Raw genomic sequence first — 115,343 nt, 5'->3', positions numbered from 1 at the left:
CGAAGCAATCGCTTTCGATGCCGGATTTTCCACCCGGCAAACTTTCTACCCAAACCGGTATCAATCCGGCTACTTATCGGAAAAACAGGGAGGCGCAGACAGAGCCATAGCTCTCCCGAATAACATCCCGACACCGGTGAAATGTCATTCTCTTGCCCGGAAATTTGTCTCATTTTGCAATTTGTGACAGATTCTACCTCCTTCTTTTATAGATTGCTGCTGAAAATAGATGTGAGTATGTCCGTACTCTGGCCTGTCCCTTTGCGGCTCTGTGGTAAGCATGGGAGCAGGAAACTAAATAAACGATTATTAATGAAAATGACAAATATTATGAAAGCAAACATTTCCACTTATCCGACAGCCTTGCGCCTTCTGGCTACCCTGTTCTTTTTCTTATTATTTACCCTTCCGGCAGCAGGGGAGGAGGGTGATGGTTCGAAGAGCACGATAGAGAATAAAGACGGTGGTGATGGCACAAAAGGTAACCCCATCCTGATAGCTACCGCCAAGGAACTGGCGTATTTCGCACAGCAGGTGAATGACGGGGGGACAAATCTGTCGTATGGGACGAATGAGGAGATAGATAAAAGCGGAGAACAGAATTATAAAGGTGGCTTCTCCGGCTACTACTTCGCCCTCTCCGATGACATCGACTTAGCCGGGAGAGAGTGGACGCCGATAGGGACGGGCAACGAGTTCTGCGGCCATTTCGACGGCCAAGGCCATGTCGTGAAGGGGTTGAAGGTGGATATGAGTAATGGAAGCGGTCATATATACGCCGGATTATTCGGCTGCATATATGACGGCACGATCCAAAACCTGGGTGTCGAACTGTCGGATGATGGGATAAAGGCGGGTTCAACCGGCGGGGTTGTCTATGCCGGAGGAATAGTCGGAAAGATAACCGGATCTGGCGCAGCCGCCACCATCCGTAACTGCTACGTGACAGGGAGCGGGGGAGTGACGATTACGGAATATAGTAGGGGTGGTTCTGCTTATGCCGGAGGAATAGCCGGATTAGCGAATAAATTAAGTGGCGGCAGCGTTACCCTCACTCATTGTTACGCAACGGTTGCTGTGGCTGGATTAATATACACCGGTGGTATTGTCGGAGAACTTGAAGACGGAACCCTCTCCTTCACCTACGCCACAGGAACGGTGACGGGAGAGAATGGAAGTGCCGGTGGCATTTGCGGGTATAGCTACGAGGGATCACTCACCAACAACCTGGCATTGAATAAAAAGGTAAGCGGATACAGCAGCAGTAGCGGCAGGGTGCTCGGGTGGAATTCTTCTTCTTCTACAACCCTCGGCTCCAACTATGCCAACCCCGATATGCTCGTTAACGGCCAGCTCACCGACGGTACAGCCGCCGATTCAAACTCCGGCGCCGCCACCTATTCCGACAAATTCAAGGACGATCTGATCGGAACAACGTCCCCCGAAACTGCCTGGAACACTGTCTGGATATGGACAGACGGGCAGCTTCCGCAGTTGAAGATGATAACGGACGAAGACGAAAACGGCACCCCTACCGGCTACAGCAATAATGCGTTCGGCAGCCAACCCTCAATAAGCGTCGGCGACTATCTGCCGCACGCTCCCTGGGCTGATTGTGCTGCAACCTCTATCGCAAATTCCGGTGACGGCACAAAAGGCGACCCCATCCTGATAGCTTCCGGCGCCGAGCTGGCGTATCTGGCGCAGCAGGTGAATAATAATGGGAAATTGAAGGTTGGCGGTGATAGCGGTAGCGAGATTGACAACACAAACGGCTTCTCCGACAAGTACTTCGCCCTCTCCGCCACCATCGACCTGGCGGGGGGAGAGTGGACGCCGATAGGGGTACAAGGCTGCCCCTTCAGCGGCCATTTCGACGGCAAAGGTCATACGGTAAGCGGCTTGAAGCAGGCTATTAACACCGAAGGTTCCTTTGACGGTTGGACTTTCGTCGGATTATTCGGCTATGTAGAGGACGGCACTCTCCAAAACCTGGGTGTCGAACTGGCAGACGCCGGGATAGTGGTGTCGGTGAATCAAGGGTATGTCCTTGCCGGAGGGATAGCCGGAAGGATAGCTGCCTCTGATGGGAAAACCGTCATTCTCCGCAACTGTTATGTAATAGGAAAAGGCGGCGTGAGGGTAATCGGGGCGGGCGGGAATGCTTATGCCGGGGGAATAATAGGCAATGCTATTAACTACGGCGGTATAGTTTGGATTACCCACTGTTACACCCTGGTCGATGTGGAAGTGACGGGCACTGGAGATTCTTATGCCGGTGGTATTGCAGGAAATGCAGTCGAGGAACTCTCCTACACCTACGCTACAGGAAAGGTCGAGGCAAAGGGGGGAGGTTACCTTATCGCCGGCGGTATTTGCGGCTCTTCCCCGAGTAATCTATCGAACAACCTGGCTTTGAATGGAGAGATAATAGGAAGTGGTATTTATAGTGGTCGAGTGAGTGGTCTTGGGAGTGGCTCTGGCTCAAACTATGCCTCTACCCAAACAAAGGTAAACGGCTCTCCCGTCCACAATAACAACCCGTCATACACTAACGGTGCCGACACCTGGCTCGACACCTTCGAGAACGATTTGAAAGGAGTATCAGACGAAGCCAAAGCCGCTTGGAATGCTGCCTGGACATGGCCAGACGGGAAGCTTCCGCAGTTGAAGATGGTAACGGACGAAGACACCGACGGCAACCCTACCTATGGCGACTGGACACCCGGCATCCAGCCGTTGATAGACGCTGCCGGTCTACTACCCGCCCGCCCGAAGCTTTATATCGTGCAGCCTGCTAAAGGGGGCAAACTGCAGGTGTTTGACGAAGCCACTGGATTAGACATATTAGATGGCTACGCTGTTACCCCCGGCATTCCCCTGTCGCTGGGGGCTGCCGCCGCCAACAATTACCGCTTCGACGGCTTCTTCTCCGGCACTACTGCTGATGATGTCACCACCCCGGTATCCGGCACGACCATCCCGATGCCCGCCGCCGACCTCTGGCTGAGTGCCCGCTTCACCTACGTGGCGCCGCCACCACCTCCTACGGTCTACCACACCGTCACCCTTCCCGCCGTAGAGGGAGCCGTGACTAACCCCAGACCGGGTTCTTACACGATCGAAGCCGGGAGAACCTTCCGCTTCTATCTCACGCTCGACACCGCCTACTCGGAGTCGCAACCTGTTGTCACTACCGACCGTGGCGAGACGCTCACTGCCCGCAGCAGCGACGGCGCCTACCTGCTGAAGAACGTCCTCGGCGACGTCGAGATCTACATCGACGGCCTCTACCCCAACTTGCCGGTAGCCAACGAGTCGATCACCGACCCGCATGCCGCCGATCGTTCCGCTCTTCCGCGGATTTGGACGGAACCGTCTGCACTTTGTATCCTGCTCCCAGACGGTTTCTTAGCTGGAGTCAATGCCTCCGCCATCCCCATCCGCATCCTCTCGCTCGACGGCCGTTTGGTAGACATCTTCAAGGCAGCCCCGGGGCTGAATCGTCGGCAACTGCCGACGGGAGTCTATATCGTATGGATCGGCGATATCGTCCGTAAGGTAGTGGTGCGAAACTAAGAAAAAGTGAACCTGTAAATGATGATTTAACGGTGTGTTTGCTCGTATTTACCGGACGCAGACGGGCGCAGATTACGCAGAAGAACGCAGACTTATTTTGTTTTAAAACAATAAATGATCTGCGTTCCTCTGCGTCGTCTGCGAAATCTGCGTCCGGTAATATAAACATAGCGACGCACCGATAAATCATCATTTATTGTTTCAAATATGGCAAAAAGAGAATCAATAACGGATAAACATCGGTTCTCTATTGTATGTTACGGCTGTATTCTTTCTATGTCACAACTGTTTTCCTTCTATGTTACAGTTGGATTTCTTTTGTTTCACGACTGTGACATGAACAGCGGGTAGGTATGGAAGGAGCACACATCCCGTATCGCTCGTTCTATCTGCCGGGTGGTTCCTTCCTTTACGGCACAACAACCCCATGAAGCACTGCAATACCATTTTACAGGCGATCTTGACAAGTCAGGACCTTCTTATACAGATACAGTGCTTATCCAGCAATTCGCGCATTATTTGTATGATGATGTCTTTATTTTCTTACTCCACTATCCATTGTTCGATATTCCTTGTCTCATTGCTGAAATTGATTCCGATCTTGAACAGTTTGCGCGGATCGGAGGCGAAAGGCTGTGCGTAATTCTTTTCGTTGATTTGCCGGAGGGCCTCTTCGGCGGTTCCGTTGAGTTTAAACTCCATGATATAGATGAAATCATTCGTTTGTAAAACCAGATCGATCCGCCCATTGGAAGTATGATATTCTGCTTTTACATAGAACCCGATCAGCTTGAAGACAATGAAAAGAACGTTCTGATAATGTAATTCCAGATCACGGATTAATTCATAAGGCGTGTCGGCAAAGAAACTTTGCAGGCGACGGAAGAAAGAGTCGTAATCGCCGCTTTCGATTTCACGAACGAATTTCTGTATGTTGAAAGTGGTGTCGACTTTTGTTATATTGGCATAGAAAGGGAGGAGGAATTTCATAAACCCCTCTTCTACTTCACGGTTGGGAAAGCCCAAGCGATAAGTGCCGAAACGTTGGTCGTATTCTTTGATTGTCAGATATCCGCTTTGATAAATGACGGGGATCGGGTTTGTGGAGGACGAATCGACACTGTTCAAGGTATCTTCATCTGTTTCCACATGAGCCATCTCGTGCAGATCATAGTCGTGCATCTTTAGCAATTCGACCAGATAAGTGGGTGTTCCTGTTTCAAACCAGTAGTTTCCGAACTTGCGCTTGGCAAAAGTGTTTAACAGGCTGAATGGATTGTATATGCCGATGCTGTCTTCCGTGAAGTGATAACCGTCGTAGTTCTCTTTCAGTACGGCGCATGTTTCCTCGTAAGTCATACGTTGCGCCTTGGCCAATTCTTCAATACCTTCTTTGAAATTGTCACGTAATTCCTGCTCGGTAATACCGCACAGGGCGACATAATCGTTCCACATCGACAGGTCCATCAAATTGTTTAATGCGCTGAACACGCTGATCTTGCCAAACTTGGTAACGCCTGTCAGAAGGGCGAATTTGATGTAGCCGTCCATTGTCTTGATTACGCTGTAAAAGGCTTGCAGAGTGCTGCGGAAAGATCGTTGCAGCTCTTCATTACCAATAGCTTGCAACATCGGTTTGTCATATTCATCTACGAGGATAGCAACGCGGTGTCCCGTCTTCTCATTAGCCCGCCGGATAATCCCTTTGAAACGGAGCGGGAGAGATGTTTCCGAAGGTTCTGTACCATAGATCTTTTCCCATTGGCAAAGCGTATCATTTAATATATTCTCTATACTTTCCGGCGTTTCATATTTTTCTGTGTTGAGATCCAAATGTAAGACGGGGCGCTTCACCCAGTCCTTTTCCAGTTTTTCAATGGCAAGTCCTTCGAAGAGTTCGCGTTTCCCTTCAAAATAGGCTTCGAGCGTGGAGATCAGCAAGCTCTTTCCAAAGCGGCGCGGGCGGCTGAGGAAATAGTAGTTGCCGTTTTTAACCAATTGATAAACCAAGGCTGTTTTATCAATATAAAAAAAATCGTCTTTGCGAATCTTTTCGAAGTTCTGTATTCCAACTGGATAAACCTTGCTCATGATCGAATGGTCTTTAGGATTCTGAATAATACAAAGATATGATTTTCCTGCTGATAAAACAATGTAGCCGGGGAAAGTTTTAAGACAAGAAAGGGATGTTCTGTCAAGAACATCCCTTTCTCATTTGTTATTTGCTGCCTACTTCTTTCAGCATCTCTTTCACTGCTTCTTCCAACTGGCGGTCTTCGCCTTTCAGTTGGGATTCAGGAGAGTTGTAGACTTCGATGTCCGGTTCGAGCTCCTGGTTCTCGAGGTAGCGGCCTTGCATATCTTGCATGCCGACCTGCGGGATACCGAAGACGATCGTCGGGTCGATTTGTGATTCCCACCAGACGGCAGTCATTGTTCCCGGCACCGGTGCGCCAATCAGTTTGCCGATCTTCAAAGTCTTGTAAGTCCAGGGGAAACCATGTGCGTTGGAATAGTTGTCTTCGCACATCAATACGCACGACGGTTTGGTCCAACGGTTGAACGGGTCGTTACCGATGAACTGTCCGCGCGGAGTGAACTTGGCATAAACTTCCCCGCTCAGCAGGATTGCCAGGTCTTCATGCAACCAGCCGCCGCCATTGTGGCGTGTGTCGACGATTACAGCTTCTTTGTTACGGCAACGGCCTAACAATTCGGAATATGTTTCGCGGAAACTCGGGCTGTTCATGCCTTGTATGTGCACATAACCGATTTTGCCGTTTGACAGCTTGTCGACCATCTGGCGTTTCTGTTCCACCCAACGTTTGTATAGCAGGTTGGACTGTGCGCCGTAAGTGATCGGTTTCACCTGTTCCTCGAAATGCTCTTTGGTTGCCGGATTATAGACGGACAATAAGATTTTCTTGCCCGCTTTTCCGTTCAACAACGGATAATAATCTTCGCCGCCCTTGATGCTTGTGCCGTCGATCTTCTCGATGATACAGCCCGGTTTGATTTTGGTATCGGCTTGTGTCAACGGACCTTTCGCTATGATTTCCATGATCTTCAATCCGTCGCCCGTATAGCTGTTGTCGTAGAAAGCACCTAAGCTGGCTGTTGCCGGGGCAGAGGATGATGAGTAATAGCGTGCGCCTGTATGGGAGCCGTTCAGCTCGCCCAGCATTTCGGAAAGCATTTCTGCAAAGTCATAGTTGTTGTTGATGTGCGGAAGGAACTTTTCATACGCTTTTTCATATCCCGCCCAGTCGATGCCGTGGATTGCCGGATCGTAGAACTTCTCCAATACCTGACGCCAAGTGTGGTGGAAGATATATTCGCGCTCTTTGGCCGCGCGATAAGCAAATTCGGCTTTGAATGCGATCGGCTTCGTCTTGCTGTCTTTGATTTCGATTTTCTTCAACTGGCCTCTCGATATGAGGAAGATGTTTTCGCCTTTCTTGTCGGAGAACATCGTGCCGCCACCGACACCTTTGATCAGCAGTTTGGTTGTGTTTTCCTTGAAGTTATGTTCCCACAGATCGTAACCGTCTTCGAAAGCGGCGCAGTAATACAGTTTGTCGCCTTTCGGAGTCAGGACGGCATCGCCTAAGAATGACGAATTGACCGTCAGGCGCATAACGCGGTCCTTGCGGTTTGCCAGGTCGAATTTGAGCGGCTCGACCGGTTTGTCTTTGTCGTCCTTTTTCTTGTCGGCGTCTTTATCCTTATCTTTTTTGCTGTCTTTGCTCTTGTCTTTGTCTTTTGCGTCTTTGTCTTTATCTTCGTCTTTCTTGTCCTTTTCGTCGTCAAGCAAAGCCTGTTCCTCCTTGGAAAGACGGAATTTGTCGTATGCTTCGGCGTCGAAGAACATGATATAGATATCGTCTTCCGCTCCCCAGCTGCCATGACTGCGGAAACCGGCACGGTCGGACGACCAGATCATGGCTTTTCCATCCAACACCCATTTGGCATTGTTGTCGGAGTAACCGCTTTCGGTCAGGTTTGTCATTTCACCGCTGCCGTCGGCTTTAACGAGCACGATGTCCGTATTGTTCCAGCCGCCGATGTCGATGTATTTGGCAAGGAACCATTTGCTATCGGGCGACCATTGGTAATACTGGTCACCATCGGAATAAGAATAGTTGTATTTGCCGTCCAGAACGGTACGAATCTGTTTGCTCTTCAGGTTGATAACACGCAAGGTCGTACGGTTTTCGAGGAAAGCAACCTCTTTCCCGTCCGGCGAATACATCGGTTGGAAAGAGGTCTGGCCCGTTACCACCAACGGTTCTTCTTTCAACTCCTGCGCATACGTGAAATATTTGTCGTCTTTGCGTACGAGGCTGCTTTGATAGACTCCCCAAGTTCCTTCCCTTTCGGCAGAGTAAACCAGTGAACGGCCGTCAGGACTGAAATCCAGGTCGCGTTCCTGCTGCGGGGTGTTGGTGATCTGTTTGGTTGTTTCGTAATCGACGGAAGTCACATACACGTCGCCGCGGACGATGAAGGCAACCTCTTTCCCGCTCGGCGAAACGGCAATGTCGGTCGCGCCGCTTGTCTTGAGCTGGTGGATCAGGTCGTTTTCTACTTTATCGGAAACGATGCGGACATCGATCTTCTTCGGCTGTGCTCCCTCTTTTACGGTATAGATTTCGCCGTCATATCCGTAGCACAGGTTACCGTTGTTGTCCGAAGTCAGGAAACGGACGGGATGAGTCGTGTAGGTTGTGATCTGGCGGCTGTTTTTACCCGTCAGGTCGTTTTTGAATATGTTGAAACTTCCTTTTTCTTCGCTCAGGTAGTAGAATCCGGAGCCGTCCGCTGTCCATACCGGGTTGCGGTCTTCCCCGCGGAAAGTCGTAATCTTTTTGAAGGAACGATCCTGTCCGAGCGTGCACAGCCAGATGTCGCGTGTGATAGACGACTGGTGGTGCTTGCGCCAGGGATCTTCATATCCTTTTTTGTCTTGATAAAGCAGTTTGTCGCCTTGTTTATTCAGTGACAGGCTTTCCATGGCGAGAGATGAGTAGAGTTCCGGGCGACCGCCGTCCAGGCTGATCCGGTAAATCTGCGGAAACTGTCCGGACGGGAACTGGCTGTCTTTGGCATCCTGCTGGATGGCAGCTGAGTAGAGGATGTGATTGGCATCGCTGAACGTCTCCGGATATTCGTTTGCAGAGTGCGTAGTCAGCTGTTTCGGCGTTCCTCCTTCCTTATCCACCACAAAGATGTCGAAATTTCCGTTGCGGTCCGATGCAAACGCGATCTTGTTGCCGTCGGGCGACCAGACCGGGCGTGTGTCGTGAGCCGGATGGGTTGTCAACTGGGTAGCTTTGCCACCATTTGCCGGAACTGTGTAAATGTCGCCTTTGTAGGTAAAGGCTATCATTTCACCGTTCGGAGAAATAGCCGGATAACGCATCCATAACGGATCATTTTCGGCCAGCACATTGGTAGTAAATAGTAGTGCTGAGGTCAGGATTAATAAAGATTTCATACTTCGTGTTTTTTTAATGGGTGTAAAGATACGGTATTATTGTAAAAAAAGATATAAATAAGCTCAATAGTAATCGTTTAGTAGTTTATTTCTATCTTTACAGTCTTAAAAGCGGAGCAGACGGTACAATATGCACGAAACATCCATACATAGCGATACTATAAAAAAACTTCGGAAAGGGTCATATGAGGCATTCGATACATTATATAATATGTATGCCGACTCTTTGTATGGATTTGCCCTGCTACATACAAAATCAGCGGTGCAGGCAGAAGACATCGTGCAGGAGACATTCCTCAAACTTTGGAACATACGTGCCTCTTTGTCTGTAGAAGGTTCCTTCAAATCCATGTTGTTCACCATCGCGAAAAACCATGTGATAGATGCTTTCCGCCGGCAAATCAATCGCCCTGAATTTGAAGATTATATCCGCTTCTGTGAGGATGAGAACTTGTTGGATAACACTTCAGTTGAGAAAATATATTATGATGATTTCCTTGAAAAATTAGCAATCGCCAAACAAAAACTGACGCCTGCCCAACGGAATATCTTTGAGCTGAGCCGCGAGGAGGGAATGAGTAACGCCGAAATAGCCGCCCTCTCGGAGCTGTCCGAACAGACTGTCAAGAACCATTTATCCGCCGCCCTGAAGGTCCTGCGTGAGGAACTGCGGAAATACAATTTCCTCTTTGCACTCTTCATTTAGTTTCACGGCATGGAACTTTAGTTCTTTGCTGATGAAACAAAAGTTCCATGACGGTGAAACTTTTGTTTCAAGCAGGGAAAATAGTTGAAACTTTAGTTTCAAGTTGTGTGCGGTGGTGAAACTTTTTTGACGGGAGATAAAAGATATGCTTTAGAACATATAAAAACGCCTGGTACTATTTGAGTACTTCTTCGTGTAACTATAAACAATCGATAAATTATGACCGATTTATTTAATAAATTATATTCTCAATTCTTAAACGGAAAGACCGATCTGAAGGCTTTCAGGGACTTCAAGGAGTCCTTGAATCACCTTCCGGATAACGAACTGTCCGGAAGGATGGAAGCGCATTGGAATGAGAATAACGACTATCCGGTGATGGATGCCAGCCGTAAGCGGGAAATTCACCGGAGACTTCGTAAAGAAATAAATCTACTGAAGGATAACCAGTCAATCCGCTGGTCTCGTGTCGCCGTAGCGGCGGCCGTCGTAGCTGTGCTGGCTGTTTCCGTCTGGAATTTTGCTCTTTTGCAGAAACAATTGGGAGCAGAGGCGCCTTTCCTCGCTGAAGTTCCGGCAGGTAATAAAGTGCAGCTGACTTTGCCGGACAAAAGTTCTGTCAAACTCAATTCCGAGAGCTCTTTATCCTATACTTATATGAATGGTAAGCGTGTGACTCATTTGGAAGGGGAGGCTTATTTCCACGTTTCGAAAGATAAGGACCATCCTTTTGTAGTGCAGGTCGGAGATCTAAATATCGAGGTTTTAGGAACGAGCTTTAACGTCTGCTCATACCGGGATTGCGATTTGGTTGAAACCTCTTTGGTAGAGGGTTCCATCCGCCTTTACGATTCCCGATCTCCGGCCGAGTCTTTTATCCTGAAGCCATCCCAGAAAGCCATCTATTCCAAAAACAACCGGAAGATCAGTTTTCATCGTACGGACAATGTGAAAGAAACGGCCTGGACACAAAACCACCTGGTCTTCGAATCGGAAAAACTCGGTTCGGTCTTCCATAAGATCGAGCGTTGGTACGGCGTTAAGATTAACCTGCTCTGCCCCGAGATCTTAAACGACCGGATTTCCGGTTCGTTTAAGAATGAACAGCTTCCCTACGTAATGGAAGCGTTGAAGATACAATATGGGTTTAATTATGAAATCACAGGAAGCAATATAACAATCAATAAGTCTAATAAACATTAATAACAAAAAGTCCTATGAGATGAAACAAGTAGTAGTAAAAGAGAGTGTTTTTAAAATCAATTGTTTAATAGTTTTATTATAAACTTAAGTCTAACTTATACAATCATGAAGCAAGTGTTTTGGAGTATTGTACTCCTTTTCTTCTGTTCTACAATGTATGCGCAGGACATTTCGCAAAAAGTTTCGATGAATTTGCAGAATGTCACGTTGAAAGAGTTTTTCAATAAGATTGAAACTCAAACTTCTTTTTCAGTGGTTTATCGGGATGTTATCCTAAGTGAAACCCCCGATGTCGTAGTTTCCGCATCCAACCGTCCTTTAAAGGATGTGTTGACCCAGGTGTTGGATAAACAAGGGCTTTCCTACAAAGTCAGCAACAAGACAATTGTGATTGTCAAGGCTGCGGGTAAAGCTAAATCCTCCGGCCAGCCGGCCAAAACAATCACGGGTGTGGTTGTCGACGAATCGGGATTCCCGGTTGCCGGTGCAAACATTGTTGTGAAAGGTACGACCAACGGGACGATTACCGACATGGACGGTAATTTCTCGATCAGTGCCGCTCCCGGCGATTTGCTGGCAGTTTCTTATATCGGCTTTCTTCCGGTGGACATTAAAGTGTCCGGCAGCAACAAGGTCGATGTCTTGTTGAAGGAAGATGCACAAGGCCTGGAAGAGGTTGTTGTGGTCGGTTACGGTACGGTAAAGAAAAGAGACTTGACCGGAGCTGTCGCTTCCGTTAGTGCATCTAAAATTACGGCAGTCCCGACTTCTACGGCTTCGGAAGCTTTGCAAGGACGTATTCCGGGTGTCGTGGTTTCCAATTCCAACTGGTCTCCGGGAGCGACGCCGAGCGTGATGATTCGTGGTAAACGTTCCATTACGGCCAGCAATGATCCGTTGTATGTGATTGACGGTGTGCCCGTTACCGGCGGTATGGGAGAAATCAGCCCGGCTGATATCGAATCTATGGAAGTGCTGAAAGATGCATCGGCAACTGCGATCTATGGTGCTCGTGGTGCAAATGGTGTTATCCTGATCACAACTAAGCAGGGTAAATCAGGTAAGACTCAGATTGACTATAACGGGTATGTCGGAGCACAGACGATCCTGAATGAACTGGATCTGTGGACCGGTGCCGAATATGCGGAATATACCCGTGAGTCTTACCGGAATACGAGCAACTCTTCCATTCGTTACAATTCGGATGTTCCTTCCAGGGATCAGGACTTGATTTGCCCGGGATTCACCCGCGATGCGACGATTATGGAGTCTGTGATGATGGGCTGGGGTGAAAATGGCGTTTACGATCCTTCCCGTGTACGCTCTACGAGCTATATGGATGAGGTTACACGTACAGGTATGATCACTGACCATCAGTTGAGTATCCGTGGTGGTGGCGACCGCACGAACTTCCTGGCATCAGCCACTTACAACAAGAATAACGGTCTTTTTAAGGATGAAGATTATGAACGTTATTCGATCCGTTTGAATCTGAACCATGAAATCAATAAATATGTGAAGATCGGTGCGCAGACACAGTATTCACGCTCTGTCCAGAATCGTGGTAGCGGCTTGGCCGGAAGCTGGCGTTTGAGCCCGTTGGCAACATTGCGCGACGATGATGGAAAGCTGATCGAAATGCCGGGTACTTATAATGTGTACAACCCGTTGATGAACCTCGAGCCCGGAGCCGTGAGCCATCCGTTGAAAACAACTCGCTATTTAGGAAGCTATTTCTTGGATGTCAAGTTGCCGGTAGACGGTTTGAAGTTCCGTTCGAACTTGGGTATCGATTCCCGCACCGTGCAGGACTACGAATTTTATTCTGCCCGTACTTCCAACCGTGCATGCAGTACTTCTTCTGCGTCAAATGCAACCGAAAAGTACACCATGTTTACATTGGAAAATATGTTGTTCTATGATAAGACGTTCAACGATAAACATACTTTGGGCGTAACCTTACTGCAGTCTGTCCAGGAAGACCAGAAAGAAACCAATAAGATCGGAGTTGAAAATCTGCCTTCCGATGTCCTGAAATATTATGATGTTTCTTCCGCGTTGCTGATTAACAATATCGGTAGTAGTATGGTGAAATGGAATATGGCTTCTTTCATGGGACGTATCAATTATAACTATTTAGGCCGTTACCTGCTGACAGTCTCTGCCCGTTACGATGGTTCTTCCCGTTTGGCCGACGGTCACAAGTGGGTGCTTTTCCCTTCTGCTGCTCTGGCATGGCGTATCAGTGATGAATCCTTTATGGAAAAGGCCGATTGGATGGATAACCTGAAACTGAGAATCGGTTTCGGTAAGACCGGTAACTCGGCTGTAGAACCTTATCAGACCAGAGGTAGTCTGGGTATCGTGAAATATCCGTTCGACAATGGCTCGACTGAAACAATCGGATATGCTCCTAATGTAATGGCAAACAACTTGCTGACATGGGAAACGACCGACCAGTGGAATTTAGGTGTCGACTTCGGTTTCTTGAGAGGCCGTATCAATGGTACGATCGATTTGTATTTGCAGAATACACATGACTTGCTGTTGAAACGTCAGTTGCCGGTTGTGTCCGGATTCCCTGAAGTTTTGTCAAATGTCGGCAAGACTCGTAACAAGGGTATTGAAGTTTCTTTGAATACGCTGAACATCGATACAAAAGATTTCCAGTGGACTACGGATTTGATGCTGTCTTCCAACAAGGAAGAAATTGTAGAGCTGTATAACGGCAAGCTCGATGATGTCGGTAGCAAATGGTTTATCGGCCAACCGATTAATGTTCATTACGATTATAAGAAAATCGGTATCTGGCAGGACACTCCGGAAGATCAGGCTGAGATGGCAAAGTATGCCGCCAACGGTACTGCTATTAAACCGGGCGACATTAAACTCCAGGATGTGAATGGCGACCATAAGATTACGGATGAAGATAAGCAAATCTTGGGTAATCCGCGTCCGAAACTGATTGCCAGCATGGTGAATACTTTCAACTATAAAGGTTTCGATCTGTCTGTCTTCCTGTATGCAAGTTTCGGTGCAATGCTTTACAACGATACGTATGCATTGGAACACTGCGGCCGTAACGGTGGCCTGAAGGTTGATTATTGGACTCCGAACAATCCGACTAACGCATACCCACGTCCGAGTGTCGACGAAGAACGTCCGGTATATATTGCCTCTACGTATTACGAAAAGGCAGACTATTTGCGTATCAGGACGATGACTTTGGGTTATACGCTGCCGAAGAATATATCCAAGAAGTTCATGGCTGAGAAACTTCGTTTCTACTTTACCGCCCAGAATCCGTTTGTATTCACAAGCTATTCAGGTATCGACCCGGAAGCATCTAAGATGAATGCGGCCGGTAATCCTGAAACGGGTGGTAGCGGTTACGGAACGCCGAGCGTAAGTTCCTGGATCTTTGGTGTTAATCTGACTTTGTAATTAATCTGATAAAAAAAGAATGAAAATGAAATCTATATATTGCTATATGTTGGCAGGCCTGATGCTTACAACTTCCAGTTGTAGCAGTTGGCTGAGTGAAGACGATGCTCCGGTAATGTCTTACGACTATTATGAAACGGAGGCTGGCGTCGATGCGGCTATTATCGCGGCATACGGTTTCCTGCGTTGGGGCGTAGGTGGTGAACGCTATAATGTCTTGAATGAGTTGGGTACGGACCTCTTTACGGAAGGTGAAGATGGCGTCTATCGCGAATCGTTCAACAAATACGCTACGCAGCTGAATCCGGATGTGGATATTTTATACGACCTGTGGGCAAACCACTATAAAGGAATCAGTGATGCGAATATTGCCATGCAGAAAATTATGGAATCATCCCTGTCGGAAAGCGTGAAGAGCAAGGGTTATGCTGAAATGCAGTTTATCCGCGCATTTCTGTATTTCGATCTGGTTCAGCATTTCGGACGTATTCCTTTGGTAACCGAAGGCAGTTTCGATATTCGTACGGATTTCAAGCGGGCATCAGTCGCAGATGTATATAAACAGATTATCAGTGACCTGCGTAATGCGGCAGAGGCTCTACCTGATAAAGTAGCCAACAAAGGACGTGCAACCTGCTATTCGGCTTCTCATCTACTGGCAAAGGTCTACCTGACACGTGGCAGTGCAATCGCGGACGCACGCGGACAGCAATCGACGGATATGGACAGTACGTTGTATTACGCTGAAAAAGTAATCAACAGTGGCGCTTATCAGTTGATGGACAATTTCTCTTCTTTGTGGGATCTTAAGAACCAGGGAAACTCTGAAGTTATATTTGCAGTACAGTTTACGACAAACCCGTTGTTTAACGGGAATGACGGAAATAAGCAGCATCTTTTCTGGTTATCCTGGTATGAAGACCAACCGGGTATGTTGCGTGATATAGAGAATGGACGTCCGTACCGTCGCCATGTCGCAACGAAGAAAACGATGGAAGAATTGTTTGACCATTTGCACGACTCCCGTTTCTATAAGAGCTTCAAATGGGTTTATTATGCAAACAATGAGAAAACATTACCGAAGTGGGAACCGCTTTCTTTTGACGGTACGGTCTATTTCACTCCGGACCCGGCTAAAGGTCAGGTTGCCGGCGATCTGAAATTCCATCTTGGCGATACGGCTATTTATTATACGATGCAAAAGACCGGATTGGATCCGAACAGCAATGAGATGCGTAAGTTCCGTGCCAATTATAACTATACTTATTTCCCGCGTGAAATGCATTCTATCCGGTATTTTCCGGCTTTAGTGAAATGGCTGGATAATAATCGTACCTCCATCGGTGAAGAAAAAGGTGGTCGCGAATGGGTTCGTATGCGTTTGGCGGAAACTTACCTGTTGGCTGCCGAAGCTGCCGGTCGTAAAGGCAATTTTGACAAGGCTGCCGAATATATCAATGTAGTCCGTAAGCGTGCCGCTTGGGCAGAAGGCGAACAGAAAGACCAGCAGATCTGGCTGTTTGAAGGCGGGACAAATAATACGCAGAGCACTTATGACGCGTTGAAGGTGACTCCGGCTGATCTGCAAGGTGATTTTGTCGCTTTCATGCTGGATGAACGTGGCCGTGAATTGCTGGGTGAGATCAATCGTTGGGAAGATTTGAACCGTTGCGAACTTTTGTACGATTGGGTGAAGAGATATAATCCGGATGCTCTCTATATCAAACCCTATCATAAACTTCGTCCGATTCCGCAGAAGCATATCGACCGCCTGAATCCGGTGGGTGAGATCAGTGAAGAGCAGAATGAAGGTTATTATTAATGCTTATATTTTGATTTAATCGATATAGGATAATAGGTATTAATCAAGGATGGCCGGTTACGATGGAATAGATAATATTCCATTTGTAGCCGGCTTTTTTTTGGCTTATAACCAGGCTTTTCTGGAAAAAAACGAAGAGATATATGAATTTATTAAATCTTCTGTTTATCTTTGTTGCGTACAGTAAAAACGGTAAAGTGTTATCGTCAGTACAACTTTGTCGGTGAACACAAAGTTTATATATTGTCTCTTGATTGAAACCTCGAAATTTCAGAAGAACTAGCAGATAGTATGTGAATTTAGTTCACGTTATTTCTTGTTATACACAGACGAGTGTAAGTGCATTCGTGTATCCAAGATAAAAACGTGGGTAATTATCATATACAGCTAGTTACAGGTCTCGAGGTACCTTGTCAAGTGTATGTCGTTAATTCCCACGTTTCTTTATATAACCATCCAATAGGGGAATTGTTGGAGGCTATATGGGATTATTTCAGATAGAACCTATGCAAATAATGGAATTGCCTTTATCTATTGCATGCCTCCAAGAACAATGGGTGCAGTTTCTTTTGAAAAAGCTTGAGCCTGCCAATATTACGGAACTTTTTTGGCAATTACGTCCTTATGTCGTTTTGCATCATGTAGAGTTTCAAGAGTCATCGTTCTCTTTTTCCATATTCGGCGCAGTAAATTTCTCGGATATTATTAGTTTTATCCGGAAGGATGGGACTTTGGGTATTTTATTAAAGAATGGCCGTTTTTATTTGTTCTCCGATTCGAGTATGGACCGGCAATGTATATTGGTTTGTGATCCTGATTTTTATGAACGGGAGGGGAAAGTGTTATCTGCTTGGTCAAATTTCGTCGGTAAATGCCAATTATTGTGGTGGAAAATAAAGGAATATCTGCGCAGGAATATATTTTGAGCATTACTTTTTTTACCTTTGTCGGTAGACTAAACGATAGTAGGTATGAAAAAGAAACTTATCTTTTCTTTATTAGTTCTGGCCGGCGCCCCGTCGTTATTGATGGCGGCTGACGAAGCACGTCTGTTGCGTTTCCCGGCTACGAACGGCAATGAGATTGTTTTCTCGTATGCAGGCGACCTTTACAAGGTCCCGGCTACAGGTGGCGAAGCACAACGCCTGACTTCGCATGTGGGATATGAGATGTTTCCCCGTTTTTCCCCAGATGGCAAAACGATTGCGTTTACCGGTCAATATGATGGTAACACGGAGGTGTACACCATGCCGGCAACCGGTGGAGAACCGTTGCGTGTGACCTATACGGCCACTAATAGCCGTGATGATTTGGGCGACCGCATGGGCCCGAATAACATTGTGATGAACTGGACGCCTGACGGTAGCCGGATCGTGTACCGGAACCGTATCGGCGACGGATTCACAGGAAAGCTCTTTACTGTCGATAAGGAGGGAGGCTTGTCCGATGTGATTCCACTTCCCGAAGGAGGCTTTTGCAGTTATTCTCCCGATGGCAAGCAATTGGCTTATAACCGCGTCATGCGTGAGTTCCGTACCTGGAAATACTACAAAGGCGGTATGGCCGACGATGTGTGGATCTATAATCCTGAAAAGAAGACAGTAGAAAATATTACGAATAATCCGGCCCAGGATATTATCCCGATGTGGATCGGAGATGAAATCTTCTATATCTCCGACCGTGACCGGACGATGAACATCTTTGTCTACAACACGAAGACCAAACAAACCGGGAAGGTCACAAACTTTACCGAATACGACGTGAAGTTCCCGAGTGCGAACGGTAACACCATTGTCTTCGAGAATGGCGGTTATATTTATAAGATGGATGCTACGGCCAAGAAACCGGAAAAGGTTAATATAACGCTGACTTCCGATAATGTTTACGCCCGCAGCGAGATCAAAAACGGAGCCGATTATATTACGGAAGCAAGCCTTTCTCCTGATGGCGAACGCCTGGTTGTGACAGCCCGGGGAGAAGTGTTTAATCTGCCGGCCGACAAAGGAGTGACGAAGAATATCACCCGCTCGCCGGGAGCGCATGACCGGGATGCACAATGGTCGCCCGATGGTAAATATATCGTTTATATCTCCGATGCAACCGGTGAAACGGAACTTTATATGCAGGAAGCTGCCGGAGGCGAACCGATCCGGTTGACGAAGAATAACGACACTTATATTCGTGGTTTCGAATGGAGTCCGGATGCCAAAAAGATTGTTTATACGGATCGTAAGAACCGTGTGAACTTGTTGGATGTCGCTTCCAAACAAGTGACGACTTTGTTGCAGGACCCGATGGGCGAACCCCGCGGCGTTACCTTCTCACCCGATAACAACTGGTTGACTTATACCCGTACGGCCGATAATGATTACAGCATCGTATATGTATATGACATTGCCGGCAAGAAGGAATATCCGGTGACGGATAAATGGTATAACTCCTCTTCTCCGGCATTCAGCACGGATGGCAAATACCTGATTTTCGCTTCAGCACGCGATTTCAATCCGACATACGGATCGTTGGAATGGAATCATGTCTATAATAACATGTATGGTGTCTATCTTGCGCTGTTGTCGAAAGATACGCCTTCTCCTTTTATGGAAAAGGATGCCGAGGTGGCTGTTGAGAAAGAAGAAACAGCGAAGAAAAAGGATGAGCCAAAGAAAGAAGAAGCCACCACTGCGACAGTCAAGATCGATTTTGACGGTATCACGGACCGTATCATAAAACTTCCGGTGAATCCTTCCTATTATGGAAATTTCTATTCGGATGGCAACAAAGTTTATTACGGAAGCCGTGGCGGAACGAAAGTCTTTGACCTGAAAAAACAGAAAGAAGAAGTTGTTGCCGACGGCGCTTCGATGGGTGTGGAGCCTGGTAGCAAAAAGGCTGTTTTCTTTAAGAACGGTACGCTTTATGTGACGGATATTCCTTCCGGTAAGGCAGACCTGAGTGAACCCGTCAACCTGTCGAATATGAAAATCACAGTCGATTATCCGCAGGAATGGGCACAGATATTCGATGAAGCATGGCGTGCTTACCGGGATGGCTTCTATCTCGAAAATATGCATGGTGTGGACTGGAAAGCTGTCAAGACTAAATATTCCGTATTGCTTCCCTATGCAAAGACCCGTTTGGATCTGAACTATATCATCGGTGAGATGATCGGCGAGCTTTGCAGTGGCCACGCTTATGTGAATCCGGGCGAAACGGAACGCCCCGAACGGGTGAAAACCGGTTTGTTGGGGGCAGAGATATCGCGTGATAAAAGTGGCTTCTTCCGTCTGGAAAAGATCTTGCCGGGGGCATCCTGGAGCAAGGAACTTCGTTCTCCGCTGACCGAACCGGGTATCGAGGCAAAGGCCGGTGAGTTTATCGTTGCAATCGACGGTGTACCGACAAACAGTGTGAAGGATATGTATTCCTTGCTGGTCGGCAAGGCGGATGTGCCGACTGAAATCTCGCTCAATAGCAAACCGCAATTGGCCGGTGCCCGCAAGATCGTGATCAGCCCGCTTGCAGAAGAATACTCTTTGTATCATTATAACTGGGTACAAGACAATATAAAGAAAGTTGATAAAGCCTCGAACGGCAAGATCGGTTACATCTATATCCCGGACATGGGACCGGAAGGATTGAACGAATTTTCCCGCTATTTCTATCCGCAGTTGGATAAGGAAGGGCTGATTATCGATGACCGTGCGAATGGTGGCGGTAACGTCTCGCCGATGATTCTCGAACGCCTCTCCCGTGAGCCGTACCGTCTGACAATGCGCCGGGGTTCTGCTCGCGTCGGAACAGTGCCCGATGCCGTACAGGTCGGCCCGAAAGTCTGTCTGATCAATAAATATTCGGCTTCCGACGGCGACCTCTTCCCCTGGGGCTTCCATGCTTTGGGACTGGGCAAACTGATCGGAACGCGTACCTGGGGAGGTATTATCGGTATCAGCGGTTCCCTGCCTTATATGGATGGAACGGATATCCGTGTGCCTTTCTTCACCAGCTATGATCCGAAGACCGGCAGCTGGATTGTCGAGAACCACGGTGTCGATCCTGACATTCTGATTGATAACGACCCGATCAAGGAATGGAACGGTGAAGACCAACAGTTGAACCGGGCCATCGAAGAGGTGATGAAAGAACTCCAGAACCGCAAGCCTCTTCCCGGAATTCCGGCTCCGAGAGATTTCAGTAAATAAAAATAGATCAATATGGACAAACGTGTTTTAAGTTTCACTTCTTTAGGCCTTTTGGCTTCTTTTGCGCCTTCTTTGCAGGCGCAAAAGGATAGCCGCCCCAATATTCTGGTGATTTTGGCAGACGACCTCGGCTTCTCCGACATCGGTTGTTACGGTGGGGAGATTCAGACTCCTAATTTGAATAAGCTGGCCGAAAACGGATTGCGTTTCACTCATTTCTACAATACCAGCCGCAGTTGTCCGACACGCGCATCACTCTTGACCGGTTTGTATCAGCATCAGGCCGGCATCGGGCGCATGACGTTCGACGACCACAAACCCGGCTACCGGGGGACGATGACGCACAACGGCGTAACCATAGCCGAAGCGCTCGGCAGTGCCGGCTATAACACCGCCTGGGTCGGCAAATGGCATGTGGCCGAAACGCCCCTTCGCCCCGACCAGCGGCAATGGCTGGCCCATCAGGTGCACCACGATGAGTTTGCCCCGAAAGACAATTACCCGCTGAACCGCGGATTCAAGGATTGTTACGGCACGATCTATGGCGTGGTCGATTATTTCGACCCTTTCAGCCTGGTCAGTGGCGACAAGCCGGTGGATACTGTCCCCGACGATTACTACAGTACGATCGCACTGGCGGATACGGCTGTCGCTTATGTAAACAAGTATGCCGCTTCGGACAATCCTTTCTTTATGTATCTGGCCTTCCACTGTCCGCATTGGCCGTTGCATGCCCTGCCGGAAGATATCAAGAAGTACGAGGATACCTACAAATGCGGCTGGCAGGCGATCCGTGAAGCCCGCTACGAGCGTATGAAAAAGATGAAGCTTTTCGGCGATGCCGACGATTTCCTCTCCCCGCGCCAGTTCTCCGATTCCTGGGATGAAAATCCCGATAAAGAATGGGATGCCCGTGCGATGGCCGTCCATGCTGCCATGGTCGACCGGATGGACCAGGAGATAGGACGGGTGATAAAAGCCCTCGAAGAGACCGGCCAGCTGGATAACACCCTGATCCTTTTCATGTCCGACAACGGTTGCAGCAACGAAGACTGCCAACTCTATTCGGAAGGCGAGAACGATCGTCCGGCGGAAACCCGCAAAGGCGAAAAGATCGTTTATCCGCGCAAGAAAGAGGTGATGCCCGGCCCGGAAACTACGTATGCTTCAGTCGGTGCCCGTTGGGCGAATGCAGCCAATACGCCTTTCCGTTACTGGAAAGCGATGTCGTATGAAGGCGGCATTTGCACCCCGATGATCGCCTGTTGGCCGAAAGGCATCAAGCAACCGAAAGGCTCTATTAATACGCAGATGGGGCATGTGATTGATGTTATGGCAACCTGCCTGGATATATCGGGAACCCAATATCCGGCAGAATATCATGGAAATAAAATTCTCCCGCTGGCAGGAAAGAGCCTGCTTCCGGTCTTCCGGACCGGTGTGCGCGATGGGCACCGCGAACTTTGCTTCGAACATTTCAACGAAAAGGCGCTGATCGATGCCTCCGGCTGGAAGATTGTATGGCCTAACGCCAAAAAGGCTTGGGAACTGTATGATTTGAATAACGACCGCAGCGAAATGCATGACCTGTCCGCACAATATCCCGAAAAGGTGAAGGAAATGGCAGCACGTTATGAGATGTGGGAGAAAGATTATATGGTAGAGCCTCGCCCCTGAAACAAATATTCTGAATCTAAACTTATTAATGTCAAATGGAGAGATTCGCAGCAATCGATTTTGAAACAGCCAACAACCAGCGCAGCAGCATATGCAGTGTAGGCATCGCTATTGTAGAGGACAACAAGGTTATAGACTCGATCTATAGCCTTGTCCGTCCTACTCCGAATTTTTATACCCGGTGGACGACAGCCGTGCATGGTATTACGATGCAGGACACGTTCGATGCGCCCGACTTTGAAGAAGTCTGGGCCGGTATCGCCGCCAAGTTGCAGGATATTCCGTTGGTGGCCCATAACAGCCCGTTCGACGAGGGTTGCTTGAAAGCCGCCCATCTTGCCTACGACCTGGCCTATCCCAAATATCAGTTTTATTGCACCTGCCGCCTGTCCCGGCGGATGTATCCTTTCCTGGTCAACCATCAACTCCAGACCGTTGCCGCCCATTGCGGATACGATCTGACTTATCATCACCATGCGATGGCGGACGCTTATGCCTGCGCCCATATCGCCGCAACCATGATGAGGGAAAAAGGGGTGGAAAGGCTGTGCGATCTTTAGTTGGCAGACGGTTCGCCGGCTATTTTATCCACAACGATGGCGATCGCCCCGTCACCTGTTACGTTGCAGGCGGTGCCGAAGCTGTCCATCGCGATATAGAGGGCAATCATCAGGGCTTGAAGTGTCTCATTGAATCCTAACATACTCTGCAGCAGACCAAGTGCCGCCATGATAGCCCCGCCCGGAACGCCCGGAGCGGCAACCATCGTCACGCCTAACATCATGATGAAACCGGCCAGTGCTGTGAATGTGACCGGCTCGCCCGACATATACATGATGGCCATTGCGCAGGCCGTAATCTTCATCGTACTGCCGGACAGGTGGATTGTGGCGCAGAGTGGAACCACGAAAATCGCGATTGTTTCCCGCACGCCGTTCTTGACCGCCTGTACTAATGTCACAGGGATCGTGGCCGCTGAGGACTGTGTCCCTAAGGCTGTCGCGTAGGCCGGAAGCATATTCTTTAACAGCTTGAGCGGGTTTTTTCCGCTGACGCCTCCGGCTATGGAGAACTGGATAAGCAGCAGTAACACATGCAGAACGAATATCACGATGATGACTTTCAGGAACATGGTAATCACGCTCAATACCTGTCCGCTCACCGTCATATTCAGGAAGATACCGAAGATATGGATCGGCAGCAAAGGAATGATTACCACCTCGATCAGTTTGATAATGATCTTCTGAAAATCGGCGAACGCATCCCGCAGAGTAGTCCCGTTGATATAGGAAAGGCCGAGCCCGATCGTGAAAGAAAGTAACAAGGCTGTCATAACGTCCATCAATGGCGGCATGGCAACCGTGAAATAGGGTTGCAGCATGAAATCTTCGGGGTTCTCCATCGCGGTCAGCTCCGCATTGACCGGAAGGATATGCGGGAAGATGGCCGAGCTGCTGAAATAGGTGAAGAAGCCGGAAAAGATAGTCGAGCCGTAAGCGATCAGTGCCGTTATCGCTAACAGTTTGCCTGCCCCTTTGCCCAGATCGCCGATGGCCGGCGTGACCAATCCTAAGATGATAAGCGGGATCGAGAACGACAGGAAGTTTCCAAACAAAGAATTAAACGTAACAAAGATGCGGGCGATCCCGCCGGGCAGGAACTGCCCGAACACAACACCGGCTGCAATGGCAATGACGACCTTAGCCAGTAACGACACTTTCTGCTTTTTCATTTTTCCTTTTTATTTTGAACCCGAGCGCGGCAACCGTGATGCTCATCAACGGGCTGATTAGATTAAAGAAACAATAAGGCAGATAGGTGAATGTCGCGACCCCGAGGATCGTAGCCTGTGTCATACCGCAGGTGTTCCACGGGATCAGTACGGAAGTGACGGTGACCGAATCTTCCACCGTACGGCTCAGCAGGCGGCTTTCATAGCCCTTCTTTTCATAAATATCTTTGAACATATTTCCCGTCAGGATGATGGAAATATATTGGTCTGCCGTACAAATGTTGAGGAACAGCCCCGATGCAACCGTCGATGCAACCAGTCCGACCGTTCGTTTCATGAAGCGCAGGAACACAGATGTGATGCTTCCTAACATACCGCTTGCCGCCATTGCCCCGCCGAAACACATGGCACAAAGGATCAGCCATATGGTGTTCAGCATACCCGACATTCCGCGTGTGGAAACCAGGTCGTTCAGTTCCGTATTGCCTGTCTCGATCCCGGTACTGCCATAGAATGTCATCAATAGGCCTTTGAAGTTGGATTGCATGTCCTGTACCGGTAAACCGGAAATCTCCTGCAACAGATGTGGCTGGAAGATCAAGGCGAAGAGTCCGGCTAATGCCGCCGAAATGAACAGCGTGACGATAGACGGAACCCGCTTTGCAATCATAATACCGGTCACGACCGGAACGATCAGAAGCCAGGGTGTGATATGGAACGTACGGTCGAGCGCTACCGAATATTGTGCGATCTGGTCGGTTGCCGTTGCCTCGTGAGAAAGACCGGCAACGGTAAAGATGATAAGCGTGATTACCAGAGAGGGTACCGTTGTAATCATCATATACCGGATATGTTTGAACAGAGGCGTGTCCGTCACTGATGAGGCAAGAATCGTCGTGTCGGAAAGCGGGGATATCTTATCTCCGAAGTAGGCTCCCGATATGATCGCTCCGGCAATCCATCCGTCGGAGAAACCTTGTGCCTGCCCGATGCCTAAAAGGGCGATCCCGATGGTGGCGATCGTCGTCCACGAACTTCCCGTCATGACTGAAACGACTGCGCAGATGATGCACGTGGACGTAAGGAAAAAGTTGGGGTGGATAATCTGCATCCCGTAATAGATCAGGGTCGGGACGACACCGCTGATCATCCAGCTTCCCGACAGGGCACCGATAATCAGCAAGATGATCAGAGCTGTTGCGACTCCGGTGATATTGTTGATCATTGCCAGTTCCAGCGCTTTCCAGCGCACTTTACTGTATGCCATGGCGATCAGGCAGCAGACAGCAGTGGCTGTAAGCAATACGATCTGGCTTCCGCCGCTGAGGGCATCGCTGCCGAACGTGCGTATTGTTACGAATAAAAGGGCTACCAAAACAAGTATGGGAACCAGGGAAAGTAGGGGCGAAGGAATCTTCGTCGGATTATGCTCCATTCTCAATAATACTTATTCTATGTGTTTACTCCGCAAATTTAATAGAAAAGCAATGAATTACTTCTATTATGTAAGTGATTTTAAGAACGTATTAATGATTTTGCAGTAATAATCCCTTTAACTCTTTTACGCCTTCCGACGCTCCTTTACGGATGAAATGGATATCGTCACGATAGGCTTTCACCTCTTTCGGGTCAATCAGGTAGATCGGCTGGCCCCGGCGGACGTAGTTAAGCAGTCCGGCTGCCGGATAGACATTGAGCGAGGTGCCGATCACCACGAAGATATCGCAGTCTTCCACCAGGCGGATGGCCGGATCGATCATCGGGACCGCTTCGCCGAACCAAACGATAAAGGGGCGGAGTTGCACGCCGTGCGGGTCCTTGTCGCCGATATGCAGGTCGGGGTTCTCGGGCGAGATATCGTATGTCGTATTCAGGTCGCGCACGGAGCAGGCTTTCATCAGTTCGCCATGCAGGTGGATGACTTGGCTGCTTCCTGCCCGTTCATGCAGGTTGTCTATATTCTGGGTGATGATCCGGACGTCGAATTCTTTTTCCAGTTCGGCAAGCCCGATATGCCCGGCGTTGGGTTTTGTGTTCAGCAATTCCCGGCGTCGCTGATTGTAAAAGTTGAGCACCAGTTCCGGATCGGCGGCAAAACCTTCCGGCGTCGCCACATCTTCCACCCTGTATTTCTCCCACAGTCCGTCCGAATCACGGAACGTCGAAATACCACTCTCGGCACTCATCCCTGCACCGGTCAGCACGACTAATTTCTTTTTCATAAGGCAGTTGTTCTATATTCCTCACAAATATAGGAAAGAAAAATCATTCCGGCTTCCCAACTTTGCCTGCAAATAGGATGGCGCCCGTACTTTTTTCTTTCAGCACGTAGCCGAAGGGGTGGTCGAAACGGATTTCGGCGGGCTGGGAAGGATTTGCAGCATTTGTTTCTATTCCCGTTATCGTGACGGCTGCCGCTTCCGTGCCTGATTCATTCAGCTCGATGTATGTCTTCTGTTTCAGCATCCCAATGTAGAGCTCTTGCGCTGTTGACATATTGGCAAAGTTCGCAAGAAAAGAATCGAAAGCATCATGGATACCGAGGGTTTTCATTGTCTCGATCAGGTCTTTCTCTGTCTTGATCAGGAAGCGGGGAAGATATATCGTCACACCAGCGGGATGCATATTTTCGTTCCAGTTGAGCCATGTTTCCACATCCAGGTCTGCAATCACTTTATCGATATCTTTTTTCTTACGGTCGGCTGGGATGAAAAGGACCATGCTAAAGCGCCGTTCCCGTAAGGCAGTTCTATGACCTGCACGTCTTCGTCGGCGTAGTAATTGTTGCTTTGCGTCTGTCTCATGGTCGGGACTCTTACTATTCCGCCGCTTGCCAGATAGAATGTTTCGTCTTTCGTGTCCGATTCCTTGAACTCGTTTTTCCAGAGGCCTTTGAAATAGATTGCATTGATCAGGTAGCTAACAGCTTTGTCAGGTATATTATTGATGATCTCCGGGATCAACCCGTTTGTCTTTTGATTGCACCAGCTGTTGATCTTTTCCACTGTACTGTTGTCAAACGGTTCGTTGCTGACTTCCGCATTATAATAGGTCTGATTGGTCTGGATAAACTCCGGCAGCAGGGGAAAACCGTTTCTTACCCACAGGCTGTTGGCATTCGTGAAGATCGTTCGCCCGTCCAGTTTGGGTAGTTCGGTTTGCATCATTTGCACATATTCGTTGATTTGCTGGTTGGTGAAACCTTCAAAGCCGAGTGTTTTCTGCATCTCTGTATAGGTCTTGCCATCCGCTCCGTTCAGGACCATGCCCAGGCAAAGGCTGGCGCTCAAGGGCGAGATACAAAAGTTTTCCTTATCCTTTTCCGTTTTTGCAATTTCCCGGTAAAAGTCGAAGGAAAACCTTTGTACTTGTGTATTGATCTCACCAGATTTAGTTGACAGCGGAATGTCATAACGCGGAGTGTCTTTCCCGAAATCCCCGCCATCGTCATTTGTACAGGACAAAAGACAAAAGGTAAATAGAATCGCTGATAAGAGTGTTGTTTTCATAGGATAGATATTTTAAGTGCTTACTATTATATAGATGCACGCAGAAAGGAAATAGTTGCACGAAAAAGACAATAACCCCTCTTTTTGCCTGTTTTTCTATTTCGTCCGAAATCTTGATCGATTTTGAATTGACTCTTTTCACGGTTTTCGTCTTCTTTATTGACAACAGATGGAGCGACGTGCGCAGGCAGTTTGAAAAACCGTGCAATTTGATTGCCGGAAACCGGAAACACCGGCAAAGTGATAAAGCTTAACTCCCGGAGAATCGCCTGTAGCAAAACGAAGACGGACGGCGTTCCAAATATTCAAAGGAAATTTTAGGACCTTGTCGCCATGACGACCGTCTTCATCGCCGTCGCGACCGTGTTCATTTAAATGGCGACCGTCTTCATAGGGTATGACGACCGTCTTCAGGGCGATAAAGTGCCGGGAAAATGAAATAAAGGTTGACTTCCCGGCAATAGACTCCCAGGAAAGAGTAAAAAGCCCCTTTTTGGCGACTGAAAAGTGGATCAACATTCGTTTGGTTTCGGGTCTCTTCCGAAGCTAAAAAAAGTGTTTTATACAATAAGCCCTTGGATATTGAAAAAATATCCATGCCCATCCATTCAAAATTCCATGCCCATGCAATCTGATTTCCATGGGCATAGAATCCGGCCTGTTTACATTTGTGAGAACGCAGGCTTGCAATTAAGAATATTTGAATGCTTCTCTTATTTAAAATGAAGCTGAAGGAATTTGCTTCCTGTTGTCAATGCAACTTTGTTTTTATATACGATGCGGACGGAGATCGGATCGATGTCCCATTCCCGTCCAAAGGTTGTTCCCTCTTTTTCCAGATAGATACAATCGTTTTCCGGGTCGAAGATATCTTGGACGAAGATAGATGCGAGCTCTTTAGATGGCAGTCTGACTACTTTTTCCCATTTGTTGTCGTAACAGAAAAAGGTCTTTAATGAATCTTCCGTTTGATAAGAAATTAACAGTTTATGCGGGTGTATATCGTGTGTGGAAACCTGATAGGTGACGTAACAAGGCTCTTCGCCTTGCTTTCTGTAGGTGTTGCAAACCAATACCAGCAGCAATAGGAGCGTGGCGCTTGTCAGTATAGGAATTTTTCTCATTATGTGTTTTTTGCAAAGAAAGGCAGAACCGGGAATAGCGCGGATCATTAGGACTTGTGTAAAATACACAGGAGCAGGTGTTTTTTACTACATATTTTTGGGTGCCGGAAAATATTCTTGTCTTGTTATTTCCCACGAATAGATAAGAATGATATAAAAGTTCTTATATTTGTTTCATCCTATATATAAATAGAAGCGAAATGGAAACAGAAGATATCAAAACAGGGAACGTACATCAAGGAGCTAACGTCAGAAAGTTTCGTCAATTAATTGGTATGAAACAGGAGGTCCTTGCAGATTTGTTGGGGATTAACCAGCAATCCGTGTCCCGTATAGAGCAGAAAAGAGTGATTGAAGAAGATCTCTTGGTTAAGATTGCGAATATCTTGCATATTTCCCCCGAAATTATTCAAAAGCTGGAAGAAAACCCGACTTCGATCGTGATAGAGAATAATACTTTCCAGACAGGGAGCAGTAATGTCGGTGTGGTAGAACAAGATCATAATATAGAGAACCAAATTCATCCAGTCGACCAGCTAATGGAACTAAACAAAGAACAAGCCTCTCTTTACGAGCGGATGCTTGCTCTTGAAAAAGAAAAAAATGCGCTTTTGGAGAAGTTGCTGAAAGAAAAATAGGCAGTAAGGGCGTTTATCTATAAATAGTTGTTTATAATTAAATGATGATTTAACGAGGTGTGGGGATGTGTCAAAACACCCTTGTCCCCGCGCTTGACGCGGGGCCGCAAAAGAACAGACCTTATCAATCAGTTGCTTATATGGTCGGTTTTAATGCGATCCCGCGTCAAGCGCGGGAACAGGACAGTTTTGACACACCCCCACGGTTAAACACCCTTTATATCTTTGTTATCCCAGATTATTCAGAATATCGACCTTTCCTTCCTTCACCAGGCGATAGATCATTTCTCCGAACAATGTGTTTACCCAGGCAAACCACGAGCGGGTGAACTTGGCAGGATCGTCCTTGTAGAAGGATTCGTGCATGAAGCCGGTATCTGCATCCGTATCGCGAAGCATCTTGACACATTTGCGGATTTCGTCGTTGTCGTTTGTTGTGTTGCAACGCATGATGATACTCATCGGCCAGATGTAACCGAAACCGATATGCGGTCCGCCGATACCTTCGCCGGCTTTTCCCTGGAAGAAGTAAGGATTGGAATCGCTGAGCACCAGGCGGCGTGTGTTCTGGTAGATCGGATCGTTCATATCCACGCATCCTAAATAGGGCAGTGCGAGCAGGCTCGGCACGTTGGCGTCGTCCATGAAGACATGATTATGGAAGCCATCTACCTCGAATGCATATACTTTTCCGTATTCAGGATGTTCGACAACTCCGTATTTGTCTACGGCTGCCTGTACTTCATCGGCAAGCGAGTCACACTTGCGGGCAAAGTCGTTATCGCGTTTGATCTCGCGCATCATCTCGGCCAACTGGCGAAGTGAAGTGATGGCGAACAGGTTCGACGGGATCAGGAAGCCGAACAGTGTGGCGTCGTCCGACGGACGGAAAGAGGAGACGATCAGGCCGACAGGTTTTACCGGGCTGCCCCAACCGTCGTTCAACAGCGTGTCGCCCTGGCGGTCTGTCTTGCGTCTGAACTTGTACGGGCCGAGGTCGTCTTTACGTTGCTGTTCGATGAAAGTCTTGTAGACGGTTTTCATCGCCTTGTCCCAGTCTGCATCGAAAGGAGAGGTGTCGCCTGTCGTTTTCCAGAAATGGTAAGCGAGGCGGATCGGATAGCAGAGGGAGTCGATTTCCCATTTGCGTTCGTGCAATTCCTTTTTCATGTCTGTGAAGTCGCTTTCCCATTCGCTGCCGGTCGGACCTTCGTTGAATCCGTTTGCATACGGGTCGATGTTGATGCACCAGGTCTGGCGGTTGATTACGCCGGCAAGCATAGTCTTTACTTTCGGATCGTCGTTAGCAAACTGGATATGCGGGAAAACCTGGGCGGATGAGTCGCGCAGCCACATAGCGTGGATGTCGCCGGTCAAGACGAAAGTGTCGGGTTTGCCGTTTACCATCTTGTGTTCGCAAGTCGTATCCAGTGTGTTGGGGAAACAGTTTTCAAACATCCAGGCGAGTTTCGGGTCCTTCAACTTCGCCTTTGTGGTGGCGATCGCTTTTTCCACTGCTTCGGATGTGAACTGACGTTTCTCCGGTGCCGGACGTTTGCAAACATATTGCATGGCGGAAGCATCGCCGGTAAGTCCGCTTCCGGCTTTTTCAGCCATACGGGCAAATGAGTTCTGTCCTACCATCAGGCCTGCTAATGAGAGGCCGCCTGTTTTCAGAAAGTTTCTGCGTGTTGTCATCTTGTCTGTTATTTATTTGATGTTATTGATTTCAGAGAATAGTTCGACCATGCAGGCATTGTCTAACAGCCATTTGTGCTTTTTGGTCTTGACGCCTGTCCAGTCGTTGTCGAGGAATCCGTTCACGTCGCGGGTATGATCCCAGGCGTAGCGGGCGTTGTCGGCCATTGTCCGGATATATTCGGGATTATGGTCTACTTCATAAAGTGCCACCAGGCCGCGCAGCAGGATCACGTTAAACCATGGGCTGGCCGTGTAGAAACGGCTTTCCGTACCGTCTATGGCTTTGCGCACTTCGGTGAAACGCTGATAGGCGCCTTTGGCCGTTTCCTGTGCGTCTTTCAGATAAGCTTCGTCGCCCGATTGCTGGTAGAGAAGGACGCCGGCCTGTATCATCTGCCCGCTGTTGTACGTGTATTTCTCTTTGCCGATGCTTCCGTCCAGGCGGACATTGTCCCAATAAACGCAGTCTTCCGGGTCGCGGAGGTTGTTCTTGGTCCAGTCGTATGTTTTCTTTGCCTGTTCCAGATAGGCGTTGTCTTTCGTCAGGTTGTACAGCTTCATGCAGAGAACGGTTGCCGGTGCGTTGGAACAGGTGTTCTTGGATGTTTTTTTCTGTTCGCACCAGTAGATACCGCCGCCGAGCACATCGTCCCAGCCGCTATATATATAGGTATAGAGGGCCTTTGCCTTTTCCAGATATTTCTCGTTCTTAGTCAGCGCATACAGGTCGCAAAAGTCGATTGCCAACCAGTCGTTGTCATCATAGAAGCGGTCGCTTTCGCCGTTGAACATCGGGTAGCTCTGATAGCAGTTCGGCTCGCGAGTGTTGTCCCAATACAGTTCCAGTCCCGGCAGGATGCGTTCTTCCAGGCTTTGCAGGTATTTGGCATCTCCTGTCGTTTTGTAAAGCGCAATCCCTCCCGATAGCATTCCGGAATAGGGCCAGAGGAAAGATACTTCCTGATCGCGTTTCTGCTCCGATCCTTCTGCCAGGTAAGTGACCTGGTTATTCGGATTGGCGGGATAGGTCTCCTGCAGCAAACCATATTTTTCAACGTTGTACTTGGTCAGGATATTGGCGTACATCGAGTCGGCGATGGAGATGTCGCGATCCGCACCGGAATCTTTTACTGAATCAGAACAGGCTCCGCATAGCAAATATCCTAAAAGGATGATAAGTGTCAATTTAATTCTCATGGTCTAAAATATAATGTATTTAATTTTGAATTTTCCAATAACCACCTTTAGCAGGGCCAACGCGAAGAATAATGTTTCGCCCTTGAAGTGAATCCAAACGGCGTTTTACACTACTATCATGAATATTCAAAAAACTTGCTATTTCCTTCCTTGAAATAGATGGATTCTCTTTAATTAGTTCAATGATAGCATCTTCTTGTCTTTTCTGGTCGCTTTCTGGTCGCTTTCTGGTCGCTTTCTGGTCGCTTTCTGGTCGCTTTTGGATCAGAGACAATAATTTTTTTTGATAGTTTTCGCTGAAATAAAAAGTTGTCCATAGACCTCCACCCTCGTATTGAAACTCGGGAGCAGGAGATCCGGTAGTCTTACAAGCTGCAATGATGCGTTCTATTCCTCGTCCCCATGCTTCTATTTCTCCCGCACGGAAGAACACATTTGCTATGTCTGGATTGTAAGGCCGGCTACGGTGTTTGCCTAATAGATTGCTTATCGTCCATTCTTCAGGCAATATTCCGCAGTTCCAAATTTCCAACCTGTCATCATACACTCCGATTTGTATAGGTGTCAGCGATTCATACGATTTGTGGACTATCGAATTCAGAAGTGCTTCGCGTAACGCTTCTCGTGGTATCGGAAATGATTCGATCCGATGAATGCCCTCATAACTTATCATAGCACGAAGATACTTTGTTGTCAGTAGATCCATTGCTGCTTTTACTTGCTGGAATAAGTTGCCATGCACTTCATCTTGGTATATCAAATTGGCTTCCTCTTTGAAGTAACCAATCTTTATGAAAGCACCTGTAACGAACTTTTCCGGATCAGGGTGAAAAACAAGTGCAGCTGCACGTTTGAGATAATTCCCCTCTATAAGACGCAGTTTGTCAAGAAGTTCCCGATTATTGTCTTTCAAATCGGTATCATCCATACGTCCACCTCGCTTGGCATATTTGCGAAATAGATCGAATGTGGTGTTATCCAGATCCTCTGTTTTTAGAGATGGTACAGGCACGCCATCCCAAGTGCGCCCTTGCTTGCGGAGCATGAAGCGGTCGAGTGCTATTCCTTTTAATTCTTGATTAGTAGCTCCGCTTCGTAGATAATAATGGCCGCGATAGCTAATAGGATAAGGATAGGCTTCGGTAACGATTTCTATATATTCTTTGTTGTCGTCTACCAACCGATTGACATCTACAAGAATCCCCATCAGGTCACGCACCTTATTGGGAATGTCTTCCAGCAGTTTTTTTGCATCTGCAATACCGCATACCTCACCACTATCACGCACACCGACATATAACTTGCCACCCTGCGCGTTGGCAAAGCCGGATATCCATTTCAGATATTCGTCTCGCCAGTTCTCTTTGAACTCTATATTTTGTGATTCGGTAATCATCATATTAATTTTACTTTAATCACTATACCAAAAGCTGAAGCAATATATTTTATGTTACGCTTCTTGGCAAAGACATTACTGTCAGTCAACTACTGTTTTTGTAATAGCTGGTAAAATTAATACTTTTTTCTCATATTTTCCTATTAGATGGAACTCCATGAACGATTCTTTTGTTTGCGCCTCATATTACTGATTCTTCATTTTAGATGAAAAGAGGGAATGTCTGATTGTCGGACACTCCCTCCTCTATTTTACCGATACTTATTGTTCTATATCGTTTAACTGATCCACATAGGCATTAGTAGTAACCTTCATTCTGTTCTTCGTTTATCGGGCCTTGCGGGTCCAAACGGTCGATATGGTTTTGCGGGATTGGACGTAATTTGTGGTATTCCTTGATGTTAGGAGCAGCCAATACATTGTATTTTTTGACTCTTTCAATCAGCTTCTCACATCTCACCAAATCTTCCCAGCGACAGGCTTCACCCAGGAATTCCCGGCCGCGTTCATCAAGCATGAAATCAATGAAGTTTGAACTGATATCGCTTGGTGTAACCATCATTTCCGTTTGGGTCGATTTCATCCGGTCTTCATATTTGCCATCTTCTATTGTCCAATATTGGGCCGGTTTCAGTTCTCCTTCCTTATAAGCTGCACGGGCACGGACGATGTTGATATATTCTGCCGCCTTGGCAAAATCATTTTTCCTTCCGTAGGCTTCTGCTGCCATCAGGTAAGTTTCGGAGAAACGCATCTTCACCCAATTCCGGGAACCGGTCTGATATTGCATGTCGGGCCTTGTCGGATCCAGCCATTTAATCAGTGTCGGATATAATAACTCCGTGTAATTGTTGATTGGAACAAACGTATAAGGCTTAGCTGCACAATAGGCCGTAAGTGCATCGCCGGAAAGCGGCAATTCTTTCGGAATAAAATAGGCGGCTGTGTCTCCCTGTGCAAATTTCGGTTTCCCTTCCAAACTCGGATCGGGGGCAAAGATGACGTTCCCGTTTTTGTCTGTGATTTTCTCCCATGCCGGAATCGTAGAGGGGTTGTTCGCTTTATAAACCCACTGGAAAGATTTGTAGAAACGGGAGTCGTTCTTATGATCGAATAACTCGTTGAATACATAATCAGTCGGTTTCAGGCGCTTCCAAGACCTGCCATTCTCGATATCGCGCGTCATGCCGGGAAAGTTCTCATAAACGCAGACATAATACATGTGCATTTGGTTTCCGTTCCCGTTGAAAACTTCATCCTGGCTGAACTGGACGGAGAATATAAACTCCTGGCTTTTCCGGTTGTTAATGTCAAACAGATCCGTAAATTCATTTTCCAAAGCAAATCTTCCGCTTTTGATGACTTTATCAGTATAATAGATGACGCTGTCCATATCGGAAGGTTGCTGTCCTCGCTGGTCTTTGACTGCGGAACCTCTGGTCAGATAGACTTTGGCCAGGAGATGAGAGGCAGCCCATGTCGTAGCATAGCCGGATTCGTTTCCTGTTTCAGGTAAATTATCAACTGCATACCGCAAATCATTGATAATTAATTTGTAAACATCGGCTACCGGAGAACGTTTGAAGTCAGTCTTTACATCTTTTATTGCTTCGGTATTGATGGGGATCGGGCCGAATTGCTGTACTAACTCAAAATAGAAATTGGCCCGTAAGAAGCGCAGGTCTGCCATTTTCCTATTCTTAAATTCCTCGCTGGAATTCATCTGTGGGATAATCTCGATCCCGGTATTTGTCGCATTAATCGCTTTATAGTTGTTTTGCCATAAGGAATAGAGCAAACCTAACGTAGGCTCTAATGTTGATTCATACCGGTTAAACGACTGCCGCAAATTACCGTCACCACCTTGCGTAAAACAATCCGTTCCCAAATCCTGGTAAGCATAGACACGTTCTTCTCCGACTCCGAAGCGCAGGTTGGCATAAGAGGCGGCTATCAGTGTTTCCATTCCTTCCTCCGTCTGATAATAGTCGGTTGTTGCTCCGGATACCATCTTTTCTTCTAAAAAGCTGGAACAGGAATAATTCCCTAAGATGCATATCGACGCAAGTATATAATTAAATATTTTTCTTTTCATAATGGATATTATTAAGATGAATAAAATTAAAAACTAATATTGGCTCCGAACATGAATGTTCTTACACTCGGATATTCTTTTCCTCTTGCTCCTTCCGGGTCTACGCCGGGAAAGCTTGTGAACAGGAACGGATTTTGCACGGATGCATAGAACCGAAGCCTTTCTATAAATGCTTTTTTAGTTAATACGTCAGGAAGCGTATATCCAAGTGTGATATCCCTTACGCGCAGGTAAGTCCCGTTGCAGTATTTGATGGCACTGATGTATTGCGGAGTCTGGTTTGCATTGGGGCGTGGGCATTCGTTGCTGGGGTTGGACGGTGTCCAATAGTTTATATTGACGTAATTTTCGCGTCCGTTCAGGTTCAAAGGCGGATCGTATGTAATCTTCTTCCCGAATTCTCCATTGAGGAAAACTGATAAATCGAAGCCTTTGTAAGAGAAGTTATTCGCTAAGCTCACCACCAGTTTCGGACGGGAATTACCGATGATCACCTTGTCGTCAGCCGTTATCTTATAGTCGTTGTTCTGATCGACCAGTTTTATTGTTCCCGGAACAAAGCTGGAACCGTTCGCATTGAACTTCGCCATTTCCGCCAGATCTTCGGGCGTGTCTTGCCAGATGCGGTCGAACTGGTAATCGTAGATCACGTCGATCGGTTGTCCGATGAACCATTTGTTTCCGATGTCGTCTTTTTTACCATTATACAATTCGATAATTTCCTCTTTATTGGCATAAACCATCAGGTCCGTAGTCCAGTTTAGCCCTTTTTCGGATTCAAGATTGACTGAGCTAAGAGCAATCTCGATACCTTTGTTCTGTGTCTTCCCGATATTGGCCATTACGCTTTCGTAGCCGGAAACTACCGGTAATTGCCTACTCATCAACAAGTCTTTTGTCCGTTGCAAATACAGGTCGATGCTACCGGATAGGCGGTTGTTGAAGAAACCGAAATCAATACCCAGGTTCGTCTGTGCAGTCGTTTCCCATGTCAGGTTTTCATTCGGCATGATATTGGGATAGTAGCCGATCGCATTCGTGCCTCCGAAATTGTATTTTTGCAGTAATAGTCCGCCCATTGTCTGGTATGGATCAACGGCTGAATTACCTGTTTGACCCCAGCCTAAACGTAACTTCAGGTTGGTCAGGAAACTGGTTTCGGGTATGAATGGTTCATCAAAGATTCTCCAGGCGAATGCCGCACTTGGGAATAGGACCCATTTGTTCCCTTTTGCCAGCCTGGAAGAACCGTCATAACGGGCGGAAACTGTAAACAGGTAGCGATCCTTTATGTTGTAATTAACCCTTCCCATAAAAGAGGCAAGTGTCCATTTCAAGTAATCGCTGGATACTCCTGAGATCGTCGAGGCTGATCCTACATTAAAGAAATGTTGGTATTCGTAAGGTAAATCTTTTACTTCGATACCATATTTGTCCTGGGCGAATCGTTGGATGGATTGGAGCAATGTTACGCCGAGATCATGAGTCTTGTTGAATTTCTTCGAGTAAGTAAGCATATTCTCCAATGTGAACAGGTAACTTTTCTCTCCGGCATTTTTTGCCGTAGACAATCCTCCTTTGTTTTCTGTTGTCATGGAACCTCTAAAGTCCAGGTCCTGCACTTGTCTGAAGTCTGTTCCCAGATTGGTGCGGAATTTTAATCCGTCGACGATATTGACTTCTGCATAATAACTACCCAGGTAACGGTCTATTTTTTGCAGGCTGATAGCGTTATCCAAGTCCATCAGTGAGTTATACAGCATAGCGTCACCCCCAGGGTTCAGTATCAATTCCCCTTTATCATCGTAAGGAGAACTGACCGGATAATTATTCATCGCATTTACATAGATTCCGATATCTTTGTTTTCATTGCTATGCATGTATTGTGTCTGCAGGCCGACTTTCAGGATTTTCCCTATTTCCTGGTCTATATTCAGACGTACGGTATATTTCTCGTAATCCCTGTTCTTGATCACCCCGTCATTATAAAGATAAGAGGCGGAAAGCGAATACTGTGTTTTCTCCGAACCACCCCGGATATTCAAGTTGTGATTGTGGATGAGGCTTTCATGGAGCGTGTTTCCCTGCCAGTCGAAAGATCGGACCTTCGACGGGTCGTAGTTGCCGTTTTCATCATAGGCCATTAAGACCGATTCCAACGAATAAGGGTCGGCTGCCAGGCGAGGCATCTTCGCATCTTCTTCTGCCGAGGGTGTCGGGCTTTGGTATAGGCCTGTTGCGCGGTATGCCTCCCGTAATGCTTCAGTCCATTCGGCTCCATCCATTACATCGAGGCGTTTGGCGACAGTTTGCACGCCGACATAGCCGTTATAATCGACTTGGACTTTTCCTGCCTTTCCCTTTTTGGTCGTAACAATGATAACGCCGTTTGCACCGCGCGCTCCATAAACGGCTGTTGCAGATGCATCTTTCAGCACGTCGATAGATTCGATATCGGAAGGGTTGATCGCTTCGATGCCGGTGGTTAGCGGCATGCCGTCCACAACATACAACGGATCATTGGATGCTTTGAACGAACGGTTTCCTCTGACGCGGATTTTCAAACCTCCGCCCGGTGCATAATCTGTTTGTTCGACCAGCACACCCGGGATGCGTCCCTGAAGCGCTAATGCCGGGTTGGTAACTGCAATCTGTTCGATCTTTTCAGCATTGATAGAAGCAACGGAACCTGTCAAGTCTCTCTTTTTGACTGTTCCATACCCGACAACTACAATTTCATCCAGCTTTTGAGTGTCTTCATCCAGCAAGATGTTGATAACTTGTTGCCCGTTTACCGGGATATCTTTTGACAGATAACCGATATAGGAGATGGTTAGGATGTCATTATTCGATACATTGCTTAAAGAGTATTGTCCGTCAATATCCGTAATAGTTCCGTTTGTGGTTCCTTTTACAACAACATTGGCTCCGATAATGGGTTCTCCGTTTTTGTCTTTTACAATGCCGTTCAATGTTTTTCCTTCCTGCTGAATCCTGTCGGAAATATCTTCTTTTATCTGGTTGTGGACAAGGACGATATGTTTTCCTTCCATCTTAAAAGAGATATTCGTGCCTTTAAATATTTCGGAAAGCACGTTTGAAACAGTCTGATCGGACACATGTATGGAGGTCCGGCGATTAACGTTCACATTTTGTTTGTTGTAGAGAAACAGGAATTCGGTCTGTTCTTCTATGGCATCCAGAATATCATGTACAGCGACATTCTGTTTGTTTAATGTGACTTTTGCATTTTGAGAATTTGCATCCCTGGCAAAAACTGAAAATGTAATACATAATAGTAATAATGATAGTTTCATGATGCGATTTAAACTATTTTGTTTGTGCTTTTTAGGCATAAAACAGGTCTGACAAAGAATATTTATCATAACTTTGTAAATGATTTAATGTTAATACTGGGAAAATTAGAGAAGTTGTCTCGGGTTGACATTCCGGCCGGAAGATGTGGGGACATTTTCCGGCTGTCTTTTTGTGACTTATGGGCCGTTCTTCATGATGTTGTGATTATAAGGTTAATAAATTATTTGATTGTGATCGTGTTTGTTTCATCATCCCGGATGAATTGGAAGTCCAGGTCTTTTTGTATAACCCTCAATGCATATCCGATCCCGTCGCTCTGGCGGAATTTACCTGTACAGCGGTAATCCAATACTTTGGGGTTTTCGATCTTGATCGTGATATCATAATAGATAGAGAATTTCTTCATCAGTATCTCGAACGGTACATCGTCCAGGCAGATCAGTCCGTCTTTCCATCTAAAGCGATCGAGGTTGTCTATTGCAACTTTCTGCAACAGACCGTTAACCTCGCTCACTTTCTCTTTGGTCTTAAGAATTATATGGTTATTTTGATTCTCCCGGGATAGGACGTCTACGGAGCCATGCAGCAAAGAAGCCTCGAAAGTACTCGCCTCGTGGTCGTAGGCATATACATTAAATGTAGTTCCCAGCACTTTGATATCATATTTCTTTGTCTTTACGATAAAAGGCTTTTGTTCGTTTCTGGCCACTTCAAAATAGCCTTCGCCGTTCAGTTCCACTTCGCGGGTTTTGCTGCCGAAAGCAGTCGGGTAGGAGAAAGAGCTGTTGGAGTTCAGCCAGACTTTGGTCCCGTCCTCCAGGACAAGCTGCACGCGCTGGCCGGCTGGAACCAATACGGCTTGATGGCCTTTTGATTCGCGTGACGAAGGGTTTAACAACATCCATGACAAGGAGAAAAGCAAGGCGATGGAAGCGGCTATGCTGACTGCTTTCCATAAATTGAATGAATGTTTGGAGAAATGGGCGACCGGCTGGCTTTCGGCCTGTTTGTAATTGACCAATATCGCGTTCCATATCTTACGCTCCTTTAAGTACGCGCGATAGTTTTCAGGCGATGCGTCCGCCCAATCCATGATTTGTTTCTCTTCATTCGGATTGGTGTCTCCTCTAAAATATTTGTGTAATAATTCTTTTTCCATCTGATCGGATTTAAGGTGTTTAATGCCCTTTTGTTATAATAACACGGCATTCGGATGATACCCTAAACCGAAAATGTGTTTTTTTCTCCGGCGTGCAATTTTACTGGCTGCTGCTGTATAAAAGGAGTAGAAGCGGTAGGTAATCTTTCAGGCGGGAACGCAAGAGTTTCAGGGCTTTGGAAATATGATATTCTACCGTCTTGATATTTATATTTAGCTCTTCGGCTATTTCCCGGTTGGTTTTGTTCTCGTAGCGGCTTTTGCGGAAGATCAGGCGCGTTTGCTCGGGAAGTTCATTGAATGTGCTCCGGATGATTTCTTTCATCTCGGCGGTAAATAGTTCCGACGGATCGCACGCTTCCAGTGAAGAGATGCGGAAATTTAATTCCCTGGCATTATGACTGAACAATTGTTCCTCTGCCTCTGTTCTTACATTCAGATGCCGTAAATGGTTTAATGCTCTGTTTTTTACCGAGGTAAGGATATAGGCCGGAATATTCGTATCGGAAGGAAGTTCATGGCGTTTTTCCCAATATTGCATCATCGCTTCCACATAAATGTCTTCGGCAACAGCAGTGTCGCGTATGTAGGAGTTGGCAAACAACGTAAAAGGCTCTTTGTATTGTTCAAAGAGTATTGCAAAGTGCCTTGTTTCTGTTTGTCGTTCTCCCATAACTGATACAAAAGTAATAAAAAAGTGTTGCCGTTTGCTGTTTGTCTGGTTAAAAGCATTACTTTTGTGGTTCATAATTAGTTGAAAAGAAAAAGAATGGATAAAGTTAGTTACGCACTGGGCTTAAGTATCGGAAATAATTTCCAGAACTCAGGCATCAATAATCTTCAGATTGAGGATTTTGTAAAAGGATTGAAGGACGTGTTGAGTGAAGCACAGCCGGAAATCAGTTACGATGAAGCAAAACAGGTTATCAACGATTACTTCATGAATCTTCAGAAAGAAAGACTGGAGCTTAATAAGAAAGCCGGAGAGGAGTTCCTGAATATTAATAAAGGAAAAGCCGGAGTCGTAACATTACCCAGCGGTTTGCAATATCAGATCCTGCAGAAGGGTGAAGGCGCAACGCCGACTGCTTCCGACAAGGTAAAATGCCATTATCACGGAACGTTGATCAACGGTACGGTATTCGACAGTTCCGTACAGCGCGGCGAACCTGCCGTATTCGGTGTGTCACAGGTGATCCCGGGATGGGTGGAAGCTCTTCAGCTGATGCCGGTTGGTTCCAAATGGCGTCTTTTCATCCCCGCAAACCTTGCTTATGGCGAACATGGTGCAGGTGATGCAATCGAACCGAACAGCGCGTTGGTGTTCGATGTCGAATTATTGGATATAGTAAAATAACATATTAGAGAAAAATGAAAAAGATTAGTGTATTGGTTGCTACAGCGATTGTAGCTATGGGCATGGGTTTCACCTCCTGCGATTCGCACAAAAGTGCATCTTTGAAGACTGCCGCAGATAGTGTGAGCTATGCGATTGGTATCAGCACAGGTGCTGGTTATAAGGAAAATCTGAAAACGCTGCCGGGTGATCCTGCAAACGTTGACGATCTGATCGCCGGTTTCATCCAGGCTATCAAGGGCGATTCTTCTGCGATGAAGATGACTCCGCAGGCCGCTCAGGCTTACATCCAGACTTACTTTACCGAAGCATCTGCAAGAGATGCAAATAAGACGAAAGAAGAAGGCGAAAAGTTCCTGGCTGAAAACAAAGCGAAGAAAGACGTGATCACAACCGAAAGCGGTTTGCAATATCAGGTTGTAACAGAAGGCACAGGTGCAAAACCGACTGCTGAAGATGTCGTGAAAGTTCACTATACAGGTACTTTGTTGGACGGAACAAAATTCGACAGTTCCCTTGATCATGGTGGCGAACCGGCTCAGTTCCCTGTTGGCGGCGTGATCAAAGGTTGGACGGAAGTTCTGCAGTTGATGCCGGTTGGTTCTAAGTATATCGTTTGGATCCCTTCTGAATTGGCTTATGGCCCACAAGGTATGGGACGTGATATTAAACCGAACAGCACATTGAAATTCGAGATTGAATTGCTGGATATCGTCAAAGATAGCACGGCTGAAAAGAAATAAGAAACTGTCGTTTTATACATAATTGGGCGGGCGAAATATGTTAAATAGCATTTTTCGCCCGCTTTTATTATTTATTTCATACTTTTTTCTTTCAGAATGATATAGTATTGAATTTTATTATATACTTTTGATACATTAAATCTAAAAAAGGAAAGTAAAGTAGACAAGCGATGGAAAAGATAGACAAACTGGACCGGCAGATCTTGAACATTATTTCAAAGAATGCCAGGATTCCTTTCAAGGATGTAGCCGAAGAATGTGGCGTTTCACGTGCCGCTATTCATCAACGGGTGCAACGCATGATTGATATGAATGTGATCGTTGGGTCAGGCTATCATATTAATCCGAAGATATTGGGTTACAACACTTGTACTTATATCGGGGTGAAACTGGAACGCGGTTCGATGTACAAAGATGTGGTTCCTGAATTTGAGAAGATACCGGAAGTAGTGGAATGTCATTTTACAACCGGTCCGTACACGATGCTGATCAAATTGTATGCACGCGACAATGAGCACTTGATGGAATTGTTGAATGCACAAATCCAGGAAATCCCGGGAGTGACGGCAACCGAAACGCTTATTTCCCTGCGTCAGAGCGTGAAACGTGAAATTCCTATTTGCGATATTTTCGAATAGTAATGATATAAGGATATAGGCCCGGCCTCGGATGAGTTGCCGGGCTTTTTTATATGCCGTACAATTTGTATTTTTGCGTAAAAAGAGGAATGTAAAAAGAATGTCAAGGTTTTTATCAATCATATTCTTATGCTGTCTTCCTGCCTGGCTTTGGGCGGGGGAAAACTATCGTTTTCGTGTTTATCTCAAAGATAAAGGCGATGGCGGCTACCGGGTGGAAGAACCGGAAGCCTATTTGTCCAAACAGGCAATCGAACGGAGGACTAAAAATAATATTGCGGTGACAACCGCCGATTTCCCCATATCCCGCTCTTATATCAACATGCTGTCGGAGACGGGTGTGAAGCCGGTTGTGGAGAGTAAATGGTTTTCGACTGTCGTGGTTGAGAGTGCGGACAGTACTGTCGTCGGGCAGTTGCAGCAATTGTCCATTGTCGATTCCGTCAAGTGGATATGGAAAGGTAATCTGAAAGTTCCCGCAGAAGAGACGGGAGAAGAGCGGTTTGTGTCTACGGACAAACCGCAGGATCGTGAATATGGCTATGCCGAGAAGCAGATCAGGATGCTGAACGGAATCAAATTGCATGAAACGGGTTTCCAGGGCGAAGGTATGCGGGTGGCTGTTATCGATGCCGGTTTTATGAATGCAGACCGGATATCGGCTTTCGACTCGTTGCGCTTGCTGGGTACACATAATATTGTTTTCCCCGGTAAAAGTGTGTTTGTCGGAGACGATCACGGGACGAAAGTTCTTTCCTGCCTGGCAGCCGATATTCCGGGCGTGATGGTCGGGACGGCTCCCAAAGCTTCTTATCTTTTGCTTAAGAGCGAGGATAGTGATTCCGAATATCCGATAGAGGAGGACTATTGGACGGCTGCGGTCGAATATGCGGACAGTGCCGGTGTGGATGTGATATCTTCTTCCTTAGGCTATTTCTCTTTTGATGCGGACGAGCTTTCTTACGACCAGTCGGCTCTGGACGGGAAAACAGCTATGATTAGCCGCGCGGCAAGTCTGGCTGCCGACAGGGGAATCCTGGTGTTTTGCAGTGCCGGGAATGAAGGTAACGGCGATTGGGAAAAGATAACGTTCCCTTCGGATGCGGCGGGAATCTTTACTGTCGGTGCAATAGATGAAGATAAAAAGAAAAGTAGTTTCAGTTCTGTCGGCTTTACGGCTGACAGTCGGGTAAAGCCGGATGCGGTCGCTTTGGGAACAGGCAGTTGTGTGATCGGGCCGAATGGAAATATCCGATATGCAAACGGCACTTCTTTTGCGACGCCTATCCTGGCGGGAATGGGCATTTGTCTTTGGCAGTCATTGCCTTGGCTAAACAATCGGGAAGTGATCAGTTTGATGAACCGCTCATCTAACCGCTATAAGCATCCGAATAAAGAATTCGGATACGGTATTCCTGATTTTTATAAAGCATATAAAAAGGAAAGAAAGAATGGTTTACGGTCAAAATAATATAAACCGGGAACGGCAGGAGCTTTCTTTGCTGGAACTGAATAACCGGGTGAAAGGGGCGGTGTTGAACGCATTTCCGGAGACGTGTTGGATACGTGCCGAAATGAGCGATGTGCGCACGAATGCTGCATCCGGCCATTGCTATCTGGAATTTATCGAGAAGAATCCGGTAACCGGACAGCTGGTCGCAAAGGCACGCGGCTCTATCTGGGCAAAAACGTTCCGTATGTTGAAGCCTTATTTTGAGATGGAAACCGGACAATTGTTTGCTTCCGGGCTGAAAGTCCTGGTCAAAGTTTCGATCGAGTTTCACGAATTGTATGGCTACAGTTTGACGGTATTGGATATAGACCCGGCTTATACAGTGGGTGATATGATCCGGAAACGGATGGAGATTATCTGGCAATTGAAGGAGGAGGGCGTCTTTACGTTGAATAAGGAATTGCCGTTCCCGACCTTGCCGAAGCGGATAGCGGTAATCACATCGCCTACGGCTGCTGGGTATGAAGATTTTCTGAATCAGCTGGCAAATAACAAAGCAGGCTATCCTTTCTACACGAAACTGTTTCCGGCTCTTATGCAGGGAGAGCGGACGGAGGAATCTGTGATTGCTGCACTGGACCGCGTTTATCGGCATATTGACTGTTTTGATGTTGTGGTCATTATCCGGGGCGGTGGCGCAACTTCAGACTTGAATAGTTTCGATTCGTATCTGCTGGCGGCTAATTGTGCACAGTTCCCGCTTCCGGTCATAACCGGCATCGGACATGAGCGCGACGATACGATCCTCGATATGGTGGCGCATACCCGGATGAAGACGCCGACTGCCGTAGCCGAGTTTCTGATCGGGCAGATGGATAAAGCGGCCGGGGAAGTGGAAGAGCTGCAACAGGACGTTTGTTCGTTGGCAACCGATATCCTGTCCAGACAAAAGAACTTCCTGCAATCGTTAGGGAGCCGTCTGCCTGTCTTGGCAATAAACCGGATCGAGCGGAATCGTTCGCTGCTCCAACGGATAGGCATGCAATTGCCAACGGATGCCCATGCATTTCTAAACCAATGGGCATCGAAGCTGGAAGCGATGCAAGTGCGTTTGGCGAATCGTGTGGAAAGCAGTTTGGCAGAGCGTAACCGCTTTGTCCAGTTGACCGAACAGTTTATCAAGATGGCTTCCCCGGATTATGTGCTAAAGCGCGGTTACAGCCTGACACTGAAAGACGGTAAAATCATCAAGCAGGCTACCGGATTAGAGGCTGGGGATGAGTTGGTAACCCGTTTTGCCGATGGCGAAGTCCGTTCAATCATATCGTAAGAATAACAAAAACAACAGAATATGTCACAAAAGATAGAAACATATAACGAAGCCGTAGAGAAACTGCGTAAGATCGTAGCCGACATAGAGAACGGCGACTTGGATGTGGACGTCCTTTCCGAAAAAGTAAAGGAAGCGACGCGGCTGATTAAGCTGTGTAAGGAAAAGCTTTATAAGGCGGACGAAGAGGTGAAAAAAGTATTGGAGGAACTGGAGTGATGAAGAAATACGTCCTGATAGTTGCCGGAGGCCGGGGACTGCGTATGGGGGGCGATTTGCCGAAGCAGTTTATTCCGTTGGAGGGAAAGCCTGTCCTGATGCATACGTTGGAAGCGTTTCACCGTTGGGATGCGTCGGCCGGCCTGATCCTGGTTTTGCCGGAAGATCATCAGCCGTATTGGAAGATGCTTTGCCGGGAGATCGGCTGTAAGGTGCCGCATCGGATTGCAAATGGAGGCGAAACGCGTTTCTATTCCGTTCGGAACGGATTGCAGTCCCTTTCGGAAGAAATAGGAAATGCATCCGGAAGGAATGAGAAAGTCTTGGTGGCTGTGCACGACGGGGTGCGTCCTTTTGTCTCTCCTGAAGTCATAAGCAAATGTTTCACGGAGGCGGAAATTTCCGGTGCCGCAATTCCGGTTGTTCCGGTTGTCGATTCGCTCCGTGAGTTTACCGGAGGGACGAGTCATCCGGTCGACCGTTCGCGCTATCAGGCGGTACAGACGCCGCAGGTATTCGACTACGATCTGTTGATGAAGGCATACGAACAACCTTATACGGACTTGTTCACCGATGACGCATCGGTTATCGAAGCGTTTGGACACGGTATCGTTACAGTTCCGGGAAACCGGGAAAATATCAAGATTACGACTCCGTTCGACTTGTTGGTGGCGGAGGCGCTGTTATCAAGTTCCAAGAAATAAACTCTTTGCGCTATGGATGAACAAAATATCATTATATACAACACCATTGATGGCAAGGCCAAGGTTACGCTGATGGCTAAAGACGGACAAGTGTGGATGAACCAGGGTCAATTGGCCGAACTTTTTGCCACCTCTGTGTCCAATATCAATATCCATATTGGTAATATATTGCAAGACAGGGAATTGATCGCCGAATCAGTTATTAAGGATTACTTAATAACTGCCGCCGATGGCAAGCAATACAACGTGAAGTTCTATTCATTAGACATGATCTTGGCTATCGGTTTCCGGGTACGCAGCAAACGGGGCGTACAGTTCCGCATTTGGGCTAATGAGCATCTCAAAGAGTATATGATAAAGGGCTTTACGATGGATGACGAGCGTCTGAAAAACCCGAATGGGCGGCCCGATTATTTTGATGAATTATTGGAGCGCATCCGTGACATACGTGCTTCAGAAAAGCGCTTCTACCAAAAAGTGCGCGACCTCTTAATGTTAAGCAGTGATTATGACAAGACCGACAAAGGTGCGCAAATGTTTTTTGCCGAAGTGCAAAACAAACTGCTCTATGCCGTTACCGGGCAAACCGCTGCTGAAATAATTTGTTCGCGAGCTGATGCCTCCCAGCCCAATATGGCACTTACCTCTTGGAAAGGAGCCATTGTGCGCAAAAGTGATGTATTTATTGCCAAAAATTATTTGCAACAAGATGAAATCGATTCGCTCAACCGCCTCACCGTACTTTTCCTTGAATCGGCAGAAATGCGTGTGAAAGAACGGAAAGACCTCACCCTCGATTTCTGGCGTAAAAACGTGGATGCCTTGTTGGAGTTCCAAGGTAAAGAAGTGCTTAAAACAAAAGGTTGCATCTCCAACAAACTTATGGAACAGATTGTTGGCAAAGTCTATGACGAATTCAATGAGCGCAGGAAACATGAAGATGCTCTCCGGGCAGACGAAGATGACCTGAACGACTTGAACAGACAAATTGAAAACCTAAAAAAGTAACAAACAAAAAACGATATGCTCGATCTCGACAAACGTTCCATCATGTATCTGCCGGGCGTAGGCCCGAAGAAGGCAGAGATATTGCAGAAGGAAGCCGGCATTTCTTCGTATGAAGATTTGCTGTTCTACTTTCCGTATAAATACATTGACCGGAGTCGTTTCTATAAGGTCGCGGAGGTGACCGGCGATATGCCCTATATACAGATGAAAGGACGTATCCTGTTCTTCGATACAGTCGGTGAAGGGCGTGCAAGACGGTTGATCGGGAAGTTTACGGACGGAACCGGGACAATCGATCTGGTTTGGTTTAAAGGGCTTAACTATGTCACGGATAAGATTAAGACGGGAGTCGATTATATCGTATTCGGGAAACCGACCGAGTTCGGACACATCTATAATATTCCTCATCCGGATATAGACCCGGTGGATCAGGCGGATAAGGTGGCCAACGGCCTGACGCCGTTCTATAACACCTCCGAGAAGATGAAGAAGTCTTTCCTTAACTCGAGGGCAATCCAGAATTTGCAATATACCCTGTTGAGCGGCCTGAACTGGACGTTGCCGGAAACACTTCCTCCGGCTGTGTTAAGCCGTATTCAGATGATGTCGTTTCCGGAAGCGATCCGGAATGTGCATTTTCCCGAATCTGTGGATAAACTGCGGAAAGCGCAATTGCGCCTGAAGTTCGATGAACTGTTTTTTATCCAGCTTAATATTCTCCGTACGGCCAATCTGCGGAAAATGAAGCTGAAAGGGATTGTATTTCCTTCTGTCGGAGATTATTTTAATACATTCTATAAAGAGTATCTGCCGTTCGAGCTGACAAATGCCCAGAAACGTGTCGTTCGCGAAATTCGTGCCGATATGGGGAGCGGGCGACAGATGAACCGCCTGTTGCAAGGAGATGTCGGAAGCGGTAAGACGCTGGTCGCTTTGCTTGCTATGCTGTTGGCGGTCGATAACCATTGCCAGGCTTGCATGATGGCTCCGACGGAAATCCTGGCGACCCAGCACTATGCGACTGTCATGGGTTTCTTGAAAGACATGGATATTAAAGTGGCCCTGCTGACCGGTTCGACAAAGAAGAAAGAGCGCAACCGCATCTTGCCTGCCATTGCTAATGGCGAGATACAGATTGTAATCGGTACGCATGCTTTGATTGAAGAGACGGTTGTTTTTTCTTCCCTCGGTCTGGCGATTATTGACGAGCAGCATCGTTTCGGGGTGGAACAGCGTTCCCGGTTGTGGACGAAAAACGCGGTTATTCCCCATGTGCTGGTTATGACGGCGACGCCTATTCCGCGTACGCTTGCCATGACGCTGTACGGCGACCTGGATGTATCCGTGATTGACGAATTGCCACCCGGACGTAAGCCGATTCAGACCGTACACCGGTATGACAATAAAAAAGCCCAGCTCTATGATTTCCTTCGGAAGGAAATTCAGCAGGGGCGGCAGGTCTATGTTGTTTATCCGTTGATAGAGGGCAGTGAGAAGCTGGATTATAAGAATCTGGAAGAGGGCTTCGAGACTTTCAAAGAGGTCTTTCCTGAATATCGGGTTTGCATGGTTCACGGAAAGATGAAAGCGGCGGATAAGGAAACTGAAATGCAGAAGTTTATCTCTGGTGAAGCACAGATTCTGATGGCGACAACCGTGATAGAAGTCGGCGTAAATGTGCCGAACGCCTCTGTGATGGTCATCGAGAGTGCCGAACGTTTCGGGCTTTCCCAGTTGCACCAGCTTCGCGGTCGTGTAGGACGTGGAGCCGAGCAGTCGTATTGTGTCCTTGTCTCTTCCTATAAGTTGAGCAACGAAACCCGCAAGCGTCTGGAAATAATGGTGAACAGCAACAACGGCTTTGAGATTGCCGAAGCCGATTTACGTCTGCGTGGTCATGGAGACTTGGAAGGAACCCGTCAGAGCGGAGAAGGAATCGACCTTAAAATCGCCAACCTGGCGGCTGACGGACAGATCCTTCAGTTTGCACGCGATATCGCACAGGAGGTTTTGAACGAAGACCCCGATTTGTTATCCGAACCCAACCGGATATTGAACGAAAGGCTAAAAGTCCTCTTTTCCAAGAAGGTAAATTGGGGTATGATAAGCTAATATGTTGTGAAACATGTTTTGTTACAGTTGGTTGTAAATCAACGGATATAAAGCCTTGTTTTACTTTTCTTTATTTTCATTGCGGAAATTTTTCCAGATTGAATTTTGTCGGCTTGGTCAAAATTACGAACTTTGACGAGATGACAATGAAACAAGCCATTCTATTTCATGGCCTTTGTCACGGATTACTGATTGAAAGTGATAAAAATAATGAAGATACAGGCATTACTATTTATTTGTTGTACCACTATTTTGGTATCGGCCGTAGAGGTAAAAGCACAAAAAGACAAAGACGCTCCAACGCAAGTCGTACATATAAAGAAGCTGGACAAACGTGTTTCCGAGTTAATGGCGGATCGCGTTGGTATCCGTAAAAATATGGAACTGAAGGAACTGGCTACTTTTGATGAGAAAGCAATGGAGGAAAGGGAGAGTTTAATGTTCCCCGCGGAAGAATTATACGGCTCCAATTGGGAAAACCAATGGGTAGACCCGTTCCGTGGAACGGCAAAGGTCAATTTCCCGGATTCGTTTGCTATAGATTGTTCTTCTTTCGTCTATCCGATAGCCATGGATTCCATGGCGCGAATCACATCCAAATATGGTCCCCGTCGTCGTCGTATGCACAGGGGAATCGACTTGAAAGTCCTCGTTGGAGATACAATCCGTGCTGCATTTGACGGTAAAGTCCGCATTAAGAACTTTGAACGTCGCGGATATGGTAATTACGTCGTGATTCGTCATCCGAACGGCCTTGAAACCGTTTATGGCCATTTATCTAAAATACTTGTTACCCCGAACGATATTGTCCACGCAGGCGACCCGATTGCTTTAGGTGGTAATACAGGACGTTCTACCGGTTCCCATCTTCATTTTGAAACACGCTTTTTGGGACAGGCTATTAATCCGGCCGAAATTATAGACTTCGAGAATGGTGTTCCCCATCAGGATACATATGTTTTCCATAATGTAAAGATTAACGGACGCAGAAGCAATATTTACACCTCTTCTTCCGACCGTCTGGTTTATCACCGTGTGAAGTCCGGCGATACATTAGGTAAGATCGCCCGTATGTATGGAACAACAGTCAATGAATTGTGCCGCTTGAACGGTTTGAAAGGAACGACGGTTTTACGGATCGGCCAGTCTATCCGCTGTAGTGCGGGTGCCACTACCTCTACGAAGGTGGAAAAGACGAAACCGGTTGCTTCGGCTAATGTGACGAAAACAGTAAAAACGACTGTCGCCGCCGATGCAGCAGCAGTCGCTTCCATAAGCCAGAATAAAAATACGGTTTCCCAGCAGGAAGGAACTCCGCATTATCATCGTGTGAAATCCGGTGATACGTTAGGTGCTATCGCAGCCAAGTATGGCACGACAGTTTCGAAACTTTGCGAATTGAACGGTATTACCAAGACTACGGTTCTGAAATTAGGCCGTTCACTTCGTTGTTCATAATAGAAAGATTTGATATAATGTTAGTAGCCGTCTGTGTTTCACAGGCGGCTTTTTTCTTTATTCCCGGCTCCGCTTCCTTTATATTTGTTGTTTGCCGTATTGAATTTGTAACGGACGGTAACGGTCAGGCTGCGCGAATCACTGTAGTTCCAAGTGTCGAAAGTGATGGAATCGGCGTAATATCGTCCGGAATTTCGGAAAGCTTTCAGCAAATCGAATGCCCGTATTTGCAGGGTCAGCGCTTCGTCTTTCAGGAAACTTTTGGACAGTCCGATGTGGACACTGCCGAAGCCCGGACGCCAGGCTTTGCCTTCGTAGGTATCGCTTTTGCACATCCCGTCTACGTTCAGTATGAAGTGGTGCGGCAGGTTGAACATGTTCTGTATGCCGGCATACAATCGTGGATGATAGGGTTTCCGATCCGGATTGACGGTCCATTCATCCATAAACTGGCGGATCAGGCTGACTGAAAAGGAGGGATGCCAGCAACCGATATTGGGAGAGGCATTCAGCATGACCCATAGATCCTGTTTCTTCTTTACATTGCGGGGAATCCATATGCAAAGCTGCGGATCGTCTTCATATGGTTCGATGGAAGAACAGATCGCATTCTTATTATATTGGTAAGAGGCAACGAAGTATAGCCATTTATAGCTCATGTTGAGCGTGACATCGTGGGTGGTTGTCGGTTGCAGGAACGGGTTTCCGCCCTGATAAGTGAAACGGTCGTTATATTGCCGGTTGCTGCTTAGCGAGCTATAGGAAGGACGCGAAGTATAAGCGCTGTAACTCAAGGACGTCTGTACGTCTCCGAATGCCTTCGAGAGAGAAAGATTCGGGAATATATTGTCGTAATTCCTGCTCTGTGTCTCGTTGTAAACATTGTCTACATAATAGCGGTTGCGGATATGTTCGTAACGAAGTCCGGCCGAGAGATACCAGGATTGCAGCGGGATACTGTAACTGACAAAGGCTGCGCTATGTGCCTCTTTCAGACTGTTCCTGCTGTTCGGCAGGATATGTTCGGGATTGACATAACTGTCCCGGTGCTCCGTCCAACTCATTTCGGTCCCGGCTTTCAGAGTTCCGTTTCCTGCGGGATGACTGAGCGTGAGTTTGAAGGCATACAGGTCGTTATCCGCTTCGTACCGTGTGTTGACGATACGGTCATTCCCTATCTGGCTGTCCTCGACGGATTCCTGCTCTTTCCCGCTTTTATTTTTGATATAATCGAAATTCATATCTATATCCAGATTCCGGACCTTTCCCTGGTAATAGGTATTTACCGAATGGTAGCGGGCAGGGTTGGCGGTTTCCGTAAAAACATTATGTATGTGGTCGTCTGCCGTTCCATTGGCTGTGATATCCATATCGGACACCCATCCGCCGTTTCCTTCCATACTGAAAGTACCGGAATATTGAGCCCCGAATGAGTGGTTTTCATTCAGCTCGTAGTTGAAGCCGGAGGCTGAATAGGTAGAGCCGCCGTCCGACTCCAAATGCAGCCGGTTACGGATATTCCATGCCGTGTCCGCCTTGATAGTCTGGTTGTTTTCCTGCTGCTGCCAGTCTTTCCATTGCTGGAAGGAGAGGCGTGTGAAGATGTCCAGTCCTCCGTGCCGGTAGTTGAGGTTCAGTTGCTGGTAATGGCTGGTCCGGTGTGCCTGGCTCAACTGGCTGGTCGCGTTGACACTGAATCCGTCACCTTTTCTGCGAATCAGCCGTATTTTCAGGACGGCTTTCACTGATGCGTCATATTCGGCTCCCGGATTGTTAATCAGGTCGACGGAGCGTATCTCATCCGAAGTTATCTTTTCGAGTTCCGAGACATCGTAGACTTTGCGTCCGTTGATGTAGATAATCGGCGTCCCTTTCCCGAAGACCGTGAATTTGCCTTGTCTCCCTTCTATGCCGGGAATCCGTTCCAATACATCGTTGGCCGTACCCAATTTACTTAACAGGCTTCCTTGTACCTGTGTGACGAACTTGTCTCCTTTAAGTTGGAATGTCGGCATCTGCCCTTTAACCTCCACCTCGGAAATCAGATGTACATCTTCTTTCAGTGTGAGAGTGCCGATTGCGCCGTTACCGTTCCGGTATTCGGTCTGGTAACCGATGCAGGAAACCTTGATAATATAAGCTTTTTCGTCGGGGACAGCAATGCTGAATGCACCCTTGTGGTCGCTTGTGGTCCCCTGTACGAATGCCGAGTCGGCCGGGTTGAGCGCTATGATATTGGCATATTCGATCGGTTGGCGGTTGCTGTCTGTCACAATTCCGCTGATGTTTTGTGCCGACAGCCTGCAAAAAGGAAGCATACACAACAGTAAGATAATTGCTTTTTTCATTGTTCTTCTATATTTGTTTTATGCTCAAATGTAGAAGGAAAAGACCGGAAAAGGTGCATGCATCGCACCTTTTCTGATTTGCAATTATGTGTGTAAGATATTGGTATCCAGATGTAAAATTAGCGAAAAGTCTGCTTCTCCTCTTTCTGCCTCTGCAAAAATAGAAGTTTGGCAAAAGGGGATCAAAGTTTATCCTTCAAATACTTTCCTGTATAGGACGCTTCGCACATCGCCACCTCTTCGGGAGTCCCGGCACAAACCAGGCTGCCACCGGCGTTACCGCCTTCTGGCCCCAGGTCGATCAGATAGTCGGCGCATTTGATTACATCCATATTATGTTCGATGATCACAACCGTATGGCCTTTTCCGATCAGGGCGTTGAAGGCTTTCAGCAGTGTCTTGATATCATGGAAATGCAGACCGGTGGTCGGTTCGTCGAATACGAATAGCGTCGGTTCCTGCTTCTCCTGCCCGAGGTAGTAGGCGAGTTTCACACGTTGGTTCTCACCGCCGGACAGTGTGGATGAAGTCTGTCCGAGCTTGATATAACCTAACCCGACATCCTGCAAGGGCTTCAGTTTCTTGACAATCTTCTTTTCCTGTGCGCCCGGATGCTGTTCGAAGAACTCGATCGCCTGGTTGACGGTCATTTCTAACATGTCGTAGATGCTTGCCCCATGATATTCGACGTCGAGGACATCTTGCTTGAAGCGTTTGCCGTGGCAGTTCTCGCATTCGAGGGTGATATCGGCCATAAACTGCATTTCGACAGTGATTTTCCCTTCCCCTTTACATTCTTCGCAGCGGCCGCCTTCCTTGTTGAAAGAGAAATAGGCTGCCGAATAGCCCATCTGCTTGGAGAGAGGCTGGTCACCATAGAGTTTACGGATCTCGTCGTAGGCGCCGATATAGGTCACCGGATTCGAACGGGAACTCTTACCGATGGAGTTCTGGTCGACAAACTCGATGCCTTTGATCAGATGCATATCGCCTTCCAAGCCGGAGCAATCGACCATCAGGCGCGCCGCGTCGTCCAGATAATGTTTGACACCTTCGTAGAAGATATCGCGAACCAGCGAACTTTTACCGGAACCGCTGACACCTGTCACCACCGTCATCACATTCAGCGGGAACTTCACGTCGATTCCTTTCAGATTGTTCTTGCGGGCCCCTTTCACCTCTATATAGTTGTTCCACAGACGGCGGAAGGCAGGGACTTCAATCTGGTCTTCGCCTGTCAGATAGCGGACTGTGTAACTGTTACTGCTGGTCCGCAGGTCGTTGACATCCCCTTGATAGACAACTTCGCCACCTAAGCGGCCGGCCTTCGGACCGATATCGATGATATAGTCGGCGGCACGGATGATCTCTTCGTCATGTTCGACTACGACAACCGTATTACCCAATGCCTGCAATTGGCGGAGCACCTTAATCAGCAGATCCGTATCGCGCGAATGGAGTCCGATACTCGGTTCATCCAATATATACAAAGAACCGACCAGACTGCTGCCTAACGAAGTCGCCAGGTTGATACGCTGGCTTTCACCGCCGGAGAGAGAGGCGGAAAGACGGTCGAGCGTCAGGTAGCCCAACCCTACATCCAGCAGGAATTGCAGGCGGTTGGTGATTTCCGTCAACAGGCGGCGGGCGATAGCTGCCTCGTTCTCGTCGAGTTGCAGATTGTCGAAAAAAGCTTTTGCTTCCGTGATCGGCAACGTGACCAGCTCTGCAATATCTTTTCCCCCGACCTTTACATACAGCGCTTCCGGACGCAGGCGGGAACCTTTGCAGGTCGGGCAGATTGTTTTGCCGCGATAACGCGCCTGCATCACGCGGTATTGTATCTTGTAGAGATTCTCTTCCACAAATTTAAAGAAGTCGTCGATGCCGTGCAGTCCGCGTGCGCCATGCCAGAGCAGGTCTTTTTCCTTCTGCGTCAGGTCATAATAGGGACGGTGGATCGGGAAGTTATATTTCTCGCTCTTGGCGATGAACTCCCGCAACCATTCGCCCATGACCTCCCCTTTCCAGCAGACAACAGCTCCCTGGAAGACGGACAGGCTCTTGTCCGGCACCACTAAGTTTTCGTCGATACCGAGCACTTTGCCGAAGCCCTCGCAGGTCGGACAGGCACCCAACGGATTGTTGAAGCTGAACATCATATCGTTGGGCTCTTCAAATGTTATGCCGTCCGCCTCGAACTTCTTGGAATATTCTTTGATGACGGTCCCTTCGGGTGCATAAATACGGATGATACAGGTGTCGTGCCCTTCAAAGAACGCTGTTTCGGCAGAGTCGGCCAGACGGCTTTTCAATGTCTTGTCGCTAGAAACGACCAGACGGTCGATCAGCAATTCGATCGCGGGGGACGAGAGTAAGGCATCATCAGCCAACACTTCGCCTATCCGGTAAATGGTTTCGTTAATGGACAGACGGGTATATCCTTCCTTTTGCAGGATTTCCAGTTGTTCCTTTATGCCGCGTCCTTCCGGCAAGACAACGGGGGCGTAGACGGCAAAACGGGTTCCGTCGGGATAGGCGAGCACTTCCTTCACGATGTCGCTCACCTGGTGTTTCTTCACCTCCATTCCGGAAACGGGAGAAATCGTTTTCCCGATACGGGCATAGAGCAGGCGAAGATATTCGTATATCTCCGTAGAGGTGCCGACCGTCGAACGGGGGTTGCGGGTATTGACCTTCTGTTCGATTGCGATTGCGGGAGGAATGCCTTTTATATAGTCGCATTCCGGCTTGCTCATACGTCCCAGAAACTGGCGTGCATATGCCGAAAGGCTTTCGACGTAGCGTCGTTGCCCTTCGGCATATAACGTATCAAATGCTAATGATGATTTTCCGCTACCGGAAAGGCCGGTGATAACGACCAACTTGTCTCTGGGAATCTCGACATCAATATTTTTCAGGTTATTGATCCGCGCTCCCTTGATAAATATAGAATTGTTTTCGGACATAATCTTTTCCTTGATTACCATCCTGCAAAGTTAGGAAAGTAATGCCGTTTTGCCAAGTAAACGATTGGTATTCACATTCGGAAACAATCAATTCACACTTTCTATACAAACCGGACCGATCAGGCCGGATTTCTGCAAAGCGTCGGTCGGTTTCCAGATGTTACAGGGCGTCCACGTTTTCCGTTCCTGCTGCGGTAATCCGCTATCACCGATCAGGCGGTTCATCCAGGTGGTGACGACTTCCACTTCGACCTTGTTTTTACCTTTCTTTACCAAATCCGTGATATTCACCCGGTAAGGAGCCGTCCAGACGCCACCGGCATATTGTCCGTTGATCTTAACTTTGGCTATGACGCCGACATCGTTCAGGTTCAGATACAAATCCCCGTCCGGTTTCTTTTTCAAAGCGAAATCCGTTTCGTACCAGATCGTACCGGAATAATGGCTGATGTCAAAGTTTTCATTTTTGGTGATATCTTCCAGCCGTGTAAAGGTCTGGGGTGTAGCCGGTCCACGACGCTTCGCCTCGAAAGAGACTTTCCAGGGAGCATCTAACCGGACAAGGGTTTGCGGAGCCGGATAGTTGAGTTGCAAATCCGTTCCTTCCGGCTTCTGCGCCGGTTGGCGGAAGACTATGAAAGCGCTTTCGTAAGGATGCAGTTTCAGTGGGACAACCGTACCTGTAGCTGTCTGCCGGTAAGCCGGAAGCGTCCGAACGCGGCCAGTCATCGCATCCCATAATTCGGGTTGCCGTGAACGGACGCGCAGTTCGGGACTGACCTCTATCGTTTCCTCTTTCTGGTTGGAGATAAAATAGATCTCCGTATCTCCTGCCGAACGGTGTCCGTAGAGGACAGGTGCATCTGCCGGCACTCCGCAGTCGGGCACACATCCGATGTGTTGCAAAGCCTCTGCCATGCTCATCCCGTACAGCAATTCTCCTTTCCCTCTTTTGACCGCTTTCACGTTTTGTCCGTCCAGACCGGCCCAAAGCTCACCGGCCATCGTTTTGACTTGCCGGTCTGCCCTGCCGTAGTCTTGCATACTGGGCGAACGCTGTGGAGCAGGTCCCATGACGACGGCGCCGTCTTCAATCAGTTTCTTTATCTTGGCAAGCAATTCGGGACGCATCGTTTCCAGTTCGGGAAGTACTAAGATACGGTATTGGGTGCCGTGAGGCAATGTCAGCAAGCCGTCTTTGACAAAGAGATCACGCTCTATAACTTCGGCATTGATATAGTCGAACTGATACCCTTTTGGCAATTCCGGTTCAGTGATTCCGGTCATCTTGGGCGCATCTTCTCCGATAAAATAGGCAACATCGGCTATGTTCAATCCTTGTTGCAGCATATAGTTGACGCGTTTCAGATAGGAAGTGAACAGGTCCATTTGCGGATACCAGGTGTTCAGTCTGTTAAATTCGCTGCTGAACCAGGCATTTACGCCCGGCTCTCGCTCTTCCGTCGGTTGCGAGATATAGACATGCAGCAACGTATTGTTGATCCCCTCCGTAAAGAAACGGTCACCCCGTTGCTTCATCATAGCCGGATAACAGCTGAAAGGCGTTCCTCCGCTTGTAAAGGATTCGGCAGAAATTTTCTGCTTCCCGTAAATATGCCCGCAGGATGAAGCGGCGCGGTTTTCGATATTTCCTAAATCGCCGAAGCTCCAGAACTCACCGCCGATCTCATCCGACTGCCCGCCGTATTGCAGGAACTCACCGGGGAATCCCCAATGCCCATAGTTCTCCAACCAGGTCGTCAGGCCATATTTATGGCAGACATCACGCAAACCGCCTACATAATCATAAGCGATCTTATCTGCAATCAGCCGGCGAAGATCCCAGAGGAAGCGGTCGGACTGATCCTGGCTCTTGACCACGTAGCCTTCATAAACAGGGAGGAAAGGAAGCGGATCGTAACCGTAGCGTTCCTGGAACTCGCGCAGGAAATCATCCGTAAAGTTTTGTCCGCCTGTCTCGTAGCTGTCCTGCACGACAACTTTCCAGCACTTGCGGTCTTCAGCCGGGATACGGCGGTATATTTCGCCCATATAGGCCTCAAAGTGGGATTCTATGTGTTTACGGCTCATTTTGTCTGTTTCCAGTCCGGTTGCTTCGGGATCGGCAGGGCTGTTTGTGACGCCAGTCGGCAACATACCCGTGCGCAAGATCGTCCAATCGCCAACCGGAGCTTTCCAGACCAGGCGGTCGCCTTGCAGGCAGGAGGATATATCCAATACCTGGTCCGGATCGACCGTCAGGGATGGATCGTCAGCTTCCGGCTGTACCGGCCACTGATATTCGTGCCAGTAGGGGAGCGGTGTCTGGAACATCTTGGCCAATGTCTTTTCCGGATAGCGTTCCACCGCCGGGCAGGAAGAAAAGACCACTTCGCTCAAACCGCTTTCGGGAGCAATTCCGTTCAATTCCAGCCGGAACTCGCCGGCGGTTGTTGCCGGGACAGACACCACGACCGGTGCATAGGGGTCAAAGCCCACATTCGGGTTGGCATTGAAACGGTCTATCTTAAATTCGGCTATCGTCCGGAAACTGTTATTCTCCTTCACCTGCAGCCGTGCTGTGCTCTGAATGGGATGGTGAGCCGGATAGACCTGAAAACTGCGCAGGGTAAACGGCTTATCCGCTTGAAAGTCGATTGTGACGGGCTGATCGTTTTTCTCTGTAAAAAGCAAAGCCGTCTTCTTATCTCCGTCCAACAATCCGGACAGGTTTTGCAGGGCAGGAGAGGAAGATACTTTCGTGTTTGAAGCGGACAGCCGGGCGGTATTCTTATCGACAGAAGGGAAAGCGATCACCTTCACATCCTGAAAGTCTTTATCGGGTTTCGCCAAAATGACTTCGACCTGTTTGCCGCCGCTCACCTCCGCTTTCACCGAGGTTAGGTAGCGCATCGCCTGTTCCGGTTTTACCCAAGGACCACCGGACTGACTCCAACCGGGCGAGTTGAAAATACCGATCTCGATGCCCAGTTCGGTTGCTGTTTTCAAGGCGGCATGAAGCACTTTCCACCATTCTTCACTACCGAAAGGAACTGTTTTATAAGGCGTTTTAACCTCGTCTAACCCGATATTCCCGATAAAAGCCCGGTTAATCCCGGCTTCCTTCATCGAATACAAGTCTTTTTTCACTCCTTCTTCCGAGATATTTCCCGAAATCCAATACCAATATACGGAAGTCTGCACCTTTTCCGACGGATTCACAAAACCACTCTCGAGTGCACTTTTATCCTGGGCGCTTCCCATAGCGGGAACTAAAAGCGAAAGGCAAAGCAATGTTTTAAGCAGAGGTTTTCTCATGGTCTGTTCTTTTTTAAGATTCCGGAGGTAAAAGTAGCAAGATTATCAGTGCCCCTGTTTTCTATATTGATTTATATCTTTTCAAAAATGCTTTTTTGAATGACGATTCCCTGAAATCGACAAATCCGTGGAATCGTAATTACATTTTGATAATTAATCAGCGAAAAGAAATAGCCAGTCATTTCCCTACTTTTAAACTTTTATTATCTTTGCCAATGATTGTAGGGACAATAAATAGCAAGGAATCTCAAACTCAATAGACATTCATGATAACAAAACACCTTCATTGGTTCTTGATAGCATTGCTTTGTGCGGTGACATCTTGTAAGACGACACAACAAATACCACAACAACCGACAGGTAAAGAGGCGAAGCGGGAGTTCCGCGGAGCCTGGATACAGACCGCATTTCAGGGAGAATATAAGGATATGACCCCTGCGCAGATGCGGAAAGACTTTGTCCGCAAGCTCAACTACCTGCAAAAATGCGGAATCAACGCCATCGTCTTCCAGGTGCGCCCGGAGGCCGACGCTTTCTATAAATCGGATATCGAGCCCTGGAGCCGCTTCTATACCGGACAGCAAGGGCTTGCACCGGCCGGGAACTTTGATGTGATGGCTTTCCTGATCGAAGAATGCCATAAGCGGAATATGGAGTTCCATGCCTGGTTGAACCCGTACCGGGCAAGCACAGCCGGGAATACCCGTTTTGCCGATTCACATATATATAATAAGCATCCCGAATGGTTCGTGACCTATAATAAACAAATCCTTTTTGACCCGGGATTGCCGGAAAGCCGGCAGTTTATCTGCCGTGTCGTGCGCGATATCGTAAGCCGTTATGATGTCGATGCTATCCATATGGATGACTATTTCTATCCTTATCCGGTGGCCGGTATGCCTTTCCCGGATGATAAGAGTTTCCGGAAATATGGTCTGAACAAAGGCTATACGGCTGCACAACGCGGCGATTGGCGGAGGGAGAATGTGAACACGCTGATACGCGAAATCAAACGTACCATCCTGCTGGCCAAACCCTGGGTGCGCTTCGGCATCAGCCCGTTCGGCATCTATCGCAATAAGAAGAGCACTCCCGACGGTTCGGGCAGCGAGACAAACGGCCTGCAAAACTACGACGACCTGTATGCCGACGTCACCCATTGGGTGAAAGAGGGCTGGATCGATTATAACATTCCACAGATATATTGGGAAATCGGGCATTCGGCAGCCGACTACATCACCCTCATTAAATGGTGGGACAAGAATGCCAACGGCGGACATCTCTATATCGGACAAGATGTTGCCCGCACCATGAAAGCCGGACAGCTGACGCGCAAGATGCGTTACGAGCGTGCCCTGCCTCATGTCAGCGGAAACTGTTTCTGGCCGGCAAACGAAATCCTGTGGAATAACCTGGGCGTGGCCGACAGCCTGAAGCGGAATTATCACCGTTACCCGGCGCTGATCCCGGCTTATACCCATATGCACAACCGCGCTCCCCAGGAAGTCCGGAAGCTGAAAACGGAATGGACGGCACAAGGCTACCTGCTGCACTGGCAGGCCGAACAGAGTAAAACCAATCCGGAACTGGCAAGTTATTTCGTCATCTATCGTTTTGAAGATAAAGAACCGGTCAACTTGAGCGATCCGTCAAAGATAGTCGCTATCACGCGGGAAACAGGTTACCTGTTGCCTTACGACAACGGAAAACGCAAATACCGCTATGTCGTGACAGCCGTAGACCGTTTCCATAACGAGAACCAGGGTAAAAGCAAAAAGGTCAAACTCTAAATCCGGGCACGCATGTCTGATTTTATTTGTCAGAAATATACTGACTGTTCTTCTTGTTCCCATTACCAGAAGCAACTGTTCAAATACCGTTCTTACATCAAGGGAATGATACTCCCGAAGGAACGGTGTTCGCAGAATACGATCTATTTTCTGGTGAGCGGGCGCGTGCAGGTCAACAGCGAAGAACATCCGGGAACCATATTCCATGACGGACAGTTCATTATGCAGCCGATCGGTTCGCGTGTGGAATTTCGGATACTGGAAGCGACGGAATGCATCCTTTACCTGTTTGAAACACCGAAAAATATTTGCACCGATCGCTATAACCGGGGATTGGAGCTGGCAAAAGAAACCCCCATGCAACCCATCGTGATGGATATGTGTTTCCCCCTGCGCCTTTTCATCAACGGGCTGAAAATGTACCTTAACAATGAACTTCTGTGTGCGGAGCTTCTTGAGGCCAAGCGGACGGAATTGTATTTCCTGCTCAATTGCTATTATACCATCAAAGAAATAGCGGCTTTTTATGCACCTATATATAGGTATAGTAAAACATTCCGCTATTTTGTCATGCAAAATTACCTGAAAGCAAAAGACGTGGAGTCTTTTGCTCAATTAGGGGGGTACAGTACCCCGACTTTTCGCCGTCTTTTCAAAGACACTTTCGGCGAACCGGCTTACCAGTGGATGCTCAAGAAGAAATGCCAGGATATACAAAGCGATTTGACCACTACCGATATCAGTATCTCTGAAATCTGCTATAAGTACGGTTTCGAGTCATTATCGAACTTTTTCCACTTCTGCCGGGCCAATTTCGGCAAATCTCCACGCGCTATCCGCAACGAAAGAGGCGAAAACGCATAAAAATCAACATTTGTTGCAAGTTTTGCAACTCTTTGGTCAGAAAAAACAATTCTGCCGGTCTATAATCCCTGTACATTTGCATCATAACAGAAAGCAAGTTTTGATTATCAATCACTATTGAGCCAAATGGACATTCGGAGGTATTTAGAAACAGGAATCGCTTTTATGGTCTGCTGCATCATCGTCACACTGGTTAAGTGTAGCACAAATGACACGCCGGAGCAGAATGAGCAGGGAAACATAGAATACTCCTTTAAATGGGATAAGTTGCTGAAAGGGTTTCCCGCCCCGGAAAGGCTTCGATACTGTTTTTATCCGATGGACGGAGGATCGATGATCCAAATGGATAATGATGCGGATCGGTTGCGTTTCGCCTTGCCGCCCGCCCGTTACAAGCTTTTGATCTTTAATTGTGATGCGGCAAATATTGCTTTCAAGAATACGAACAACTTCGACACTGCCGAAGCGTATCTTGTAACAACGAAAGCTGCCGACGGGATACAGAGCGGGACGATTCCTCTGTACGGAATCGCAGTCGAGGAGTTAGAGGTAAAAAGAGGTAGCAACGAATTGATCGAATTCAAGCCCGAACCTCTGGTCCGCAACCTCTCTATCACAGTGAAGGTGGAAGGAATGGAGCATATAACGGGCTGTAAAGGAACTATCAGTGGCCTGTCGAGCGCCATCAACCTCAGTAAACAGGAGGTTGTGGCAGACGCAAAGGCAGACCGGACTTTTGAAACCACCCCTTCGGAGGAAGGAGTAAGTGCAAACATTCTGATGTTGGGAAAACCGAAAGAAAAAGGAGAAGGCGAAGAGCAGCCGGGTACGACTCCGACCCACGAGGTAACATTAGACTTTACCTTATCCGACGGGAGTAGCAGTTCTTCAACGATCGACTTAGGTACATCCCTCAACGAGACCGAAGGGCAAGACATAGACATCGCGATAGAAGCCGACGTCACCCCCGGTCCCAATTTCACAGTAACAATCAACCGGTGGAAGGTAACATCCGGTGATAGTTTAATTATCGAATAGACAACGAATATTTAATTAACGATTATAGGGTATAACAATTTAAAAATTTATAATTATGAAGAATCTATTATTTGGTATGCTTGCTATGGCAGCAATGGTTAGTTGTTCAAGTGAAAATGATCCGATAGACGACGTAACTGGCGGAAAGCAGGATAAAGTGGAGATCAAAATTGCAGCTGGAGTTCTTAAAGCTGAAACAAAAGCTCCTGTAGATGGGTGGGGAGAAGATGGAAAATATGTACAATTTGTAAAAGGAACAGCCTCTGGAAATTATACAGATGATTGGTTTGCTAAAATCACAGGGACAGCAGGAACTGTTCAGTTTAAAGATGCTTCTGGAGAATTAGCAAATGACAAATCTTATTATTATGAATCAGATGGATCTGACACATATTTAAGAGGATTTTATCCGCAAGGGACAAATACATCTGGTTCTGTTACTTTTACAATCCCAGAAGCTGCCGACATAGATATCATGGTTAGCGATGAGCAAAGTGGGAATAAAACAAACGCATTTGGCAAATTTACTTTTGGGCACTTATTGACACAAATCAAATTTAGTTTAAAAGCTGGTGATGGTTTTCCAAGTAACTATGTCCTGAAATCGATAACGCTTAAGGGAACAAAAAAGACTGCTACATTAGCATTGAAAACTGGACAATTAACATTTACAGGGGCGGATGATGATAAGATTGATATAAAAGTAATTGAAAATGGAACGAGTTCAATCTCAACAGCTGCTACAGATATGGATCGAACTGTGATGGTTCAGCCAGGAGTGGCAATGACATTGGATATAGTTGCAGGAGTAAGTGGAGATAACACCCAAGATAGAACATATACGGGCATTCCGTTTACAACAAAAGGCGGAGAAGGTACTGAGGAAGAAGCAAAAGCCGGTACAGCTTATACTGTTACGTTAACATTCTCTGACAAAGCTGTTGAAGCTACAGCAGGAATAACTCCATGGGCTACAGGAACGGGAGAAGGAACTGTTCAATAAAAGTAGTTTATATAAATGTAAGTGTGTATCAAAAGCATTCTAATTTCCCTTCATGAGAGGGCAGAGGGTGTGTCAAAATAATCACCAGCGCTTTAGCGTGTCATTGTGGGCTTGCCCGCAAGACACCGACGCGAGAGTTTTGACACACCTTCAATAGTTTCCTTCTGGCACTCTTTCTTTCCTCTCTTAAATTTATAAAGAAAATAACTCACAGCTTTATGCGGAAATCAATTTACTATTTATCCCTCTTTATCTGCTGTTTAGGTTGTACAGAAAGCACAGGTGTCATCCCAACAGAGATAAGCGATCCTATCCATTTCTCCACCCGCATCCAAACCCTTACCACCAAAGCCATTATCACCGACGCCACCCTTCCCGACAATTCCCAGATCGGAGTCTTTTCCTGGGGGCATCATAAAAGCGACGGAAGTGTGAACACCACGCTACGCAAGGATTTGACAAACACTCTTTATACCCAACAGGCAGGAAGCAACGAATTGATCGCCTCCGTGGACGGCCATTATCCCATCAATCCCGACACCCTGCTTAATTTCTACGCCTATTATCCTTATACCCAATCGGGAACCAATACGTCAGGAAGTATTCCGTTCGATCTAAACAAACAAGAAGATATTATGTGGGCAACTCCCGTCCTGAACCGGGGCAAAGCCACAAGTGCAGAGACGGTAAACCTCGCCTTCAACCATTTACTCTCGGCTATCACGGTCAAATTTGAGAAAGCCGACGATATCAAAGAAACGATGATCCTGCAAAGTATTTCCCTCGCAGGCTATTCACCCGTCATACAACTCGACATACAAACAGGCAAGCTGACACAAGCGGCCACCGAAAGCAACTATACCTTTGTCAAAAGCCAGAACATCGAGATCGGTCCGACGCAAAAGACAATCACAACCGATTGCCTGCTCTACCCGGTTGCCAAACCCGTTTTTATTGTCCGCATAAGCGATAAAGACTACCGCATCGAATCAACCAAAGCATTCGAAGCCGGCAAAAAACAGACATACGAATTTACGCTACAGGCCAAAGACATCCACCTCTCCGGCAGCATCAATCCCTGGGAAGAGGGCGGTTCAAGTAACGAAACGGTTTACTTTTAATAACAGCCGGATATTTCTTCCCTTCAGACAACCGGCAGGCCTTTTGCAATCAAGCTGAATATACAGACTGGATGAAGTCTGCGAGCCCCTTAGTCTCGTCCAGGTCCATCTTACGGCGGATATCTATCTTGCGGTGGTAGATGGTCGATATGCTCTGTCCGGTGACGACATTGATTTCCTTCGTGGTGAAGCCGGCGCATAGCAGACAGCAAAGCTGAATCTCCTTCTCGTTCAGCAACTCGCCGTAACGGTTGGTCAGTTTCGTATAGAAACCGTTATAAGACGCGTCGATGATCGGATAAAGCTCTTCCCATGTCAACAGGCGGTTGCCCTTTTCTGTTCCCTCTCCCGGATTCGCTATTTGCCGGAGAAGTTCCTGGTTGGCGCTGGTCGGCGAGGAGGCAAGCAGGCGGATCAATCCCAATTGTTTCAGCAGGATGCGGCGGAAGAATGCACCGTCGGCAGCCGGTTCTTCAGCCGTATTCTTCCGGGCTTCGTTCAACAGGTGCTCTAATGCTTCAGCCTTCTCTTCGGAAGCTACCCAGCGTTGCCTGCGGTTGCGGATGTAGAGATACAGGATACCGCCTGCCAGGATAACGGCACAGAGGATTCCGGTCAGCAAGAGTTTGAGTTGCTGTTGGTGCAGGTTGAGCGTATATTGCTTTTCCAGAAGAACCTGCTGGTTCTGGACGTGCTCGCTGTTGATCAGTCGCTGGCGGAAGGATGCTGTGTTGATCGAGTCGTTGTAGATAAACTCTTTTGTCCGGATGTCTTTGGGCGACAGGGCGTAGCTGGTCGCTGCATATAAAGTGCTGAGTGAGTTATGGGCGGTCGGGTAGTCTTCCTTTATCCGGATAACTTCTTTTTTATAGGCCTCCGCTGCCCTTTGGTAACATAGCAGGGCAGAGTCCGGTTTGCCCATCGCTAAATAGATATAACCTTTCGTGCTGGTGCTGGAAAATAAATAGCGTTCGGGATTGATGGCGATTGCTTCGTCGGACAGTCTCAATGCTTCGTGGGCATCCAGCCCGATCATATTGGCACAGTTACTCAAATAGAAAGGACGTTGCTGCAAGGGCATTTGGTAAACCAGTTCCAGGCATTTGTAGGTATAATAAACAGCCGAATCCGGATGCAGTCCCTCGAAGTTGTAGCTGGCGGCCAATTCGTAGTATGTATCCGCCCGCCATTCCGGATCGGTGGTTATGGATAGCAGCTTGTGGGCATACTGCCGGGCAAGCGGATAGTTTTTCGGATTGATATGGTCGTTGTACAACAGGATAAGTTTGCTGTATAGGGCCGGAATATGGTTCTGCTGGTCGTGAGGACAGACTTCGATGGCACGGCGGTAGAAGGCATCCGCCCGGTCGAACTGTTTCAGCCACTCCTGCCGTTGTGCCTCTAAGCGGTAACAATCACGCAAGCGGGCGGAGTCATGGACGGCGGCGTAGTAGTCGATAGACACCTGCAACAGCGAGTCGGTCACGTACGACCGGTCTGTGTTACGGCGTCCCGTTGCGTGCAGATACCAATAATCGGCCAACTCTTTTCCCGTCAGCCGTTCGGGGAAACGGATCTGTTTGAGGAGAAGGAGCGTACTGTCTGGGTTCTTCCGCAGGCAGCTTTCCGCCCGGTCGAGCAGGTCGCGGTCCGATGGCGCCGTGCATGCGCCTGACAGGAGGACGAAGAATAGTAAGATATAACCCGTTATCGCGGAAACGTACCTGTTCATGGAAGTGTCTGTTTGAAAAAATGTTTCCACAAAGCTAAGAAACTTTACTTGTATAAACAACTCGATGGATTTATCTGTATCTTTGTTGCTGCGTTAATGATAAGAAAGCATGGCAGATACGAAGGAACAATTTGAAAAAGTAATATCCCAGTGCCGGGAGTTGTTTGAAAAGAAGTTGAAAGATTACGGTCCGTCGTGGCGCATTATGCGTCCGCAGTCGGTGACCGACCAGATATTTATTAAGGCAAATCGGATCCGCAGCCTCGAAATAAAAGGCGTGAGCATGGTGGACGAAGGCATCCGCCCGGAGTTTGTGGCAATCGTCAACTACGGTGTGATCGGGCTGATACAGTTGGCAAAGGGATTTGCCGATACGACCGATATGAGCAATGAAGAGGCGCTTGCCTTGTACGATAAATACATCACGGAAACCAAAGAACTGATGTATGCCAAGAACCATGATTACGATGAGGCATGGCGCGGTATGCGTATCAGTTCCTACACGGACCTGATCCTGATGAAGCTCTATCGTACGAAGCAGATCGAGAGCCACGGCGGCAAGACGATCGTGTCCGAAGGCGTCGATGCCAACTATATGGATATGATCAACTACGCCCTGTTCGGACTAATAAAACTTGAATATGGTGAAGAAGAAGAAGGGTGCGTCAAAAATAAGTTCTAACGCTTTAGCGTGTCATTGCGGGCTTGACCCGCAACCTCATCCTAAACGGATTTACAGTGATTAGGATGAGATGGCGGGTCAAGCCCGCCAGGACACAGACGCAGTGAATAGAACGACACACACCTGTACTTAAAAAATAAGAGACAAGTGAAAAGTAAAGATACCGTTATAAAGATATTGGCAGAACTCTGCCGCCTGCTGATCGGAGTCGTGTTTATCTTCTCCGGCTTTGTCAAGGCGGTCGATCCGGTGGGAGGGGCGATCAAGATAGGTGATTATCTGACTTCCTTCGGGCTGGACAAGTTACAGCCTTTTACGGTATTGCTGTCTTTCAACCTCTCGGCAATCGAGTTTGCATTAGGTGTCTGTATGCTGTTAGGCGTGTACCGGCGGTATGTTTCTTTCCTCGTGCTGGTGTTTATGGCGTTTATGACGCCGCTCACCCTGTATCTGGCCCTTTTCGATCCGGTGTCGGATTGCGGATGCTTCGGCGATGCGCTGGTTATCACCAATTGGGAGACATTCTATAAAAACATTGTCCTTTCTGCTGCGGCCGTTACCGTGTTTATTTATAACCAACGGTTGTTCCAGTGTTTTACTTACCGCGCTTATTGGTTTGTCGCCCTCTATGCTTACCTGTTCGGGGTGGGCTTCGCTTATTATAACTACAACCATCTGCCGGTAATCGATTTCCGTCCTTATAAGATCGGCGCGAATATCCCGCAGTTGATGGAGATACCCGACGGCGCTCCCGAAGATGAATATAAATACTCGTTCGTCTATGAGAAAGACGGGGTGAAGAAAGAGTTCTCGCTCGAAGACTATCCGGCAAACGACAGTAGCTGGACGTTCGTAGAGTCGAAAACCGAACTGATCCGGAAAGGATATGAGACGCCCGTTGCCGGCTTTAACATCTATAACGGCGAAGGCGAGGATGTGACGGATGAAATCATCCGCAATCCCGGTCCGGTTCTCCTCCTGATCTCCCCGAAACTGGAAGATGCCGACGACGAACGGATGGACGAGATCAACAGCGTGTATGACTATGCGCTTGAACACAACATACCGTTTTACTGCGTAACCGGTTCATCGCCGGAGGCAATCGATACGTGGAGCGACAATACCGGCGCCGAATATCCTTACCGGATGGCGGACGAGGTGTTGCTCAAGACAATTATCCGTTCCAATCCCGGACTGGTGCTGCTGAAAGACGGCACGATACTGGGTAAATGGCATTACAACGACATCCCGGCGGAAGAAGATGTGAAAGCGGTGATGGACGGCTGCCTGGACGGGCAGCGTATAAAAAGTAAAGAAGATGTTGCGCTCGCAACCAACTTATTGACTTTTACCGTACCTTTGCTGCTTGTTTGGGTGTACGACCTGTTGCGCTTCCGGCGCAGACGCAAAGAGAAGAAATAACTATTGTATTACATATTTAATTAATTAAGTCATGAGAAAGAATATTGTTGCAGGAAACTGGAAGATGAACACTACCCTTCCTGAAGGTCTTGCTTTGGCAAAAGGTTTAGACGAAGCTCTTAAAGGTAAAACAATCAACTGCGATGTGATCATCGGTACTCCGTTCACTCACCTGGCAAGCGTTGCTGCCGCTATCGATACTGACAAGATCGGTGTTGCTGCTGAAAACTGCGCCGACAAGGAAAAAGGTGCTTACACAGGTGAAGTTTCTGCCGCTATGGTTGCTTCCACAGGTGCAAAATATGTGATCTTAGGCCACTCTGAAAGACGCGCTTACTATCACGAAACTCCGGAAATCCTGAAAACAAAAGTAGAATTGGCTTTAGCTAACGGCCTGACTCCGATCTTCTGTATCGGTGAAGTGCTGGAAGAAAGAGAAGCCGGCAAGCATTTCGAAGTGGTAGACGCTCAGATCAAGGGCTCTCTGTTCGACCTGTCTGCTGAAGACTTCGCTAAGATCGTATTAGCTTACGAACCGGTTTGGGCTATCGGCACAGGCAAAACCGCTTCTTCCGACCAGGCTGAAGAGATCCACGCGCATATCCGCGCTACATTGGCTGCTAAATATGGCCAGGAAATCGCTGACAACTGCACAATCCTTTACGGTGGTAGCTGCAACGCAGGCAACGCTAAAGAATTGTTCTCCAAACCGAACGTAGATGGTGGTCTGATCGGCGGCGCATCTTTGGCTGTTGATAAGTTCATGCCGATTATCGAGGCGTTCAACTAATAAATTAAGAATTGAAAATTGAAAATTGAAAGTTGTTTCGGCTTTCAGCCGATTGGGGCTCTGTCTCCTTTTAATTTTCAATTTTCAATTTTCAACTTTCAATTAACATGAAACGTATCCTATCCTTATGTATGTTGCTCGGCGCATCCGCCCTGTCCGCCCAGACCGGTGGTGACGGATCGGCGGTGACTATTGTCGATGCCCTGCAGGAAAAGGTTCCGGGAAAAGGAACTGTTGTGGTACGCCAGCCGGATGCTCTTCGCACGATGATGGGCAAACGTTTGCATGGCGAAGGTGTAGAGAAGACCGACAGTACGGCCTTTTTGAAGATACAAGGCTATCGTACACAAGTGTTTTCCGGCAACAACCAGCGTAAGTCAAAAGACGAGGCTTTCCGGAAAGAAAAAGAAATTAATGAGCTTTTCCCCGATGTCCCGACCTACGTGACTTATAACGCTCCGTTCTGGCGCGTGCGTGTCGGCGATTTCCGTTCGCACGAAGAGGCTTATCATATGCAACGTCTGTTGATGGATGCATTCCCCGCCTACAAGAAAGAGATGTACATCGTAAAGGAAGAAGTCAAAATCCCATTGAATTGAAATGAGTGAAGAAGTAAACGCTAAGACTTTGCAGGCCCGCGAAGAGTTGGCCGGACACTATAAAAGTATTATCAGCCTGCTTGGCGAAGACGTGGACCGCGAAGGCCTGTTGAAAACTCCCGAGCGCGTTGCCAAAGCCATGCAGTTCCTGACAAAAGGCTATCAGGAAGACCCGGCAGCCGTGCTCCGCGGCGCTATGTTCAAGGAGGAAGACTATAAGCAGATGGTCATTGTGAAGGACATCGACTTCTTTTCCCTTTGCGAACATCATATGCTGCCCTTCTTCGGGAAAGCCCATGTCGCCTATATCCCTAAAAAATATATCACAGGATTGAGCAAGATTCCCCGTGTCGTGGATATCTTCGCCCGCCGCCTCCAGATCCAGGAACGCCTGACGATGCAGATCAAAGAATGCATCCAGGAAACGCTCGACCCGCTTGGCGTCATGGTTGTCATCGAAGCCCAGCATATGTGTATGCAGATGCGCGGCGTCGAGAAACAGAACTCCCTGACCACCACTTCCGACTTTACGGGATTCTTCCAGCAAGCCAAGACGCGCGAAGAGTTCATGAATCTGATCAAACATAACCGGTAGCCGTCTCTCCGGTCGGCACCTGATTTCCGTGAGCCGGCATGTAAATACGGTTTTATACCGTCTTAATCTTATTCCTCCGCCACATAATCCTTGTCCGACCCGGGTCGGACAGTTGTTCGACGAAGGTCAGACAGCTGTTCGACGGGGGTGGGACAGCTGTTCGACCCGGGTCGAACAAGGTTTGGATGCCTGCTCTTCCCTAATTACATGGCTTTCGACGGAAAATATCTTCCTCATGGGCAGAAAAAAGACCGTCGTCGTGTAATATACTTCCCTATTGTGCGACTAATTAAATAAAACGATGAGAGAATGAAAGCTACCCGACAACAGGAAAAAGAGTTTATCGCACTTGTGGAGGAATACAAGCAGGTCATCTACAAAGTCTGTTATGTGTATGCATCCGATGCCGACCACCTGAACGATTTGTATCAGGAGGTGGTGATCAATCTGTGGAAAGCTTACCCTCGCTTCCGGGGCGAATGTAAGTCGTCCACCTGGGTGTACCGCATCGGCCTGAACACCTGCATCTCCTTTTTCCGCCAGTCGAAGCGGAAGCCGGAAGTCGTCCCGATCTCGGTCGACCTGGAAGCTTTTGCCGAAGATGAAGACAAAACGGCGCAACTGCGTGAACTCTACCGGATGATCAATCGGCTCAGCCAGCTCGAACGCGCGCTTATCCTGCTCTGGCTCGAGGAACGAAGCTATCAGGAGATAGCGGACATCATGGGTATTTCCAAGAACAACGTGGCAGTCAAACTCAATCGTATCCGTGAGAAATTGAAAACAATGTCGAACAGTTAAACGTAATAAATATGGAACTGGAAGAATTAAAAGCGAGCTGGAACGTCTTGAACGAACAGCTTGAAAAGAGTGAGATGCTGAACAAAAGGATTATCAAGGAGATGATAACCAACCGGACGCAATCGGCCTATGAGCGGCTGTTCCGGTATGATATATGGGGACTTATATTGGTGCTTGTCTTTTGTCTTATGTTCCCGATATTGACTTTTACCGGGCAGTTGGTGATGAGGCCACTTTCATTTGTGGTGTTGGAAGGATGTTTAGTTATAGGTTTTATTATGCAGGTCTTTTTCCTTTCTATTCATATAAGGTTTGATATGGAAAAGAAAAAAATTTGCGAGCTTGCCAGGCTGGAGTTCGTGTATAAATTGTGGATGAAAAGGAATCATGTGATTGGTACAGGAATAGCCATTGTCGGCATAATTGCTTTTCTGTTTATTGAACAGGATCGGCTTGTTGCAGGATGGGAGCTGCGAATGGTTGTGGCACTCTTTGTGGCTGCTGTTATTGCCTATTTCCAGATCCGTTTTTACCAGAAGAATATCCGCGTCATCGAAAAAGGCTTGGAAGAGCTGAAGGAGTTTGAGGAGGAACCGGGTTAGTACAGGTCGGAATGGGTTCCGGTATCGGTCATAATCAGGATAAGTTCCGTATCATTTTGTTGCCATATCAGAAGCCAGTCGCCTTTGATATGGCATTCCCATAACCCTTCGTAGGTTCCGCTTAGTTTGTGCGGATGGTAATAATCCGGAAGAGTCCCGGTTGCTTGAAGGATATCGATGACTGCTTGTAATAAGTCCAGATTATATCCTCTCTTTTTACATGTCTTAAGGTCTTTCTTAAAACTATTGGCAAATTTTAGTTCGTATTTCATCCTAAAATTTGTTTGAACATGTCTTCCGCGTTTTTGGCCTTATGCACCCGTCCGGCTTTGATATCCTCTAATCCTTTTTCAATTCTGGATTTCTTTTTGCTGACACTCCAGCCGAACTTTTTTGCCAGTTCTTTCAGTAAAGCCATGTCTACTTCCGGAATGGAAAGTTCTACTTTTTTGATTGCCGTATCCATATTGCTATTTAATTGACTGTTATTATCGAATACAAATGTAGCTAATTTCTTTGAATCAGCAAATTAAAGTCTATTAAACCGTTCGTCAACCGATCCGGACCGTTGGTCATAATAATTTGACGGGGAGCCTTTGGGAGTGTAGTTTTGAAATAAAAATGAGATGAACAGAGGCTTTTTTATAGGGATATTCTTACTGGTGGGATGCGCAGGCATGAACGTTCTTGCCCAGACGGACACGATTGCGGATCAGAAGATCGAGGAAATTGTTATTACGGCGAAAGTGCCGGTTGTGACGATTAAGGCGGACAAGATGACGTACCATATCGAGTCGGCTGTGGCGCGGGGGCAGGGCAGCCTGTATGAAGTGCTGGAAATGCTTCCGGGCGTCATGATCAGCAATGACGGGAAGATTTACCTGAACGGGCAAAGCGGCATTAACGTCCTGATGGACGGGAAACAGACGTATCTTTCCGGACAGGAGCTGGTCACCCTGCTCAAGTCCACTCCGGCGGCAGCGGCGGAAAAGATCGATCTGATCACGCATCCGTCCTCCCGTTACGACGCGAGCGGCAATGCCGGGCTGATCGATATCCGGACGAAGAAGATGCGGCTACGGGGCATGAACCTGACGGCTAACGGCAGTTTCCGGCAGGGGAAGTATGGCGTCGGGAACGGGAGTCTGTCGATAAACAGGCGCGAGGGCTTATTCAACTTTTACCTGACTTATTCCTATTCCCAGGGGACGGATTGCAACGAACTTCAGATAGACCGCCTCTTTACCGGCCTGCGGGAACCGGACAAGGTGGAGCTGTCCGTCCGGCAGGATTCCTACCGCAAATATCCTTATACCTCCCATTATTACCGGGCGGGGATTGATTTCTTTGCCTCCGCGCGTACCGTAGTCGGCGTGTACACGAACGGCAATCTGCATCAGAGCCGGATGCCGGGCGATATGTTTACTTATTTCAGCGCTCCTTCTTATGCGTCGCCCGACTCCATGCTCCACACCTCGAATGTGGAGGACCGGAAAAAGAAGAACTTTACTGCAGGAGTCAACCTGACTCACCAGTTGGATACGGCAGGGAAGGTGGTGGATGCTTCCTTCGACTATCTCCATTTCGGCTATACGGATAACCTGGACTTGCATAGCTCTTCGCAAAACCGGCCCGGACGGGTGGATTCCGTAAAGGGAGATGTCCCGGGCGCAATCAACCTCTATACCGGACAGGTGAATCTTACCTTGCCTTTTGCCGGGAAATGGGAGTTGGAGGCAGGCGCCAAATTCTCTTTCATCTCGATCGACAACGAGGCGTCGTATGCGGATAACAAAGGAAACGGCTGGGTGCCGAATGAAGCCCTGAGCCAGCATTTCGTTTATGATGAAAACATAAACGCCGGGTATGTCCAATGTGGTGCGACTTTCAAACCCTTTTATATCCGGGCGGGGCTGCGTGTGGAGAATACGCGCATAGACGGGCGCTTGACAGGCGGGGAGGCGCAGATAGACTCTTCCTTCACCAGCCGCTATACGAATCTTTTTCCTTCTTTGTTGCTCGAATATGCGTTCCGGCAAAACAAGCTGTCCCTCTTTTACGGCAGGCGGATCGTCCGGCCTAACTATGGAGACCTGAATCCTTTTGTCTATATCTTCGACGACTATACCTTTGAACAGGGGAACACGGCGCTTAAGCCGATGAAGTCGGATCGTCTGGAACTGACATTTATCTATAAGAACCTGTTCCGGGCCGGCTTTCTCTATTCCCGCACGCATGATGTGATCGTGAAAAGCTTTTTCGAGAAAGACAACAGGCAGGTGTATGTCACGCCGATGAACCTGTCTACGGGAACCAGTCTCGGGCCGCGCATTTATACCGGCAATCTTCCCCTGGCCTCTTTCTGGACGGTGAATGCGAATGTGGCTTGTGTCTATAACCACTATCGTTGGACGGATACAGCCGGCGAGCGGGTCAACAAGCGGGCGACCTTGATCGGCAGCCTTACGAACCAACTCGATTTCGGGAAAGGGTGGAGCATGGAGCTGTCCGGCTCTTACAACGGCAAGATGGCGGCCGGACAAGCCACGCTCAGTCCGATCTGGCAGGTTGACGGAGGCATCAGGAAGAAAGTCTTGAAGAATAACGGCACGATCCGCCTGTTCGCCCGCGACATTTTCCATTCCTACCGGGAGAAGATGATGCTGACGGTGCCGGGGCAGCAGGCTTTTACCAATGAACGGCAGGACAATACCCAGGTCGGCATCTCCTTCACCTATCGTTTCAGTAAAGGCTACGAAGTGAAAGAATCCCGTCGGAAAAGTAGCGTAGATGAGAGTAAAAGAATAAATTTGTAGGAAATAACAAGAGCAGCCATGAAGATATTACCCCGTTTATATCCGTTGTTTTTAGGAATCGTGATGTTCAACTTCATCCGGTTGACGACCGACTTGGCGAAGAATGAAGCGTTTTGGGCTAATTCGATGCGGTTTCATCTGCAGGCGTTGGCGGTAACGGTCTTTATGTGTTACGTCTTTGATTATGAAAGCCGCTACTTCCTCGATAAGGTTAAGCCCCGGTTGAATCTGTCTCCGGCTGCCGAGTACTTCTTAACGTTTCTCAAGTTGTTTGTGATGGTTAACCTGCTTATATTTGTCGGTGATCATGTCGGGCTTCTGCATTTGGGAAACACCTGGGTCGATTATGTTATAGCCGATGTGATTTATATCCCTCTTCTTTTCATGTATTACATCCTGCTTCGCAGCGGGAAGATGGAGAAAGAGCTGCAGAACCGGATCTTGCAGTTGGAAAAGATTAAGGTGGATCAGTTGGAGATGGAATTGAAGTTCCTGCGTTTCCAGTATCATCCGCATTTCCTGTTCAACGCTTTGAATACGGTTTATTTCCAGATCGACGAGACAAACGAAGCTCCCCGGCGGACGATCGAAATGTTGTCCGACCTGCTGCGTTACCAGCTCTACGGGGGAAGCCAGAAAGTCCCGGTGCAGAAAGAGATCGACTATCTGCGTACCTATATGAATATGCAGAAGCTGCGGATGAGTGAGCGGTTGAGGCTGGACGTCTCTTTCTCTCCTTCGCTCTGTGAACAGCCGGTTTATCCGCTTTTGTTTCTGCCTTTGGTGGAGAATGCCTTTAAATATGTGGGCGGTGACTACCGGATCGATTACCGTATGACGGATGAGGCAGGGAAAATCCTGTTTGAGATTACGAACAGTCTGCCTCCTCTTCCGCCTTCTCCGTCCGGGAAAAAGGGGATCGGGCTTGAAAACCTGAAACGGAGGTTGGAGCTTCTCTATCCTGAAAAGCACAGTCTTGTCGTTAAGAAAGAACCGGAATTGTATTCCGTAAAACTCATGATAGAAATCGATACATTATGAATATAAATTGTGTGATAACAGATGATGAACCGGTTGCCCGGAAAGGCTTGCAGTCGTATGTGGAGAAGGTGGATTTTCTAACCTTGACTGGCGTATGTGAAGATGCGATCCAGTTGAACACCTTGTTGAAGGAGCAGCAGCCCGATTTGCTTTTCCTGGATATCGAGATGCCTTACCTGTCCGGCCTGGACCTGCTTTCCACGCTGGCGAATCCTCCGAAAGTGGTCATCACCTCCGCCTATGAGCAGTATGCCCTGAAGGGATATGAGCTGGATGTCGCCGACTACCTGCTCAAACCGATCTCTTTCGAGCGTTTCCTGAAAGCGGTGAACAAGGTGCATGCCACGTTGCAAAAGGAAGCTCCTGCCACCGGCGATGATCCTTATCTCTTTGTGAAAAGTGATAAGCTGATGAAGAAAATCTATCTGAAAGAAATCCTGTTTGTCGAGGCGGTCGAGAACTATGTCTGTATTTATACCCCTGCGGGCAGGACGCTGGTGCATTCCACGATGAAGAACATCGCCGCTTCCCTTCCCGAAGACACGTTCCTGCAATCCCACAAATCCTACATTATAAACATCGCCCGCATCGATCTGATAGAAGGAAACATGCTGCATATCTCCGGCCATAAGATTCCCGTCGCCCGCAACCTGCGCGAGGCGGTGATGAGGCGGGTGTTGAGGAATACGTTGTGAGCCGGCTTAGAATATGAGCATATAGGCCCGGTATTTCGTCTCTTTCGTTACCGGGCAGAGGGGGACGTAGCCTTCTCTTATTTTGCCGTCTTTCATTTCGAGCGGGTAGGCTTTCTTCATGAAGCAGTGATGCTCGTAGGCTTCTCCCGGTTTGCTTTGGTATGTGATGTGCATATCGCCGCGTGCGTGTGGCGCCAGATATTTCTGGCTGATGCGCAAGGCGACCATGCCCATTGTGTACCGCATGTTGACTTCTATGCAAGGATGTATGGCGAATGAATTGTCGGAAGCTTTGCGGTAAACCAGCATATCCACTCCCAGGTAGCCGGAATAGATCGAGCCGTATATCTGCCGGACTGCTTCGCGCACAGACTCTTTCAACCGTTGGAAGGTGTCGTCTCCGAAGTGCTCGATAAAGAAACTTTCTAAATGTGACTGCTCTCCCAATACATTACCGGAATAGGCTCCTTTTTTTTCTGCTCCGAATACGGAAAGGCCTTCGTAGCGTACATTCCCTTTTCCGTCCGAATGGAATTCCATGGCAAAGTCGAGGTGTTTGTCGAGTGCGCATTCGATGCTGACGCATCCCTGTTTGTTGAGCGCCCCCTCTATCCAGGTGCGGTCTTTAGCCGTGAGTTTGCGTTCCGGCAACCAGAGGAGTCCTCTGCCGGAGGAAGAATAAGGGGTTTTCAGTACAAAAGGAGCCCTTTGGAGAATCAGGTATTTTTCCACTTCCCTTATCTTTTTGCAGAATTTCGGTGCAACGGGGAAAGCCATCTCCGGCATCAGTTCCCGTATTTTGTCCAGACATTCGGCTGCGGTCTGACGGCCTGTCAACCGGGTATAATCATCTTTCCATTCGGGGATGGCAAGATCCAGGTTGCCATTTTGCTTGAGCTTGTTGAAGAGATGGAGGCTTTGAGGTGAAACACCCCAGGGAGCTGCTTCCATTTGGGGCAGATTGTTCCCTTTTCCTTCAAGCTCTTTCCGGGAGATAGGGGTTGCAAAGGGTTTGAGTTCTTTTGGTTGCAAAGAGAAGAAACGGGGAGAGATGAGTTCTTCCGTGAAAACAAAATCTTCCGGGTCTGCATACCAGACAGGAAGATAGGCCAGCTCCCGAATCATTCTTTGTACGTTGGTCGGGGGAGTATAATTTTCAGAGCCTTGGAGTATGGCTGTTTCGTGTCCCGGGTTGAAATAGTGTAATTTAGATCTCATATGCAAAAGAAAAGCAACGAAGCCGTCCGGTTAACGGGCGGCTTCATATGTTTTATTCCAGATTCTCATCGATGGCATCAATCTTTTTGACGATAAGTGCCATCTCGTCTTTTAGTTTTTCAATCTTACGTTCCATCTCTTTTACCAATCCGCCGCCGCCTTTGGAGGAGATGCTGAGGAATCCGATGTTGTTTTCGTAGGTCTGAAGTTCGTTCTTCATCCGTTCGAACATACGCATCAGTTTTTCCCGTTCGCCGTAAAGCTTTCCTTTTCCGCGTTCACCGCCGCTCATATCGCTCAGGTTGTTGCGGAATGTCTGCATCTTGCGGTCGTTCTGGTCGACTTTGAGGCGGTCGAATTGTTTGTCTACCGCTTCATGATATTCTTTGTATATCTTGTCTTTTTCCTTGAACGGGACATGGCCGATGGTGTTCCATTCCGCCATGAGTCCTTTTAAGGTGGCAAGAGCTTCATCATGGTTAGTCTCTTCTATTGCGTTGATCTTCTCGATCAGTGCTTTTTTAGCAGCCAGATTTGTCTGTTCTACGCTCTTTTGGGAAGAAACATTTTTATTCTTTTGTTCAAAGAAATAATCGCAGGCCGAGATGAAGCGTTTCCAGATGGCATCGGAATGTTTGCGGGCAACCGAACCGATCGTTTTCCATTCTTTCTGCAAGGCGATCATCTTTTCGGTAGTGCTCTTCCATTCAGTGCTGTCTTTCAATGCTTCCGCTTTTTCGCACAAGGCTTTTTTCAGTTCGAGATTCTTTTCCATCTCTTCCTTGATGCCTTTGTAGAATTCGCTTTTGCGGTTGAAATAGACATCGCAGGCGGCACGGAAGCGTTCGAATATCTTCACGTTGGATTTCTTCGGTGCGAAACCGATTGTTTTCCATTTTTCCTGCAGGGATATCACTTCTTTGTTCTTCTCTTCCCAGTCTTTGAATGATTTCAAAGCGGAGTAGTCGATGCCCTCTATTTGTTCGCAAATAGCTGTCTTTGCTTCCAGATTCTCCTGCTCTTTAGCTTTCAGACCCTCGAAGTGTTCCTGATGGCGCTTGTTGATAATTGTGGAAGCGGCTTTGAAGCGGGCCCACAAGTCTTCGCGCAATTCTTTGGCAACCGGACCGATCTCGCGCCATTGCTGGTGCAGTTTCTGAAGCTGGTGGAAAGCGGATACGACGTCCGGTTCTGTCTGCAGTTTCTCGACTGTTTCGCAGAGGGCGGTTTTCAATTCCAGATTCTTCTTGAAGTCGTAATCGCGGAACTGGTTGTTTATCTTAATGATGTCGTAGAACTTTTCACTGTATATCTGATAGTTCTTCCACAGTTCGCTTACATGCTCCTGCGGAACAGCTTTCACTTCTTTCCATCTCTGCTGGATGTCTTTGAAGTCGTTGTATAGCTTGTTGAAGTCTTCCTGGCTTTCTGTCAGGGCTTTCAGCTGGTCGATCAACTGGAGCTTCAAGGCGTAGTTGGCAGCCTTTACGCGTTCTTCTTCGGCAAGGATAGCGGCCCGTTTTTCTTTGTAAACAGCAAGCAGGTCTTTAATCTTGTTTTCTGTTTCATCTTCGGGAGCAACGAAATCTTTTTCTTCACCTCCGTCTTCCAGAAATGCTTTCTTCAATTCGTCCACTTCGCTCCGGTGGATTTTGTAGTAAGCCTGTTTGAGGGCTTCCACCTCGTTGCGGGTTGCATCGGCTGCCGCTGCAACCAATCCGGTCAATTTCTCCAGAATTTCTTCTTTCGATAATTTTCCCGCAGCCGTAGCCACATCATCGCCTGCCGCAGTTTCGTCAGTGCTGACTTCTGCTTCAGCAGATGTCTCTTCCGCTACAACTTCGGCTTCCGGTGTTTCATTCGTTACAACTTCTTCCGCCGTGTCTTCCGGTGCCGTCACCGGGGCTTTAGTTTCTTCCAATTTGCCGGTTTCTTCGGCAGGCAAATTAGTTTCGTGAGTGTCCATCATATTCAATCGCATTTAAGAATAAGGATAAATGTATCCTATATCAAGTCACAAATTAAAGTAAATATTTTTGGATTTCAGCATTTGAAAGCGATTTATTTGCGAGAAAATGTTAAAATAATAAATAAAAGGCAGTATTTACCGGACGCAGATAACGCAGACGAGCACAGAATAACGCAGATATTATCAATTCAATAAATAAATCTGCGTTATTCTGCGCTCGTCTGTGTAGTCTGCGTCCAGTTTATGGCTTATCCCAGGAACGAGATCAGCACGCCGGCAGCAACGGCAGAACCGATTACGCCGGAGATGTTACTGGCCATGCAATATTGGAGTACATGGTTCTTGGGATCGTACTTCAGGGCGATTTCGTTGGCTACGCGCGATGCCATCGGCACAGCGCTCAGTCCGGTCGCTCCGATCAGCGGATTGATCTTCTTTTTAGTAAAGAGGTTGAACAGCTTGACAAAGAAGATACCGCCTGCGATGGAGAGGGCAAATGCGAGGAAGCCGCCGATCACGATACCGATTGTCGTGAAGTTCAGGAAGGCTTCTGCCGTCATAGTAGCCCCAACCGATAATCCTAAGAATATGGTTGCCGCATTCATAATGCTGTTTGAGGCAGCATCGAACAGGCGGAATGTGTTTGTCCCGATTTCCTTTACCAGGTTACCGAACATCAGCATACCGATCAAAGGCACTGCACTCGGTACGAACAACGCCACAACCGTAGTGACCACGATCGGGAAAATGATCTTCAGCACGCGCAGGTTCTTGATCTCCGTGGTAGACGGATATTTCTTTTCCTGCTCCTTCATGTTGATACACAATTCCTTTTTGGAGCAGAACAGTTTGACTACCAAAGGTATGATAACCGGAACCAATGCCATATAGGAATAAGCCGCGATTGCGATCGGTCCTAACAGGTGCGGAGCTAACTTGATTGTCGTAAAGATTGCCGTCGGTCCGTCAGCGCCGCCGATAATCCCTAATGCAGCCGCTTCTTTCGGAGTGAATCCCATCAGGATAGCCACCAGCAAAACGGTAAAGATACCTAACTGGGCAGCCGCTCCGAATATGGAAAGCCGCAGGTTGCGCAACATTGGCCCGAAGTCCGTCAGCGCTCCCACACCCATAAAGATAATAGGAGGAAGGAACCCTGTCTTGATCAACATATAATAGATGAAGTTCATCAATCCCAGTTCATGGGCGATGTCGTGAAGCGGCATTTCCCAGATGTTCTTCATCACTCCATGTATGTTGATCAGGCCGTTCTCGTCTGCCTGTATCACTCCCATATCGCCTCCGGGAAAGTTGGCAAGCAACACGCCGAATGCGATCGGTACGAGCAATAACGGTTCATACTGCTTCTTGATACCTAAATAGAGCAGGATGAACGCAATGGCATACATGATCAGGAACTGCGGTTCAGCAATGATGTTGCTGAACGCAGTCATCTCATACAAATTTTGAAATATCTCGTTCATTATTGTATTGTCATTAATACGTCATCTTCCGAAACCGCGTCACCGGAGGCCAGGCAGATTGCTGTGACAGTCCCGCCAAATTCGGCGCGTACGGCATTATACGTTTTCATGGCTTCCACATAACAGAGCACATCCCCTTCTTTCACTACATCCCCGACTTTTACAGGCGTGTCGGAAGCTCCTTTCACCAGGAAGAACTTGCCTTCTAACGGCGAAAGTACTTCTTTTCCGGCTCCGGCAGGTGCAGCGGCAGGCGCTGGTGCGGCAGCGGGAGCAGCCGGCGTTTCCGGTGCAGGGGTTGCGCCTGCGGTATCTCCGAATGCGACGGTAACTTTGAATGCCTGTCCGTTTACATCGACAGTCATGACCTGGGGTGTGGTCGGCATTGCCATCGTTACGTTGGCTGGAGCTACGGCAGGCGTTGCAGCCGGTGCTACGGGTTTGGCGGCACCTTGTTTCTCCGCTTTCTTCTTGGCGACATCCGCCTTGAATTCCACTTTTGCCTTGCCTGAACGATAAGCTTCGTACTGGGCGGGATGCATGGCATATTCAAACAATTCTTCGTCGTCTTCGCCTGTTTCCCATTGCTTTTCGTTCATCAGCTTGCGGTATTTGTCGAGTGAGTCAGGATAGTTGTCCTGCGGGTTGCCTTCGAAAAATTCGCGTCCTTCGGCTTTTGCCTTCTCGATGATTTCGGGAGCCAACGGTCCCGGCAGGCGTCCTGCCTTGCCTAAAATCATATCCCAGATATCGTCGGCAATCATACTCCAGCGGGCTTTGCCTTTTTCCATCTGCATTACGTTCATAAGGGCCAGATTCTTGACATACTGGCTGAACGGTGTTACCAAAGGAGGATAACCGACACGCGGCCATACATAAGCCACTTCGTCGAACAGCTTGATCAGCAGCTGATCCTGGCTCATAAGCGGCTTATTGTTCTTGATATTGTTTTTGTTGATCGTTTCCAGATTCTTTTCGAGGTCGGACATCAGGCTGCCCATCATGCCGCCCGGCAATCCCGGGCCGATCAGCAATGAGTTCATCAGACGGTTTTTCGGGCTGATATACAATCCTAAGAAGTCATCCATAAATTCCTGAATCAGGCTGCGAACCTTCATGTAGGCTTCCATATTGATTTCCGGTACTTTATAACCGGCGTCTTTCAGCATCGCCTGTACGGTCAGCAGGTCGGCATGTCCTGTTCCCCATGAAAGCGGTTCCATGCCCACGTCGATGTAGTCGCAACCGGCATTACAAACTTCGAGGATGGAAGCCACGTTGAAACCGGGACCGGCATGGCTGTGGTACTGAACCGGAATTTCCGGATGCTTGGCCTTGATGTTAGCCACGATCTGTCCTAACGAGTGCGGCCGGCCGATGCCTGCCATATCCTTGATACAGATTTCGTCCGCTCCCAATTCGATCAGTTCCATCGCCATCTTGGTGTAGTATTCGACCGTATGGATCGGGGAGTGGGTGATACACAACGAACATTGTGAGATCATTCCGGCTGCTTTCGCATATTTAATGGAGGGAGCGATGTTGCGGACGTCGTTCAATCCGCAGAAGGTACGGGCGATATCCGTCCCCTGTGCTTTCTTGACCTGATAGAACAACTGGCGCACGTCGTCGGGCACCGGGCTCATGCGCAATCCGTTCAGTGCACGGTCGAGCATATGTGTTTGTATACCGGCTTCATGGAATGGTTTCGTCCATTCGCGTACAGCCCTGTTAGGGTTTTCACCAAATAATAAATTAACCTGTTCAAATCCTCCGCCATTGGTCTCTACACGGGCGAAGCATCCCATTTCGATGATGGCAGGTGCTACCCGCGTTAGTTGGTCAACGGTGGGAACATATTTTCCGGCAGATTGCCACATGTCACGGAAGACCAAACTAAATTTGATTTCTCTCTTCATGATATTTTTATGTATAAATGCAATTATAATTTCTCGATTTTGACAACCTTACCCTGACCGCCTGTCACAACACTGACGGCCGATACGATAGCGGCAGTTGTCTGGTTTGTAATTCCGCCGGCCGGCGAAGCGGGCACCGCCTGTCTTTGCAGTGTCACCTGTTTTTTTACAATGATCTCTTCGGGTGCATATTTGTTGACCAATACGATCAGCCCCTTCCCAAGATTGATAACGATTAGCAGAATGGCAAAAACGGTGGTCATCCCAACTACCATTAACAAAAGTCCAGTTTCCAAGTTTTCCATACTCATAAATTGATAGGGAGGCGTGCGGTTGGTGTGGCTGGCACAATCCTACCCAAGTTAAAAAATCTGGCACAAAATTAGTAAAATGTCTGAATCCAGCTTTATGCTCCGATATAAAAATACAAAATATAACGTTCCTTTTTTCTGAAAAAGTTATAATTTGTAATGAACTTTGGTTTTTATGTTATGAATGTATATGGTTAACTTGATAATTTGTTTATTTTGAAACCAACTCATCCTTTTATATGCACCGTTCTTCGATGGGTATGGAAGTTGTTCCTGATTTTCGAGGGCTTATTGTATAAAACGTATTTTTTTGGCTCGAAAGGCATCCGAAACAAAACAAATGTTAATCCGCTTTTTTGACCTCAAAAAGGGACTTTTCTCTCTTTTTTGAGCGTTTTCACCAATTGCGACCGTCCTAATCGCCATTACGACCGTGCTAATGTGTAGTGCACTCGGCAGCTCGCGAAGATTAGGACGGTCATAATGGCGATTAGAACGGTCGTAATTGAAAAGAGGACCGTCTTAAGGGCAAAAAAGCCCCTGAATTTCCTTGGGATATTTGGAACGCCGTCCGTTTTATTTTCAAATATTCGATTCTTCGGGAGTTAAGGTTTATCACTTTGACGGTGTTTCTGCTTTCCGGTAATCAAATTGTACGTTTTTTCAGACTGCCTGCGCACCTCTCTCCATCTACTGTCAGTAAAGAAGATTAAAATCGTGAAAAGAGTCAATTCAAAATCGATCAAGATTTCGGACGAAATAGAAAAATGGCTGAAAAAGGGGATATTGTATATTCGTCAGGTTTGCAGGAAGTTTAAAACTTGACATATTTGAAACAATAAATGATCTGCGTTCGTCTGCGTCGTCTGCGAAATCTGCGTCCGGTAATACATACATAGCGATGCACCGATAAATCATCATTTACAGGTTCATTATTTTTTATATCTTTGCCGTTCGAAACTAATAGCAAGACGTTATGGGAAACTTTTTTACATCTTTATTCTCGTCATCCAAGGCTGCAACGCCGGAGGAGGAAAAAGCAAAGAGCGATCAGAAGAAATTCGATATATTGAAATACGATGGTGTCCGTGCCCAAAAGATGGGGCAGGTGGCGTATGCAATCAAATGTTTTACCGAGGCATTGAACCTGCAGGAGGATTTTGAGACGATGACTTATCTGGTTGCTGCCTATACGGTTGCAAATAAGGCGGAAGAAGCGCTCGAAGTGCTGAACCGGATGGTCGAGCTGGAACCCGACCATATCAATACGCGTCTGACAAGGGTAAGCGTGCTTTTTATGCTGGATAAAGATGCCGATGTGATTGCTGATTGCCAGCATGTCCTCGAACTGGAAGATACGAACCACCTGGCATGGTTTCTGATGGGGAAGGCAAAACGGACCACTGCCGATCCGCTGGGTGCGATTGCCGACCTGACGAAAGCTATTGCCTTGAAAGAAGATTTTACGGACGCCTACCTGATGCGTGCCCAGATATTATTATCTATGTCGCAGGCAGCCGAGGCGCTTCCCGATGTCGAAAAGGCGATCGAGCTGGCCCCCGAAGAAGAAACGACTTATCTGCTGAGAGGCCGTATTCATGAAGCAATGGGAAACTTGGATGCCGCTGCTGCCGACTATCAGAATACATTGGAGCTGAATCCCTTCAACGACGAAGCCGCCTTGTTGACCGGCAATCTGCTGATCGCGCAGGAGCGTTTGGATGAAGCCATCTCTTTCTTTGACGAAATGATCGACCTGAAACCCGAATTTGCCAAAGCGTATGCCGAACGTGGTCGCGCCAAGAACCTGAAAGGTGATAAGGAAGGCGCTTTCGAAGACCTGAAGAAGTCGATCGAACTGAATCCCGAAGGTGACGAAGCGCAGAAGTTGGAGGGACAGCATACGAACTTTAATGATATGTATAAGGGAGGGATATTTTAACTGCCTTCCGTTTTCAAGCAAGGTGCGGTTGTCGTTTGCTGAAAGTTTTTTGAGGCAACTCTTTGTTTATTAAAAAAAAGCCTCTATCTTTGCAGCCCAAATTGGTATGAGAATAAGATAATAATAAATAATATACAGAAAGATGAAAAGAACATTTCAACCTTCCAACCGGAAAAGAAAGAACAAGCACGGCTTCCGTTCAAGAATGGCTACAGCTAATGGCCGCAGAGTATTAGCTTCTCGTCGTGCTAAAGGAAGAGCTAAATTAACAGTTTCTGACGAATACAACGGATAATTCTTTCCGTTTGAAGATTTTTCATAAAGAAAGTAGAGGTTTTTACTAAAAAGCCTTTACTTTCTTTGTTTTAACGGCTTTGTTTTCTACTTTTGACCCGCCTACAAATACAAGATAGAAATGAAAGACTTTTTAGTTAAGCTGATAAAAAATCCGTACGTCTTAAATTTGTTGCTGGCTGTCGTCGTAGCCTGTGCTCTGGTATTCGGAACACTGAAGTGGCTCGACTCGTACACCCGGCACAATGAGGCTGTTGTGGTGCCGGATGTCAAAGGACTGAGAATCGAAGAAGCCGCTGAATTTTTCAAGAATAGTAATTTACGCTATAACGTGATCGACTCCGTCTTTTCTAAAGATGTGAAGCCGGGTGCGATTGTCGAGCTTGTGCCGATGGCCGGCTCGAAAGTGAAAGAAGGACGTATCGTGTTCATCACGGTGAACGCGCTTACCTCGCAAATGGCGACGATTCCGGAAGTGGAAGACCTCTCTTTCCGGCAGGCTTATGCCATTCTCCGTGCCCGCGGATTTGAAAAGATCGAGATCGAATATGTGCCCGGTGATTTTAAAGACTTGGCTCTGAGTGTCGAACTGAACGGACGTACGCTCCAAAAGGGCGAACACGTGCCGCTTACCGCTCCGCTGGTCCTGAAGGTCAGCAGCGGCGATGCAGAGATGCCGGCAGACTCGCTCGGGTTGCCGGACGACAGTGTTCCGGTCGAATCGTTGGATAGTGAAGAAGAAAACTGGTTTTAACTATGGATGAGTTTTTGGACGAAATGGATGATGAACAGGTAGATGACCTGTTGCAGCCGGAAGAGGGCGAAGATAAGGCTCCTCAACTGTATGAACACTTCCGCTTCGTTGCCGATCGCGGACAGTCGTTGTTGCGTGTGGACAAATTCCTGGTCGACCGCATGTTTGGGGCTACAAGGAACCGGATACAGTCGGCCGCCGATGCCGGTTGCATCATGGCGAACGGTAAGCCGGTGAAGAGTAATTACCGGGTGAAGCCGGAAGATGTCGTGACGATCATGATGACACGGCCTCCGCGGACATTCGAGATTCTCCCTGAAAATATTCCGATTAAAATCGTGTACGAAGATGACGACCTGTTAGTGGTGGATAAGCCGGCGGGACTCGTGGTGCATCCCGGACACGGAAACTATACAGGCACGTTGGTGAATGCCCTTGCCTGGTATCTGAAGGATGATCCTACGTACGATCCGAACGATCCCGCGTTGGGACTCGTGCACCGCATCGATAAAGACACATCCGGACTGCTTGTTGTCGCCAAAAAACCGGAAGCGAAGGCGCATCTCAGTATGCAGTTTTTCCATAAGACAACCAAACGCGAATACCGTGCATTAGTGTGGGGCATCGTGCGTGAAGACGAAGGCCGGATCGAAGGCAACATCGGCCGCAACCCCCGTGACCGCATGCAGATGATCGTTTTTCCCGAGGGAGACCAGGGCAAGACGGCTGTTACGCACTATTCCGTACAGGAACGCTTAGGCTATGTCACGCTGGTGAAATGCCGTCTCGAGACAGGACGTACGCACCAGATCCGCGTCCACATGAAATATATCGGCCATACCCTGTTCAACGACGAACGTTATGGCGGAAATGAGATATTGAAAGGAACAACCTCTTCTAAATATAAACAGTTTATCGATAACTGTTTTGCCATTTGTCCCCGTCAGGCGCTTCATGCCAAGACGTTAGGTTTTGTCCATCCGACTACAGGCGAGGAAATGTTTTTTGATTCCGAAATACCTGCCGACATGACTGCATTGATCGATAAATGGCGCGTATATGCAAATACTAAAGAACTATAAAGATGAAAAGGAACATTGCTATTGTAGCCGGAGGTGATTCCTCCGAAATTGTTATTTCTTTAAAAAGTGCTGAAGGAATCTACTCTTTTCTTGATAAAGACAAATATAATGTATATATTGCCATCGTTAAAAGAAACGAATGGGCAGTGAAACTTCCCGGAGGGGAACATACGCCAATAGATAAAAACGATTTCAGTTTCCGCGAGAATGGCGAGGTTAAACATTTTGATTTTGCTTATATTACGATTCACGGTACTCCGGGAGAAGACGGACGCCTGCAGGGTTATTTTGATATGATCGGAATGCCTTATTCTTCTTGCGGAATGTTTGTGAGTGCGCTTACTTTCAATAAGTTCGCCTGCAATCACTATCTGAAAGGATTCGGTGTCAATATTGCCCGTTCCATACATTTGTTCAAAGGACAGACGGTTACGGACGAAGAAGTGGTCGGCAGCCTCGGGCTTCCGGTTTTTGTCAAACCGAACGATGGCGGTAGCAGCTTCGGAGTGACGAAAGTGAAAGAGGCTTCGGCGATCCGGCCGGCTATCGAGAAGGCTTTCGGCGAAGGGCGCGAAGTGGTCATCGAAAGTTTTATCGAGGGGACCGAGGTGACGTGCGGTTGCTATAAGACAGCGGAAAAGGAAGTCGTGTTCCCGCTTACCGAAGTCGTAACGGATAATGAGTTCTTCGATTTCGACGCCAAGTATAACGGCCAGGTGCAGGAGATTACACCGGCCCGCATTTCTGCAGAACTAACAGAAAAGGTACAACGCGAGACATTAAGAATATACGATATATTGGGCGCCAAAGGCCTGATCCGTGTGGATTATATTATTCCGGCAGACGGTGAACCGAAACTGCTCGAAATCAATACCACTCCCGGCATGACGGCGACCAGTTTTATCCCGCAGCAAGTACGGGCTGCCGGTCTGGATATAAAAGATGTAATGACTGATATTATAGAAAACGAGTTTAACTAAAAGATATGGAAGTTCCGATTAATAATTTTGACGATATTCGTCCGCTGAATAACGACGAGGTAAAAGATGCGATCGAATCGCTTGTTGCCAACGAAGATTTCGAGCGGGCCTTTCGGTATATAGAGCCGGATGTGAACTGGAAAGAGTTTTCCGAAACCATGCGCTCCTTTAAGACGAAAGAAGACTTTAAGTCTAAATTGGCGTATGAGGCAGTTATGTTAGTGGCAAACAAGACCACTTTCTCGCTGACGATTTCCGGCCGTAGCCGTTTACCGAAGGATAAAAAGCCTTGTACCTTTATTTCTAATCACCGCGACATCGTGTTGGATGCTTCATTCCTGAATGTCATGCTGTATGATGTGGGTTATGGAATGACACAGGTAGCCATTGGTAATAACCTGTTGATCCGTCCCTGGATCGAGACGTTGGTACGCCTGAACAACAGCTTTATTGTCAAACGTAATATCCCGGTGCGCCAGATGTTGGAAGTGAGTAAGGTGCTTTCCGCTTATATCCGCCATACGATCACCGAGACGAAAGAGTCTGTCTGGATTGCGCAGCGTGAAGGCCGCGCCAAGGATTCCGACGACCGTACGCAGGGCAGTATCCTGAAAATGTTGAACATGAGCGGCGATAAGGATTTCCTGTCGAACCTGATGGAGTTGAATATCTTTCCGGTAGCGATCTCTTACGAGTTCGACCCGTGCGACTTCCTGAAAGCAAAGGAATTTCAGCAGAAACGCGACGATCCTGAGTTTGTAAAGTGCCAGCGCGACGACCTGTTGAGTATGGAGACCGGTATTCTGAATAACAAGGGACGTGTCCACTTCACCCTGACTCAGCCGATTAACGACCAGCTTGCCCGGTTGGACCCGAATATGGAGAAGAATGAACTGATCAATGCTGTTGCCACTATTATCGACAAGGAGATTTATAAACATTACCGTTTCTATCCCTGCAATTATGTAGCTTATGATATGCTGACCGGAACGCACCGTTTCAGCGAACACTACGGCTTAAAGGATAAGAAGCAGTTTGAAGAATACTTGCAAGGCCAGTTGGATAAAATCGTATTACCGAATAAGGATGAAGCATTCCTGCGTACAAAGATGCTGGAAATGTACACAAATCCGCTGAAGAATTTCCTGGCTAACCAGGAGTAAGAACAAGTAGTAATAACAAAAAAGGCACGGATCGATATAATCCGTGCCTTTTTTGTTATTACTTATTCTCTTTCGCATAATTCGACGGGCTCATGCCGAACTGTTTGATGAAGGCGGACCAGAAATAGGACTGGGAACTGAAACCGGTTGCTTCCGATATCTCGTATATCTTCATGTTTCCTTGTATCAGGAGTTCGGCCGCTTTTTTCAGACGGCTGATCTTGATCAGTTCATTGGGTGTCAGGTCGGAGATGGCGCGGATTTTCCGGTACAGGGTCGGGCGGCTGAGGTGCATCAGGTCGGCAATCATGTTAACGTCCAGGTTGGGGTTGCCGATATGTTCGTTGATAATCTCGTTCAGCTTTTCGAGGAAGTTCTCATCCGCCTTTGTGTATGCCATCGATTTCATATTGGCAATAGGGGAGTTGAAATAGAACTTGCGTATGTTGTCGCGGTTCGAGATCAGGTTGGATATCTGTGCCATCAGCAGGCTGGTCGAGAAAGGTTTGTCCAGATAAGCGTCCGCCCCTAACTCCAATCCTTCGAGGCGCGACTGCATCGTGTTCTTGGCCGTCAGCAGGATGACCGGGATATGGCTGAATTCTATATCTGTCTTTACTTCCTTCAACAGGGAGAAACCGTCCATTACAGGCATCATCACATCGCTGATAATAAGTTGGATGCTATGTTTCTTCAACAGTCCGATCGCTTCCGCTCCGTTCCCGGCCAGCGCTACGTTATACAACTGGTTGACTTCGTCGGCAATGAAAGTTGCCATTTCCTTATTGTCTTCAACGATCAGGATTGTCGGGCGCGATTCATCGTGGATGAAGTCCGTCCGTTGCGGCGTGGCCTGTGCCGTAACCTCTTCTTCCGTCTGTTTGATGGATTCCGGGAGCTTGACCGGCAAGGTCAGGCGGAACATGGTCATGGACGGGCCATCGGCAAACTTCGCCAGTTGAAGGGTGCCGTTATGCATCTCCGCCAGCGAACGCGCTAAGGGCAGTCCGAGTCCTGTACCGGGCTTGCTGCCGGCATCTCCTGTTATCCGGTAGAAAGGTTCGAATATCTTTTCCCCTATTTCAGCGGGGATCGGCTTGCCGTCGTTGATAAAGTCGATCGTGAATGTCTCGTAGTCGGGTGCGAGCTGCAGGCGCACGATGATACTGCCTGCCGCATATTTGATCGCGTTGGAGAACAGGTTGCTGAATATCTTGGTAATCGCTTCCTTATCTACAAATACATAAAGTTCGGATAGCGACAGGTCGAGGTTCAGCAACAGGCCGTTTGCCGTAGCCGATTCCTGGAAGCGTTTGGCAGTCTCGGTCAGGAGCGTGACGATCTCTGTCCGGACGAAACTGAGGCGATATCCTTCTATCTCCGTTTTGCGGAAGTCCAACAGTTGGTTGACCAGCGACAGAAGGCGCGATACGTTTTTGTCCATCAGTGTCAGTGATTTGCTTTCCTTTTCACCGATCTTATCGGACTTCAGGAGCCGTTCGAGCGGATTCTTGATCAGGGTGAGCGGTGTGCGGATCTCGTGGGCGATATTGATAAAGAAGTCTATCTTTGCCTGATACAGCTCCTTTTCTTTTTGGTCTTCGAACAACTGCATATTGTAGGCCATCGCCCGTTTGGTCTTCAGCCGCCAGGACCAGAACGATCCGGCTATAATGGCGAGTATGACACCGATGTAGGAAGCATAGGCCGTGTTCGAAGCCCACCAGGGCGGCAAAACGGTTATATTTAGCCGTGTCGGCGTGTCGCTCCACGTATTCGACAGGTTGGCGGCGCGTACCTCGAAGGTATAATCGCCCGGATGTAGCTCCGTGAAATAGACCGTGTTACGTTCGCCTATGGGAATCCATTCCGTATTACCCATCCGGTATGAATATTGGATGGATTTGGGCGCGATGAAATTGAGGGCGGAGAAGTTGATGCTGAAAGTGGACTGTTTGTGTGTCAGCGTGATTTTCTTTGGCTCCGATTCGGCGGAACAGTTGATAATCCGTTTCTCGCTTTCTTCATTCTGGATTTCCAGGCTACCCAAGTGCACATTCATCATTTCGGCGGTCGGAATGACTTCGGACGGATTGAAGTGGATGAAACCTTTTACGGAGCCGAAGTAGAAAGTCCCTTCATTATCTTTGAAAGCCGAGTTGTCGTTGAACTGGCGGGTGATCAACCCATGCGACTCGGTGTAGGTCGTGATTTTCCCCGTTCCGGGTTCGAGGCTGACCAGGCCGTTTGCCGTACTGATCCACATATGCTCGTTCTCGTCACGCAGGATACGGAAGGCGACGTTGCTGGGCATGCCGTTCTTTACGGTGTAGTGCAGGGATTCGCCTGTCTGGAAATCATATTTGATTACGCCTTCCACGGTTGCAAACCACATGTTGCCATCTTTGTCTTCGCAGGCGTCGTTCACGAAGTTGTGCCGTTGTGTGTTCAGCTTGTCATATGGCAGGTACATGCCGGAATTACTGATCGGGTTATAGTAGAAACTGCGGTTGAACATACCGGTCCAGATTCTGCCCAGGCGGTCTTCGTAGATACAATTCACCGCGAAAGGCGGAAACTGCGGGGCGTAGAGGAAACGGTCGTTCAGGAAGTCGTATTTATACACGCCGTCATCGGTGCCGACATATATTTGTCCTTCCTGCGAGACTTTGATGCAGCGTATGGCACTGTTTTTCACTGTTACCGAATCTTTCAACAGGTTGTAGTGTTTGATCACTTTCCGCGTCTTGATATCCATCAGGTCGATGCCGTGGATGACATGTCCGATCCAGAGCCGGTCGCCCGATGCGGCCAATCCCCGGATATTGGTGTGCGACAGTCCGTTGCCTCCCGGTACCGGCTGGTAGTTGGTGAAGGTCCCGGTTTTCTTTTCCAGACAGTTGATGCCGGCATCTTCCGTCCCGACCCATATATTCCCATATACGTCGGTACAGATATCCCGGATCACTTCCCCCTTCATCGAGTGCTGCCCGTCCCAGGGATAGTGTACGTGGAATGGGCGGAAGGGAGAATAATAGTTGAGGCCGTTTTGGTGGAAACAAATCCAGATGCCGTTTTCCCTGTCCCGGCAGAAGGCCGAGATGAAATGGCTCGACAGGGCGTATGGGTCCAACGGGTCCTGCCGTATGCGGGTACATTCTCCGGTGTCGATCTTATAAATGAACAGTCCGGAATCCGTTCCGACCCACAGTTCATTGGCGTCTTTTTCCAGAAAGCTGTTGATCAGGATCGTAAGCTGGTTGATCTTTTGGATATTGAGGTCCTGATAGTCGCATGTCGCAGGATCGAATATCTTGACGTCGTCGTGCTCGAAAGCAATGTAGATACGGTCGCTTGTTGGCGAGGGGTAGAGCATGGACAGCTTCCGGGGTGTGTTCGGGGAAGAATGGGTGAATACATTATAAGACTCCGTCGTCTCGTCTTCCGGATTTAGCAGCATGATATGGCCGTCCGAGCTTCCGATCCAGATATTGTTTTCGCGGGTGATGCAGAACGAGGTGTAATTCTGGTTATTCTCGGAGGAGAAGATACGGAACTGGTTGTCTTCCGTGTTATACTGGATCAGGTTTCCATCCATCAGTATCCAAAGCTTGTTCTCCTTGTCGAACTGGAAAATGTCGATGCCCTTGTCTGCGGTAAAGGAGATATGCCGGAATGATTCCTTCTCGTCATTATATTGGTAAAGGCCCGAAAGCGTCCCGACCCACAGGTTGCCGTCGTGGTCGCATCCCAGGCAGGTGATCCAGTTGCTTCCCAACGTCTCGGTTTCGTCGGGGTCGTTACGGAAGACTTTGAAGGTGTAGCCGTCGAAGCGGTTCAGACCGTCCCGCGTCCCGATCCAGACATATCCTTTTCCGTCCTGCACGCAGCAGGTCGCCATATTGTCGCTAAGCCCGTTTTCGACCTGGTAATGGCGGAAAAGGTAGTTGCTGTCGTCGGCGTATGTCCGGGTGAGACAAAATATAAATAGGATTGATAAGATTAACTTCAGGTACTTCATATGCGATTTTGCTATTATGGGCGAAAGATACGGAAAAATGCAGTATGGGTTTTCATTTATTGTATCACGGATTTCATAAATCATCTCAATAGGGGTGAGATTCGCAGAGAATGAGATAAATACGGGAAAGATTGCAACAAGGTCGGACAAACCGGCCTGAGGGAATCTCTACATTTGTATCATGTAAAAACACAGGTCGTAGAAACCTTTTATTCTAATAATCATATGAACACTCTTACTTCAAAACAAGGATTCGGAACAAAAGTTCAGCTCTGCACGATGATGTTTATGCAGTATATGCTGAGTGCCGTATGGTGGGTTCCGCTGGCCGCTTATCTTTCCCATACGCTAAAGCTGGAGGTTTACCAGGTGTCGTTAGTGTTGAGTGCGATGGCGATCGGTGCGATGGCTTCTTCCTTTATCGGTGCGATTGCCGACCGTTATTTTGCGGCGGAGAAGATATTGGCCGTACTGAATATACTAACCGGTGTCTTTTTGCTTTTTGCCGCACAGCAGGATTCGTTTGCCCCGTTGATGACATTCGTGGTGTTGGCGATGCTTTGCCACATGCCGACACAGAGCCTGACCAGTACGATTGCCATGAGCCATACGCCTTCGGAGCAGTTCCCGCGTATCCGTATGTTCGGTTCGGTGGGGTGGGTCGCTTCGGGTATCTTCAGTGTGATCGCGCTCCATGTGATGCATCTTCCGGCTTTCGACGATACGAACTTGCCGATGTATTGCGGTGCCGCCGTCTGTTTCATCGCTGCCCTTCTGAACCTGAGACTTCCGCATACGCCTCCTTCGGTCGATAAGAGTGCCGGTATCTCGGTTATGGATATCACCGGATTCAGCGCCTTCTCGCTGATGAAAGATAAGAATTACCGAGCCTTTATGATCCTGACGTTCCTGGCTATCATTCCGTTCAATCTGTACCATGTATATGGTTCGATGATCCTGGCCGACGAACAGGTACAGAATATAACCGTGACGCTGAACCTCGGGCAGTTGGCCGAGATGTTTTTCCTCGTCATTACCACTTGGATATTGATCAAGTCCGGGATCAAGAATACCCTGATCTTCGGTATGATCGCCTTGGTGGTCCGCTACGCATCGTTCTATCTCGGTGCGGAAACCGGACAGCAGTGGTTCTATTATATTGGAATTATTGTGCACGGATTGATTTTCGGTCTCTTCTTCGTGGGTGGCCAGGTCTATACGGATAATGTGGCGCCCAAAGAGATGAAGGCGCAGGCGCAAGGGTTGCTTTTCTTCCTGGTATGGGGCATCGGCTTCCTGATCGGGACGCTCTGGAACGGTTGGCTGATCGGTCTTTTCCGCGACGGGGATAAGTGCGACTGGCCCGTTGTCTTCGCTATTTCGACAATATTCTCATTCATATTATTGATCCTGTTTGCCTTATTATTCAAACCGGTAGCATTAAAGACTAATAAATAACAATAGAGTAATAAAGTAATAATTTTATCAAACCTTTTAATTCTCAAGATTCATATATTATCACGCCACATTTTTTGAGAAGGGATGACATAACAGTCGTCCCTTCTTCTGTATGGGAATGTGTCAAAAGTATGAACTGACTTATGTTTCTTAACATATGCGTTTTGGTGACAATGTGTTAGCGCAATTTCTTACCTTTGGCTCATGGACGTAGGAAACGCTTACAGTCTGCTAATTTTAAATCTGAATGAAGATGAGACCGGAAGATTACATCACCCGCGAGGGGAAGTATGGTGCACACAACTATCATCCCCTGCCTGTCGTTCTCCAAAAGGGAGAAGGCGTTTATGTTTGGGACGTGGAAGGAAAACGTTATTTTGACTTCCTGTCCGGTTATTCCGCCCTGAGCCAGGGGCATTGCCATCCGAAGATCATTAAGGCGCTGATCGATCAGGCGCAACAACTGACGTTAGTGTCGCGTGCTTTCCACGCCGATGTGCTGGGCGAGTATATGGAGTTCGCCTGTAAGTTCTTCGGGTATGACAAGCTGCTGCCCATGAATACCGGAGCCGAAGCGGTCGAAACCGCTCTGAAGTTAGCACGTCGCTGGGGATATCGGGTAAAAGGGATTGCTCCTGAACGGGCTAAGATCATCGTTTGCAGCGAGAACTTCCACGGACGTACCATCACGATCATATCCATGAGTACGGACCCCAGTTCGTACGCAGACTTCGGACCCTATACGCCCGGTTTTATCAAAGTACAATATAATAATGTGGCGGAGTTGGAAGAGGCTTTGAAAGATCCCGACGTGGTCGGCTTCCTGCTGGAACCGATACAGGGGGAGGCCGGTGTGGTTGTTCCCGACGACGGATATCTGCGTGCTTGCTATGAGCTGTGCCGGCAACATCATGTACTCTTTATCGCCGATGAGATCCAGACCGGTATCGGACGGACAGGTAAGTTGCTCGCCTGTGATTATGAGGCTGTTCATCCCGATATACTGATTCTCGGTAAAGCCCTGTCGGGTGGCGTTACGCCCGTGTCGGCAGTCTTTGCCAACGATGAGATCATGTTGACAATCGCTCCGGGTGAACATGGTTCCACCTATGGCGGCAATCCTTTGGCTGCGCGTGTGGCGATAGCGGCCCTCGAAGTGGTGCGCGACGAGCATCTTTCGGAAAACGCATTCGAGATGGGTGCCCTTTTCCGTAGCGAGATGGAAAGGATCGACAACCCGATGATCAAACAGGTGAGGGGTAAGGGACTGCTGAATGCCGTCGTGACCGAACCGCGCGGAGGCAAGGTCGCCTGGGATATCTGTCTTGCCTTGAAAGAAAACGGGTTGATTGCCAAGCCGACGCACGACCATATCATCCGTTTCACGCCGCCGTTGGTGATTACGCGCGAGCAGATGATGGAGGCTGTCGGCATTATAAAAGATACATTTGCACAATTCTGATTGCCTATGAAGATAAATGTGATAGGAGTTCCCCTGAATTTAGGGTGCGACCGCGAGGGAGTGGAGCGTGCCCCGAACCACTTGCGCGAACGGGGGCTGATGGCTTTGATCCGGAAGAACGGCCACCGGGCTTTCGATCTGGGTAACCTGTATGTCCCGTCCGTTTCGGAAGCGGATAAGTTTGCCCGTGGGCAGAGTATGAAATATCTGGATGCGATTGTCGAGGTCAACAATAATCTGGCGGAGCTGGTCTATGACACCTTGCGTGGCGGCGCTTTCCCGCTGGTGATCGGCGGCGACCATTCGTTGGGATTAGGCAGCGCTTCCGGAGTGGGGAAGTGTTTCGACGATTTCGGTATTATCTGGCTGGATGCACACGGCGATATCAATACGAGCGAGACGTCTCCGAGCGGCAATATCCACGGAATGCCGCTCAGCGCATTGATGGGGATGGGAAGCGAAGAACTGGTGAATGTCTATGCTCCCGGCAATAAGGTGAATCCGCAGAACGTCTTTCTGGTCGGTACCCGCAGCCTGGATGAAGGCGAACAGGAGTTGATCGAACGTGAGCAACTGAGTGTCTATACGATGGACACGATCCACCTGAAAGGCATCGGTTTTGTAGCCGAAGATATCAAGCGGAAGCTGAAGGAACGGAAGATACGCAATGTCCATTTCAGTATCGACGTGGACAGTATCGATCCCCGCTTTGCTCCCGGCACGGGTACACGTGTCTGCGAGGGGCTGATGCCGGACGAGTTCAAAGACTTCGTCGAACATATGCTTTCCACCAACCTGATCAAGTCGATGGACCTGGTAGAACTGAATCCCGAACTCGATGTGAATGACCAGACGACGGCACTCTGTCTGGATATCATCGATTACATAACCTCCAGGCTGTAGGATATTTCTAAAAAAGGGTAGGCATCGCTTTGGAAGAGGCCATACATTTATAAGAAATTGTGAACTTGTAAATGATGATTTAACGGGGTGCTTGCTCGTATTTACCGGACGCAGACGGGCGCAGATTACGCAGAGGAACGCAGACTTATTTTTTTTAAACAATAAACGATCTGCGTTCCTCTGCGTCGTCTGCGAAATCTGCGTCCGGTAATACAAACGTAGCTACGCACCGATAAATCATTATTTATTGTTTCAAATCAGGCAAATAGTGAATCAATAACGGATAAACATCGGTCCTCTATTGCATGTTACGGCTGTATTCCTTTCATGTCACAACTGTCTTCCTTCTATGTTACTATTGGATTTCTTTTGTTTCACGGCTGTGACATGAATAGCGGGTAGGGACGGAGGGGGCACACATCCCGCATCGTTCATTCTATCTGCCGGGTTATTCATTCCTTTACGGCACTATAGCTTCATGAAGTACTGCACTTGTTGACACGGAGGGCGGTTCGCGAACCGCCCCTACGAGGTCTGTTTGTTTCGTATCTGTCAAAAACTGAACCGGGCACCGGCATAGTAAGTACGCGGACTTCCCGGGCCGTAAATATAGCCGGAATCACGTGTCGCTCCCCTGTCGAAATCGCTTTGATAGGAATTGAACATATTCTGTACGCCGGCATTTAACTGTAAGGTCATGTTAGCGGTCAGTTTGAAGTCGTAACTCAGTTTGGCTCCCAATTCAAAGAAATCCGGACTCTTTACCAAAACATCTGCCCTCCCGTCTACCTGTGACAGCAGATGGGGCACATACATCCGTCCGGTGTAATTCCCGTTCAGGGCAATCGTAAAGGGTTTTACCGGTGTATAGGAAGCTGTAAAATAACCATACAAATTGGGGGTACGCAGGATCTTGTCACTGTTGCGTTCGGCATCCGTCAGATGCGCTTTGTCGGCGCTCCACTCTTCCGGGTTGTCGTACAGGCTGTGTTGAACCGTGATACCGGCTTGTAGCTGCGCCTTGTTCCGGTAAGCGATCTTACCTTCCAGAGTCCCTCCATAGACTTTGGCGCCCGAACCGTTAGTACGGGTCTGCACCAGTGATCCGTTGTCTGCCTCCACCGGGGCGGAAAGGACAAAAGGATCATTCAGTTTGGTGTAAAAGCCCTCAAATAAAAGGTTCAACTGGAAGTCCCCGAAGAAGTGATACCAATCCACCGAGCCGTTCACACTCCGCGAACGCTCTTCCTTCAGGTCCGGGGAGCGGACAATGGAAACGCGGTCGCCCCCGACGTTGCTGATATGCAGGTCTTCATCGAAAGCCTGCGGGGCGCGGAATCCTTCGGCATAGCTCAACCGCAGGTTTATGTCGTGTGTCGGATTATAACGCACATTGGCGCGCGGGCTGAAGATGGCTTTATCCATGATGCTGTTCTTATCGATACGTCCTCCGATCAGGAAACTCCACTTTTCGTTCTTCCATTCGTTCTGTGCATACGCACTCCAGATATTGATGATCTGGTGCAAGGGCGCCGGCGTGTATTTATCGATCAGTTCCTGTAGGTGCTGTCCCGTTGCCGTCGGGTCTTCAGCCAGAGCGGCATCACGGTATTTCTGCATATCGGTCGCACGGTCGTCCAGATCGTCATGGCTGAACTCGATACCCCCGGTCAGATCGGCCGGCATGAACAGGCATTTATCGAAGCTATAGATATATTGAGCTCCCAACACTCCGGTGAAATCCGTTGTCCGGCCATAGGCACTGTAATAGCTGTCGCGGTGGATGTGTTGCCCGGAAGCGTACAGGCTGATGTTGTGTTTCTGGTTCGGAGTGAAGATGTTATACTTCAAGCTTCCCGTATTGATGGAATGTTGCAGTTGTTCGACAAGGCCGGCTTCACCTGTCCCGTTCAGGCCGGCATCTTCAGCGATGTGCGGCGGCAAATCCATACCGCTGCCGCCCCGGCGGAATTCTTCCATGTGATGATATTCCAGATTGAGCTTGGAATAGGCGCTGGTTTTATAGAAACCGTTGAACCCGATTGTCTGGTTCTTCAACTTAGGCAGTTCGGAGAAGCCGTCCCCATTCGAATCCCAAGCCGAACGATAGCGGTTTTGCCCGTATATGTAAGCACCCATCTTGTTGTCGGAAGAGACCCACGACAGGTTGAGCGTCGTGTTATTGTCATAAGCCCCGGAACCGTCCATATTGGAGATCGTATGTCCGAAAGTTCCGGAGTTGCGGATCGGTTCCTTCGTGATAATATTGATCGTACCGGCAATGGCAGACGAGCCGAACAGGGCGGAACCGCCTCCACGTATCACTTCGACGCGCTCGATCATATTCGCCGGAATCTGTTCCAGCCCGTACACGCCGGCCAAAGCGGAAAAGATCGGACGGGAGTCGATCAGGATCTGCGTGTACTTCCCTTCCATACCGTTGATACGAACCTGCGAGTAACCGCAGTTCTGGCAATCGTTTTCAACACGTACGCCCGGTTGGAAGACCAATCCTTGCGCCAGGGTCGTGGAGTTTGTCTTTTCGAACATAGTCGGACTGAGCACCTTCACCAAGGTGGGAGCCAGACGGCGTTTCGTCTCGTTCCTGTTTGCCGAAACGACCACGCCTTCCAGCGAGATCAAGTCTTCTTCGAGTTCGAAGTTCAATTCCTGTGTTTTGCCTTTTTGTGTCTTCACTTTCTTCGTTACCGTCTTGAAGCCGATAAAGGACACCTCGACCGTAAATTCGCCTTCCGGCAGGTTCTTCAGCATGTAATGTCCGGAGTCATCGGTTGCCGTACCGATGGTCGTTCCTTTCAATACAATCGTGATTCCCGGCATGTGCTCGCCGGTCGACTTATCTACGACATGGCCGAATATATTGGCATCTGTCGGGTTCATCACTTCTTTATCAATCGCATAGCTGTTGTTTGCCATCACTGCCGAAACGGCACAGCAAAGGCATAAGAAAAGTATAATAATCTTATTCATTGAGTTGTCTTTTAAAATGATTTGTAGTAATAGTTATTGTTACTTTTGGCTTGATCCAAAAGTAACCAAAAGATCAAGGCCGAACCTGCTTCGCTACTCCGTTCCCTCCGTTCGCTGTCGCGTCTGAAACTCGCTTCGCTCAGACAGCAGACGCTCTGGACGCTCACTGCGGTCTCTGCGCTTTACGCTCACCAGCTTAGGCCGGAAGTAGAGCCTAATGGCTCTGTTGAGGATTGTGATACTGTCTGTTTCTTTGCGATTCCGCATCGAGTGCGGGAACGGTTAAGCCTTGATCTTTTGGTTACTTTTGGATCAAGCCAAAAGTAACAGACAAATTATAATTTAAAAGACAAAAGGCGGCGCCCTCAACGAAACACTCCCTAAGACAGGGCGGAGGTGAGCCGGATAGACCGGACGGTTGGTAAGAATACAATAGGCGGTCAGAAGTGCCGCAATCAGCACGTGGGTAAAGGCTGCCCCGCTGATCTGAATAGTCGAAAGCTGGTGCAATAACTGGAACTCGGCATAATTATGTTCTTCCTTGGGAGTTCCGTCGTCATTTTTCTGATAGGGATGGGAATGGACAATCGTTACCCCGTTCACAATATGGACGTGGGTAAAAGCGATCAGACACCCCAAGTACGAAATGAAAAGTACCGGAAGCGCAATCCTCAAATATGTCCTTAATTTATCCATGTATCGCCAACTATACGATATAACAACTATTCAGGTTGCAAAGTTCGTATATTAAGCGATGATATACAATCCCTATTTGTAGGTATATTACACTTCATTCTTACAACATACATCCGTTTTAATCCCGCCTTCTTGTAAGAACAGACTTTTTTCGTACCTTTGCCGCAGTTTTGGTTTCACAGCTCCCAACCGCTACGGGAGCGTGATGAAAAGGGAATCAGGTGCAAATCCTGAACAGACCCGCTGCTGTAAGTTCCTTCCAAATCTTTGAATACGCTATAGCCACTGGCGAGAAATCGCTGGGAAGGCATTCAAAGACGGAACAAGTCAGAAGACCTGCCAATACAGATATAGTTTTAATGCTTTCGGGGAATAAAGCAGCAAAACATCGAGCCTGATCAGTCTTTATCCTGCGTAAAGAAATCGTTCTCTTTGTGTGCATTCTCCCCTGGGCAAGTCATGAATCACTATAACAAGGGGCTACATGAAAGTCTTTGTACACATTTTATTCCTGTTTCTCTGTCTCCCGCCATTCGTTTCGGCACAAAACGAAATCACTTTGTCGGGAAAAGTGACAGACACACAAGGGACATCACTGCCACTGGTCACAATCGCAGTCGAAAATACGACAAACGGTACTTATTCCGACGATAAAGGCCGTTACTCGCTGAAAGTCACACGCGGCAAGCAGACACTCGTTATCTCGTCTGTCGGCTACGAAACAATCCGGACAACTCTTAATGTACAGGCCAACCGGACGCTCAACTTCACATTAAAAGAAAGCGCTGTCAACCTCAACACCGTCGAAGTGTACGGGAAGACAAAGACACAACAACTGAAAGAAGGCGCTTTCGCAGTGAACGCACTCGACATTAAACCGATCGTCAACTCGCTGAACAACCTCAACAACCTGGTGAACCGGGCTGCAGGTATCAAAGTGCGCGAAGAGGGTGGTGTAGGTTCGGACTTCGACCTTTCCATCAACGGATTGTCCGGCAATTCCGTCCGCTACTTCATCGACGGCGTCCCGTTGGACAGCAAAGGGAATGACGTGACGCTTGCCAACCTGCCTGTCAACCTGGTCGACCGGGTGGAAATTTATAAAGGGGTGGTGCCGGCCTCGTTGGGAACGGATGCATTGGGCGGCGCTGTCAATATCATCACCAAGGCGGAAAAGACGAACTTTTTGGATGCTTCTTACAGCATCGGTTCTTTCCATACGCACCGCGCCGATCTGAACGCGCAGTTTGTAGAGCGGCATACGGGATTGATCGTGCGCCCTACCGTCGGCGTTAACTATTCGAAGAACGACTACCGGATGAAGGACGTGGAGATGCGTGATGAAACAGGCGACCGGTTCATCACCGGCAACCCTAAACGTTTCCATGACGGCTATTTCTCGTTATTGACGCAGATAGAAGCTGGAATTGTCAATAAGTCGTGGGCAGACGAGTTCTTTGTTTCCGCCTCCTACTCCAAAACTGATAAAGAGTTGCAGACCGGGTCCGTACAGACCAAAGTCTACGGTATGGCAGAGCGTAATTCGGATGCCTGGAACGTGTCGGCGCGCTACGGCAAATATAACTTTCTCACGGAAGGTATGACACTGAAGGCAACCTTGTCGCACACATGGGACCATTCCATCACCGTCGATACGGCCTATCGCAAATATTATTGGGACGGAGGCTACATTGTGAGCCAACGCAACGAGATCCGTGGCGGCGAACCCTCCATGCGTCATTACAAACGTCCGCTGACCATCGCGCGTGCCAATTTGGATTACCGTCTGGACGGACATCACAGTTTCAACCTGAACTACCATCTGAGCCGCACCGGGAATGACCGCTATGACGACCTGGACCAGAGTTTCGTCCCGTCGAACGACGCTGTGACCAAACACATCATCGGCCTGACCTACAGCCAGTCGTTTTTCGACGGGAGGATGCAGAACGTATTCTTCGCCAAAGACTACGTGAACCATCCCAATATCCGGCAGACCGACCAGTCCACCGTGACAGGCTCGAACAAGGTGCAAGGTTCCACCACCAAGAACTATTTCGGATACGGAACCGGACTGCGTTATATGTTCTTCGAACCGTTGGCCGTAAAGGTTTCATACGAGCATAGCGTGCGCCTGCCCATCGCCCGCGAACTGTTAGGCAACGGAACCACCGTCTATGCCAACGTAGCGCTCGAACCGGAGAAGAGCAACAACGTCAACCTCTCCGTCTTCGGTACCTGGCGTCCGGCCGGCAGACATACCGTCTATTACGAAGCAAACGGTTTCCTACGCTATGTAGACAACTACATACAAACTTCCGTCATCGAAAAAGAAGGCATGATGCAGTATGTCAACGATCCCGCCGTCCATATCAAGGGCGTGGAAGGCGAAGTGCGCTATGACTGGGACGGGCGGCTGCAACTCATGGCCAACGTCAGCTATCAGGATGCACGCGACCAGCAAGAGTTTAAAGAAGACGGAAAACCCTCCGCCACCTATAAGAACCATGTCCCCAACCGTCCCTGGCTTTTCGGCAGTGCGGAGGCGAGCTATACTTTCCGCAATCTCCTGCAAAAGGACAGCAAGCTGCGTTTTGGTTGTACGCTTCAGTGGGTACATTGGTATTTCCTGACCTGGGAAGCCTATGGAAACCGCGATACCAAGGCGCGCATCCCTTCGCAACACATCTGCAATGCCAATGTCACGTATTCATGGATGCACGACCGCTACAACATAGCATTGGAGTGTGATAATTTTCTCGACGAAACGGCCTACGACAACTATAAGCTGCAAAAGCCGGGACGCGCTTTCTTTGCCAAATTCAGAGTATTCATTCATTAATTATCCATATTTAAAAACAAGAAAAATGAAGAAGTTCAAATTCGCATTACTGGCCTTCATGACAGCCTTGGTCACTTTTGGTTTCACGGCTTGTTCAGATGATGACGACGAAGTAAAAGACGTTCCGGTAACCGGTATAACCGTAAGCCCTACTACGTTAGCACTGAAAACAGGAACGACCGGGACACTGACGGCAACCATCGTTCCGGGAGATGCAAGTAATACAACCGTTACATGGAGCAGTTCGGCTGAAAGCGTCGCAACAGTAGACAAAGGCGTTGTCACAGCTGTTGCCGAAGGAACGGCAACGATCACTGTAAAGACGGATGACGGAAGTTTCACTGCCACCTGTGATGTTACGGTGACAAGCGACGCACCTGCCTTCGACGAAAGCAAATACCATTTCGACCTCTTTCTCACAGTCGGGAAACATGGCGGCATGAGCAGCAAGAACACCACGATTGTCAACAGCATCAGCAAACTGACAGCCGATATGGGAACCATCACCGTCAAAGGGGAAGGGACCGAACTGGGAGACTATTCTATGGAGAGCATCTCAAGGGGTAAATATTATTACCAGATTCCTTCAAGCAACGATGCTTTCGTGAAGTATCAGATTAAGGAAAATAAGGTCGTGGAGACAGCCAAAGTCCCGTTCAAGACAAATACCTATAAGGTACGTTCTTATACTCACGCCTGGATCGACGACAATACACTCGTTATCATGGCTGCCAATGGCGATGCAAGCAAAGTCCTCTGGACAAAGCTGAACGCCGGTAATATGTCGATTATCGAAGAAGGTACATTAGATATCCTGCTGCCGGAATCCGAAGTAGAAGGTGAAGTGACAAAGAAGTTCACCACATCGGGCATCTTGACTTATAATGAAAAGGCAGGAAAGCTCTACTACTTCTATTTTGGTAAAAACGGCCTTTCGGGCAAGAGCGGTAAGACGACAACCGCTTTCTACACAGCCGTTCTCGATCCCTCTACGTTGGCTGTAGAAAGCAATAAACGTAACTCGCTTGTACAGGAAATGGCCGGAAGTGCCTACGGAGAGCTGATGCAAAACTGCGTTATGTATGACGAAAACGGCAACCTCTACCTTGCCGCGTTCAGCGATAAAAATGATATCGAAGAAGGACACCTCTTGCGTATCAATAACGGCGAGACTGATTTCGACCCCACTTACGAAGGATACCCGAATGCAGACGGCAAACTGCTCACCCTTCAGTACCTGGGCAACGGTAAGGCTCTTGCTTATGCACGCAATGACGCATCCGGCACGGCGATCGACAGCTACAGCCATTATTACAGCATCATCGACCTTGCCACAGGCGAAAGGACACGCTTAAGTTATAACGGTAAAGAACTGGCATACAGCGGCGGCCGTTTCTCACAGCGTTCTGTTCTCTTCAACGAGAAGGCATATTTTGGTGTAAATACGGAAGCTGACGCCAATGCCATCATCTACGTCTACGACACCAAGACCGGAACCGTAGAGAAAGGTGCGGAAGTGGCCGGCGAATTCTACTTCGACATGATCCGTGTGATTGAAAACGATTGATCCGGTTACAATAATTCGAGGATCGTCTCATGTATCGCCCCGTTGCTTGCCACGACTTGTTCGGCGGAAGGCCAGGTGTCACCGCCGGAGAAGTCGGTCAGTTTACCGCCGGCTTGCATCAGGATCAGGCCGCCCGCAGCGACATCCCAAGGGCCGAGGTAGGCTTCGATGCGTGCTTCAAAACGGCCGCAGGCGACATAGCAGAGTTCTGCGGCGGCAGCTCCCATCAAGCGGGTCCCGCCGGCAAAGCCGTATAGCCTGTCTACCAGTTTAAGGGCGACCGGGCGGTAACGGTCCGAATCGTAGGGAAAGCCGAGGGCGATGAACGCTTTGTCGAGCACGGCGATGTCGCTCACATGGATTTCTTCGCCATTGAGATAAGCTTTGCTTCCTTTCCAGGCGTAGAAACATTCGTCGCGGCAGACTTCATAGACGACACCCAGTAATAGTTCCTCCCTATTGCGTAAAGCGATGCTGACGCAATAGGGAGCTGTATTATGAATATAATTGGAAGTCCCGTCCAGCGGGTCGACCAACCAGCAGTATTCTTCGCCGGCGAGGCTGCCCGTGCCTTCTTCTGCAATAAAACCGGAGCCGGGCAGCAGGGCGGAGAGCTGTTCGATCAGCCGGCGTTCCGATTCTTTATCCACATACGAGACGTAGTTATGCGCACTCTTTTCTTCCACCCGCCCGCGGTTGAATTTACGCCGCTCGTCCCGCAGGAAAGCGCCGGCAGTGCGGGCTATTTGCTGTACTTCCGTACAAAGATTTTCCAGATTCAACATGACTTTATGTTTTATTCCGGGACAAATGTAAGACGTTTATTGGTTTTCCTTTATTTTTCTCCTATTTTTGTTAACGGAATGTCAAACAAAACATCCCTTTTAACCGTTATGAGTATAACGAAAACACACAAGAAAGATACATGAGACGCTGGATGAAACGGATAGGAATCGTATGTTTAATACCAGTTGTATTGGTCATACTGATTTCCGTTCTTTTATATATACCTCCTTTTCAGAATTTCGCTGTGCGGTTAGCTACCAAATATGCCGGCGAAGCTACCGGTATGGATATAGGTATCGGACAGATACGCCTTTCCTTCCCGTTGAACCTGACTGTACGGGATGTGCAGGTAGTGGCTCCGCCCGATACGTTATTATTGTTGGAAAGCTTTCAGGTCAATATCCGCCCGATGCCCCTGTTTAAGAAAGAAGTGTTGGTGGATGCCATCGATCTGCGGGGCGTGAAAGTAAACAGCGGCAAACTGATCGAAGGAATGGAGATCAAAGGTGTATTAGGCAAACTCTACGCAAAAGCCGACCGCATCGACCTCGGCAAAGAAACGGCGAGACTGAATAAAATAGACCTTTCGGACACGGCCATCACTTTGATGATGAACGATACGACAACGAAAGAAGATACCGCTTCGACCGCTGTCAACTGGAAACTGCTGTTGGACGAAATCAATCTCGATCGTGTAGCTTTCGCCATGCAGATGCCGGAAGATTCGTTGCGCCTTTCCACCTATATCGATAAGGCGGGGCTGACCGAAGGATTAGTAGACCTGGGTTTGGCGCGCTACAGTGCCGCCCGCTTCCTTCTGTCCGGTTCTTCCCTGGGGTATGACGGCAGCTACGGCGAGCCGACGCCGGGTTTCGATCCGTCGCACATAGCACTTAGCGATGTGAATATAAAAATTGACTCTCTCCTGTATGGAGGAAGAGATATCAGCGCACAGATCAAAGAGTTTTCGGCTAACGACCGTTCCGGCCTGGTGCTCAGTTCGCTGACCGGTAATATCCACAGCGACAGCACGACGATACAGGTGCCGGGACTTCTTCTGAAGACTCCTTATTCGGATGTCCGCCTGTTGGCAACTATCCCGTGGAGCACATTTGATGAAAATCCGGGCGGCAGCCTGCATACCTTGCTGACGGCTTCTGTCGGGAAGGAGGATGTGTTTATTTTTGCCGGTCCGCTGCCGGATGATTTCAAGCAAGCCTATCCGAAAGAAAGCATCAGCTTGACCGCCGGTGTGGAAGGAAACCTCGCTGCTCTCCGCCTGCGCCAGCTGAAAGGAAAACTGCCGGGTGTGTTCGATCTGAATGCCACAGGCGAGGTGAAGGCCGTCACGGACAGTATCCGCCGGAACGGGAAACTACAGTTGAATGCGGAAACCGGCAATCTCGATTTTATCCTCACTATGCTGCCTGCCTCCGAACGCTCGCGTTATAACCTTCCCGCCATGAAACTGACAGGTGAGGCAGCCTTGCAGAACCAGGAGTACAAGGCCGATCTCTTATTGACACAGGATCAGGGAAAAGTGAAACTGGCGGCACGCTATAATCCGGTGCGCGAATCGTATGAAGCAGACCTTCAGGTCGACAGCTTGAAGCCGACCAATTTCCTGCCTAAGGACTCTCTTTATTATCTGGCCGCCACTATCCGGGCAGAGGGAAAAGGATATGATCCGTTCCTCGCGTCGACCTGGGCGAAGGTGGACGGGAAGATCAGCAATATCGAATACGGAACGTATGCCGTTTCGGATGTCAAGCTGGACGGTTCGTTGGAAAAGAACCTCCTGAAGTTCGATCTGCTCAGCCATTATCCGTTGGCCAAGATGGATATGTCGCTGAACGCCACGCTTCATAAGAAGAAGGTGGAAGCCATGCTGATCGCCGATGTACAAAACTTCGACTTGTACGGCATGCACCTGATGAACGATTCGCTTGCCACCTCCTTCCAGCTTTTTGCCGAAGCGGAAACGGATATGGGCAAGAACAACCTGCTGGATGTAACTCTCGGCAACTGGGAACTGGTCAGCCCGACCGGTAAATTCCATCCGAAGACACTGACATTGCATGCCCGTAGTGACAAAGATACGACGCGCGTCTCTTTCCATGCGGGCGACCTTGGGATCATGTTGACCGGTAATGCGGATATCGAGACGATGGCGGATAAATTCACTAAGATAAACGAAGGGTTGACCCGGCAACTGGAGCGCGATTCGATGATCGACATCCCGGCTTTCCAGCCGCTCCTTCCGGATATGAACCTGAAGATAACGGCAGGCAAGGACAATCCGATCTACAATATCCTGCAACAATATACCATCAGTTTCGACGACCTGAACATCGAGGCCAGTACTTCGCCTGAACAGGGCTTCTTCCTCGATGCCGACCTCGCCAACTTGATGCAGGATACGACGCGCATCGACACGATTTGCTTGATCGTGCATCAGGATTCATTGGGCTTGCTCTATGACACCCGTGTCATCAAGACGAAGTACAGGAAACAACAACCGTTTACCGCAGGTCTGAAGGGACAGATACGGAACACGTTCGCTGACGCCGAACTGCGCTATACGGACGGGCAGGGCAAGACCGGCATCCTCTTGGGGGCACGCATTGACAAGGAGCGCGAAGGCTTTCGCTTGCATCTCTTCCCCGAAGACCCGATCCTGGCATTCCGCCCGTTCAAACTGAATGCGGACAACTACGTTCTGTACAGGAACATCAAGGATATTGCGGCCAACGTCCGGCTGACAGGAGAGAATAATGCTTCCCTCTGGATTCATTCGCTTGCCGGAGGAGACGGGATGCAAGAGATACATGCCGAACTGAGCCAGATCGATCTGGATGCCATTACCAAAGGTTTCCCGGACCTGCCCTCCATGCGGGGAATGCTAAGTGCCGACTTGCAATATGCACCGTCGGACAGCAGCTTTATGGTAGTGGCGGACGCTCACATCGACAGCCTGTTCTATGAAGACGGACGGGTCGGCGAACTGATGTTTAACACCGTTTACCTGCCGTTGAGCGACAAGGAGCATCAGGTCGATATACATCTTTTCCGCGATCGCGAGGAAATAGCGGCTATCAACGCTTATTACAGGATGGGAAAGACGGATTATTTAGACGGGAATATGGACATCACGGCATTGCCGTTGGATATGGTGAATCCGTTCATTCCGGAGAATATGGCGAAACTGACAGGAGACTTGCAGGGGGAACTGGCCATAACCGGAAGCACCTCCGCCCCTGAAGTCAATGGGTATATACGGATGGACAGCTCTTCCGTCTTTGTCACGGCTGTCGGTTCATCTTTCCGTTTCGACAAGCAGGAGATCAAGATAAAGGATAACCTGATCAGTTTCAACCAGTATAATATCTATGCTTCGGGAACGAACCCGTTCGTTATCGACGGGACGATCGATATCCACAATCCCGCGCGGATGATGGCGAATCTGAAACTGTCGGCCCACGATATGCAATTGTTGAATGTGAAACGCAACAAAGAAAGCATGGTCTACGGCAAACTGCTCGTCAACCTCAACTCGACGGTCAAAGGGCCGCTCGACGCTTTGGTTATGCGGGGTGATTTGCAACTGTTGGGAGGGACGAACGTTACCTATGTGATGCAGGACTCTCCGCTTACGGCGCAGGACCGGTTGGCAGACCTTGTCACCTTCACTGACTTCTCCGATACGTTGATGATGCGCCGCCACCGGACGGAAGCGCCTCTTCCCATCGGTAGCCTGGATATGTTGATGACGATTCGTATCGACCAGGCCGTACGCTTGAATGCAGACATTACACCGGACCAGTCGAGCCGCGTAGAGCTTGAAGGCGGCGGCGACCTATCGTTCCAATATACGACACAGGGCGAAATGATCCTGAACGGACGCTATACGCTTTCGGGTGGTATGGTGAAATATGCCATGCCGATCATTCCGTTGAAAGAGTTTACGATACAGGACGGCAGCTATGTCCAATGGAGCGGCAACCCGATGGACCCGATGCTGAACCTGACGGCTACCGAACGGATGAGGGCTTCGGTCACACAGGACGATGGCAGCTCGCGCCTTGTCACCTTTAATGTCGGCGTGGCAATCAAGCAGACATTAGAGAATCTGCAACTGCAATTTATCCTCTCCGCCCCGGAAGACCAGTCCATGCAGCAGGAGTTGGATAAGATGGACGAAGGGCAACGGTCGCAGATCGCTGTTACGATGCTTGTCACAGGCATGTACCTCAATATGAGTGATGTCGGCGGCGGAGGCAAGAAGCCGAGTCTTGACATGGGAGCTGCGCTCAACAGTTTCCTGCAGAGCGAAATCAACAACATTGCCGGCAGTGCCCTCAAATCGGTCGACATCACATTAGGCATGGAGCAGTACGACCAGAACGGCACTGGAGCAGGCGGTGAACGTACGGACTTCTCCTTCCGTTTCGCGAAACGGTTCTATAACGACAGGATCAGCATTATACTGGGCGGACGCGTTTCCACCGGTCAGGATGTCAACGCCGGGCAGTCGCAGCAGTTCATCGACAATGTCTCGATCGAATACCGCCTCGACGGCAGTGGAACGCGTTACATCAAGCTCTTCCACGACAAGAACTACGAGAGCCTGTTGGAAGGTGAGATCACGGAAACAGGCGCCGGTATCGTCCTCCGTAAAAAGATGCTTCACCTCCGTGAACTCTTCATCTTCAAAAAGAACAAGCCCAAACCGGTAGCGGAAGAGAAACATTGAGCCCTGTAAGGGCGGCAGATCATAGCCCGGGGTGTAAACCCCGGGTATAGTAAAGATATAATTAATTTAAGCCCTGTAAGGGCGACACAAAACGATAATGCATTCATGAGAAAAGATATTGTATGGATTAATAATTGGTATCGCCCTTGCAGGGCTCTATTTTATAGGGGAGGCCCTTTTTACCCAAGGCTTACGCCTTGGGCTGAGATCTGCCGCCCTTACAGGGCTTGGAAAATACGAGTTAATAACCCTATTATAATGGAACGGTATTTCCCTTTTGCTTGGAAAATACAGGTTTGATAGCCCTGTAAGGGCGGCAGATCTCAGCCCAGGGTGTAAACCCTGGGTACATAAGAAAACATTTTTATTATTTAAGCCCTGTAAGGGCGATACCAGCATCAACTATAAATCGATATGTCACAATCGCTCACTAAAATATATATTCACTTGGTATTCTCGACCAAAGATCGGTTTCCTTTCATCACTCGTGAATGGAGAAACGGATTACATCGATACATAGGTGGAATTCTAAATCAGACAGATAACGCCCCGGTCTGCATAGGCGGAATCCATGACCATGTGCATATCTTGTTCATTCAGTCCAAATCATGCAGTCTGGCAGATATTATCCGGACAGTTAAAAGTAATTCAAGCAGTTGGATGCAAGAGCAAGGTTGCAGCAAGTTCTGTTGGCAAGGTGGATATGCTGCGTTTTCAGTCAGTTCTTCAAGAAAGGATGCAGTCGAGGAATATATATTAAATCAGGAAGAACATCATCGAAAGGTTACGTTTGCGGAAGAGATACAAGCTTTTTGCAAAGCCTATAATATAGATAATTATGAGGAAAGATATTTCATGGATTGATACGATGTTTCGCCCTTACAGGGCTCTGGATAAGGGGAGGACTACTTTTTACCCAGGGTTTACACCCTGGGCTGAGATCTGCCGCCCTTACAGGGCTTTGAGAGCGATTACTTTTATGGGGCTTTTGATGCTTTTACTGGCATCCTGTTCCACCACCAAGAATTTGCCGGAAGGGGAAGTGTTGTACACGGGGATTAAGAAGATCGAGGTGACGGACGAAGACAAGAGTAAGGAAGGGGAAGAGGCGCTGACGGAAGTGGAGGCTGCCTTGGCTTATCCGCCCAACAATGCGCTGCTGGGAAGTTCGTCTATCCGTGTCCCTTTCCCGTTCGGGCTGTGGGTGTATAACGCATTTGTCAACAAGAAAGGGAAGATTGGCAAGTGGATATTCAACAAACTCGCCGCCAAACCCGTTTTCATCAATACCGTGAATCCGGAAGTTAGGACAAAGGTGGCCTATAACCTGCTACGCGAATACGGCTACTTCAACGGGGCGACCGCTTATGAAGTGGAGCCGGACCCTAAGAACCCTAAAAAGGCAAAGATCAACTACATGGTGACGATGAACAATGCCTATACATACGACAGTATCGCCTACGTTCGCCTGCGCCACCGGATCGACACGCTGATACAGCGGAACATCGGCGAACGGCTCCTGCACGACGGCGACAACTTCAACGTCACGCAACTCGAAGCCGAGCGGCAACGTATCTCTTCCTTGCTTCGCAACAACGGATACTATTATTTCCGTCCTGAGTTCATCAACTACCAGGCGGACACGATCATGAATCCCGGAAAGGTAGCGCTCCGCATCTCCACCCGGCCGGGACTGCCCCGTAACGTGCTGCGCCCCTGGAAGATCGGCGATATATCGGTCAACCTGAGCGGATATAACAACGAACCGCCGACGGACTCTGTCAAATATAAGGATATGACCATCTTTTACGAAGGGAAACTGCGCGTCCGCCCTGCCGTTTTATACAACCGGCTGAAGTTCCGTCCCGGCGACATCTATTCGCAGCAACAGCAGGAAAAGACACAGACAAACTTCTCCCGCCTGGGTATCTTCCGCTATTCGGAAATGCAATATACGCCGCGCGACACATCCCGCCGTTGCGACACGCTGAACCTGCAAATTAACACAGTCTACGATCTGCCGCTGGACGGTGAACTGGAGCTGAATGTAACGACCAAAAGTAACGATCAGACAGGTCCCGGTGCAGTCTTCAGCGTCACGAAACGAAACGTGTTCGGAGGAGGGGAGACATTCGGCGTCAGTATGCGCGGTTCTTACGAGTGGCAGACCGGTAAACGGGTGGCGGGCAACAGTTCGACCATCAACAGCTGGGAGTTCGGCGTCAGCGGGACACTGACTTTCCCGCAGGTACTCTTCCCCAGCCTGTTCAAGGATGACATGAAATATCCGTCCAGCACCTCTTTCCGTATTTATGCGGACCAGCTGAACCGTGCCAAGTTCTTCAAGATGTTAGCATTCGGCGGAAGCGCCTCGTATGACTTCCAGCCCTCGGCTACCAGCCACCACTCGGTGACGCCGTTCAAGCTGACTTACTCGCTGCTGCAACGAAGAACAGCCGAGTTTAATGACATTACCAAGGATAATCCCGCCTTGGGACGAAGTCTTGAAGACCAGTTTATTCCCTCTATGGGATATACTTATACCTATGACGATGCATCCATCACGACTAAGCGGAACCATCTCTGGTGGCAATCGTCCGTCACGCAGGCCGGCCTTATCATCGATGCCGCCTATGCCATCGCCGGAAAGAATTTCAACGAGCGGGAAAAGCATTTGTTAGGAAACAAGTTCGCCCAGTTTGTCAAGGTCACCAGCGAGATACGCTACAACTACGACTTGGGGCATAGGCAACACCTCGTCGGCCGCTTGATGGGAGGAGTCGCCTATAGCTACGGAAACGCAATCACGACTCCTTATAGCGAACAGTTCTATATCGGCGGTGCCAACAGTATCCGCGCTTTCACGATCCGTAGCATCGGGCCGGGCAGTTACCATCCGACGGACTCGAAATACGGCTACCTGGATCAGACGGGGGACATCAAGTTCGAAGCCAACCTGGAATACCGTTTCCCGATCTTGGGCGACCTGCACGGAGCTACCTTCCTGGATGCCGGTAACGTATGGCTGCTCCGCTACGACGAGAGCCGCCCCGGCGGACAGTTGAAATGGGGCCGCTTCCTGAAGGACCTGGCTTTGGGAACAGGTATCGGACTGCGCTACGACCTGACTTTCCTCGTTATCCGCCTGGATTGGGGTATCGGCTTGCACGTTCCGTATGATACCGGCAAAAAAGGTTACTACAACATCACAAACTTCAAGGACGGCATGGGTGTCCATCTGGCAATCGGCTATCCGTTCTAAGGAATCCTCCAGTTCGTGGGCGATGCCGACTTTACACCCCTTTCTTGCCGGATTTCTCCTGGCTCTCGGAAGGGGTGTACTACTAAAAAAATATACAATATCCCCCCTTTTGGGCCGTTTTTCTATTTCGTCCGAAATCTTGATCGATTTTGGATTGACTCTTTTCACGGTTTAAACTCCCCTTTCTGACAATAGGAAAAATGAGGTGCGCAGTCCGTTTCGAAAAGCGTGCAAATTGATTA

General features: G+C 48.3%; 81 protein-coding genes and 1 riboswitch (1 of these 82 only partly in view). Of the genes, 50 read left to right on the top strand and 31 right to left on the bottom strand.

Going from position 1 to position 115,343, the window contains the following annotated elements; all coding sequences use genetic code 11:
• On the top strand, positions 1 to 187 hold the final stretch of the coding sequence (locus DWW90_RS09545) for a helix-turn-helix domain-containing protein (protein ID WP_122344818.1). 1,703 nt of this gene lie to the left of the window's left edge; only the last 187 of its 1,890 coding nucleotides appear in the window; the start codon falls outside the window, past its left edge; its stop codon occupies positions 185 to 187.
• 143 nt (positions 188 to 330) lie between these two features.
• Complete coding sequence (locus DWW90_RS09540) at positions 331 to 3,579, top strand: hypothetical protein (protein WP_147382417.1); 3,249 nt, start codon at positions 331 to 333, stop codon at positions 3,577 to 3,579.
• A gap of 543 nt (positions 3,580 to 4,122) precedes the next feature.
• Here the strand turns inward: DWW90_RS09540 and DWW90_RS09535 are convergent.
• Complete coding sequence (locus DWW90_RS09535) at positions 4,123 to 5,670, bottom strand: ATP-binding protein (RefSeq protein ID WP_199662187.1); 1,548 nt, start codon at positions 5,668 to 5,670, stop codon at positions 4,123 to 4,125.
• A gap of 127 nt (positions 5,671 to 5,797) precedes the next feature.
• Positions 5,798 to 9,076 carry a S41 family peptidase gene (locus tag DWW90_RS09530; protein ID WP_122344815.1) on the bottom strand — a complete coding sequence of 1,093 codons (3,279 nt, stop codon included), beginning with the start codon at positions 9,074 to 9,076 and terminating at the stop codon, positions 5,798 to 5,800.
• Positions 9,077 to 9,206: 130 nt separating this feature from the next.
• On the opposite strand from DWW90_RS09530, the gene DWW90_RS09525 reads away from it, so the two are divergent.
• The 8 genes from DWW90_RS09525 to DWW90_RS09490 all read left to right on the top strand — a co-directional run bounded on the left by DWW90_RS09525 (position 9,207) and on the right by DWW90_RS09490 (position 22,687).
• Positions 9,207 to 9,782 (top strand): RNA polymerase sigma factor, encoded by a 576-nt coding sequence (locus tag DWW90_RS09525; RefSeq protein WP_115501082.1) that lies wholly within the window; start codon positions 9,207 to 9,209, stop codon positions 9,780 to 9,782.
• A 219-nt stretch (positions 9,783 to 10,001) separates the two neighbouring features.
• Complete coding sequence (locus tag DWW90_RS09520; protein ID WP_122344814.1) at positions 10,002 to 10,985, top strand: FecR family protein; 984 nt, start codon at positions 10,002 to 10,004, stop codon at positions 10,983 to 10,985.
• Positions 10,986 to 11,090: 105 nt separating this feature from the next.
• Complete coding sequence (locus DWW90_RS09515; RefSeq protein WP_122344813.1) at positions 11,091 to 14,429, top strand: TonB-dependent receptor; 3,339 nt, start codon at positions 11,091 to 11,093, stop codon at positions 14,427 to 14,429.
• A 19-nt stretch (positions 14,430 to 14,448) separates the two neighbouring features.
• Positions 14,449 to 16,251 carry a RagB/SusD family nutrient uptake outer membrane protein gene (locus DWW90_RS09510; RefSeq protein ID WP_122344812.1) on the top strand — a complete coding sequence of 601 codons (1,803 nt, stop codon included), beginning with the start codon at positions 14,449 to 14,451 and terminating at the stop codon, positions 16,249 to 16,251.
• 506 nt (positions 16,252 to 16,757) lie between these two features.
• Positions 16,758 to 17,177: a hypothetical protein gene (locus tag DWW90_RS09505; RefSeq protein ID WP_233547692.1), complete on the top strand. Its 420-nt coding sequence runs from the start codon at positions 16,758 to 16,760 to the stop codon at positions 17,175 to 17,177.
• A 45-nt stretch (positions 17,178 to 17,222) separates the two neighbouring features.
• Entirely contained in the window at positions 17,223 to 20,450 is a 3,228-nt protein-coding gene (locus DWW90_RS09500) for a S41 family peptidase (protein WP_122344811.1), read from the top strand.
• 12 nt (positions 20,451 to 20,462) lie between these two features.
• Positions 20,463 to 22,127 carry an arylsulfatase gene (locus DWW90_RS09495; protein ID WP_122344810.1) on the top strand — a complete coding sequence of 555 codons (1,665 nt, stop codon included), beginning with the start codon at positions 20,463 to 20,465 and terminating at the stop codon, positions 22,125 to 22,127.
• Between the two features lie 35 nt (positions 22,128 to 22,162).
• Positions 22,163 to 22,687, top strand: coding sequence for a 3'-5' exonuclease (locus DWW90_RS09490; protein WP_115501088.1), 525 nt, complete (start codon positions 22,163 to 22,165; stop codon positions 22,685 to 22,687).
• Here DWW90_RS09490 and DWW90_RS09485 read toward each other — a convergent pair.
• From DWW90_RS09485 to DWW90_RS09455, 7 genes are all read right to left on the bottom strand, one after another.
• Positions 22,684 to 23,859, bottom strand: a complete 1,176-nt coding sequence (locus tag DWW90_RS09485) for a dicarboxylate/amino acid:cation symporter (RefSeq protein WP_122344809.1) — start codon at positions 23,857 to 23,859, stop codon at positions 22,684 to 22,686. The genes DWW90_RS09490 and DWW90_RS09485 overlap by 4 nt on opposite strands.
• Positions 23,828 to 25,294, bottom strand: a complete 1,467-nt coding sequence (gene nhaC, locus DWW90_RS09480) for a Na+/H+ antiporter NhaC (RefSeq protein ID WP_122344808.1) — start codon at positions 25,292 to 25,294, stop codon at positions 23,828 to 23,830. Before nhaC ends, DWW90_RS09485 begins: the two co-directional genes overlap by 32 nt.
• A gap of 91 nt (positions 25,295 to 25,385) precedes the next feature.
• Complete coding sequence (locus DWW90_RS09475) at positions 25,386 to 26,081, bottom strand: NAD-dependent deacylase (RefSeq protein WP_122344807.1); 696 nt, start codon at positions 26,079 to 26,081, stop codon at positions 25,386 to 25,388.
• 43 nt (positions 26,082 to 26,124) lie between these two features.
• Positions 26,125 to 26,580, bottom strand: a complete 456-nt coding sequence (locus DWW90_RS20945) for a serpin family protein (protein ID WP_122344806.1) — start codon at positions 26,578 to 26,580, stop codon at positions 26,125 to 26,127.
• Positions 26,529 to 27,368, bottom strand: a complete 840-nt coding sequence (locus DWW90_RS09465) for a serpin family protein (RefSeq protein ID WP_122344805.1) — start codon at positions 27,366 to 27,368, stop codon at positions 26,529 to 26,531. Before DWW90_RS09465 ends, DWW90_RS20945 begins: the two co-directional genes overlap by 52 nt.
• A gap of 156 nt (positions 27,369 to 27,524) precedes the next feature.
• Positions 27,525 to 27,887 (bottom strand): hypothetical protein, encoded by a 363-nt coding sequence (locus DWW90_RS20385; RefSeq protein WP_147382416.1) that lies wholly within the window; start codon positions 27,885 to 27,887, stop codon positions 27,525 to 27,527.
• 194 nt (positions 27,888 to 28,081) lie between these two features.
• Positions 28,082 to 28,492, bottom strand: a complete 411-nt coding sequence (locus DWW90_RS09455; RefSeq protein WP_147382415.1) for a hypothetical protein — start codon at positions 28,490 to 28,492, stop codon at positions 28,082 to 28,084.
• A gap of 200 nt (positions 28,493 to 28,692) precedes the next feature.
• On the opposite strand from DWW90_RS09455, the gene DWW90_RS09450 reads away from it, so the two are divergent.
• Positions 28,693 to 29,130 (top strand): helix-turn-helix domain-containing protein, encoded by a 438-nt coding sequence (locus DWW90_RS09450; RefSeq protein WP_122344802.1) that lies wholly within the window; start codon positions 28,693 to 28,695, stop codon positions 29,128 to 29,130.
• Positions 29,131 to 29,358: 228 nt separating this feature from the next.
• On the opposite strand, the gene DWW90_RS09445 is transcribed toward DWW90_RS09450, so the two are convergent.
• The 7 genes from DWW90_RS09445 to DWW90_RS09415 all read right to left on the bottom strand — a co-directional run bounded on the left by DWW90_RS09445 (position 29,359) and on the right by DWW90_RS09415 (position 40,669).
• Entirely contained in the window at positions 29,359 to 30,828 is a 1,470-nt protein-coding gene (locus DWW90_RS09445; protein ID WP_122332039.1) for a glycoside hydrolase family 125 protein, read from the bottom strand.
• 12 nt (positions 30,829 to 30,840) lie between these two features.
• Positions 30,841 to 32,028 (bottom strand): glycoside hydrolase family 76 protein, encoded by a 1,188-nt coding sequence (locus DWW90_RS09440; protein ID WP_233547691.1) that lies wholly within the window; start codon positions 32,026 to 32,028, stop codon positions 30,841 to 30,843.
• A 19-nt stretch (positions 32,029 to 32,047) separates the two neighbouring features.
• Positions 32,048 to 33,427, bottom strand: a complete 1,380-nt coding sequence (locus DWW90_RS09435; RefSeq protein ID WP_233547690.1) for an ATP-binding protein — start codon at positions 33,425 to 33,427, stop codon at positions 32,048 to 32,050.
• Between the two features lie 295 nt (positions 33,428 to 33,722).
• The gene (locus DWW90_RS09430) at positions 33,723 to 35,519 is read right to left on the bottom strand and encodes a RagB/SusD family nutrient uptake outer membrane protein (protein ID WP_122344801.1); all 1,797 of its coding nucleotides are present in this window, start codon (positions 35,517 to 35,519) and stop codon (positions 33,723 to 33,725) included.
• Between the two features lie 26 nt (positions 35,520 to 35,545).
• Positions 35,546 to 38,836 carry a TonB-dependent receptor gene (locus DWW90_RS09425; protein ID WP_122344828.1) on the bottom strand — a complete coding sequence of 1,097 codons (3,291 nt, stop codon included), beginning with the start codon at positions 38,834 to 38,836 and terminating at the stop codon, positions 35,546 to 35,548.
• 221 nt (positions 38,837 to 39,057) lie between these two features.
• Complete coding sequence (locus DWW90_RS09420; RefSeq protein ID WP_122344800.1) at positions 39,058 to 39,996, bottom strand: FecR family protein; 939 nt, start codon at positions 39,994 to 39,996, stop codon at positions 39,058 to 39,060.
• Positions 39,997 to 40,096: 100 nt separating this feature from the next.
• Positions 40,097 to 40,669, bottom strand: coding sequence for an RNA polymerase sigma-70 factor (locus DWW90_RS09415; protein WP_122344827.1), 573 nt, complete (start codon positions 40,667 to 40,669; stop codon positions 40,097 to 40,099).
• A 96-nt stretch (positions 40,670 to 40,765) separates the two neighbouring features.
• Between DWW90_RS09415 and DWW90_RS09410 the strand changes: the two genes are divergently transcribed.
• The 10 genes from DWW90_RS09410 to DWW90_RS09365 all read left to right on the top strand — a co-directional run bounded on the left by DWW90_RS09410 (position 40,766) and on the right by DWW90_RS09365 (position 51,018).
• Entirely contained in the window at positions 40,766 to 41,353 is a 588-nt protein-coding gene (locus DWW90_RS09410; protein ID WP_122344799.1) for an FKBP-type peptidyl-prolyl cis-trans isomerase, read from the top strand.
• Between the two features lie 14 nt (positions 41,354 to 41,367).
• A complete protein-coding gene (locus DWW90_RS09405; protein WP_115500692.1) occupies positions 41,368 to 42,096 on the top strand; it encodes an FKBP-type peptidyl-prolyl cis-trans isomerase in 729 nt (242 codons plus the stop codon).
• A gap of 170 nt (positions 42,097 to 42,266) precedes the next feature.
• Positions 42,267 to 42,734 carry an Lrp/AsnC family transcriptional regulator gene (locus DWW90_RS09400; RefSeq protein WP_115500693.1) on the top strand — a complete coding sequence of 156 codons (468 nt, stop codon included), beginning with the start codon at positions 42,267 to 42,269 and terminating at the stop codon, positions 42,732 to 42,734.
• A 100-nt stretch (positions 42,735 to 42,834) separates the two neighbouring features.
• Positions 42,835 to 44,205, top strand: coding sequence for a S8 family serine peptidase (locus tag DWW90_RS09395; protein ID WP_122344798.1), 1,371 nt, complete (start codon positions 42,835 to 42,837; stop codon positions 44,203 to 44,205).
• Positions 44,186 to 45,517 (top strand): exodeoxyribonuclease VII large subunit, encoded by a 1,332-nt coding sequence (gene xseA, locus DWW90_RS09390; protein ID WP_122344797.1) that lies wholly within the window; start codon positions 44,186 to 44,188, stop codon positions 45,515 to 45,517. Before DWW90_RS09395 ends, xseA begins: the two co-directional genes overlap by 20 nt.
• A gap of 21 nt (positions 45,518 to 45,538) precedes the next feature.
• On the top strand, positions 45,539 to 45,736 hold the full coding sequence (xseB, locus tag DWW90_RS09385; protein WP_122344796.1) for an exodeoxyribonuclease VII small subunit: 198 nt from the start codon (positions 45,539 to 45,541) through the stop codon (positions 45,734 to 45,736).
• Positions 45,736 to 46,440, top strand: coding sequence for a 2-C-methyl-D-erythritol 4-phosphate cytidylyltransferase (locus DWW90_RS09380; protein WP_122344795.1), 705 nt, complete (start codon positions 45,736 to 45,738; stop codon positions 46,438 to 46,440). The genes xseB and DWW90_RS09380 overlap by 1 nt, the downstream gene beginning before the upstream one ends.
• A gap of 12 nt (positions 46,441 to 46,452) precedes the next feature.
• Positions 46,453 to 47,448 (top strand): virulence RhuM family protein, encoded by a 996-nt coding sequence (locus tag DWW90_RS09375; RefSeq protein WP_122344794.1) that lies wholly within the window; start codon positions 46,453 to 46,455, stop codon positions 47,446 to 47,448.
• A 15-nt stretch (positions 47,449 to 47,463) separates the two neighbouring features.
• A complete protein-coding gene (gene recG / locus DWW90_RS09370) occupies positions 47,464 to 49,560 on the top strand; it encodes an ATP-dependent DNA helicase RecG (protein WP_122344793.1) in 2,097 nt (698 codons plus the stop codon).
• Positions 49,561 to 49,770: 210 nt separating this feature from the next.
• The gene (locus DWW90_RS09365; RefSeq protein WP_122344792.1) at positions 49,771 to 51,018 is read left to right on the top strand and encodes a peptidoglycan DD-metalloendopeptidase family protein; all 1,248 of its coding nucleotides are present in this window, start codon (positions 49,771 to 49,773) and stop codon (positions 51,016 to 51,018) included.
• Between the two features lie 38 nt (positions 51,019 to 51,056).
• Here the strand turns inward: DWW90_RS09365 and DWW90_RS09360 are convergent, their stop codons facing one another.
• The 3 genes from DWW90_RS09360 to DWW90_RS09350 all read right to left on the bottom strand — a co-directional run bounded on the left by DWW90_RS09360 (position 51,057) and on the right by DWW90_RS09350 (position 59,653).
• A complete protein-coding gene (locus tag DWW90_RS09360; RefSeq protein WP_122344791.1) occupies positions 51,057 to 53,366 on the bottom strand; it encodes a TonB-dependent receptor in 2,310 nt (769 codons plus the stop codon).
• 182 nt (positions 53,367 to 53,548) lie between these two features.
• Positions 53,549 to 56,335: an excinuclease ABC subunit UvrA gene (gene uvrA, locus DWW90_RS09355; RefSeq protein WP_122344826.1), complete on the bottom strand. Its 2,787-nt coding sequence runs from the start codon at positions 56,333 to 56,335 to the stop codon at positions 53,549 to 53,551.
• Between the two features lie 87 nt (positions 56,336 to 56,422).
• Complete coding sequence (locus tag DWW90_RS09350) at positions 56,423 to 59,653, bottom strand: glycosyl hydrolase (RefSeq protein WP_122344790.1); 3,231 nt, start codon at positions 59,651 to 59,653, stop codon at positions 56,423 to 56,425.
• A gap of 266 nt (positions 59,654 to 59,919) precedes the next feature.
• On the opposite strand from DWW90_RS09350, the gene DWW90_RS09345 reads away from it, so the two are divergent.
• The 5 genes from DWW90_RS09345 to DWW90_RS09325 all read left to right on the top strand — a co-directional run bounded on the left by DWW90_RS09345 (position 59,920) and on the right by DWW90_RS09325 (position 65,469).
• Positions 59,920 to 61,443, top strand: coding sequence for a glycoside hydrolase family 10 protein (locus tag DWW90_RS09345; RefSeq protein WP_122344789.1), 1,524 nt, complete (start codon positions 59,920 to 59,922; stop codon positions 61,441 to 61,443).
• Between the two features lie 12 nt (positions 61,444 to 61,455).
• The gene (locus tag DWW90_RS09340) at positions 61,456 to 62,307 is read left to right on the top strand and encodes an AraC family transcriptional regulator (RefSeq protein WP_122344788.1); all 852 of its coding nucleotides are present in this window, start codon (positions 61,456 to 61,458) and stop codon (positions 62,305 to 62,307) included.
• Between the two features lie 126 nt (positions 62,308 to 62,433).
• Positions 62,434 to 63,345 (top strand): DUF5119 domain-containing protein, encoded by a 912-nt coding sequence (locus DWW90_RS09335; protein ID WP_122344787.1) that lies wholly within the window; start codon positions 62,434 to 62,436, stop codon positions 63,343 to 63,345.
• A 55-nt stretch (positions 63,346 to 63,400) separates the two neighbouring features.
• Positions 63,401 to 64,348: a fimbrillin family protein gene (locus DWW90_RS09330; RefSeq protein ID WP_122344786.1), complete on the top strand. Its 948-nt coding sequence runs from the start codon at positions 63,401 to 63,403 to the stop codon at positions 64,346 to 64,348.
• A 218-nt stretch (positions 64,349 to 64,566) separates the two neighbouring features.
• Complete coding sequence (locus DWW90_RS09325) at positions 64,567 to 65,469, top strand: fimbrillin family protein (RefSeq protein ID WP_122344785.1); 903 nt, start codon at positions 64,567 to 64,569, stop codon at positions 65,467 to 65,469.
• Between the two features lie 49 nt (positions 65,470 to 65,518).
• Here DWW90_RS09325 and DWW90_RS09320 read toward each other — a convergent pair whose 3' ends face one another.
• The gene (locus tag DWW90_RS09320; protein WP_122344784.1) at positions 65,519 to 67,201 is read right to left on the bottom strand and encodes a hypothetical protein; all 1,683 of its coding nucleotides are present in this window, start codon (positions 67,199 to 67,201) and stop codon (positions 65,519 to 65,521) included.
• Positions 67,202 to 67,310: 109 nt separating this feature from the next.
• Between DWW90_RS09320 and DWW90_RS09315 the strand changes: the two genes are divergently transcribed.
• The 7 genes from DWW90_RS09315 to DWW90_RS09285 all read left to right on the top strand — a co-directional run bounded on the left by DWW90_RS09315 (position 67,311) and on the right by DWW90_RS09285 (position 72,692).
• On the top strand, positions 67,311 to 67,883 hold the full coding sequence (locus DWW90_RS09315; protein WP_122344783.1) for a DUF1599 domain-containing protein: 573 nt from the start codon (positions 67,311 to 67,313) through the stop codon (positions 67,881 to 67,883).
• Positions 67,884 to 68,030: 147 nt separating this feature from the next.
• Positions 68,031 to 69,305, top strand: coding sequence for a BT_3928 family protein (locus tag DWW90_RS09310; protein WP_122332023.1), 1,275 nt, complete (start codon positions 68,031 to 68,033; stop codon positions 69,303 to 69,305).
• Between the two features lie 31 nt (positions 69,306 to 69,336).
• Positions 69,337 to 70,095 (top strand): triose-phosphate isomerase, encoded by a 759-nt coding sequence (gene tpiA, locus DWW90_RS09305; protein WP_115500710.1) that lies wholly within the window; start codon positions 69,337 to 69,339, stop codon positions 70,093 to 70,095.
• A gap of 107 nt (positions 70,096 to 70,202) precedes the next feature.
• A complete protein-coding gene (locus DWW90_RS09300) occupies positions 70,203 to 70,694 on the top strand; it encodes an SPOR domain-containing protein (protein ID WP_115500711.1) in 492 nt (163 codons plus the stop codon).
• A 1-nt stretch (position 70,695) separates the two neighbouring features.
• The gene (gene folE / locus DWW90_RS09295) at positions 70,696 to 71,289 is read left to right on the top strand and encodes a GTP cyclohydrolase I FolE (protein ID WP_115500712.1); all 594 of its coding nucleotides are present in this window, start codon (positions 70,696 to 70,698) and stop codon (positions 71,287 to 71,289) included.
• Positions 71,290 to 71,598: 309 nt separating this feature from the next.
• Complete coding sequence (locus DWW90_RS09290) at positions 71,599 to 72,090, top strand: RNA polymerase sigma factor (RefSeq protein ID WP_115500583.1); 492 nt, start codon at positions 71,599 to 71,601, stop codon at positions 72,088 to 72,090.
• Between the two features lie 11 nt (positions 72,091 to 72,101).
• On the top strand, positions 72,102 to 72,692 hold the full coding sequence (locus DWW90_RS09285) for a hypothetical protein (RefSeq protein ID WP_122344782.1): 591 nt from the start codon (positions 72,102 to 72,104) through the stop codon (positions 72,690 to 72,692).
• Here DWW90_RS09285 and DWW90_RS09280 read toward each other — a convergent pair.
• Both DWW90_RS09280 and DWW90_RS09275 read right to left on the bottom strand, forming a co-directional pair.
• Entirely contained in the window at positions 72,689 to 72,964 is a 276-nt protein-coding gene (locus DWW90_RS09280) for a type II toxin-antitoxin system YafQ family toxin (protein WP_115500581.1), read from the bottom strand. The genes DWW90_RS09285 and DWW90_RS09280 overlap by 4 nt on opposite strands.
• Positions 72,961 to 73,158 (bottom strand): hypothetical protein, encoded by a 198-nt coding sequence (locus tag DWW90_RS09275; protein ID WP_115500580.1) that lies wholly within the window; start codon positions 73,156 to 73,158, stop codon positions 72,961 to 72,963. The genes DWW90_RS09280 and DWW90_RS09275 overlap by 4 nt, the downstream gene beginning before the upstream one ends.
• 160 nt (positions 73,159 to 73,318) lie before the next feature.
• On the opposite strand from DWW90_RS09275, the gene DWW90_RS09270 reads away from it, so the two are divergent.
• From DWW90_RS09270 to DWW90_RS09260, 3 genes are read left to right on the top strand one after another with little or no spacing between them, the layout of a single operon-like run.
• Positions 73,319 to 75,508: an outer membrane beta-barrel family protein gene (locus tag DWW90_RS09270; protein ID WP_122344781.1), complete on the top strand. Its 2,190-nt coding sequence runs from the start codon at positions 73,319 to 73,321 to the stop codon at positions 75,506 to 75,508.
• Positions 75,509 to 75,526: 18 nt separating this feature from the next.
• A complete protein-coding gene (locus DWW90_RS09265; RefSeq protein WP_122344780.1) occupies positions 75,527 to 76,549 on the top strand; it encodes a sensor histidine kinase in 1,023 nt (340 codons plus the stop codon).
• Entirely contained in the window at positions 76,546 to 77,244 is a 699-nt protein-coding gene (locus tag DWW90_RS09260) for a LytTR family DNA-binding domain-containing protein (RefSeq protein ID WP_122344779.1), read from the top strand. Before DWW90_RS09265 ends, DWW90_RS09260 begins: the two co-directional genes overlap by 4 nt.
• A gap of 6 nt (positions 77,245 to 77,250) precedes the next feature.
• Here DWW90_RS09260 and DWW90_RS09255 read toward each other — a convergent pair whose 3' ends face one another.
• The 5 genes from DWW90_RS09255 to DWW90_RS09235 form a co-directional block, all read right to left on the bottom strand.
• Positions 77,251 to 78,462, bottom strand: coding sequence for a hypothetical protein (locus tag DWW90_RS09255; protein WP_122344778.1), 1,212 nt, complete (start codon positions 78,460 to 78,462; stop codon positions 77,251 to 77,253).
• 52 nt (positions 78,463 to 78,514) lie between these two features.
• Complete coding sequence (locus DWW90_RS09250; protein ID WP_122344777.1) at positions 78,515 to 80,431, bottom strand: DUF349 domain-containing protein; 1,917 nt, start codon at positions 80,429 to 80,431, stop codon at positions 78,515 to 78,517.
• Positions 80,432 to 80,679: 248 nt separating this feature from the next.
• The gene (locus tag DWW90_RS09245; RefSeq protein ID WP_115500571.1) at positions 80,680 to 81,915 is read right to left on the bottom strand and encodes a sodium ion-translocating decarboxylase subunit beta; all 1,236 of its coding nucleotides are present in this window, start codon (positions 81,913 to 81,915) and stop codon (positions 80,680 to 80,682) included.
• Positions 81,915 to 83,834, bottom strand: a complete 1,920-nt coding sequence (locus DWW90_RS09240) for a biotin/lipoyl-containing protein (protein ID WP_122344776.1) — start codon at positions 83,832 to 83,834, stop codon at positions 81,915 to 81,917. Before DWW90_RS09240 ends, DWW90_RS09245 begins: the two co-directional genes overlap by 1 nt.
• Before the next feature lie 23 nt (positions 83,835 to 83,857).
• A complete protein-coding gene (locus DWW90_RS09235) occupies positions 83,858 to 84,139 on the bottom strand; it encodes an OadG family protein (RefSeq protein WP_122344775.1) in 282 nt (93 codons plus the stop codon).
• A 982-nt stretch (positions 84,140 to 85,121) separates the two neighbouring features.
• Between DWW90_RS09235 and DWW90_RS09230 the strand changes: the two genes are divergently transcribed.
• The 6 genes from DWW90_RS09230 to DWW90_RS09205 all read left to right on the top strand — a co-directional run bounded on the left by DWW90_RS09230 (position 85,122) and on the right by DWW90_RS09205 (position 90,360).
• A complete protein-coding gene (locus tag DWW90_RS09230) occupies positions 85,122 to 86,087 on the top strand; it encodes a tetratricopeptide repeat protein (RefSeq protein WP_122344774.1) in 966 nt (321 codons plus the stop codon).
• 142 nt (positions 86,088 to 86,229) lie between these two features.
• Entirely contained in the window at positions 86,230 to 86,382 is a 153-nt protein-coding gene (gene rpmH, locus DWW90_RS09225) for a 50S ribosomal protein L34 (RefSeq protein ID WP_005633099.1), read from the top strand.
• A gap of 120 nt (positions 86,383 to 86,502) precedes the next feature.
• Positions 86,503 to 87,135: a PASTA domain-containing protein gene (locus DWW90_RS09220; protein ID WP_115500559.1), complete on the top strand. Its 633-nt coding sequence runs from the start codon at positions 86,503 to 86,505 to the stop codon at positions 87,133 to 87,135.
• A 2-nt stretch (positions 87,136 to 87,137) separates the two neighbouring features.
• Positions 87,138 to 88,217: an RluA family pseudouridine synthase gene (locus tag DWW90_RS09215; protein WP_115500558.1), complete on the top strand. Its 1,080-nt coding sequence runs from the start codon at positions 87,138 to 87,140 to the stop codon at positions 88,215 to 88,217.
• 2 nt (positions 88,218 to 88,219) lie between these two features.
• Positions 88,220 to 89,197 (top strand): D-alanine--D-alanine ligase, encoded by a 978-nt coding sequence (locus DWW90_RS09210; RefSeq protein ID WP_122344773.1) that lies wholly within the window; start codon positions 88,220 to 88,222, stop codon positions 89,195 to 89,197.
• A 5-nt stretch (positions 89,198 to 89,202) separates the two neighbouring features.
• Complete coding sequence (locus DWW90_RS09205) at positions 89,203 to 90,360, top strand: 1-acyl-sn-glycerol-3-phosphate acyltransferase (protein WP_115500556.1); 1,158 nt, start codon at positions 89,203 to 89,205, stop codon at positions 90,358 to 90,360.
• Positions 90,361 to 90,418: 58 nt separating this feature from the next.
• Here the strand turns inward: DWW90_RS09205 and DWW90_RS09200 are convergent, their stop codons facing one another.
• A complete protein-coding gene (locus DWW90_RS09200) occupies positions 90,419 to 94,381 on the bottom strand; it encodes a hybrid sensor histidine kinase/response regulator transcription factor (protein ID WP_122344825.1) in 3,963 nt (1,320 codons plus the stop codon).
• A gap of 225 nt (positions 94,382 to 94,606) precedes the next feature.
• On the opposite strand from DWW90_RS09200, the gene DWW90_RS09195 reads away from it, so the two are divergent.
• From DWW90_RS09195 to rocF, 3 genes are all read left to right on the top strand, one after another.
• Positions 94,607 to 95,839 carry an MFS transporter gene (locus DWW90_RS09195; protein ID WP_122332010.1) on the top strand — a complete coding sequence of 411 codons (1,233 nt, stop codon included), beginning with the start codon at positions 94,607 to 94,609 and terminating at the stop codon, positions 95,837 to 95,839.
• Between the two features lie 253 nt (positions 95,840 to 96,092).
• Positions 96,093 to 97,301: an ornithine--oxo-acid transaminase gene (gene rocD / locus DWW90_RS09190; protein ID WP_122344824.1), complete on the top strand. Its 1,209-nt coding sequence runs from the start codon at positions 96,093 to 96,095 to the stop codon at positions 97,299 to 97,301.
• A gap of 6 nt (positions 97,302 to 97,307) precedes the next feature.
• Positions 97,308 to 98,204, top strand: a complete 897-nt coding sequence (gene rocF, locus DWW90_RS09185) for an arginase (RefSeq protein ID WP_115500553.1) — start codon at positions 97,308 to 97,310, stop codon at positions 98,202 to 98,204.
• Positions 98,205 to 98,756: 552 nt separating this feature from the next.
• On the opposite strand, the gene DWW90_RS09180 is transcribed toward rocF, so the two are convergent.
• Positions 98,757 to 101,195 (bottom strand): TonB-dependent receptor, encoded by a 2,439-nt coding sequence (locus DWW90_RS09180; protein WP_122344772.1) that lies wholly within the window; start codon positions 101,193 to 101,195, stop codon positions 98,757 to 98,759.
• 342 nt (positions 101,196 to 101,537) lie between these two features.
• Positions 101,538 to 101,891 carry a hypothetical protein gene (locus DWW90_RS09170; RefSeq protein ID WP_122344771.1) on the bottom strand — a complete coding sequence of 118 codons (354 nt, stop codon included), beginning with the start codon at positions 101,889 to 101,891 and terminating at the stop codon, positions 101,538 to 101,540.
• Positions 101,892 to 102,045: 154 nt separating this feature from the next.
• Positions 102,046 to 102,250, top strand: a riboswitch (cobalamin riboswitch).
• Between the two features lie 125 nt (positions 102,251 to 102,375).
• Between DWW90_RS09170 and DWW90_RS09165 the strand changes: the two genes are divergently transcribed.
• Both DWW90_RS09165 and DWW90_RS09160 read left to right on the top strand, forming a co-directional pair.
• A complete protein-coding gene (locus DWW90_RS09165) occupies positions 102,376 to 104,733 on the top strand; it encodes a TonB-dependent receptor (RefSeq protein WP_122344770.1) in 2,358 nt (785 codons plus the stop codon).
• Positions 104,734 to 104,758: 25 nt separating this feature from the next.
• Complete coding sequence (locus DWW90_RS09160; protein WP_122344769.1) at positions 104,759 to 106,300, top strand: Ig-like domain-containing protein; 1,542 nt, start codon at positions 104,759 to 104,761, stop codon at positions 106,298 to 106,300.
• 5 nt (positions 106,301 to 106,305) lie between these two features.
• On the opposite strand, the gene DWW90_RS09155 is transcribed toward DWW90_RS09160, so the two are convergent.
• Positions 106,306 to 107,085 (bottom strand): inositol monophosphatase family protein, encoded by a 780-nt coding sequence (locus DWW90_RS09155; RefSeq protein WP_122344768.1) that lies wholly within the window; start codon positions 107,083 to 107,085, stop codon positions 106,306 to 106,308.
• 140 nt (positions 107,086 to 107,225) lie between these two features.
• Between DWW90_RS09155 and DWW90_RS09150 the strand changes: the two genes are divergently transcribed.
• From DWW90_RS09150 to DWW90_RS09140, 3 genes are all read left to right on the top strand, one after another.
• On the top strand, positions 107,226 to 111,839 hold the full coding sequence (locus tag DWW90_RS09150; protein ID WP_122344767.1) for a translocation/assembly module TamB domain-containing protein: 4,614 nt from the start codon (positions 107,226 to 107,228) through the stop codon (positions 111,837 to 111,839).
• Positions 111,840 to 112,253: 414 nt separating this feature from the next.
• Positions 112,254 to 112,703: an IS200/IS605 family transposase gene (gene tnpA / locus DWW90_RS21020; RefSeq protein WP_115499686.1), complete on the top strand. Its 450-nt coding sequence runs from the start codon at positions 112,254 to 112,256 to the stop codon at positions 112,701 to 112,703.
• Between the two features lie 115 nt (positions 112,704 to 112,818).
• Entirely contained in the window at positions 112,819 to 115,101 is a 2,283-nt protein-coding gene (locus DWW90_RS09140) for a BamA/TamA family outer membrane protein (protein ID WP_122344766.1), read from the top strand.
• The last annotated feature ends 242 nt before the right edge of the window (positions 115,102 to 115,343 follow it).

The sequence above is a fragment of the Parabacteroides sp. AF17-28 genome (genome assembly GCF_003479205.1).
GTDB lineage: Bacteria > Bacteroidota > Bacteroidia > Bacteroidales > Tannerellaceae > Parabacteroides > Parabacteroides acidifaciens.
This window is presented reverse-complemented; position numbering and strand designations above follow the sequence as displayed.

What these genes read in the sequence shown, in the direction of transcription:
- DWW90_RS09540 (WP_147382417.1), top strand. Translation starts at nt 331, where the DNA reads ATGAAAGCAAACATTTCCACTTATCCGACAGCCTTGCGCCTTCTGGCT.
- DWW90_RS09535 (WP_199662187.1), bottom strand. Translation starts at nt 5,670, where the DNA reads ATGAGCAAGGTTTATCCAGTTGGAATACAGAACTTCGAAAAGATTCGC.
- DWW90_RS09530 (WP_122344815.1), bottom strand. Translation starts at nt 9,076, where the DNA reads ATGAAATCTTTATTAATCCTGACCTCAGCACTACTATTTACTACCAAT.
- DWW90_RS09525 (WP_115501082.1), top strand. Translation starts at nt 9,207, where the DNA reads ATGCACGAAACATCCATACATAGCGATACTATAAAAAAACTTCGGAAA.
- DWW90_RS09520 (WP_122344814.1), top strand. Translation starts at nt 10,002, where the DNA reads ATGACCGATTTATTTAATAAATTATATTCTCAATTCTTAAACGGAAAG.
- DWW90_RS09515 (WP_122344813.1), top strand. Translation starts at nt 11,091, where the DNA reads ATGAAGCAAGTGTTTTGGAGTATTGTACTCCTTTTCTTCTGTTCTACA.
- DWW90_RS09510 (WP_122344812.1), top strand. Translation starts at nt 14,449, where the DNA reads ATGAAAATGAAATCTATATATTGCTATATGTTGGCAGGCCTGATGCTT.
- DWW90_RS09505 (WP_233547692.1), top strand. Translation starts at nt 16,758, where the DNA reads ATGCAAATAATGGAATTGCCTTTATCTATTGCATGCCTCCAAGAACAA.
- DWW90_RS09500 (WP_122344811.1), top strand. Translation starts at nt 17,223, where the DNA reads ATGAAAAAGAAACTTATCTTTTCTTTATTAGTTCTGGCCGGCGCCCCG.
- DWW90_RS09495 (WP_122344810.1), top strand. Translation starts at nt 20,463, where the DNA reads ATGGACAAACGTGTTTTAAGTTTCACTTCTTTAGGCCTTTTGGCTTCT.
- DWW90_RS09490 (WP_115501088.1), top strand. Translation starts at nt 22,163, where the DNA reads ATGGAGAGATTCGCAGCAATCGATTTTGAAACAGCCAACAACCAGCGC.
- DWW90_RS09485 (WP_122344809.1), bottom strand. Translation starts at nt 23,859, where the DNA reads ATGAAAAAGCAGAAAGTGTCGTTACTGGCTAAGGTCGTCATTGCCATT.
- nhaC (WP_122344808.1), bottom strand. Translation starts at nt 25,294, where the DNA reads ATGGAGCATAATCCGACGAAGATTCCTTCGCCCCTACTTTCCCTGGTT.
- DWW90_RS09475 (WP_122344807.1), bottom strand. Translation starts at nt 26,081, where the DNA reads ATGAAAAAGAAATTAGTCGTGCTGACCGGTGCAGGGATGAGTGCCGAG.
- DWW90_RS20945 (WP_122344806.1), bottom strand. Translation starts at nt 26,580, where the DNA reads ATGGTCCTTTTCATCCCAGCCGACCGTAAGAAAAAAGATATCGATAAA.
- DWW90_RS09465 (WP_122344805.1), bottom strand. Translation starts at nt 27,368, where the DNA reads ATGAAAACAACACTCTTATCAGCGATTCTATTTACCTTTTGTCTTTTG.
- DWW90_RS20385 (WP_147382416.1), bottom strand. Translation starts at nt 27,887, where the DNA reads ATGTTGATCCACTTTTCAGTCGCCAAAAAGGGGCTTTTTACTCTTTCC.
- DWW90_RS09455 (WP_147382415.1), bottom strand. Translation starts at nt 28,492, where the DNA reads ATGAGAAAAATTCCTATACTGACAAGCGCCACGCTCCTATTGCTGCTG.
- DWW90_RS09450 (WP_122344802.1), top strand. Translation starts at nt 28,693, where the DNA reads ATGGAAACAGAAGATATCAAAACAGGGAACGTACATCAAGGAGCTAAC.
- DWW90_RS09445 (WP_122332039.1), bottom strand. Translation starts at nt 30,828, where the DNA reads ATGACAACACGCAGAAACTTTCTGAAAACAGGCGGCCTCTCATTAGCA.
- DWW90_RS09440 (WP_233547691.1), bottom strand. Translation starts at nt 32,028, where the DNA reads ATGAGAATTAAATTGACACTTATCATCCTTTTAGGATATTTGCTATGC.
- DWW90_RS09435 (WP_233547690.1), bottom strand. Translation starts at nt 33,427, where the DNA reads ATGATGATTACCGAATCACAAAATATAGAGTTCAAAGAGAACTGGCGA.
- DWW90_RS09430 (WP_122344801.1), bottom strand. Translation starts at nt 35,519, where the DNA reads ATGAAAAGAAAAATATTTAATTATATACTTGCGTCGATATGCATCTTA.
- DWW90_RS09425 (WP_122344828.1), bottom strand. Translation starts at nt 38,836, where the DNA reads ATGAAACTATCATTATTACTATTATGTATTACATTTTCAGTTTTTGCC.
- DWW90_RS09420 (WP_122344800.1), bottom strand. Translation starts at nt 39,996, where the DNA reads ATGGAAAAAGAATTATTACACAAATATTTTAGAGGAGACACCAATCCG.
- DWW90_RS09415 (WP_122344827.1), bottom strand. Translation starts at nt 40,669, where the DNA reads ATGGGAGAACGACAAACAGAAACAAGGCACTTTGCAATACTCTTTGAA.
- DWW90_RS09410 (WP_122344799.1), top strand. Translation starts at nt 40,766, where the DNA reads ATGGATAAAGTTAGTTACGCACTGGGCTTAAGTATCGGAAATAATTTC.
- DWW90_RS09405 (WP_115500692.1), top strand. Translation starts at nt 41,368, where the DNA reads ATGAAAAAGATTAGTGTATTGGTTGCTACAGCGATTGTAGCTATGGGC.
- DWW90_RS09400 (WP_115500693.1), top strand. Translation starts at nt 42,267, where the DNA reads ATGGAAAAGATAGACAAACTGGACCGGCAGATCTTGAACATTATTTCA.
- DWW90_RS09395 (WP_122344798.1), top strand. Translation starts at nt 42,835, where the DNA reads ATGTCAAGGTTTTTATCAATCATATTCTTATGCTGTCTTCCTGCCTGG.
- xseA (WP_122344797.1), top strand. Translation starts at nt 44,186, where the DNA reads ATGGTTTACGGTCAAAATAATATAAACCGGGAACGGCAGGAGCTTTCT.
- xseB (WP_122344796.1), top strand. Translation starts at nt 45,539, where the DNA reads ATGTCACAAAAGATAGAAACATATAACGAAGCCGTAGAGAAACTGCGT.
- DWW90_RS09380 (WP_122344795.1), top strand. Translation starts at nt 45,736, where the DNA reads ATGAAGAAATACGTCCTGATAGTTGCCGGAGGCCGGGGACTGCGTATG.
- DWW90_RS09375 (WP_122344794.1), top strand. Translation starts at nt 46,453, where the DNA reads ATGGATGAACAAAATATCATTATATACAACACCATTGATGGCAAGGCC.
- recG (WP_122344793.1), top strand. Translation starts at nt 47,464, where the DNA reads ATGCTCGATCTCGACAAACGTTCCATCATGTATCTGCCGGGCGTAGGC.
- DWW90_RS09365 (WP_122344792.1), top strand. Translation starts at nt 49,771, where the DNA reads ATGAAGATACAGGCATTACTATTTATTTGTTGTACCACTATTTTGGTA.
- DWW90_RS09360 (WP_122344791.1), bottom strand. Translation starts at nt 53,366, where the DNA reads ATGAAAAAAGCAATTATCTTACTGTTGTGTATGCTTCCTTTTTGCAGG.
- uvrA (WP_122344826.1), bottom strand. Translation starts at nt 56,335, where the DNA reads ATGTCCGAAAACAATTCTATATTTATCAAGGGAGCGCGGATCAATAAC.
- DWW90_RS09350 (WP_122344790.1), bottom strand. Translation starts at nt 59,653, where the DNA reads ATGAGAAAACCTCTGCTTAAAACATTGCTTTGCCTTTCGCTTTTAGTT.
- DWW90_RS09345 (WP_122344789.1), top strand. Translation starts at nt 59,920, where the DNA reads ATGATAACAAAACACCTTCATTGGTTCTTGATAGCATTGCTTTGTGCG.
- DWW90_RS09340 (WP_122344788.1), top strand. Translation starts at nt 61,456, where the DNA reads ATGTCTGATTTTATTTGTCAGAAATATACTGACTGTTCTTCTTGTTCC.
- DWW90_RS09335 (WP_122344787.1), top strand. Translation starts at nt 62,434, where the DNA reads ATGGACATTCGGAGGTATTTAGAAACAGGAATCGCTTTTATGGTCTGC.
- DWW90_RS09330 (WP_122344786.1), top strand. Translation starts at nt 63,401, where the DNA reads ATGAAGAATCTATTATTTGGTATGCTTGCTATGGCAGCAATGGTTAGT.
- DWW90_RS09325 (WP_122344785.1), top strand. Translation starts at nt 64,567, where the DNA reads ATGCGGAAATCAATTTACTATTTATCCCTCTTTATCTGCTGTTTAGGT.
- DWW90_RS09320 (WP_122344784.1), bottom strand. Translation starts at nt 67,201, where the DNA reads ATGAACAGGTACGTTTCCGCGATAACGGGTTATATCTTACTATTCTTC.
- DWW90_RS09315 (WP_122344783.1), top strand. Translation starts at nt 67,311, where the DNA reads ATGGCAGATACGAAGGAACAATTTGAAAAAGTAATATCCCAGTGCCGG.
- tpiA (WP_115500710.1), top strand. Translation starts at nt 69,337, where the DNA reads ATGAGAAAGAATATTGTTGCAGGAAACTGGAAGATGAACACTACCCTT.
- DWW90_RS09300 (WP_115500711.1), top strand. Translation starts at nt 70,203, where the DNA reads ATGAAACGTATCCTATCCTTATGTATGTTGCTCGGCGCATCCGCCCTG.
- folE (WP_115500712.1), top strand. Translation starts at nt 70,696, where the DNA reads ATGAGTGAAGAAGTAAACGCTAAGACTTTGCAGGCCCGCGAAGAGTTG.
- DWW90_RS09290 (WP_115500583.1), top strand. Translation starts at nt 71,599, where the DNA reads ATGAAAGCTACCCGACAACAGGAAAAAGAGTTTATCGCACTTGTGGAG.
- DWW90_RS09285 (WP_122344782.1), top strand. Translation starts at nt 72,102, where the DNA reads ATGGAACTGGAAGAATTAAAAGCGAGCTGGAACGTCTTGAACGAACAG.
- DWW90_RS09280 (WP_115500581.1), bottom strand. Translation starts at nt 72,964, where the DNA reads ATGAAATACGAACTAAAATTTGCCAATAGTTTTAAGAAAGACCTTAAG.
- DWW90_RS09275 (WP_115500580.1), bottom strand. Translation starts at nt 73,158, where the DNA reads ATGGATACGGCAATCAAAAAAGTAGAACTTTCCATTCCGGAAGTAGAC.
- DWW90_RS09270 (WP_122344781.1), top strand. Translation starts at nt 73,319, where the DNA reads ATGAACAGAGGCTTTTTTATAGGGATATTCTTACTGGTGGGATGCGCA.
- DWW90_RS09265 (WP_122344780.1), top strand. Translation starts at nt 75,527, where the DNA reads ATGAAGATATTACCCCGTTTATATCCGTTGTTTTTAGGAATCGTGATG.
- DWW90_RS09260 (WP_122344779.1), top strand. Translation starts at nt 76,546, where the DNA reads ATGAATATAAATTGTGTGATAACAGATGATGAACCGGTTGCCCGGAAA.
- DWW90_RS09255 (WP_122344778.1), bottom strand. Translation starts at nt 78,462, where the DNA reads ATGAGATCTAAATTACACTATTTCAACCCGGGACACGAAACAGCCATA.
- DWW90_RS09250 (WP_122344777.1), bottom strand. Translation starts at nt 80,431, where the DNA reads ATGATGGACACTCACGAAACTAATTTGCCTGCCGAAGAAACCGGCAAA.
- DWW90_RS09245 (WP_115500571.1), bottom strand. Translation starts at nt 81,915, where the DNA reads ATGAACGAGATATTTCAAAATTTGTATGAGATGACTGCGTTCAGCAAC.
- DWW90_RS09240 (WP_122344776.1), bottom strand. Translation starts at nt 83,834, where the DNA reads ATGAAGAGAGAAATCAAATTTAGTTTGGTCTTCCGTGACATGTGGCAA.
- DWW90_RS09235 (WP_122344775.1), bottom strand. Translation starts at nt 84,139, where the DNA reads ATGGAAAACTTGGAAACTGGACTTTTGTTAATGGTAGTTGGGATGACC.
- DWW90_RS09230 (WP_122344774.1), top strand. Translation starts at nt 85,122, where the DNA reads ATGGGAAACTTTTTTACATCTTTATTCTCGTCATCCAAGGCTGCAACG.
- rpmH (WP_005633099.1), top strand. Translation starts at nt 86,230, where the DNA reads ATGAAAAGAACATTTCAACCTTCCAACCGGAAAAGAAAGAACAAGCAC.
- DWW90_RS09220 (WP_115500559.1), top strand. Translation starts at nt 86,503, where the DNA reads ATGAAAGACTTTTTAGTTAAGCTGATAAAAAATCCGTACGTCTTAAAT.
- DWW90_RS09215 (WP_115500558.1), top strand. Translation starts at nt 87,138, where the DNA reads ATGGATGAGTTTTTGGACGAAATGGATGATGAACAGGTAGATGACCTG.
- DWW90_RS09210 (WP_122344773.1), top strand. Translation starts at nt 88,220, where the DNA reads ATGAAAAGGAACATTGCTATTGTAGCCGGAGGTGATTCCTCCGAAATT.
- DWW90_RS09205 (WP_115500556.1), top strand. Translation starts at nt 89,203, where the DNA reads ATGGAAGTTCCGATTAATAATTTTGACGATATTCGTCCGCTGAATAAC.
- DWW90_RS09200 (WP_122344825.1), bottom strand. Translation starts at nt 94,381, where the DNA reads ATGAAGTACCTGAAGTTAATCTTATCAATCCTATTTATATTTTGTCTC.
- DWW90_RS09195 (WP_122332010.1), top strand. Translation starts at nt 94,607, where the DNA reads ATGAACACTCTTACTTCAAAACAAGGATTCGGAACAAAAGTTCAGCTC.
- rocD (WP_122344824.1), top strand. Translation starts at nt 96,093, where the DNA reads ATGAGACCGGAAGATTACATCACCCGCGAGGGGAAGTATGGTGCACAC.
- rocF (WP_115500553.1), top strand. Translation starts at nt 97,308, where the DNA reads ATGAAGATAAATGTGATAGGAGTTCCCCTGAATTTAGGGTGCGACCGC.
- DWW90_RS09180 (WP_122344772.1), bottom strand. Translation starts at nt 101,195, where the DNA reads ATGAATAAGATTATTATACTTTTCTTATGCCTTTGCTGTGCCGTTTCG.
- DWW90_RS09170 (WP_122344771.1), bottom strand. Translation starts at nt 101,891, where the DNA reads ATGGATAAATTAAGGACATATTTGAGGATTGCGCTTCCGGTACTTTTC.
- DWW90_RS09165 (WP_122344770.1), top strand. Translation starts at nt 102,376, where the DNA reads ATGAAAGTCTTTGTACACATTTTATTCCTGTTTCTCTGTCTCCCGCCA.
- DWW90_RS09160 (WP_122344769.1), top strand. Translation starts at nt 104,759, where the DNA reads ATGAAGAAGTTCAAATTCGCATTACTGGCCTTCATGACAGCCTTGGTC.
- DWW90_RS09155 (WP_122344768.1), bottom strand. Translation starts at nt 107,085, where the DNA reads ATGTTGAATCTGGAAAATCTTTGTACGGAAGTACAGCAAATAGCCCGC.
- DWW90_RS09150 (WP_122344767.1), top strand. Translation starts at nt 107,226, where the DNA reads ATGAGACGCTGGATGAAACGGATAGGAATCGTATGTTTAATACCAGTT.
- tnpA (WP_115499686.1), top strand. Translation starts at nt 112,254, where the DNA reads ATGTCACAATCGCTCACTAAAATATATATTCACTTGGTATTCTCGACC.
- DWW90_RS09140 (WP_122344766.1), top strand. Translation starts at nt 112,819, where the DNA reads ATGGGGCTTTTGATGCTTTTACTGGCATCCTGTTCCACCACCAAGAAT.